Below are 112,363 nucleotides of genomic sequence, written 5' to 3'. Positions count from 1 at the left end.
CGGCCGGAACACCGAACCGGCTCGCCCGGCGCGAACGGATGCCCGCGCGTCCGGCCGTGCGGAAAGTGGCCGGCGCGCCGGCCGGCTACCCGACGTCGATCGACCACCCGTCCCGGATTTTCTTCGCGAGCTCGTCTAGCCGCCAGTCAGGCATCGGGCCGCCGAAGCCTGCCGGTCGCCGCCCGATGCGAACGGATCACCCGCCCGTCACCGGCGGGAAAAACGCCACCTCGCTATCCTCCCGCACGACGAATCCCCCGGTCACCATCTCGAGATTCACGGCCGCCCGCACGGGCCGGTCCATCCGCAGCGCTTCGCCGCTGCGCGCGTCGCGTGCGGCGAGCGTGCCGCGCAGCGCGTCGACGGTGACCTCGTGCGCATCGATCTCGACGACTTCCTGATCGATATGCAGCTGTTCGCGAATGCTCGCAAAGTATTTGATCGTCAGTTTCATTGAAATGTCCCGGGCGGAATGGGCGAAACGGGCGGAATCGGCAACGCATTGACCGGCACGCTCAACCCCACCGCCGCATCGCCTGATCGTCGTGCGCCTTCGGCTCGACCCAGCCGGCCACGCCGTCGTGCCGGATCTCCTTCTTCCAGAACGGCGCATGCGTCTTCAGGAAGTCCATGATGAATTCACACGCATCGAATGCCGACGCGCGATGCGCGGCGGCCACCACGACGATCACGACCGGCTGGCCGAGCGGAATGCGCCCGACGCGATGCACGATCCTGACCGCTTCTAGCCGCCAGCGCGCGCTGGCTTCCTCGACGATGCTCCAGAGCGCCTGCTCGGTCATCGTCGGATAGTGTTCGACTTCGAGCGCGATCACGTCGTCGACGTCGCCCTCGTTGCGCACGACACCGAGGAAATTCACGACCGCGCCGACATTCGGATTCCGAACGATCGGTGCGATCTCGGTGCCGGCGTCGATCGCCGCGTACTGCACACGCACCTCGAAGCCGGCGGCAATCGCCGGCGGCGGCTCGGCGTGCGGCTCGGCGGGTTCGGCATGGGCGGCGTCACGCGACGGATCGTCGGGTGACGCGGCACGGGATTCGGTGAAACTCGTCATGACGGTTCTCCAGTAAGCGGTGCGCGCCGCCGAGCGCGGCAGCCGTCAGCCGCCGACGAGCGACATGCGCACGGTCGGATAGGTCTTGCCCGACGGCCGGGCCGCACGCGTGGCGCGCCGCTCGGAATAGCGGTCGTCGCGCCGCGTCCATCGCGCACGCACGGCGTCGGCGAGGTGGTCGACCGATGCGCCGTCGTCGAGCCACGGCCGCAGGTCGGTGCCCTGCATCGCGAACAGGCACGTATAGAGCTGGCCGTCGGCCGACACGCGGGCGCGCGAGCACGTGCCGCAGAACGGATGCGACACGCTCGCGATGAAGCCGACCTCGCCCGCGCCGTCGATGTGCCGGCAGCGGATGGCGGTGGCGTCGTGGCCCGGTTCGCCGACGAGCACGAGCGGATAACTCGCGTCGATGCGTTCGCGCATCCGCGCGGCCGGCACGACCTTGTCGCCGGACCACGCGCTCGCGCCGCCGACGTCCATGTATTCGATGAAGCGCACGGCCACGCCGCTATGACGGAAGTGGCGCACGAGCGGCAGGATCTGGTCGTCGTTGGCGCCGCGCTCGATCACGGCGTTGACCTTCACGGGCGCGAGCCCGGCCGCCTGCGCAGCCTCGATGCCGGCCAGCACGCGCGCGACCGGCACGTCGGTGTCGGTCATCCGGCGGAACACGACATCGTCGATCGCGTCGAGGCTCACGGTCACGCGCGACAGGCCCGCATCGCGCAGCGTGCGTGCCTTCGCGGCGAGCAGCGAACCGTTGGTCGTCAGCGCGATTTCGACGGGCTTGCCGTCGACGGTCGTCAGCGCCGCGAGCCGTTCGATCAGCGCTTCGAGATTGCGGCGCAGCAGCGGCTCGCCGCCGGTGAGGCGGATCTTCTCGACGCCGAGCGAGACGAACGCGCGCGCGATCTTCTCCAGTTGCGCGAACGACAGCCGCTCGGACGACGGCATGAACGCATAGTCGGGCCCGAAGCTGTCGCGCGGCATGCAATAGCCGCAGCGGAAGTTGCACTGGTCGATGACGGACAGCCGCAGATCGCGCAGCGGCCGCGCGAGCGTGTCGAGCGGGCGGGAGAAGGCGCCGGGCGATGCACCGCCGGATGCAATGGCGGCCGGAGCGGAAGCGATGGCATTCACGATCGGTTTTTCGACCTGCATGAAGTGAGCGGAGCGGCGTCGCCGGTCGGCCGCCTGTGTGCCGACGTGTCGGCGCACGGGTCGTGACGAGCCTCTTCGTGAGGATAGTCCGCCGGATTTTTCCGACAGGGACACAATCCCGCCCGAAATGCAGGAATACAGTTCGTGATCCTGCCTGCACGCAAGGCGGACATGACGCGCATGGGCATGCTCACGCGAGCCAGTGCGTGAAATCGTAATACGGCACCGCGTCGCCGCGCGCGATGCGTCGGCCGGCCGGCAGCCGCGCGAGCCCGCTCGCCTGAACGAGCGATTGCAGCGTGCCGGCGCCTTGTTGCCGCAGCGTATCGAGTACGGGCGCGCCATTGGCGTCGAGGGTGCGGCGCACGCGGACGAAGCGCTCGCGCTGCGCATCGGGTTCGACGTCGATGTCGATCGGCAGCGCCGGCACGGCCGGCAGGCAGTCGTCGCGCCCCTGCAGGCAGCGGATCAGCGGCGCGACGAACAGCGCGAACGCGGTCATCGCGGCGCCCGGATTGCCGGGCAGCAGCACCACGGGCCGTTCGTCGAGCCGCGCGAGCGCGACCGGCTTGCCGGGTTTGATCCGCACGCCCGACACCACGAACGACGCGCCGAGCGCGGTCAGCGCGGGACGCAGCAGGTCCTTGTCGCCGACCGATGCACCGCCGACGCAGACGACCAGGTCGCAGCGCGCGGCCATGCCGCGCAGCGCCTGATCGACGGCGGCCCGCGTGTCGGCGGCGTGCTCGCTCGCCGCGACGCCGGCACCGGTTCCCGACACCAGCGCGGCGAGCATCGGCGCGTTGCTGTTGTAGATCTGCTGCGGCGCGCGCGGCTGGCCGCACGGGACCAGCTCGTCGCCGGTCGTCAGGATGCCGACCCGCAGCGACGGGCGCACGTCGATGCGCGCGCAACCCTGCGCGGCGGCGACGCCGACGTGCATCGCGCCGAGCCGCACGCCGGCAGGCATCAGCAGGGCGCCCGCGCGCACCTCCTCGCCGCGGCGGCGGATATGCGATCCGCTGCGCTGCGGTGTGTCGAACGCAACCCAGCCATCCTGTTCGTGCGCGTGCTCCTGCATCACGACGGTGTCGGCGCCCGGCGGAATCAGGCTGCCGGTAAAGATGCGCGCGGCGGTGCGCGGCGCGAGCGGCGCCGGCGCGTCGCCCGCATAGCAGCGCTGCGCGACGCGCAGCGGCTCGCCGTGTTCGAGGTCCGCGTGACGGACGGCGTAGCCGTCCATCGCGCTCTGGTCGGCGGGCGGCTGGTCGAGCACGGCGGTGAGCGGCGTGGCGAGCACGTGGCCGGCCGCCTGCGCGACCGGGATGGAGACGGCCGCATGCGGCGGCGCGAATACGCCGGCGAACTGCCGTTGGGCGGTGTCGAAATCGGTCAGGGGTTTCATCAAGCGGTGAGCGCCTGCGCTTGCGCAGGCGTCGGTTCGGGTAACGGGAGCGGGTCGGGCGACACGTATTCGACGAAGCCGTCGTTGCGGCAGAAGCCGAGCAGCCGCACGCCGGCTTCGCGGGCGACGTCGATCGCGAGCGAGGTCGGCGCCGAGATCGTCGCGATCATCGGGATGCCGACGCGTGCGGCCTTGCGCACGAGCTCGTAGCTCGCGCGGCTGGACAGGAACACGAAGCCCGCGCCCAGGTCGGCGCGGCGCCGCGCGAGCCGGCCGATCAGCTTGTCGAGCGCGTTGTGGCGGCCGACGTCCTCGACGACTTCCAGCACCGTGCCGTCGCGCTCGCACCACGCGGCCGCGTGGATGCCGCCGGTCGCGTGCATCAGCGGCTGCCGCTGCGGCAGCGCGCGGGCGGCGCGCGCGACGGCGTCGGCGCCGATGCCGGCCGCCGCGCCCGCGGCCGCGAGGCGCGGCGGATGCAGGTCGAGCTGCGCGATGCTCTCGATCCCGCAGACGCCGCAGCCGGTGCGGCCGGCCAGCGCGCGCCGGTGCGCCTTCAGCGCCATGAACGCCTGCTGCGCCACGGTGAGCCGCACTTCGGCGCTGCCGGGCCGGCATTCGCTTTCGATATCGAAGACGTCCGACGCGCGCTCGACGATGCCTTCGCTCAGCGCGAAGCCGAGGCCGAACGCGTCGAGGTCGATCGGCGTCGCCATCATCACCGTGTGCGCGATGCCGTTGAATACGAGTGCAACCGGCGTTTCGTCGACGACGCGATCGACGATGTCCCGCGCGTCGCCGGCACGATGACGCGTCACATGACACGCGCGGGTGCCGGCCGGATCGTCGGGGCGGTCGCTGGGCTCCATGCGGGTTTCTCCAGGGGGATCGGCCGGCGCGGGCGCCGGGCGATCGAAACGGATTCTGCGGGGGCGGTGCGCGGGGTCGCGCTCGCTCGCCACGGGCAGGCCAGGAGCCGATGGTACGGGCGTTCGGCGGTGCCGCGGATGCACAGCGTTGCAGAGCGGAAAGCAGTACAGCTGAGGGCCTCGCGGCGCCGAAACGGGTTTTCCGTACACACATCTTCGGCCCCGGGGAAAGCACAGTTTCAGCGCACGTCCGCGCGATTGCGAGTATCGTCTGAAACGCGATATCGTCATTCACGCTTCGTTGCCGTGCACTGCGATCCGTCGTTGTGTGCACGTGCCGTCGCGAAGCCGTCGCGCGATTTCCTGCTTCGAGCTGACGTCCTCACAACCACGAGCAAATTACGGTCATGGAAATCTTCGATGCGTTCCATCTCGCCCGATTGCAATTCGCGTTCACGGTGTCGTTCCACATCGTGTTTCCGGCGATCAGCATCGGCATGGCGAGCTTCCTGGCGGTGCTGGAATGGCGCTATCTCGTCACCGGCGACGCTGCCTACAAATCCATGTTCCAGTTCTGGTCGAAGATCTTCGCGATCGGCTTCGGGATGGGCGTCGTCTCCGGCGTCGTGATGGCCTACGAGTTCGGCACGAACTGGGCGGGCTTCTCGCGCGTCGCGGGCAACATCACCGGCCCGCTGCTCACGTACGAAGTCCTGACGGCCTTCTTCCTCGAGGCCGGCTTCCTCGGCGTGATGCTGTTCGGCTGGCAGCGCGTCAGCCCGCGCGCGCACTTCTTCGCGACGCTGATGGTCGCGGTCGGTACGCTGATCTCGACGTTCTGGATCCTCGCGTCGAACAGCTTCATGCAGACGCCGCAGGGCTACAAGATCGAGAACGGCCTCGTCGTGCCGGTCGACTGGTTCAAGATCATCTTCAACCCGTCGTTCCCGTATCGCCTCGTGCACATGACGATCGCCGCGTTCATCGTCGCGGGCTTCATCGTCGCCGCGTGCGGCGCGTGGCACCTGCTGAAGGGGCGCCGCGACGAGCCGGTCAAGCGCAGCTTCTCGATGGCGCTGTGGATGCTGCTGCTGCTCGCGCCGATCCAGATCGTCGTCGGCGACGCGCACGGGCTGAACACGCGCGAATACCAGCCGGCGAAGATCGCGGCGATCGAAGGGCTGTGGGAAACCGAGAAGGGCGGCACCGCGCTGAACCTCGTCGGCCTGCCCGACATGCAGGCCGAGACGACGCGCTATGCGATCCAGGTGCCGCACCTCGGGAGCCTGATCCTCACGCACAGCTGGAGCGGCGAGATTCGCGGACTGAAGGAATTCCCGGCGCAGGACCGTCCGTATTCGCCGATCGTGTTCTGGACCTTCCGGATCATGGCCGGCCTCGGGATGCTGATGCTGCTCGCCGCGCTGCTCGGCCTGCTGCTGAGAAAGGGCGGACGCCTGTATGAAACGCGCTGGTTCCAGTGGTTCGTCGTGTGCATGGGGCCGTCGGGCATCGTCGCGCTGCTGGCCGGCTGGATCACGACCGAGGTCGGGCGGCAGCCGTGGACCGTCTACGGCGTGCTGCGCACCGTCGATTCGGTCGCGCCGCTCAGCGCGCAGCAGGTCGGCGTGTCGCTGCTGATCTTCGTGGTCGTGTATTTCCTGGTGTTCGGGACGGGTATCTACTACATGCTGAACCTGATGAAGCGCGGACCGGCTGCCCACGCCGGATACATCGAGCTGCACCGGCATCCGGGGCTGCGCAAGAGCGCGCTGTCCACGCCGCTGAACGTCACCGAAGCGGAGTAAGCCATGCAGATCGATCTTCCTGTCGTGTGGGCCGCGATCATCGGCCTCGGCGTGTTCATCTACGTGATGCTGGACGGCTTCGACCTCGGCATCGGCCTGCTGTTTCCGTTCTTCGACGCCAAGGTCGAACGCGAAGTCATGCTGAATACCGTCGCGCCGGTGTGGGACGGCAACGAGACCTTTCTGGTGCTTGGCGGCGCGGGCCTGTACGGCGCATTCCCGGTCGTCTACTCGACGCTGTTGCCGGCGAACTACCTGCCGCTGATCCTGATGGTGGTCGGGCTGATCTTCCGCGGCGCGGCGTTCGAGTTGCGCGCGAAGGCGAACCGCACGCAACACCTGTGGGATCTCGCGTTCATCGGCGGCTCCGCGCTGGCCGCGTTCTGCCAGGGCGTCACGCTCGGTTCGCTGCTGCAGGGCATCCGGATCGTGGACAACCAGTTCGCGGGCGGGCCGTTCGACTGGCTGTCGCCGTTCAGCCTGTTCTGCGGGATCGGCGTGCTCGTCACCTATGCGACGCTCGGCTGCGGCTGGCTGATCCTGAAGGTCGACGGCGAACTGCAGCGCAAGATGCGCGTGCTGATGAAGCCGCTCGCGGGCGTGCTGCTCGCCGTGATGGGCGTGGTCAGCCTGTGGACCGTGATCGGGCTGCCGGCCGTCGCGCACCGCTGGTTCGGCAGCGGCTACCTCGGCTGGTTCCTGCCGGTGCCGGTCCTCGTCGTCGCATGCGTGTGGGGCATCTTCCATACGCTGAAGCGCCGGCACGAGGCAACGCCGTTCCTGCTGACGCTCGCGCTCGTGTTCCTCGGCTATACCGGGCTCGTGATCAGCATCTGGCCGAACATCGTGCCGCCGTCGCTGACGATCTGGGATGCGTCGTCGAGCCATTCGAGCCAGCTGTTCGCGCTCGTCGGCACCGTGATCGTGCTGCCGATCATCCTCGTGTACAACGCGATGCAGTACCGCGTGTTCCGCGGCAAGGTGCGCGAGGGCGACGCCGGCTATCACTGACCGGCGCGGCCGGTGACGGCGTGCGGCGTGCGGCGCGCGGCGTGCGGCGTGCGCGGGCGTATCATCTCGCGCAGCCGCCGTGCGGCTCGTCACCCGGCCCGGTATCGATCGGACAGCGGCCCGCCACGCGCGGGCCGTCGCACATCGGGCGGCGGCGCGCCGCATTGCGTATTCCCTTGGCAGTCGAGACAACACCATGATCGTCAGACCACGACAAAACTGGCTCAGGATGCTGTTCGTGTGGAACGGCTCCGTGCTGCAGTCGATCATTCCGCAACTCGTGTTCATGGCGGTCGTCAGCACGCTGGCGGTCTTCACGAACGGGCGCATCTTCGGCGAGAAGATTCCGCTGAACACCGCGCCGTTCACGCTGTTCGGGCTCGCGCTCGCGATCTTTCTCGCGTTTCGCAACAACGCGAGCTTCGAGCGCTTCAAGGAGGCGCGGCTTCTGTGGGGCAACCTGCTGATCGCCGCGCGCACCGTCACGTCGCAACTGCGGCGCTACCTGCCCGACAGCGTCGCCGACGCGGAGCGCAACCGGCTCGCCGATCTGCTGATCGCGTTCACGTATGCGCTGAAGCATCAGCTGCGCCATACCGATCCGGCGCAAGACCTGCAGCGCATCCTCGGCGCCGAGCGCGCCGCCGCGTTCGCGCACAAGTGCTACCAGCCCGTCGCGATTCTCGACGAACTGCGCGGCGGGATCGTCCGCGCGCTGGGCCGCGCGCCCGGCAGCGACGCGACGTGCTGGATGTTCGATGCGCAGCTGGTCGAACTCGGCAAGGCGGTGGGCGGTTGCGAGCGGATCCTGACGACGCCGATTCCGTTCTCGTACAGCGTGCTGCTGCATCGCACCGTCTATGCTTATTGCGTGCTGCTGCCGTTCGGCCTCGTCGATTCGACGGAGTTTTTCACGCCGCTGATTTGCGTGTTCATTTCGTACACGCTGATCGCGCTCGAAGCGATCGCGAACGAGGTCGCGGAGCCGTTCGGCCTCGCGCCGAACGCGCTCGCGCTCGATGCGATGGCGCGCACGATCGAACGGTCGGTGCTCGAGCTGGGCGATCGCGCGATGCCGGAGGAATTCGTGCCGGCATCGACGTATCAGATCACGTGAGCGGCACGGCGACGACGCGCGCGGCGGCACGCGTGATTCGGAGAACATCACATGCGCATCTACGTGACGAGCATCTTTGTCGACGATCAGGACAAGGCACTCGCGTTCTATACCGACACCCTCGGCTTCCGGTTGAAGAACAACGTGCCGGTGGGCGAGTACCGCTGGCTGACGGTCGTGTCGAAGGACCAGCCTGACGGCACCGAGCTGATGCTCGAGCCGAGCCATCATCGCGCGGTCGGGCCTTTTCGTCAGGCGCTCTACGAGGACGGCATTCCGGCGGCGTCGTTCCAGGTCGACGATCTCGACGCGGAGTTCGCGCGGCTCGACGCGCTCGGCGTGCGCTTCACGCTGGCGCCGATGGACGCGGGGCCCGTGCGCGTCGCGGTGCTCGACGATACGTGCGGCAACCTCGTGCAGCTGATGCAGATGAAGTGACGCGTGGCGGGCGCGGTGTTCGACGTGCCGATCAAAGCGTCGGTGACGCTGCGTGAGCATCAGTTCCTGATCGCATCGGCGTCCCACGCACCCAGCGCGATGGCTTTGCCCAGCATGCCGACGGTCAATGCGTCTCGATCGAACGTATGGGGCTTCCTGAGAATGAACTTGCGAACCAGGTGTTACAGGAGCCCTTCACCCTCCATCAGGAAGTAACGCCCGAAATCGTAGTCGCGGCGATCCACACCGAATCGGGCGAAGAAGCGCTCCATGAAGATGTCCGCGTCGTCTCCGGCTTGTCCGAGATCGTCGGCGATCGAGGTCTCCGCGGTAATCCGCTGTTTGCTCGATATTGCCGCCTCCTCGCGAACGAGCTTCCAGTGCTTCCCAAATGTGGCGGTCGTCCGTCATGGAGTCCTGTCCTCCGGTTTTGCGATCTGGTTGTACCGGTAGCCGGTTCGAAGTGACATGTTTGTGTAGACTCGTACTCGTTCAACGGAGCCAACCCCATGCAACTTCTCGACCACGTGTCCATCGGCGTTCCTGATATCGACCAGGCACGCCCGTTCTATGACGGCATCATGGCCGCACTTGGCGCGGCCAAGGTTTACGACCGGCCCGCCGCACTCGGTTACGGCGAACGCTGCAATGCAAACGACACCGCCTCGACTTTCCTGGCCGTGTATCTCGATCCCGCCGAAGTCGGAACGAGCAAGCGGCACTGGTGCTTCAAGGCCGCTTCTCGCGAGCAGGTACATGCATTTTTCGAGGCAGGGCTCTGCGCGGGCGGGCAGTCCGACGGCGATCCCGGATTGAGGCCGCATTATCACGCCGACTACTACGCGGCGTTTCTCGTCGACCCTGCCGGCAACCGGATCGAGGCTGTGTGCCACGTAGCGCCGTCGGCGCACGAGCGGTCGTGACGGTGCTTGCGGGCGACTGACCGCGGCTTCGCGGTGTGCCGGTGGACATCGGGGTAAGCGCGGCGCCGGCATTGCGCCACGCCACGCCACGCCGCCCGGCCGCGTTTGCCGCGCACGGCTCAATCGAAATACGTGAGCCCCATCGCGCCTTTCACCTCGGCCAGCGTCGCGCCGGCCACCTCGCGCGCATGCATCGTGCCGCGCTTCAGGATCGCCATTACCTCCGCCTTGTCCGCCTCGAATTCGCGGCGGCGCGCACGGATCGGCTCGATCAGCGCCTGCAGCCGCTCGTTCAGCACGCGCTTGACGACGCTGTCGCCGAGGCCGCCGCGGCGATAGTGCGCCTTCAGTTCGTCGACCTTCTGCACGTCGGGCTCGAACGCGTCGAGGAACGTGAACACGACGTTGCCTTCGACCTGGCCGGGATCGCTGACGCGCAGGTGGTTCGGATCCGTGTACATGTCCTTCACGGCCTGCGTGATCTCGTCCGGCGTCGAGCCGAGCGTGATCGCGTTGCCGAGCGACTTGCTCATCTTCGCCTTGCCGTCGATGCCCGGCAGCCGCGTGACCGCCGACAGCACGGCCTCGCATTCCACCAGCACCGGCTTGTCGACCGTCGCGTTGAAGCGGCGCACGAGTTCGTTGGTCTGTTCGATCATCGGCAGCTGGTCGTCGCCGACCGGCACGTGCGTCGCCTTGAACGCGGTGATGTCGGCGGCCTGGCTGACGGGATAGGTCAGGAAGCCGGCCGGGATGTCGCGCTCGAAGCCGCGCAGGCGGATCTCTTCCTTGATGGTCGGATTGCGCTCGAGGCGCGCGACCGTGACGAGGTTGAGCAGGTATTGCGACAGCTCGGCGAGCTCGGGCACCTGCGACTGGACGACGATCGTCGAGATCGCCGGGTCGATGCCGACGGCCAGGTAGTCGAGCGCGACCTCGATCACGTTTTCGGTGACGCGCTGGCGACGGCCCATGTTGTCGGTCAGCGCCTGCGTGTCGGCGAGCAGCAGGAACTGCGTCGCGTCGTGCTGCATCTGCACGCGCGCGCGCAGCGAGCCGATGTAGTGGCCGAGATGCAGCGGGCCGGTCGTGCGGTCGCCGGTGAGGATGGTCGGTCGGGTCGGGTGCGTCATGGTGTGGATTGGCTCCGGGTTATCGAAGCCACCAGCCATGATTCGGGCGCAGAAACGACAATGCCGCCATGGCTGGCGGCATCACGTTCGGGACATGCAAAAGGAAACGGGCCGCCTGGGTCAGGCGCGCCACCAGCGATGCACGTTCGGCGAGGCAGGTTTGGTTTCCATTGCGCGAGTATAGCGTAGTGCGGGGACGGGCGTGCTGCGTCAGCGTATGACCGACTCCATCGCGAGGTAGGCGGTTTCGGCCGACGGCCACAGCAGGTACAGCAGGCCGGCCATCAACAGCAGCGCGCCGGCGCGTACCAGCGGCGTGCGATCGATCTCGCCCAGGATGCGGAAGTGCTGCTTCAGTTTCTTCATGCTTGCAGGCGCAACGTGCGCTACTCCAACGGTTGCTGCAACGGGTCGGGTGGGGCCGACACCGGGGTGTTGCGGGGTTCGACGGGGGGCTGAGCCGGTGGCTCGGCGCGGCAAGGGGATCGCGTGCGGGAGATCGAAAAGGGGAACGATCAGGTGCGCCGGATGCGTCTCGCCTAGTGATGCGCATCCTACCAGTTCGACGGCGTGCGCATAGTCAAGAATTGTGGGGTGGGGACAGGTTAAAGGGACGCAACGTAAAATCAGCGGCATATGAACGGAGATGCTGTCCCGACTGCGGGCCATTGCCGACGGCCCATGAAATTGCCGGATGAGGGCCTTGTCAGCAGGCCGTTTGTGCCGTTCCATACTGCGCACGTGACCGTGCATTCATTTCTTGTCGTGCAAGGTATTCGATATCGTGCGAATTCGATTGCGTCTGATTACCGTGGACCGTGGCCGGCTGATCCGATTGGCTTCCGTTGTTCTGATCGCTGGATGTGCCGCCTGTTCAAGGAACGATTCGCTTCCTCGCAACATGTCGCTGACTGCGTTCAATCCGCACCGCGAAGCGTTCGAATGCAAGCATGAAGCCGACGTTGTTCCTCGGATCGATCCAGAGGCAGATCGTTGGAATACGCGAGCGATCGCGCTCACCAGTTCGTTGCTGTGGCCGAATCAGCGCGACTATAGGGGGGCCGTCGAGTTATGGGCAAAGGCCGCCGAGCGCAAACACTGGAAGGCGATGCTGAATCTGGCGAATGCGTACGCTCGCGGCGAAGGTGTGGATGGTGATTCCGAACACGCCGTTCAGATCGCTGAACAGGCGATGAAACTCGGCATTCCGGCGGCCTACGATTTGATGGGCACGTATTACATGGACGGGATGGGGGTGAAGCAGGATGCGAGTAGAGCCTATGCATTCTGGCAACTGGCCGCGGATATGGGTAGCCCGAGTGCGATGGCATATCTGGGGGGCAAAATGGACGCGCTCTATGACGACCCGAAGGCAGGCTTTTGGGGCAATCGCAAGATTGCTCTCCAGATGCTGGAATGCGGCGTCGCACAGGGAAACGGGCGTGCAGCATATGAACTTGGGACGACGATCGTAGGTGATCGCGCAGAATTGGGCGAGAACAATGAACGCGCACTCAAGACCTTGCATGCCGGTGTGAAATTCGGGAGCGCCGAGAGTGCCGGATGGTTGAGCGCTTCGTTTGGCAAGGGTGATCCGTTGGTCGGCCATGTCAAGGACGAGGCACGCGCCGAACGCTACGGAATTCTCGCCGACCGCCTCGAGCGCGATCCCGACCTTCGCCTGCCGAACCTCGACAAGATGGTGCCGCTGCCGCCATCCAAATTGCCCAAGTGGGACGGCAACAAGGAGACGCTGATCAATGCGGCGAAGGCCGTGATGTCGGCACCGGCGTCACCTTCCAAACCCGCCGCTCATCCGGTCTCACTACGTACCGGTCGCGCGCATGTACCCGATGGCTATACGTTGCCGGAGAAGCCGCCTGTCGCCGTACCTCCGCAGGCGGAAACCACCGCTGCACCGGTGGGCGGTTATTGGCTCGCACAGCTCAAGTATCCGACTGCCGAACGTCATTTCGCCTGGAATCTGGCGCAGGTGCCGATGCACTACAGCAAGGACGAACTATTCGATCGCAGTCGTCCCGGCCTTGTTCTGGAAGATGGACGTATCTTCTTTCATTACGTCGGCGATGCGATTCCGGTGGCAGTACAACAACCGGTATCGGAACCCCGCGTGGCGCAGGGCATCGCGCGCACCGCGCAATTTCCCGATCCGCTGATCCAGTGTCGAGGCACACGCGCGTGCCCGGTGACGGGTATATGGCAGGCCAGTGTGACGGATGACCATCCTCGAGCCGCGACGTTCAATCAGTGGTACCGCCAGGCCTATGTCGCCCAGGGTGATTCGTTCCCTGATCCGCAGGACATGCATCTGGATGTATCGCCGGCGGACGTGACCTGGACGTGGTGGAACGAGGCCAATCGCCTCGGATTCGCGAAACTGCCGGAAGTCAGTGTAGGCAACGCGTCCGGTGACGCTTGACGGAGCGAAGAATGCGCAAGTCGACAATGGCCGCGATCGTAGTGGCCGGCGGCCTGATACTGGTTGCCTGGGCTGTCATCGCATCCTTGGGGGCGGTGTCCCAGATCAGTGGAGGCAGCTACGGTTCGCATGACGTGAGCGATTTTGCGATCGAGAATTTCCTCTTCCTCGGCTCGCTGATTGCGTTGGGCGGCCTTGTCGCCTGGTTCGCCAACCGCGACTCGGCGGCGTCCGACGCCGATGACGAACAGATGGCCGGCAACGGCGAAGGCGAATCGTCTGCTCAGGCGCATCGAGACGCAGACTCATGAGCAGTTCTGAAATCATCTACAAGCACGACCTGTGGCGCAAGGGTGCCGGTGGAATGCCGGCAGGAGTCTCAGGTCAGACGGATAGTTCGGCCTATGCCGGCCTGGATCTGGGTCTTGCGCAATTCTCCGGCAGCAGCTTCAGCGGCAGCCGGTTCAGCGGCACGTCATTCCGGCAGGCCGGCTGGACAGGCTGCCGGTTCTCTGCTTGTACGTTTGCCAGTTGCGATTTTTCGGGGATTGCAATTTCCGGATGCACGTTCGTCGATTGCTCCTTCGATGAGGCCGCCTTTCAGGGCAGTACGTTCAATAGCGTGAAATTTCTCGGATGCAAGTGGAACGGCGTTCGGTTCGACGACAACACGTGGCATTCGGTGCAGGTGCTGGACTGCACGGGAAGCACGGTCGAAGCCCATGGACTCAAGGGGCTGGACGTGGATTTCACGGGTAGCTATTTCGAGCATCTGGCATTCGAAGACACGGAAATCAACGGCGGGCATTGAGTCGAGCGCCTGTTCATTCACGGTTTGCCTTGCGGCGACCGTGAATGGGTGGACGCCATGTAAAGTGTTTCGTGTTGCTCAGCCTTCGACGCGGACCCTGAATTCAATCCGCAGGCGCTGCTCGCGTATGCGATCGGGATCGTCGTGCAGATCCCGTTCATGAACACGCCGATGTACGCGGGCCCGATTCCCGCGCATCTCGGCGGCGCCGACCTGTCCTGGCTCGTCGGGCTCGCGCTGACGTCGCCGCTGTACTACTGGCTCGCGACGCGCGACAGCGCGTACCGTCGCCGGCAGACGGGCGCGGCTCTGCCGCCGTCGGCGGCGCGGTAAGGCGCGTGCCGTTCGCCACGTGAAAACGAAGCGGCCGCCGCATCGGAGGCGATGCAGCGGCCGGGAGAGCGGGGAGGCGGGGCGGCAGGCAGGTTCTCGGCGTCACGGCATGTCGCATGCGTGCCGTACGTCGCGAACCTGCCGCGCCCGCGGATCACACGACCGCGGAACGCGCGACCCGCACCGGCACCGACTTGTACGACGGCGTGCCGCTTTCCTTGTCGATGTAGTCGAGCGGCACGAGCACGTTCGCCTCCGGATAGTACGCGCCGACCGACCCCGGCGCGATGTCGTACTCGATCGCAGTGATCTTCTCGAGGCGCAGCGTGCGGCCCGAGGCGGTGATCGTCTCGATGTCGACAAGGTCGCCGTGTTCGAGCCCGTACTTCGCGAGATCGGCCGCGTTCATGAACAGCACGTCGCGCCGCCCGAACACGCCGCGATAGCGGTCGTCGAGCCCGTAGATCGTCGTGTTGTACTGGTCGTGGCTGCGCAGCGTGATCAGCCGCAGCACCTGCTCGGCGCCGAGCACGTCCGCGTCTTCCTTCACGCCCGTGTAGACCGAGAACATCGCCTTGCCGGTCGGCGTGGGCCACACGCGCTCGGCGGGCGGCAGCGGCAGGCGGAAGCCGCCCGGCGTGCGGATCCGTTCGTTGAACGCCTCGAAGCCGGGGACCGTCTTGTCGATCAGGTCGCGGATGCGGTCGTAGTCGGCGATCAGGTCGAGCCACGCGACCTTGCTGTTCGGCAGCGTCGCATGCGCGATCCCCGCGACGATCGCGGGCTCCGAGCGCAACGCGTCGGACGCCGGCTTGAGCTTGCCGGCCGACGCGTGGACCATCGACATCGAATCCTCGACGGTGATCGATTGCCGGCCGCTCGCCTGCATGTCGAGCTCGGTGCGGCCGAGCACGGGCAGGATGTAGGTTTCCTTCGCAACCAGCAGATGCGAGCGGTTCAGCTTCGTGCCGAGATGCACGCTGAGATCGAGCTTCGCCATCGCGGGGAACGACAGCTCGGGATCGGGCAGCGCGACCGCGAAGTTGCCGCCGAGGCACAGCAGCGCCTTGGCCTGGCCGTCGACCATCGCCTGCATGGCCTGCACGGCGTCGTGCCCATGATGCGCGGGCGGCTTGAAGCCGCACACGTCCTCGATCTTCTGCAGGAACTCGGCCGACGGCTTCTCGGTGATGCCGACCGTGCGGTTGCCCTGCACGTTGGAGTGGCCGCGCAGCGGGCACACGCCCGCGCCGGGCTTGCCGAAGTTGCCGCGCATCAGCAGCAGGTCGGCGATCAGGCGCACGGTCGCGGTGCCCTTGTTGTGCTGCGTGACGCCCATCCCGTACGTGACGATCGTCGCGTTCGATTTCGCATAGGCGAGCGCGACCTGCTCGAGCTGCGCCTGGCTCAGGCCGCTCGCGCGCTCGATGTCGTCCCACGACGTGGCCTGCAGGTCGGTGGAGAACGCGTCGAAGCCGCTGGTGTGCTGCGCGATGAAGTCACGGTCGAGCACGTTGCCGCGCTCGGCCTCGAGCTGCAGCAGCGCCTTCATGATGCCCTTCAGAGCGGCCGCGTCGCCGCCCGCGTCGACCTGGTAGTACGTCGACGCGATGCGCGTCGAACCGAACGACGCCATCTCGATCATGTCCTGCGGATCGGCGAAGCGTTCGAGCGCGCGCTCGCGCAACGGGTTGAACACGATGATCGGCACGTTGCGGCGCGAGCACTCGTGCAGCGTGCCCATCATCCGCGGATGGTTCGTGCCGGGGTTGTGGCCGATCGAGATGATCAGCTCGCAGTGGTCGAAATCCTCCAGCGAAACGGTGCCCTTGCCGATCCCGATCGACTGCGGCAGGCCGACGCTGGTCGGCTCGTGGCACATGTTCGAGCAGTCGGGGAAGTTGTTGGTGCCGAGCTCGCGCGCGAACAGCTGATACAGGTACGCGGCTTCGTTCGACGCGCGCCCCGACGTATAGAACTCGACCTGCTCGGGCGGCAGCGCACGCAGCACCTCGCCGATGCGCGCGAACGCGTCGTCCCATTCGACCGCGCGGAACGTGTCGGTCGCGCGATCGTAGACGAGCGGATGCGTGAGCCGGCCCATGTTCTCCAGCTCGTAGTCGGACATCCGCAGCAGCGACGACACGGTGTTCGCCGCGAAGAACTCGGGCGTCACGCGCTTGGTCGTGGCCTCCCACGTGACGGCCTTCGCGCCGTTCTCGCAGAACTGGAACGTCGACTTGTGTTCCTTGTCGGGCCACGCGCAGCCGGGACAGTCGAAACCGTCGGGCTGGTTGGTCCGCATCAGCACGATCGGCGCCTCGATGGTTTCCATCTGCGTGCGCACGGCCTCGGCTGTCGCGCGAAGCGCGCCCCAACCGCCGGCGGGCCCATCGTACTTCCTGATGCCTGGCACTTCGCGTCGATTTGTCATGTGAATCTCCATGAGCCGGGCCCGCTGCGGGGTGGCTCGGGTTGCGCCGCGTCGCGGCGTGGGGCGGCACCGTCCGGCGGACGGCGCCGGTCATGCGGGCCCAGGCATCCGGGCCCGCGTGGTATCAGTGCGCGTCCTTCTTCGCACCGGACGACTTCTTGCCGGATGCCTTCGCGACGGGCGGCGGCGTATCGGCCTTTGCTTCGTCATCCTTTTCATTGGCCGATGCCTTCGTGGCCTTGCCGTTCGGCCTGGCCTTGCCGTCGGCGTCCTGCTTCGCGTCCTTCACATCAGGCGGCGCGAGCTTGTTGAACGTCACCGTGTCGCCGGTCGTGTCGTAGTCGACTTCGACGCGGTCGCCCGACTGAAGCTTGTCCGCGAGGATCTCCTTCGCGAGCTTCGTTTCGATGATCTGCCGAACTTGCCGCTTCAGCTCGCGCGCGCCGAACTCCGGCTGGTAGCCGGCTTCGGTCAGGTGTTCGACGAGCGAGTCGCCCATCACGAGCGTGATGTCCTGCGCGGCGGCGGTGCGCACCACGCGGTCGAGCTGGATCTGCACGATCGAGCGGATGTTCTCCTTCGACAGCGCATGGAACACGATCACCTCGTCGATCCGGTTCAGGAACTCGGGGCGGAAATGGCCCTTCAGCACCTGCATCAGCTGCTCGCGGATCGCCTTGTCGGTCTTGCGCGCGGCTTCCGGCTGCGTGAGGTTGTCCATGATGATCGCGGCGCCGAGGTTGCTCGTCGCGATGATGATCGTGTTGCTGAAGTCGACCACGCGGCCCTTGCCGTCGGTCAGCCGGCCGTCGTCGAACACCTGCAGCAGCACGTTGTAGACGTCCGGATGGGCCTTCTCGATCTCGTCGAGCAGGATCACGCTGTACGGGCGGCGCCGCACGCGCTCGGTGAGCTGGCCGCCTTCGTCGTAGCCGACGTAGCCGGGCGGCGCGCCGATCAGCCGCGCGACCGCGTGCCGCTCCATGTACTCGGACATGTCGATGCGGATGATCGCCTGCTCGTCGCCGAACACGGTCTCGGCCAGCGCCTTCGCGAGCTCGGTCTTGCCGACGCCGGTCGGCCCGAGGAACAGGAACGTCGCGATCGGCCGGTGCGTCTGGCCGAGCCCGGCGCGCGACAGCCGCACCGCGTCGCTGACGGCGACCACCGCGTCGTTCTGGCCGACCACGCGCTCGCGCAGCTGCTCCTCCATCTTCAGCAGCTTCTGGCGCTCTTCCTGTGTAAGCTCGGACACCGGGATGCCGGTCAGCCGCGACACGACTTCGGCGACCGATTCGACGGTCACCTCGAGCGTCTCGGAACCGGTCTTGCGCTGCCACGCTTCCATCTTTTCGTCGAGCGACTTCTGCTTCTCGTTGATCTGTTCTTCGAACTGCTTCGCTTCGTCGAAGCGCTTGCGCGACGTCGCGTAGTCCTGCTCGCGCTTCAGCTGCGCGATCTGCGCTTCGCCTTCCTGGATGTCGACGGGGCGCGACGTCGCGCCGATCCGCACGCGCGCGGCGGCCTGGTCGATCAGGTCGATCGCCTTGTCGGGCAGGAAGCGCGCGGTGATGTAGCGGTCGGCGAACTCGGCGGCCGCGACGAACGCGTCGTCGGCGAACGTCACCTGATGGTGCGCCTCGAGGCTGTCGCGCAGCCCGCGCAGGATCACGATCGTCTGCTCGACGCTCGGCTCCGGCACGAACACCGGCTGGAAGCGCCGCTCCAGCGCCGCGTCCTTCTCGATGTGCTTCTGGTATTCGTTCAGCGTGGTCGCGCCGATCAGGCTCAGCTCGCCGCGCGCGAGCGCCGGCTTCAGCACGTTCGCGATGTCGAGCCCGCCTTCGCCGCCGCCCTGGCCCGCGCCGACGATCGTATGCAGCTCGTCGATGAACAGGATCAGTTCGTCATGCTTCGCGGTCACTTCGTCGATCAGCTGCTTCGCGCGCTCCTCGAATTCGCCGCGATACTTTGCGCCGGCGACCATCGAGTTGATGTTGACTTCGACGAGCCGCTTGCCGCGCAGCACTTCTGGCACGTCGCCGTTCACGATCCGCTGCGCGAGGCCTTCGACGATCGCGGTCTTGCCGACACCCGGCTCGCCGATCAGCACCGGGTTGTTCTTCTTGCGGCGCGCGAGCACCTCGATCGTGCTTTCGATTTCCTGCGCGCGGCCGAGCACCGGATCGAGCTTGCCCTGGCGCGCGATCGCGGTGAGGTCGCGGCCGAACTTGTCGAGATTCGGCGTGCCGGTCGGCGCATCGACGCGGCCGTCTTCCGCGCCCTTGCCGACGACCTTCACGACCTTCTGGCGCAGCGCCTCCGGCGTCACGCCGTATTTCTTCAGCAGCGTGCCGGCGATGCTGTCCGGCACCGACGCGAGACCGATCAGCAGGTGCTCGGGGCCGATGTACGAGTGACCGAGGTCGCGCGACGCCTGGAACGCGTACTGCACGGCCTTCTTCACGCGCGGCGAGATCGACAGCTTGTCGAGCGACGCATCGGGGGAGGCCGTGCCGGTATGCGCGTGCTCGTCGATGTACGACTTGATGTCCTGCGGCGACAGCTTCAGTTCCTTCAGCAGCGCGGCGCACACGTCGGTGTCCGCGAGCGCGTACAGCAGGTGTTCGGTGTCGAGTTCGCTGCGGCGCAGCTCGTGCGCCTTCTCGGCCGCGCGCTGCAGCAGTTCGAGCGTCTGCTCGCTGAATGCGTCGGTCGGGTCGACCGACTCGCGCGGAATCTCCGCGGCAAGCGGCGACGTGTCGCCGGACTCGCCGAACAGCGACGACGCGCCGCCGCCCAGCAGCGAGTCGAACGGGTTCAGCATGCTCTGATGCCGCATCAGCTGACGGAAGTGGTAGTCGCAGATCGAGATCGTCTTGCGCTCGCCGTCCTGCATCACGGTGGCGCGCGCGACGGCCGGCCGGGCGTGACAGATGTCGCAAAGTGCGGGCATGGTGGTCTGGCTCCTGTCAATGAACGTGAATCGAAAGGGAAGTCCCGATGCGCGAGGGCGCCGGGGCGTGCCTGCCGCACGACGCGACCGGCGGCGCGCGCGCCATGCCGGCGCCCTTGCGCCACGCGCGCAGGCATGGCGACCTGCCGTGCTCGACGCCGGCAATACCGTTGCTTCGCGGCGCCTGCGCCATCACTTCGACTGCGTTCAAAATAGCGAATCGGCCCGGGGCCTCCAAGACACAGTTCCGCATCGGCCCGGCCGGGAATTGCACCCTCACAAGCGTGCGAGCATGAGACGCAAGGAGTACAGACGAGCGCGCATGCGGGTGCGGCGTGCGGGCTGCGCAAACGTGGCGGCGTGCGACGCGCGCGAAGCGCGGTGCGACATCGGCGCGCAGGGCGCCGGCAGGGAGCCAACGGGAAGGGGGACGCGCGACGCAACGCGGCGCGCGCGCATCGGCGCGAGCGCGCAGCGCGGCAGCGTGCGCGCACGGGTCAGGCCGGGCCGCGCGCGCACCGCAACCGGTGCGTGGCGCGCGGCCGCTGGCGAAGCGGGCGGCTTGCACGGTGCGGGCCGGACATGGCCCAACCGTGACGAGGCGGCGGCGTCAGTCGGAGAGCGTCATCGCAAGTTTCTGCCGTGCGATCTGCTTCACGTCGGTTGACAGTGCCGCATTCTGCAGACCATTGGCCCAGACGGAGAACGAATCCTCGATCAGGTTGCGGGTGTCGGGCGGCAGTTCGGCCAGCATCAGCGCCACCACGGTGAACAATACGGCGGTGTCGCCGGCCTGGCGGCTCGCGTTCGCGTCGACGGCCTGCTTCAGGCTGTCGATCGACGCTTGCAGTGCCTGTAGTGCTTCATTCGATTCGCTCATTTCTCGCTCCATGCAGGATGGTTCGATCGGCGACGAACGTGCGGCCGGCCATGCGGCCGGTGGGCGCGATGCCGGTCGGGCATCGCGCGGGCGGAACGTCAGGTCGCCGGGTTGCCCTGCGGCGCCACGGCCACCGATGCCTCGCTCGTCAGCATCAGGAACGTGAACGTTTCGCGCAGGTAAAGGCGAACGACCTTGTCGGTATGGCTCGTGTAGCCGATCGACACGTCTTCGCCGAGGTGCAGTTCATAGTCGCCGCCGCGGGTGGACAGCACGCAGCCGCCGCTGATCGCCGGCGCCCAGATGATCTCGCCGCTGACGATGCGCTTGATGTGGCCGAGGACCGGATAGCCCTGGTCGCGCGCCTCGCTGAGCGCCGTGTAGGCGTCCGAGCCGAGCACGACCGAGTACGGGCCGTCCACGCCGGCGAGCCGCAGCGCTTCCAGCGCGTCGCTGATCGCGTCCGGATATGCGCTGACGTCGGCCGGCAGCGTGAGCTTGCGGTTCGACGTGCCTTCGCGGATGCCGACGATGTCCGCGGCCAGATAGCCGTCGAAGATCGCGCCGTCTTCCGCGAACGCGAGCCGTTGCGCGGCATCCTTCGCCGGCTGCCAGTCGGCATCGCGCGCGCCGCGCTCGACGCTGTCGATCGCGTCGCGGCTCAGCTCGAACGGCACCGTCAGCTCGACGATCGTGCGGACTTCGCGCAGCCGTGCGCCGACCAGCTCGCGCGGTGCCGCGACCTCGCGCAGGTGCCCGGTGCCGACGGCCGACAGCTCGGGGCCGGCCGGGCCCTCGACGTCGACAACGCGGCGCCCGGCCACCGAGCGCTTGAAGGTGCGTGCGACTTCTTCCTCGATCTGCTCCCAGGCGGACGAGGAAATCGGCGCGAGTTCGCGGTGCAGGTTATTCATAGGCTTTGGCTCCTTTCAGCGATCCGATGTTCAGCGAGCCGTCACGACGCGACTCGGGCGATGCGGGGGCCGGCTGCGCGGCGGTGGCGGTGGCTTCGGCGCCCGGTGCGGGGCGATCGGCGAGCGCCTCGAGCAGGTCGGCCGACGGCACGAAGAACAGCGAGCCGGTGACCGCGCGGCTATAGTCGAGCAGCCGGTCGTAGTTGCCGGGCGGGCGGCCGACGAACATGTTCTCGAGCATCTGCTCGATCGGCGCCGGCGAGCGCGCGTAGCCGATGAAGTAGGTGCCGAATTCGCCGGAGCCGGGGCGCCCGAACGGCATGTTGTCGCGCAGGATCTTCACTTCCTGGCCGTTCTCGTCGAGCGTGGTCAGCGAGCTGTGCGAGCACGACGGCTTCACGTCCGGCGCGAGCTCGATGTCGGACAATTTGGTGCGCCCGATGATGCGCTCCTGCGTCTCGACCGCGAGCGCATTCCAGCCGGCCATGTCGTGCAGGTACTTCTGCACGATCACGTAGCTGCCGCCCGCGAATTCGGCATCTTCGTCGCCGATCACCGTGAAGTCGACCGCGTCGCGGCCCTCCGGGTTCTCGGTGCCGTCGACGAAGCCGATCATCGCGCGCTGGTCGAAGTTGCGGAAGCCGTGCACCTCGTCGACGACCGTGACCGCGTCGCCGAGCGCGCCGAGCAATTGGGTCGCGAGTTCGAAGCACAGGTCCATCGCGTCGGCGCGGATGTGCAGCAGGATGTCGCCGGGCGTCGCGATCGCGACGCGCTGGCCGGCGCCGAATTCGCGGAACGGATGCAGCGACGCGGGGCGCGGATCGCCGAACAGCGCATCCCAGGCGTCGGCGCCGAAGCCGCATACGCAGGACAGGTTGCCGTCCGGCACGCGCTTGCCGACCGAGCGCACGAGCGCGGCGATGTCGCCGCACCACGCGCGGATCGTGTCGGCGCGCTCGGCGCCGGGGTTGACGGTGGCAACGAGGAAGATCGCGCTGCGCGTGACCGGGCTGTGAACGGCCTGGGAAAGCGGGGGACGGGTTTGCATCGCGGCCTGCCGGTCAGTCATGTCGGGACGGACGGGCCGCGGATGCCGCGGCGCGCGAAGACGAACGGTTGGACTGTGTCATGCGACTGTTCTCTTTGTGACATGCGGATGAAGGACGTTGCGCGGGCATCGCGCAACGGGCCGCAGCGGCGGCGGCCTGCCGCCCGGGCGCGCAAGGGGGAGGCAGGCTCGGTGGCCGCGCGTTCGCCCGGCGCGCGACCTCGCCGCACCGCGTAACGTCGTCGAGCATGCAATCTAGCAGCTTCGGCGGGTCTTTGGAACACGTATCGCCAATCTGTCATTCGAATGGGTTGATCGGGGTCCGATTCTGCGTCGCGGGCCTGCAGCTGTACTCCTGAAACCCGCGGCGCTGTGCTCTTGAGCGGGCGTGGCGCGTGCAGTAGATTAGGTTCGCTCCGCCCGCCGACGAGGACCATCATGATGAACCTGCTGGAAGCGATGCGTATTTATGTCGCGGTGGTCGAGCATGGCGGGGTGTCCGCCGCGGCGTCCGAACTGAAGCTCGGACGCGCGCAAGTCAGCGAGCGGCTGGACCGCCTCGAACGGTATCTCGGCTGCCAGCTGTTGCTGGCGCGTGCGGGCGGCGACGTGGCGTGTACCGATGCGGGCGTCGCGTTCCACCAGTGCTGCCGGCGCACGCTGTCCGCGGTCGCGCAGGCCACCACCGCGGCCGGTGCGTGCGCAACCTTTCCCGATGCGCGCGTCGCGGGCTTTCCGCCGCCCGAAACCATCCGCCGTGTCGACCCAGCGTCGATCGCGGCACAACCCTCATTGCACCGGTCATCGCCTTGAATACGTCCACTGTTTCCGCCGATACGGCCGCCGAGCGCATCCGCCGCCGCTTCGGACACTTCCTCCACGCGGCCGAGCTGGCCGGGCTGATCGTGATCGGCCTCGCGACCGCGTTCGCGATGACGCAGGAAGCGTGGAAGGTCGTGCTCGCGGGCGAGGTGTCGCTGACCGACCTGCTGCTGATGTTCCTCTATCTCGAAGTGCTCGCGATGAACGTGCGTTACCTGCGGCTCGGCCGGCTGCCGGTGCGCTTTCCGCTGTTCATTGCGATGACGTCGCTCGCGCGCGACCTGATCCTGCGCGGCGCCACCGACAGCCCCGAGCGGATGCTGATGACCACGTTCGGAATCGTGCTGCTCGCGGTAGGCGTGTTGATCCTCAGTTTCGGCCAGCATCGCTTTCCAGCGGAGGTCGACGACGTCGAGGACGATGTGCATGCGCGTCGGTGATGCGTGTGTGTGCGGGGCCGATCGATGGGGGTGTCGGTTCGGTAGTTCATTTCGTTATACCGAGATTGATTCGGTGCGGCGCCGACTCGCGGCTGCCGCGTTTCCATCTGTTCACCACACGTGTGCGATTTGAGGTTTGATCGCCAAACTGTCACTTACATTCGCCGAAATGACGCAGTAGGATGCCGATCCTTCTCATGATGGATTTCGCATTGCTATCCGCCTTCAATTTCGGTAATGGACGTGGCTCGCACCGGAACGCCCGCGGCCGGACACGGCTATCCGGCTTCGTGCAGCGGCACGGCACGCGCACCTGTGCGTCGCAGGCTGGTTCACCGCTGGCGGGGCGAGGCGGATGAAGCTCTACGAGAAATTCGCGAACGACATAGAGAGACTCATCCGGCAACGCGTGTATCGACATGGCGATCGTGTGCCGTCGGTGCGGCAGGCGAGCCAGCAGCACCGGATCAGCATCACGACCGTGCTGCACGCGTACCTGCTGCTCGAAAGCCGCGGGCTGCTGGAGAGCCGCCCGCAGTCGGGGTACTTCGTCAACCTGCGCAACGACGACGGGCACGCGCCGGTGCGCGAGCTGCGGCCGTCGAAGCCGATCGCGATCTCGTCGTCGGTGGACATGAGCCGGCTCGTGCTGTCCACGCTGCGCGCGATCGGCACCGACGACGCGGTGCCGCTCGGCTCGCCATACCCGGACCCGAGCCTGTTCCCGTTCGAGAAGCTGAACCGCTACGCGTACGCGGCCGGCCGCGACAAGTCGCTGTGGGGCGTGACCGACGGGCTGCCGCCCGGCCATCCGCGCCTGATCCGGCAGATCGCACGGCGCTACCTGGAAAACGGGATGTCGGTCGACCCGAACGAGATCATCGTGACGGTCGGCGCGACCGAGGCGATCAACCTGTGCCTGCAGGCGGTCGCGAAACCGGGCGACACGATCGCGGTGGAGTCGCCGACGTTCTACGCGATGCTGCACGCGATCGAACGGATGGGGATGAAGGCGATCGAGGTCGCGACCCATCCTGAATACGGAATCGACATCGCGGCGCTGGCGGCGATCGCGAAGTCGCAGCCGATCGCCGCATGCATGGTGATGCCGAACTTCCAGAATCCGCTCGGTTTCCAGATGCCCGACGAGCGCAAGCGCGAACTGGTTGAATTCGCAACGAAAGCCGATATGCCGGTGATCGAGAACGGCGTATACAACGAACTGTATTTCGGCAATGCGCACCCGAGTGCGCTGAAGGCGTTCGACCGCAACGGGATCGTGCTGCACTGCGCGTCGTTCTCGAAAAGCCTGACGGCCGCGTACCGGATCGGCTGGGCGTTGCCGGGCCGTTATCGCGAACAGGTCGAGAAGCTGAAGTTCCTGAACACGCTGGCGACGCCGTCGCTGCCGCAGCTGGCGATCGCCGAGTTCCTCGAACGCGACGGTTACGAGCATCACCTGCGGCGGATTCGCAAGGCGTATGCGCAGCAAGCGAACCTGATGCGCGCGATGGTGTCGCGGTTCTTCCCGGAAGGCACGCGCATCTCGAGCCCGGCGGGCGGCTACGTACTGTGGGTCGAGTTGCCGGCGCAGGTCGATGCGATGCGGTTGTACCAGCTCGCGCTGGAGCAGGGGATCACGATCGGGCCCGGCTACATGTTCTCGATCGCGGACACCTACCGCAATTTCATCCGGCTGAACTACAGCAGCCCGTGGTCGCCGGAGATCGAACGCGCGATCGTCACGGTCGGCAAGCTCGCGTTATGACCTGAATCGCGTCGCGCACGTGATGCGGCGGATAGCCGTCGACCGGGTCGGGATAGAGCACGCATAGAACGGTCGCCATCGGGTCGCTCCTCGTGACGGGATGAAGGCGGGGCGGTACGCGGATTGCTCGGCTCGCCGGCCCCCCGCGCACGGGCATCCGGCGTGTTGCGCCGCAACGTCGATGACGTTCTACGCCGGTCGCGGATCGCGTACAAGCCACAGTCCGTGTTTGCGTGCGCTGCGGGGTCGTCTGTACCTGTTCTTTTCGGGAAGGACGCCGATAATGGGATCGTTACCCCACACTCCGGGAGCCACGCCATGTCCGGAAGCGACGCCTCGTCTTCACGTCCCGATCTCGCGCAGGGGATCGCGCTCGACGACCTCGCCGACGGCGCGATGATCGAGGGCCAGGTCGGCGACGCCACGGTGCTGCTGGTGCGCCGCGCCGACGAACTGTTTGCCGTGGGCGCGCAATGCCCGCACTACGGCGCGCCGCTCGCCGACGGGCTGCTGGTCGGCGATACGATCCGCTGTCCGTGGCATCACGCGGCGTTCTGCCTGCGCACCGGCGAGCTGTTGCGCGCGCCGGCGCTCGACGGCCTGACGTGCTGGCGCGTCGAGCGGCGCGACGGCCGCGCGGTCGTGCTCGATGCGCGGCCAGCCGCATCGCCCCCCGCGCTGAACGCGGCGGGGCTGCCCGCATCGGTGGTGATCGTCGGCGGCGGTGCGGCCGCGATCGCGGCGGCCGTGACACTGCGCCAGGAAGGCTATCCGCATGCGATCACGCTGCTGAGCGCGGACAGCGAGCCGCCGTACGACCGGCCGAACCTGTCGAAGGACTATCTGGCCGGCACGGCCGAGGCCGACTGGCTGCCGTTGCGCGGCGCGTCGTTCTATACCGACCAGCGCATCGACGTGCGCTGCGGCATGCGCGTCACGCGGATCGATCCCGCGCAGCACGCGGTCGAGCTCGCGGACGGCAGCCGCGTCGGCTACGGCGCGCTGCTGCTGGCCACCGGCGCCGAGCCGAACCGGCTGACCGTGCCGGGTGCGGATCTGCCGCACGTGTGCGTGCTGCGTTCGCGGGCCGATTGCGAGGCGCTGATCGGCAAGCTGAAGACGGCGCGGCGCTGCGTCGTGATCGGCGCGAGCTTCATCGGCCTCGAAGCGGCCGCCGCGCTGCGCACGCGCGGGCTCGACGTGCAGGTGGTCGCGCCCGACGCGCATCCGATGGCGCGCGTGCTCGGCGAAGCGCTCGGCGACACGATCCGCGCGCTGCACGAAGCGCACGGCGTGGTGTTCCATCTCGGCGCGACGCCCACGCAGATCGCGCCGGAGCGCGTGACGCTGTCGAACGGCGACGCGCTGCCGGCCGATGTGGTGGTGGTCGGCATCGGCGTGCATCCGGACCTCGCGCTCGCGCAGGATGCGGGGCTCGCCGTCGATCGCGGCGTGACGGTCGACCGTTTCCTGCGGACGAGCGCACCGGACATCTACGCGGCCGGCGACATCGCGCGCTGGCCCGATCCGTTGACGGGCGAACGCATACGCGTCGAGCACTGGGTCGTTGCTGAGCGGCAGGGCATCGCCGCGGCGCGCAACATGCTCGGCCAGCAGCGGCCGTTCGACGCGGTGCCGTTCTTCTGGAGCCAGCACTACGACCTGACGGTCCGTTATGTCGGACATGCGGAGCAATGGGACCGCGTCGAGATCGACGGCGACCTGCGCACGCATGACGCTTCGGTCGCGTTCTGGCGCGGCAACGCACGGCTCGCGGTCGCGACGATCGGCCGGGATCTCGACTGCCTGCGCGCGGAAGCGGCGCTCGAGCAGCAGGGCACGACGCGCGCGTGAACGGGCTGCCGACTGTGCGCTGACCGGTACACGCTCTGGAAAAAAGAGTTGCGCACACAACTGTCATCGCATCGTCGCGGCTTGCGCAGAGACCGCCGAGCCGGACAGACTCCCGTGACTCTCGACTGCGGTTTCTCGACCGAGGTGATCGCGGCGCCGTTCGCGATCATGAACCCGAGCGTGAACATTCCGGTATTTCCGGTGCCGACATGGAGGTGCAGTCGACACGATGCGCCGCACGGCCGCGCTGCCGGCCGCGATCGGCATGTCGATCGACAACGACGCACCGGCCGGCTGACCACGCACCGCACCGCCCCCTGCGCGCACGGGCGCGCGCCTTGCTCGAACAGTGTGACGGTACTTGCACCGTTACCGCTTTCGACAAGGAGGGCCTGACATGAAAGCAGTCGTATTTCACGGCATCGGCGACATTCGCATCGATACGGTACCCGACCCGCAAGTCGTCGACGTGACCGATGCGGTCGTGCGCCTGACGGCCAGCGCGATCTGCGGCACCGACCTGCACATGGTGCGCGGCACGCTCGGCGGGATGAAGCCCGGCACGATCCTCGGCCATGAGGGTGTCGGCATCGTCGAGACGGTCGGGCGCGACGTGCGCAACCTGAAGCGCGGCGATCGCGTGCTGATTCCGTCGACGATCGCGTGCGGCAGCTGCGTGTACTGCCGCGCGGGCTACACCGCGCAATGCGACGTCGCGAACCCGGGCGGGCCGCGCGCGGGCACCGCGTTCTACGGCGGCCCGGCCGACACGGGGCCGTTCGACGGGCTGCAGGCCGAATACGCGCGCACGCCACTCGCGAACGCGAGCCTGATCCGGTTGCCGGACGCGATCGACGACGACCGGGCGATCCTGATGTCCGACATTTTTCCGACCGGCTACTTCGGCGCGCAGCTCGCGGAAGTGAAGCCGGGCGACACGGTGGCCGTGTTCGGCGCCGGGCCGGTCGGCCAGTTCGCGATCGCGAGCGCGAAGCTAATGGGCGCCGGGCGCGTGATCGCGATCGACCGCATCGCGTCGCGGCTCGAGATGGCCTGCGCGCAGGGCGCCGAGACCATCGACTTCTCCGAGGAAGACCCCGTCGACACGGTGCTGCGGCTCACCGGCGGGATCGGGGTCGATCGTGCGATCGATGCGGTGGGCGTCGACGCGATGCGCGCGACGCATGGACCGGCCGCCGCCGACCACGACGCGGCGCGTGCATTCGATGCGGAAGTCGACGCCGTCGCGCCGCGCCGCAAGCCCGACGGCCGCTACTGGACGCCCGGCGACGGGCCCTCGCAGGTACTGCAATGGGCGGTGCGCGCGGTCGCGAAGGCGGGCACGGTCGCGGTGATCGGCGTGTATCCGCCGCAGGCGCGCGTGTTTCCGGTCGGCGAGGCGATGAACCGGAACCTCACGATCAAGATGGGCAACTGCAATCACCGGACCGTCACGCCGCACCTGATCGAGCTCGTGCGCAGCGGTGCGTTCGACCCGGCGTCCGTGCTGACGCGCTGCGAGCCGCTGACGAACGCGATCGACGCGTATCGCGCGTTCGACGTGCGCGAGCCGGGCTGGCTGAAAGTGAAGCTGACGCCATGACGCTGCGAACCGCAACGAGGAGTGCTGCCATGAACGGGTTCCATGATCTCTACGACAACTGCATGGCCGCGTGCGATGCGTGCGCGCATGCATGCGACGCGTGTACGGCGGGGTGCCTGGCGGACCCCGACACGCACGCGCTGGCCGCTTGCATCGCGCTCGACATCGAGTGCGCGCAGCTGTGCCGCCTTGCCTCGGCCGCGATGGCTCGCGACAGCGTGCTCGCGCCGCAGGTGTGCGCCCTGTGCGCGCGTGCGTGCGAGGTGTGCGCGGCCGAATGCCTGCTGCATGCGCACGACCATTGCCGGCGCTGCGCGCTGGCATGCGATGCGTGCGCGGCGATGTGCCGCGCGATGGCATGAGCGGCTACGGCGCGCCGTGAACCTTGCGCGCGACGCGCTCCAGCAGCGCGTCGAGCACCGCCATCTCGACGGGCTTCACGAGGTGATCGTCGAAGCCCTCGCTCGCGGTGCGTGCGAAGTCGGCCGGGCTCGCATGGCCGGACAACGCGACGCAGGTCGTGCCGGCCAGCGCATCGATCGCGCGCAGTTCGCGCAGCAGCGTGAAGCCGTCGACGTCGGGCATCGACAAGTCGACGAGCATCAGGTGCGGAACGATGTCGCGCGCGAGCGCCAGCGCGTCGTCCGCGTGGTACGCGACGCGCGGCGCGTGGCCCTTGATCTGCAGCAGCACGGCGAGCGTGTCGGCGGAGTCGCGGTTGTCGTCGACGATGACGATGCGCAGCGGCGCGCCGGCAGGCGGCTCGGTCGTGCGCGGCGCCGGCGCCGGCGCGTCGCCGGGCGTCGGGCGCATCGCGCGCTCGAGCGGCAGCCGCACCGTGAACGTCGCGCCGTGGCCGGGGCCGGCGCTTTCCGCGGCGATCCTCCCGCCGTGCAGTTCGACGAACGACCGGCAGATCGCGAGGCCGAGCCCGAAGCCGTCCGACGCGCGCCGGCCCGGCACGCTTTCCTGTTCGAACAGGTCGAAGATCGATTCGAGCGAACCCGGCGCGATGCCGACGCCGTGATCGGTGATGCGAATCGCGACGACCGCCCCTTCGGCGCTCGCGCTGACGTCGATGCGCGCGCCCTGCGGCGAGAATTTCGACGCGTTGTCGAGCAGGTTGTGCAGCACCTGCACGAGCCGCGCGGCGTCGCCGCGCACCACCAGCGGATCGGCCGGCAGGTCGACGCGAATGTTCTGCTCGCGTGCGGCCAGCTTCGGCTGGACGCTTTCCACGCCGCGGCAGACGACGTCGCGCACGGTCACCGGCGCGTGGTCGAGTTGGACCTTGCCGGCGGTGATGCGCCCGACGTCGAGCAGGTCGTCGACCAGCCGCGTCAGCTGGCCGACCTGGCGATGCACGGCGTCGCGGCATTGCGCGAGCGCGGGTGCCGGATCGGGCAGGCTCTGCAGCACGCCGACCGAATTGCGCAGCGGCGCGAGATGGTTGCGCAGCTCGTGCGCGAGCATCGCGATGAACACGCTGAGCCGGTGCGTCGACACCTCGAGTTCGGCGAGCCGCTTGCGCTCGGTCATGTCGCGCGTGATCTTGATGAAGCCGGCCAGCTGGCCCGCATGGTCGTGCACGGCCGTGATCGTCACGCTGGCCCAGAACAGCGAACCGTCCTTGCGCACGCGCCAGCCTTCGTCCTCGAAGCGGCCGTGCACGACGGCTTCGCGGAGCCCGAATGCGGGCCGCCCGGCGACGATCGCATCGGGCGGATAGAAACGCGAGAAATGGTGGCCGACGATCTCGGCCGTCCGATAGCCCTTGATGCGCTCCGCGCCCGCGTTCCACGTCGCGACGTTACCGTGCGCGTCGAGCATGAACACCGCATAGTCGGTGATCGCACCGACGACGGTCTCGAAACGGAACTCGGCGAAGCGGTGCAGCAGGTCGCGTGCATCGGCGGGCCCGAGCGGGGGGTGGAGATCGGAAATGGCGTCGTCTTTCTTCATCGGAACGGCAAGTCGGATGCGGGCGGAGGAACGCCGCCCCGCCGCGGCCGGACGCGCCGGCTGCGGCCATTCAAATCGGATTGACACCCCGAAAGCATAAGGGAGGTCGAATCGCCTGATCAATGGGGGCGCATGGCCTGTGCCGCGTCGCGCCCGCAGTGCGAAATCCTGCCGGTGGCGGCCCGGCGACGGCGGCGCGGCATGCCGATTGCGTCGCCCTCCGGTCCGCAGGCCGCGGCCGGCCCGGCGCGACAGCCGGCCTCCGGCGGCGGCGCGCCGCTTCACGGCTACCCGAGGGCATCGACATGAACAGCACACTGAACCCCGACAACGAACCGGCCGGCCCGGACGACGACAACGTACGGCGCGGCCGCGACGGCCGCGCGCTGGGTCCGAGCGATTCGTCCGACAGCGGCAGCGACACGGCCGGCGCGCGGCGCCATCCGTTCGACGTCGATTCGCCGCTCGACGAGCACGCGCTGGAGCGCGGCGACGCGGCCCTCGACAGCGATACGGACCGCGCGGGCACCGGCGAGCGCGCGTCGGCGGACGGCGACGCGGGGCTCGAGGAAGGCGCCGATATCGAGCCGGATCGCACGGAACGGCTGAGCGAGCCCGGCGGCACCGAGGATCCGGATGCGCCGGACGAACCGGGTGCGGGTGGCGCATAGGGTCGCTGCACGGCGACCATTCGCGCAAAAACTGCAATTGCGTTGCAGATAGGGGCGTCCAGCCAGGGGCGACGGGCAAAGGGTGCCCGGCCAGGTGCGCCCTGCCAAGGACCCCCGCCGAAGCGCGACGATCCGCATTGCCCCCGTCAGCGCGCTGCGCGGCGATCGCGACGTGGACCGCGATCGTCGGCGCGGGCGTGCCGCCCTGGGCTTCGCCGCGCCCCCGCGGTGTGCTGGCCAACGGGCGGCACGCGACTTGCATCGACCTGACCGACGTGCGCCGCGACGCGACATGGGTCCGGGTCCGCACGCGGCACACGCGCGATCAGGCACAGGCGCGATCAAGGAGGGACACGATGCAACGACGATCTCCCGGACGGCAAGCCGAACGGAGCGGCCCGCCCGACTGGCAGGAGCGCGGCGAACGCGCGTACCGGGACACCGGCGAGCGCGATTTTCGCGGCGACGAATCCCGGCGCCACGATGCCGACTACGAATCCGCGTACCGGCGGTTCGCGAGCGAGGACGTCGGCCCCGAAGACTGGGGCAGCGAATGGAGCGAGCGCTCGGCCCGCTCGTCGGCCGAACAGCGCGGCGCAGACGCCGGCGCCGACTGGCGCGGTGCGCCGGGCGGCCCCGGCGGTTCGCGCGATCCGGCGTGGGAGTCCGGGCGCGGCTACGGCAACCGCGGCCGCACAGCGGAAGGCGGCCAGGGACGTGAAGGCGCCCATGCCGATCAGCCGCGGTTCCGCGGCCAGCACCGGACGGGCTGGCATGGCGGCGAGGGCGACTACGACGCCTACAACGGGCGCGACCAGCGCCGTGCCGATGCGTCCGGCCTGTCGCGCTTCGGCGACGCTGCGCAACGCGAGGCCATGCGGCATCGGCGCGGCCCGAAAGGCTACACGCGTTCGGACGAGCGGATTCGCGAGGACGTCTGCGAGCGGCTCGCGCATGCGCTCGACATCGACGTGAGCGATGTCTCCGTGCAGGTGCGCGACGGCCGCGTCGAACTCGACGGCACCGTACCGCAGCGCTGGATGAAGCACGACATCGAGGACATCGCCGACGGCTGCATGGGCGTGCGCGACGTCGAGAACCGCGTGCGCGTGCGCCGCGACGGCGAACAACCCGATACGGGCATGGTGCTGCATCCGTCCCAACGCACGGTCACGCCGACGCAGCCTGCGGCGCGCGATCCCGAACCGGGTAGCGGCGCCGGTCGCGAGCGCGATCGGCGCCGTTGACGGCCGATGCGCGGGACGACCCGGCCAAGGCCACGGACACAGCCAATGCGCGCATGACGACCGGCACCGACGACGGACCGCGTGACGACGGCGACATTGGCGACGATCGCGACTCGAGCGCCAGCACGCCGCGCGACGGTCGTGGCCGCGACGCACGTGGCCTGCGCGCGCGCATCGCGGTCGAGCTGTGGCGCGCGATCCGGCATTACCGCGCGCGCGTGCTGGCCGCGCTGGCGCTGCTGCTGCTCGCGAAGGCGGCGGCCGTTTCGGTGCCGCTGCTGCTGAAGGACATCGTCGACGGGCTGGGCCGCACGGCCGGCCAGCCGATCGCGCTGCCGGTTCTGCTGCTGTTCGCGTATGCGGTCGTGCGCTTCGCGGCGAACGCGCTGAACGAAGTGCGCGACATGACGTTCGTGCAGGTCACGCAGCACGCGGTCGCGTCGTTTACGGTCCGCACGTTCGGTCATCTGCACCGGCTCGGCGCGCGCTTTCATTCGCAGCGCGAGACCGGCGCCGTCGTGCGCGACCTCGAGAAAGGCACGGCCGGGATCGGCTACCTGCTCGGCGTCGCGGTGTTTACCGTCGTGCCGACCGCGATCGAGATCGGCTCGGTGCTGGTGATCGTGATCGGCAAGTATGGCGGCGGCTTCACCGCGATCATCCTCGTCACGTTCGCCGTCTATGCGGCCTACACGACCGTCTTCACGCGCCGGCGGATGCGCTACCAGCGTCGCGTGAACGTGCTCGAGGCCGAATCGAACGCGCGCGTGGTCGACAGTCTGCTCAACGTCGATACGGTCAAGTACTTCGCGCGCGAGGACGTCGAGCGCAGCCGGCTCGAACGCGTGCTCGACGCATGGCGCGAGGCCGGCGTCGACAACCAGTACGCGCTGTCGACGCTGCATATCGGGCAGAGCGCATGCATCGGCGCGGGCATCGCGGCGGTGATGCTGCTCGCCGGCCAGCATGTCGCGCGCGGCACGATGACGGTCGGCGACCTGGTGCTGATCAACGCGTACATCATCCAGATCAGCCTGCCGCTGAATGCGCTCGGCTTCGTGTTCCGCGAGGCGCACGACGCGATGACGAACATCGAACGATTGTTCGGGCTGCTCGACGCCCGCGGCAAGCCGGGCGAGGAGGGCGACGCGCCGGGCGCGCAGCCGCTCGCGGTGCGCGGCGGCGCGATCGAGTTCGAGCACGTCGACTTCGGCTACGAGCCGAGCCGGCAGATTCTGTGGGACGTGTCGTTTCGGGTCGAGCCGGGACAGTCGGTCGCGGTGGTCGGCGGGAGCGGCTCGGGGAAGTCGACGCTCGCGCGGCTGCTGTTCCGGCTGTACCAGCCCGATGCGGGGACGATCCGGATCGACGGCCAGGACCTGCGCCTCGTGACCGAGCGAAGCCTGCGCGATGCGCTCGGCATCGTGCCGCAGGACACGATCCTGTTCAACGACACGCTGGCCTACAACATCGCATACGGCAAGCGCGACGCGACGCGCGGCGAAGTGATCGCGGCCGCGCGCGGCGCGCAACTCGACGCGTTCATCGAGCGGCTGCCCGATGCGTACGACACGCGTGTCGGCGAGCGCGGCGTGCGGCTGTCCGGCGGCGAGCGGCAGCGTGTCGCGATCGCGCGCGCGCTGCTGAAGGCGCCGCCGATCGTCGTGTTCGACGAGGCGACGTCGGCGCTCGATACGCGCTCGGAGCGCGCGATCCAGCAGGAACTGATGCGCGTCGCGCGGCACCGCACGAGTCTCGTCATCGCGCACCGGCTGTCGACGATCGTCGACGCGGACCGGATCCTCGTGATGGAGCATGGCCGGCTCGTCGAGCAGGGCACCCACGACGAACTGCTGGCGAGCGACGGCGTGTATGCGCAGATGTGGTCGCTGCAGGCGAAGCAGCGCGAACTGGAGCGCACCGAGGCGAAGTTCGCGCTGCAGCCGGTGCGGATCAACCCGCTGGTGGCGCAGGTGCTCGATGCGCTGGCGGAAGCCGCCGCGCGCCGCGGCGTGCCGGTGTTCCGCGAGCTGTCGAACGAGGATCTGGTCGTCAAGGCCGATCCGGCCGCACTGCGGCGCTTCGTGTGGGAGCTGTGCCGCGGCGGGATCGACACGAGCGGCGGCGGGCGGGTCGAGGTGCGCACCGCGCGGCACGACCCCGACGCGCGGATCACGATCACGTGCACCGGCGTCGACGCGCCGGAGCTGTCGCTGGCCGATCTCGAACGGCTGCAGGGCGCGATCGAGGACGCGGGCGGCTACGTCGTTCGCGAGCGCGACGACGTCGGCGTGACGTTGCACCTGTCGCTGCCGCTGTGCGCGGTTGCGCCGGCGTCGCTGCAACCGGCCGACGCTGCCGCGCCGAATCCCGGGCCGGGCGCCGTTGCGGCCGCGGACGCGAAGCCGCTCGACGGCGTGCGCGTCGCGTGCGTCGACGATCACGACGAGGCGCGCGAAGCGCTTGCCGCGCTGCTGCAGGTCGCCGGTGCGGACGTGCGCGTGTTCGCGTCCGGCCACGCGCTGCTCGACGAGATGCGTAACACGCGCCGCGCGGACTGGCCGGCGCTCCTGGTATGCGACATCGACCTTGGCGCCGACGAGGAAGACGGCTACACGGTGATGCGCCGCGTGCGCCAGCTCGACGCCGAGCGTGCGCGCGACGGCCGGGCGCCGCTCGAAGCGCTCGCGTTGTCGGGCCATGCCCGCGAGCGCGACCGCACGCGCGCGGTCGAAGCGGGTTTCCACGCCTATCTGACCAAGCCCGCGGCAGCGGCCGACCTGATCGCGACGCTGCGGGCGCTCGCGCTTTCCTCCGGAGATATCCATGCCGAACCTTTCGAATCCGACGCCCCCCGAAGTCCTGACCGAGCGCCGCGCCGGTAGCGCGTTCGCCGACCGCCAGGCCGCGGTCGCCGCCGTCGAGCTGCTGTTGCCGACGTTGTCGGCCGCGTTGCAGAGCGACTTCGTCGGCGACAGCGGCTGCCTGCACGTCGTGATCATGGATCCGGCGCTCGGGCCGCGCGACGCGGCGTTCGAGGATGCGATCCTGTACGAGTTCTCGCTGCCCGATCCGAAGGACTGGGATGCCGATTATCGTGCGTACGCCCGCGCGAAGGCGCGGCTGTCGTGGGAAACCGGCTGCGACGGCCACGTCGTGCAGGCGCTCGAGCCGTACCGGCTGCGCGCGGGCGACACGAACCTGTGGGGCGGCGTCGCGCAGCACGGCATCGTGGTCGGCGTGTCGGGCGCGCAGCCCTGGTTCGACGAGGCGTTCGCGGGCTGCATCGCGCACTGCCTGCGTGCGCTCGCGAAGCACCGCGCGCAGGCGACGCCGGACGCGCTTGCGATCTGAGCGCAGGCGAGCGGGCCCGTTTTTACAGCCGGTTATAAAAAAGCCAGCGGGCGCGCGGGGGGAGCGCGATGTGGCGCGGGCGTTCGCGCAATGGCACGGTTTTCGCTGTACCTCTGGTACGACGTTTGTCACGACAAGTGTCAACGCCTCGATATTCCGGACGCTTACAGGAGGTGCATGTTGAACGCGACTCACGATCCAGCGCGAGCGTCGCTCGCCGGTCGCACCGCGCTCGTGACGGGCGGCGGTCGCGGCCTGGGCGAGGCCATCTGCGAGGAACTGGCGCAACACGGCGCACACGTGATCGTTGCCGATCTCGACGGCGATCGCGCGGCGGCCGTCGCGCAGCGCCTCGAGCGGCATGGCGGCCGCGCGGTCGGACGGCCGCTCGACGTACGCGACGAGGCGTCGGTGCTGCAGGTCATGCACGACGCGCGCGAGGCGCTCGGCGACGTCGACGTGATCGTCAACAACGCGGCGATCGACGTGACCGCGCCGATCGACGACGTCAGCGTCGCCGCCTGGCAGCAGGTGATGATGACCAACCTGTTCGGCCCGTACCTGATGTGCCACGCGGCCGTGCCGATGATGAAGGCCCGCGGCAGCGGCCACATCGTCAACATCGCGTCGACCGCATCGAAGCGCGCATGGCCGAATGCGTCCGCGTATCACGCGACGAAGTGGGGGCTGCTCGGGTTGTCGCATGCGTTGCATGCGGAGCTTCGGCCGGCCGGCGTGAGCGTGTCGGCGATCGTCGCGGGCGGGATGCGCACGCCGTTCCTCCTCGATCGCTTCCCCGACATCGACGTGGACACGCTGCAGCCGCCGGAACACGTCGCGGCGGCCGTGCGTTTCGTGCTGACGCAGCCGCCGGGCACCGTCGTGCCGGAACTGATGGTGCTGCCGATGAAGGAGACGTCATGGCCGTGAGTCGCGCGCGACGGCTGCCCGGCGCGGTGCTGCTCGACAAGGACGGCACGCTGCTGGAGGACCTGCCGTACAACGTCGACCCCGCGCGGATGCAGCTTGCGCCGGGCGCCGCGCGCGCATTGCGCACGCTCGGCGCGACGGGCATGCCGATCGCGGTCGTGTCGAACCAGCCGGGTGTCGCGCTCGGCTACTTTGCCGAATCGAAGCTTGGCGCGGTCCGTCAGCGTCTCGCCGAATTGTTCGAAGCGAACGGCGCGGTGCTGGCGGACTTTTTTTATTGCCCGCATCACCCGGCGGGCAGCGTGCCGCGCTACACCTGCGACTGCATCTGCCGCAAGCCGCGCCCGGGGATGGTGCGCCGCGCGATCGCCACGCTCGGCGCGGTCGCCGAGTGGAGCTGGATGATCGGCGACATTCTCGACGACGTCGAGGCCGGCCGCGCCGCGCGCTGCGGCACGATACTCGTCGACCGCGGCAACGAGACGCAATGGCGGCTCGATGCCGCGCGCACGCCGCACCATGTGGTCGACCGGCTCGACCTCGCCGCCGACCTCGTCGCGCGCGAGGCCGTGCGCCGCCACGGCTCGTGGGTGCGGCGATGAGCGCCGCCTGGGATCGCGCGCGGCGCATTCTGTGCGTGCGCCTCGACAGCCTCGGCGACGTGCTGATGACGACCCCCGCGTTGCGCGCGCTGAAGGAGAGCGGGCGCGGCCGCCGGCTCACGCTGCTGACGTCGCGCACCGGCGCCGCGCTGGCGAAACACCTGCCGATGGTCGACGACGTGTGGACGTACGACGCGCCGTGGGTCAAGCATCCGGACGTGCGCGGCGATCCGGTCGTCGATCTCGACATGATCGACCGGCTGCTGGCCGGCCGCTTCGACGCGGCCGTGATCTTCACCGTATACAGCCAGAGTCCGTTGCCGGCCGCGATGATGTGCTGGCTCGCGGGCATCCCGCTGCGGCTCGCGCATTGCCGCGAGAACCCCTACGAACTGCTGACCGACCGCGTGCCCGAGACCGAGCCGGATTCGCGCGTGCGCCACGAAGTCGCGCGCCAGCTTGCGCTGGTCCGCGCGATCGGCGCGAAGACGTGCGACTGGCGCATGGCGTTCGAGCCGGGCGATGCGGCGCGACGCGCGCTGCACTCGCGCTTGCGCGCGGCGCTGCTGCGCATCGGCGGCCCGCGCCGGCCGGCGCCGGCGCACACGCGCTGGCTGGTCGTGCATCCGGGCGCGAGCGCGGCGTCGCGGCGCTGGCCGGCCGAGCGCTTCGGCGACGTGGCCGCGCGGCTCGCGCCGCTGTTCGACGGCATCGCGGTGACGGGCGGCGCCGACGAGCGCGCGCTCGTGGATGCCGTGTGCGAACGCGCGGGGCCGCGCGCCGTGCCGCTCGCCGGCGTGCTGCCGCTCGGCGAGCTCGGCGCGCTGATCGAGACGGCCGACCTGCTGCTGACGAACAACAGCGGCCCCGTGCATCTCGCGGCCGCGCTCGGCACGCCGGTCGTCGATCTGTACGCGCTGACCAATCCGCAGCACACGCCGTGGCGTGTGCCGCACCGCGCATTGAACGTCGACGTGCCGTGCCGCAACTGCTACCGCAGCGTGTGCAACCAGCCCGGCCATCCGTGCCTGCTCGGCGTGAGCGTCGACGATGTCGTCGAGGCGACGCACGGCTTGTTGCGCCGCAGCGCGCGCCATGCGCAACACGCGGCCGCGCGCGCCACCTTGCACGCTGCCGAGCCGGTCGCGGCGAACGCGTCGAGCGTGTCGAACGTGATTCCGTTCGCGCAAGTCATCACGAGGACCTGACGCATGCCTGCTCCGACCTATACGCTCGGCATCAATGCCGCCTTTCACGACAGCGCCGCGTGCCTCGTGCGCGACGGCGCGGTGATCGCGGCGGCCGAGGACGAACGCTTCACGCACGTGAAGCACGCGAAGCGGCCGGTGCCGTTCTCGACTTGGGAGCTGCCGTTTCACGCGATCGACTATTGTCTGGCGGAAGCGGACATCGCGCTCGCGGACGTCGACCATGTCGCATATTCGTACGATCCGTGGCTCGAACTGGACCGTCACGGCGACGCGCCCGAGCTGACGCTGCCGCTCGCGCCGTCCGCGCATGCGCGGCGTGCCGACGGCGCATCGCCGTGGCATCCGTTGTTCCTGTCGTCGATCGTGAACGCGCCGCGCCAGCTCGCGGGCGGCGCGCCGCACCACCTGCAGCGGCGCTTTCGCGGCGTCGCGCACGACGGGCCGTTTCGCTGGCATTTCATCGAGCACCACCTCGCGCACGAGGCGAGCGCGTTTCTCGCGGCGCCGTACGAGCACTGCGCGGTGATGACGATGGACGGACGCGGCGAACGCGCGACGACGAGCTACGGCGTGTTCGACGGCCAGTCATACCGGCGGCTCGGCCAGGTCAACCTGCCGCATTCGCTCGGCCTGCTGTACGAGCGCGTGACGCGCTACCTCGGCTTCCTGCATTCGTCGGACGAGTACAAGGTGATGGCGCTCGCGTCGTACGGCAAGCCGGTGTTCGCGGACGCGATGCGCAAGCTGGTGAGCTACAACGGCGACGGGCGCTACGAGGTTGCCGACGGCGATCTCGTCGCGCTGTTCGGCGCGCCGCGCGAGCGCGGCGGACCGATCGAGCCGCATCACTGCGACATCGCGCATGCGCTGCAGCTGGTGCTCGAGGAAACGACGCTGCAGGCGGTCGACTGGCTCGCGGCCGAGAGCGGCGAGCAGCAACTGGCGATGGCGGGCGGCGTCGCGCTGAACTGCGTGATGAACGCGAAGATCCGCGATCGCGGCCCGTTCGACGACGTGTGGGTGCAACCGGCGGCAGGCGACGCGGGCACCGCGCTCGGCGCCGCGCTGTGGACCGATTTCCGGATGCGCGGGATGCGCGGCGACTGGCGGATGGATCACGCGTATCTCGGGCCGTCGTACGGCGACGATGCGATCGAGGCGTTCCTGAAGGAAGCGCGGCTGCCGTACCGGCGGCTCGCGGACGTCGCCAGCCAGACGGCCGCGCTGCTCGCGGCAAACCGCGTGATCGGCTGGTTCCAGGGCCGCATGGAGTTCGGGCCGCGCGCGCTCGGTGCCCGCTCGATCCTCGCGTCGCCGATCGATCCGGACATGCAGCGCAAGCTGAACCGGATCAAGGATCGCGAGGACTTCCGGCCGGTTGCGCCGGTCGTGCTAGAAAGCCACGCACACCACTGGTTCAACGGCGGGCGGCGCACGCCGCTGCGCGCGCCGTTCATGCTGTTCGTGTACGACATCGCGCCCGGCGCCGAGGCGACGATTCCGGCGGTGCGCCACATCGACGGCACCGCGCGCGTGCAGACCGTCGACGCACACCAGCATCCGCTGCTGCATGCGCTGCTGTCCGAGTTCGACGCGCTGACCGGCGTGCCGGTGCTCGTCAACACGTCGTTCAACACGCGCGGCGAACCGATCGTCTGCACGCCGCGCGACGCGCTCGAGTGCTTCTGGACTTCGCCGCTCGACGCGCTCGTGATCGGTTCGTTCCTGCTGGAGAAGCCGAGGTGAACATGCGCGACACGCAACTGCCGCCGGTCGTGTCGGTCGTCGTGCCGACGTACCGGCGGCCCCGCCTGCTCGAACGCTGCCTCGACGCGCTGTGCGCGCAGGTGTTCGATCCGACCACCTACGAGATCGTCGTCGTCGACGACGACCCGGCCGGCAGCGCATGGGAAACCGTCGACGCGTGTCGTGCGCGCATGACCGACGTGCCGGTGATCCGCTACATGACCGCGCCGGATACGCAGGGGCCGGCGGGCGCGCGCAACATCGGCTGGCGCAGCGCGCGCGGCGCGCTGATCGCGTTCACCGACGACGACACGATTCCCGATCCGACCTGGCTGCGCCACGGCGCTGCCGCGCTGCTGGCCGAACCGTCGGCGGCGGCCGCGGCCGGGCGCATCGACGTGCCGTTGCGAGCGCGCCCGACCGACCACGAGCGCGACGCGGCCGGCCTCGCGCATGCGGAATTCGCGACCGCGAACTGCTTCGTGCGGCGCGCGGCGCTGGAGCGCGTAGGCGGGTTCGACGAGCGCTTCACGCGCGCATGGCGCGAGGACGCCGACCTGATGTTCGCGCTGCGCGAGCACGCGGGGCCGATCGTCGGCGTCGATGCCGCGCGGATCGTGCATCCGGTGCGTCCCGCGCGCTGGGGCGCGAGCATCGGCCAGCAGTCGAAGGTGTATTTCGACGCGCTGCTGTACAAGAAGCATCGCGCGACCTACCGGCGTCATATCCGCGCGATGCCGCCGTGGAATTACTACGCGGCCGTGTTGTTCGCGCTCGGCGCGCTCGGCTGTTTCGCGGCCGGATGGCGCGTGCCGGGCATCGCGTGCGCGACGGCCTGGGCCGTGATCACGGCCGCATTCTGCGCGAAGCGGCTGCGCGGCACGCGGCTCACGCCGTCGCATGTCGCCGAGATGATCGTCACGTCGATCGCGATCCCGCCCGTGTCGCTGTACTGGCGCGTGCGCGGTGCGCTCCACTTCCGGGTGTTCTTCCTATGATGCTCGAATCCGTTTCGTCGTCCGGTCCGATGCGCATCGCGGTGTTCCGCGCGCTGCAGCTCGGCGACATGCTGTGCGCGGTGCCGGCGCTGCGCGCGCTGCGGCGCGGCGAGCCGGATGCGCGCATCACGCTGATCGGCTTGCCGTGGGCGCGCGAGTTCGCATCGCGCTTCTCGGACTACATCGACAACTTCATCGCGTTTCCCGGCGCGCCGGGCCTCGGCGAGCAGCCGGACGCCGAGCCGGCCGCGCGCGAGGCGTTCGTCGCGGAATGCCGCGCGCGCGACTTCGATCTCGCGATCCAGCTGCACGGCAGCGGCGTGCAGACCAACGCGATCGTCGCGTCGCTCGGTGCGACGCGCACCGCCGGTTTCGTGCCGCCCGACGGCGGCACGACCGCGCTCGACTGTGCGCTCGTCTGGCGCGACGGCGAGCCCGAGGTCACGCGCTACCTGGCGCTGACCCGCAAGCTCGGCTATCCGGACTGGGGCGACTACCTGGAGTTTCCGCTGGGCGGCCTCGACTACGCGCTGTGGCACGTGCTGTGCGACGAGCATGCGCTCGATCCGGGCCGCTACGTGATCGTTCATCCGGGCGCGCGGATGGCGTCGCGGCGCTGGCCGGTCGAGCGTTTCGCGAGCGCGGCACGCCAGCTCGCGGACGACGGCTGGCAGATCGTGTTGACCGGCACGCGCGCGGAACTCGCGCTGGCCGGCGCGTTCGTCGAACATCTCGCGCGGCCGTGCGTGAACCTGTGCGGGCGCACGCCGCTCGGCGCGCTGGCCGCGCTGATCGGCCGCGCGCGGCTCGTGCTGTGCAACGACACGGGCGTGTCGCATGTCGCGGCGGCGTTCGGCACGCCGAGCATCGTCGTCGCATGCGGCAGCGACACGGCCCGCTGGGCGCCGCTCGACGCCGAACGCCATCGCGTGCTCGCGCACTATCCGGCCTGCCGGCCGTGCGCGTTCGACACCTGCCCGTACGGGCACGAGTGCGCGACGGCGATCGGCGTCGACGACGTGATGGAGCGGGCGGGCAAGCTGCTCGCGGAGGAGAGACGTCATGTCACGTAAGCGCTTGCGCGTGCTCACCTGGCACGTGCATGGCAACTATCTGTATTACCTGTCGCAGGCGCCGCACGATTTCTACATCATGACGAAGCCGCAGCATCCGCCCGGTTACGCGGGTCGGGTCGGGCACCTGCCGTGGGGCGACAACGTGTACGAGGTGCCCGTCGAGTGCGTGCGCGACACCGAGTTCGACTGCGTGCTGTATCAGCATCACAATCACTACGCGCACGACCGGTTGCGGCTCCTGAGCGACGCGCAGCGTGCGTTGCCGGCGCTGTTCGTCGAACACGATCCACCGCGCGAGCACCCGACCGACACGCTTCACCCCGTGCAGGACCCGAACGTGTTGCTGGTTCACGTGACGCCGTTCAACGCGCTGATGTGGGACAGCGGCGTCACGCCGACGCGCGTGATCGAGCACGGCGTGCTGCTGCCCGACGGTGTCGAGTATCGCGGCACGCTGCCCAAGGGCGTGACGGTCGTGAACCACCTCGCGCGACGCGGGCGGCGTCTCGGCGCCGACCTGTTCGAGACCGTGCGTCACAGCGTGCCGCTCGATCTGGTCGGGATGGGCTCGGCCGAACTCGGCGGCATCGGCGAGGTGCCGAATCCGGCGCTCCCGCAGTTCCTGTCGCACTACCGCTTCTTCTTCAATCCGATCCGCTACACGAGCCTCGGGCTCGCGGTGATCGAGGCGATGATGATCGGGCTGCCGATCGTTGCGCTCGCAACGACGGAGATGGCGCAGCTCGTGAGGAGCGGCTGCAACGGGGTCGCCGATACGCGGCCTGCCGTGTTGATCGACGCGATGCGCATGCTGCTCCGCGATCCGGATCTCGCGCGCGAGTGGGGCGCGGCGGCGAAGCGCGACGCGTGCGAGCGGTTCGGGATCGAGCGGTTCGTGCGCGAGTGGGACAGCGCGTTGTGCGACGTCGCGGCGTAGACCGGGCGGCCGCCGGCGCGGCCCGCTTACGGGTTCGTTGCGCCCGGCGGCATGCCCGCGCTCGGGCTGCCGGCCGCACCGTCGGCACCGGCGGTGCCGCCGGCGCCGCTTGCGCTGCTCGCGGCGGGCGTCGGCGCAGCCGCGGCGCTCGCCGCGTTGCGCTCGTGTTCGGGCAACAGCGCGAGCCGGTTGTACAGCGTCTTCAGGCTGATGCCGAGCGCCTTCGCGGTGCGCGGCTTGTCGCCGTTGAAATGGCGCAGCGACGCGACGATGAAGCGCTGCTGCGTATGCGCGAGCGTCGTGCCGATATGGAGCGTCATCGCGTTGTGACGCACCTCCTCGCGCGGCGGCTGGCGGCGCGGCAGCTGCAGTTCGATCTGCTCGTCGGCGAGAATGAACGCGCGCTCCAGCGCGTTGCGCAGCTCGCGCACGTTGCCGGGCCACGTATAGGCGCGCAGCGCCTTCATCGCCTGCAGCGACAGACGCTTGCGCGTGCGATGCCGTGCATTCAGCCGCTCGACGATCTGCAGCGCGATGTCGCCGACGTCGTCCTCGCGCTGCCGCAGCGCGGGCACGTGCAGCGCGATCGTCGCGATCCGGTAGAACAGATCCTCGCGCAGCCGGCCGCTGCGCACGGCCTCGACCGGATCGTGATGGGTGGCCGCGACGATCCGCACGTCGAGCGGAATCGCTTCGTGACCGCCGACGCGCACGATCGTGTTCGTCTCCAGCGTGCGCAGCAGTTTCACCTGCAATTCCGCCGGCATTTCCGCGATTTCGTCGAGAAACAGCGTGCCGCCGCGCGCGGCTTCGAACATGCCCACATGTTGCGCGATCGCGCCGGTGAAGCTGCCTTTTTCATGTCCGAACAAATGGGATTCCGCGATGTCCTTCGGAATCGCCCCGCAGTTGACGGGCACGAACGGCCCGCGCCGGCGCGGGCTCATGTCGTGGATGAGCCGCGCGACGATGTCCTTGCCGGCGCCGCTCTCGCCGACCACCAGGACGCTGACGCGCGTCGCGGCGACACGCGCTACCTTCAGCAGCAGGTCCTGAATCGTTGGCGAGCGGCCGAACAGCCGCGCGCCGTCATCGTCGGATTTCGACATGAGTGTATCGAGTTGGAAGTATTGACCGAAACCGTCGAGGAGCAGGCGAAAAAATGACCGCCACGCATCATTTTTTCATGTGGAAAGCATACCTTTTATGCCCGTTTCGCCGGATTGAATCTGGCAATGCTGTGGTCGACGACAGATAGATTTGTTCGATGATCGGCGAAGGCACGACGCACTTCTTCTATACTTCTAGGCACGCGTTTGTCACTGCAGGACAGCTAATTTGCTCATTCGTGTGCGGTGCGGATGTGCCGCCGGGTTCCGGCGTCGTACCCCGCATCGCACGCCCGCCGCGGTTTCGGCCGACGCCTTGCGCCCGGGCCGCACCCACCAGGAGCTTCGATGCCTTATGTCCTGATCGTCGAAGACGACGCCGATACGCGCACGATGCTCGCGACCCTCGCGCAAGCGCAGCAGCTTGCATGCGACACGGCCGCGACGCTCGAAGAAGCGCGCACGCTCGTCTCGACGCACACTCCCGATCTCGTGTTGTGCGATCTCGTGCTGCCGGACGGCAACGGCATGGATCTGTTCGACGCGTTGCCGAAGCGCGCGCATTGCGAAATGGTGCTGACCACCGGTCACGCGAGCCTCGAAACCGCGATCGACGCATTGCGGCGCGGCGCGACCGACTATCTGGTGAAGCCGATCAACATGCAGCGGCTGAACAGCATCTTCGCGCGCGTGCCGCGCACCACCGCACTGCATGAGGAAATCGCCGAACTGCGCTCCGAACTGAAGCGTCTCGGCCGCTTCGGCCGGATGCTCGGCAGCTCGCCCGCGATGCAGGCCGTCTACGATGCGATCGGTCGCGTCGCGCGCACCGAGGCGTCGGTGCTGCTCACCGGCGAGTCGGGCACCGGCAAGGAACTCGCCGCGCAGACGGTGCACGACCTGAGCCTGCGCCGCCGCGGCCCGTTCCTCGCGGTGAACTGCGGCGCGATCGCCGCGAATCTCGTCGAGAGCGAGATGTTCGGCCACGACCGCGGCAGCTTTACTGGCGCCGAGCGCCAGCACAAGGGCTTCTTCGAACGCGCGGACGGCGGCACGCTGTTCCTCGACGAAATCACCGAGATGCCGGTCGAATCGCAGGTCAAGCTGCTGCGCGTGCTGGAAACCGGGCGGCTCACGCGGCTCGGCTCGACGCGCGAGATCGACGTCGACGTGCGCATCGTCGCGGCGACCAACCGCGATCCGGAAGCCGCGATGGCCGACGGCAAGCTGCGGCCCGACCTCTATCACCGGATCAACGTGTTCCCGATCCCGCTGCCGTCGCTGAGCGAGCGCGGCGACGACATCCCGATGCTCGCCGACGCGTTCCTGCAGCACTACAACGAGGAAAGCGGCCGCAATCTGCGCTTTGCGCCCGCCGCGCGCGAAGCGCTGAAGTCCTACGCATGGCCCGGCAACGTGCGCGAGCTGCGCAACTTCGTGCAGCGCGCGAGCATCTTCGCCGACGCGGACGTGATCGACACGCTGCCGCCGCCGATCATGGACGAACTGTCGAACATGGTCGACGCGCACGAGGATCGCGTGACGGTGCCGTTCGGCACGCCGCTCGAGGAAGTCGACCGCAAGCTGATTCTCGGCACGATCGCGAAATGCGGCGGCGTGAAGGCGCAGGCGGCCGAAGTGCTGGACGTGAGCCTGAAGACGATCTACAACCGGCTCGCGCAACTGGAAGACGAAGCGGAAAAACCGGACTCCTGATGTCGTGCCGGGCGCGCTCATGCGCGCCCGCCCGCGCGGCGACGCGCGTCGTCGTCGAGCCGGCGGCGCATGCGTTCGACGTGCGGCGGCAGCGCGCACCGTTCGCGCAGGATCCACGGCAGGCCCGCGAAGGCGGGCACGATGCCGCGTTCGCGCCACAGGCGCGGCAGCATGCGGACGGTATGCGCGAGCGCGGCGCGGGCCGGCCATCTGAGCCACGCGGTCCACACCGCGTTGCGGGCGGACACGCTCGCGCGCGTCTGCACGTCGCGTTGCTTCGAAGGGTAATGATGAACCGTCAGACGCGGTGCATAGACGAGCCACGCGCCCGCGCGATACAGATCGAGCGCGAGCAGCGCTTCCTCGCCGCCGAGGAAGTAGCGCGGATGATAGCCGCCCGCGGCCACGAACGCGTCGCGCCGGAATGCGCTCGCGCCGGCCAGCAGCCCGAGGATCGGGCGGCCCGGCAGCGCGACGGGCGCATCGAGCGGGCTGTCGGCCATCAGCCGGCAGGTCGGGTCTTCGCGCCGGTCGGGGCCGACCAGCACGCGCGCGGTGACGGCCGCGACATGCGGGTACGCATCGAGCAGGTTCGCGGCTTCGGCGAGCGAGCCGGGCGCCCACCACGTGTCGTCGTCGCAGAACGCGACGTGGCGCGTGCGGGCGACGGCCGCGCCGAGGTTGCGGCCGGCGGCCCCGAGATTGGCCGGCGCATGCACCAGCGTCGCATGAGGAAAGCGGCTGTGCATGAGCGCCGCGGTCGCGTCGTCCGAGCCGTTGTCGACGACGACGATCGCCGGCCGGTCGGGCAGCGCGGAGAGCCGCGCCAGCGTGCGCGCGAGCTCCATCGAGCGCCGGCAGGTCAGCACCACCGCGGTCACGCGTGGTTCGCGCGGCGGCAGCACGACACGCGCGGGCGTCACGCGGACGTGCCGTCGCATTCGAGCCGCCAGTATGTTTCGGGTTCACGGAGATCGGCACGCATATGAGGCTCCAACAGCGCAATCTGGCTCGCATACGCGGCGGCGGCGGCGGCCTTCGCAGCCGCCGTGTCCATGCCGTTGCCGGCCGGCGCGCCGACCGGGTGGCCGATCCAGCCGTGCTCGCGCCAGCCGGTCACGCGCCGGGCCATCAACCCGTCGATCCGCCGGTACGGCACATCCTCGTAGAAGCGCCACACGCGCGCTGCGTCGCCGGCCCGGTCGTGATCGCGCAGCAGCGCCAGCACGGCCTGCTGAACCTGCAGGTGATCGCGATGGAACAGGCCGGCCGGCGCCAGCACGCCGAAGCCCGGGTGCGCGTCGATCACGTCGGCCACGCGCGCGGCGATTGCCGCCGACGCGGCCGGCGTGCCGTACTGGTCGTCGAGGAAGTCGAGCCAGACGGGCCGCGCATCGAGCAGCGCGAGCGCATGACGGTCCTCGTCGCGGCGCCTGCGCATCGCGTCGTCGGCCGTGCGGAATCCCGCGCGACGGTCCCACGGCGGCGCGGCCGTACCGTGTTCCGGAATGCCCGCGAACACCGTGACGACGACCGAGCCCGGTGCCTGCGCGAGCAGCTGCCCGCAACTGAAGACGGCGTCGTCGAGGTGCGGCGAGACGACGAGCCAGCGTGTCGGAGCGGTCATGGTATGAAGGTCTCCCAGGTCAGCACAGGCGGCCGAGCAGGTGACGTGCCCGTCCGGCTGCGCGTGGCCGGCTGCCGCCGGCGGGTCGGCAGGAGCGTGTCCGATGTTTGAATTTGCACGGCCGCAGGTCGGAAATTACGCAACCGCCGTGATGTTCGTCGCGATCGCCACCGTGCTGCAGGCGCTGGCGATCCGCTTCGGCGGCGTGAACCTGTCGCTGATCCTGTACTACCCGATGCTGGCCGGCGCGGCCTGGGTGACGTCGTTCCTGTTCGGGATCGTGTCGACCGTGGTCAGCGGGCTGCTGATCTGGACGCTGTTCCTGTCCGATCCGGCCGCGTACACCGGGCCGCTGTCGGCCCGGCTCGTGCAGCTCTTCGTCTTCCTGCTGGTCGGCATGCTGGTCTGCGCGGGCGCGGCGATGCTGCACCACGCGCGGCTCACGAACGACGTCGCGCGCCGGCGTGACACGGCCGCGCGGCGGCAGCTCGAAGCCGTGCTGCAGTCGCTGCCGCACGGCGTGATCGCGACCGACGGGAAAGGCCGGGTGACTTACCTGAATGTGGTGGCGGCCGAGCTGGCAGGCTGCGGCGTGGACGAGGCGACGGGCCGGCCCGTGAGCGACGTGCTGCGCCTGTTCGATCACGACGGCCGGCGCGTGCAGGCCACGCCGCTCGAGCGGGCGCTCGGCGGCGTGCATGCGTTGTCCGACCGGCACTGGCTGCACGGCGCGGCCGGCAGCACGCCGGTGCCGATCGCCGAGGCGGCGGCGCCGATCGCCGATGCGGACGGCAACATCGACGGCGCGGTGCTGCTGTTCTGCGATGCCGGCGTGGCGCGCGCGCGCGCCGACAAGTCGCGGCTGCAGCTCGCGGTCGTCGAGGCATCGCCGGACGCGATCGTCGGGGTCGACGGCCAGGGCCGCATCGTCAGCTGGAACCCGGCCGCGCAGCGGATCTTCGGGTACGACGAGTCCGAGGCCTACGGGCGCCCGTTCGAATCGCTCGTCGCGATGCGCTGGCTGCAGCGCAATCCGTTGGCCGAAACGTTCGACGCGATGCGCGAACCGGTCGGCCCGCTCGAACTGCTGTGCGTGCGCCGCGACGGCCGGCGCTTTCGCGCAACGGTGTCCGCATGCCCGGTGCGCGGCGACCTGCGCGCCAGCGTCGCGCTGTCGCTGACGCTGCGCGAGACCGGCGCACAGCGCCGCCGCGACCTGCGCGCGCACCGCTCGCTGCAGGGCGCGCGCGACGCGCGCGACCAGGCCGATACGTCGAACCGCCTGAAGGACGAATTGCTCGCGACCGTGTCGCACGAACTGCGCACGCCGCTGAACGTGATCTACGGCTGGGTCGAGGTGCTGCGCAATTCGCGCGAAGAAGGATTGCAGCAGCAGGCGATCGACGCGATCGATCGCAGCGCGCGTTCGCTCACGCGCATGGTCGGCGACATCCTCGACGCATCGTCGCTCGCGACCGGCAAGCTGCGGATCGATTCGATGCCGGTGGACGTGGTGCGCCTGTTCGCCGATGCGACGGGCACGTTCCAGACGGCCGCGTCGTCGGCCGGCATCGCGCTCGAATTCGACTGCGCCACGTCCACATGCGTGGTGTCGGGCGACGCGGAGCGCTTGCGGCAGATGCTGTCGAACCTCGTGTCGAACGCGCTGAAATTCACGCCGGCCGGCGGCGCGGTGACGGTCACGCTGTCGCGCGACGCCGGGCACGCGATGCTGACCGTCGCCGATACCGGGCAAGGCATCGCGCCGGATTTCATCCCGTACGTGTTCGACATGTTCCGCCGCGCGGACGAGTCGCCTGCCTCGTCGCGGCGCGGGCTCGGGCTCGGCCTGTCGATCGTGCGGCATATCGCCGAGCTGCACGGCGGCACGGTCAGCGTCGCGAGCCCGGGCCGCAATCGCGGCGCCACGTTCACCGTGACGTTGCCGGCCGGCTGGCAGCCGGCGGGGGCGATGGCGTGGAGCGTCACGCCGGACGACGTCGCGCGCGGTACGCCGATGCTCGAGTCGCAGCGCATCCTGATCGTCGACGACGACCCGACCACGCGTGCGAGCCTGACCGCCGCGCTGGCGACGCTCGGTGCGGTCGTCGCGGTCGCGTCGTCGGGCCGTGACGCGCTCGCCATCGTCGCGGAGGTGAAGCCGACCGTCGTGCTGTCCGATCTGGCGATGTCCGACGGCGACGGCTTCTGGCTGCTCGATGCGTTGCGCCGCGGCGGCGCGAACGGCGGCAGCCCGCCCAACCTGCGCGTGCTCGCGGTCACCGCGCACGCGGGCCTCGGCGACGAACGCCGTGCGCTCGAAGCGGGCTTCGACGGCTATCTGTGCAAGCCGGTCGACGTGCGCGAGCTGGCCCGCCGGATCGCGCGCGTGACGACGCGCGACGGCTGACGCGCGTCGGCCGATGCGCGGCGCCCGTCGCCCCGGGCGCGCGACGACGCAGCGTCGTGTCACGTCGTGCCGTTCACGTCGCCGCCCCCGGCCGGTTCCGTGTGCTGATCTGCGCGAGCATGTGCGACGCGATCCGCGTGCTGCGCACGAGATCGCCCGGCGTGTGATTCGCGACCTGCCGATGGATGAAATACCGCGCGGTATGCGCGAGCCCGCTCGCGAGCGGCGTCGTCGCGCGCCAGCCGAGGCGCCGGTGCGCGGCGTCGAGATCGGGCCGGCGCTGACGCGGATCGTCGGACGGCAACGGACGGAACTCGATCGCGACCGTCGCGCCGACGATCCTCACGACCTCGCGCGCCACGTCGATCATCGCGATCTCGTCGTCGCTGCCGAGGTTCACCGGCTCGCAGGCGTCGCCGGGTTCGTCCATCAGCCGGATCAGCGCATCGACCATGTCGTCGACATAGCAGAACGAGCGCGTCTGCCTGCCGTCGCCGTAGACGGTCAACGCTTCGCCGGCCAGCGCCTGCGTGATGAAGTTCGACACCACGCGCCCGTCGGCCGGATGCATGCGCGGCCCGTACGTGTTGAAGATCCGCGCGATCCGCACGTCGACGCCGTACTGGCGGTGATAGTCCATGAACAGCGTTTCCGCGCAGCGCTTGCCTTCGTCGTAGCACGCGCGGATGCCGATCGGGTTCACGCGGCCGCAGTAGCGCTCGTCCTGCGGATGCACGTCGGGGTCGCCGTACACTTCGCTCGTCGATGCCTGCAGGATGCGCGCCTTCACGCGCTTCGCGAGGCCGAGCAGGTTGATCGCGCCATGCACGCTGGTCTTGGTCGTCTGCACCGGGTCGCGCTGATAGTGCACGGGGGACGCCGGGCATGCGAGGTTGTAGATTTCATCGACCTCGACGTACAGCGGAAACGTCACGTCGTGCCGCATCAGCTCGAAGTTCGGCGCATCGCGCAGGTGCGCGATGTTGTCCTTCGCGCCCGTGTAGAAATTGTCGACGCACAGCACGTCGTGCCCGGCCGTCACGAGGCGTTCGCACAGATGCGAACCGAGAAATCCGGCGCCGCCGGTGACGAGTACCCGTTTGCGATCGTAGCCCTTCATCATGCATTCTCCTTGCGGTGGGCGAGTACGCCCGGCGTGGTCGCGACGGGCGTGCGGCGGCTGCCGGCCGCCGTGCCGGCACGTTGCGGATGCGCGACGTCGCGGTAGATGTCGACGAGGCGGTCGGTCACGCCGCGCCACGTATAGAAGCGGTGGGCGCGCAGGTAACCGGCCCGGCCGAGCGCATCGCACAGCGCCGGTTGCGCGCGCAGCTGCACGAGCCGCCCGGCGAGCGCGGCCGGGTCGCGCGGCGGCACCAGGTAGCCGGTGACGCCGTCGTCGACCGTCGTGCGGATGCCGCCGACGTCGCTGCCGATCACCGGCGCGGCACATGCCATCGCCTCGACCGGCGTGATGCCGAACGGCTCGTACCACGGCGTCGTCACGAAGACGTCCGCCGCGCTGTAGTACAGGTGCAGCGCGTCGCGCTCGCGCCGGCCCACGAACGTCACGCGTTCCGCGATGCCGGCGTCGTGCGCGAGCGCGGCGAGGCGTGCGAGTTCCGGATCGCGCGCCGGGTCGGGCGTCGCGTGGCTGCCGCCGACGATGTAGAGCCGCGTCGGCCGGTTCGGGTCACGTGGCATCCGCGCGAGCGCATCGATCACGGTGTCGATGCCCTTGCGCGGCACGAGCCGCCCGAGCTGCAGCACGACGAACGCATCGTGGGGCCAGCCGAGCCGCGCACGCGCATCGACGCGCGGCACCGGCCGGAATTCACCCGCATCGAACCCGCAGGGCACGATCTCGATGCGCGCGGCATCGGCGCGATAGTGCGTGGTCAGGTCGAGCGCATCCTGCGGGCACTCGGCGATCAGCCGGTCCGAGCGGCGCGCGAGCGTGTCCTCGATCGCGAAGCGTTCGTCGGGGAAGCCGTCGGCCGCGCCCTGATGCAGCCGGCGCACGCGGCCGAGCGCATGGAACGTCATGACGAGCGGGATCCCGAGACGCTGCTTCACGCGCAGCGCGGCCTCGCCCGACATGAAGAAGTTCGCGTGCATCACGTCGACGGGGTCGGGCTCGCGCCGCATGCGCGCCGTCATGTAGTCCGCGAACGCACCCATGTACGGCAGCAGCCGTTCCTTCGGCACGGCAGCGGGCGGCCCGGCCGGTACGTGGATCACGCGCATGCGCGGGCCGATCTGCACGACTTCCGGCAGGTGCGGATCGTCGCAGCGGGTGTAGACGTCGACGTCGAGGTCGCGCTCGGCCAACTGCTTCGCGACGTTCGCGACGTAGATGTTCTGGCCACCCGCGTCCACGCCGCCGATCACCCCCAGCGGTGACGCATGTTCACTGATCAACGCGATTCTTTGCATGGTAGTGCTCCCGAGGTCGGGGCCCGCGCCGGCGAGCCCCGTTGCGTCCCTCTGCGGCAATCGCCATGCCCGTCACTTTGCGGGCGGCACGCCCCGCCCAGGTGCCGAAAAAATTACAACGGGTTGGATGAAAGGGCGTCCGATCGGTGGGCCGAGCGGGGATGCGGCCGGTTGCGCGCGGCACGCGATTTGCGACACCCGGACGTCCGCCGGCCACGCCGGCCTCACGATAGGAGGTCACGATGAAGGTATTCCCGCTGCAAGCCCGCGCACCGCGATTCCGCCGTCATCCCGCCAGCCGTCTCGGCATGGCGGTCGCGATCGCCGCGGCCACCGCCTGTATCGCCGTCGCGCCGAACGTGTTCGCCGCCGGAGACGACGGCTCGGCATCGTCATCCATGTCGTCGTCGTCATCGTCGTCGATGACGCATTCGAGCACCGGCACGAAGATCCGCGACGCGACCATCACGACCAAGGCGAAGGCCGAGCTGGTCGGCACGAGCGGCCTGTCGGCCGGCGACATTCACGTGAAGACGCGTCACGGCGTCGTGATGCTGACCGGCAGCGTGCCGGACGAGCAGCAGCGCACGCAGGCCGTCGGTGTCGTCAGGCAGATCGACGGCGTGCAGGACGTGCGCGACCAGCTGACCATCCGCCCGAAATAACCGGCCCCGCAGAAGGAGTCCAGTGATGAACTGCATGCTCAAACCGGTCGGCGAGCAGACGATCGTGATCACGGGCGCCACCAGCGGCATCGGCCTCGTCACCGCGCGCAAGGCGGCACGGCGCGGGGCGAAGCTGGTGCTGTTCGCGCGCAACGCGGACGCGCTGAACACGCTGTGCGAGGAAATCCGCCAGCACGGCGGCCTCGCAGTGCCGGTCGCCGGCGACGTCGGCATTCTCGAGGACCTGCAGCGCGCGGCCGCGACGGCGGCCGATACCTATGGCGGCTTCGACACCTGGGTCAACAACGCGGGCGTGTCGATCTTCGGCACGGCGGCGGCGGTGCCGCTCGAGGATCAGCGCCGGCTGTTCGACACCAACTACTGGGGTGTCGTGCACGGCTCGCTCGTCGCGTCGGATCATTTCCGGCGCAAGAGCGATTTCCACGGCGGCGCGATCATCAACATGGGCAGCGAAGCGTCCGACGCGCCGGTGCCGCTGCAGAGCGCGTATGCGGCATCGAAGCACGCGGTGAAGGGTTTCACCGATTCGCTGCGCCTCGAGCTCGAGTCCGATCGCCTGCCGGTGTCCGTCACGCTGATCAAGCCGGCCGCGATCGACACGATGTTCGTGATGCACGCGAAGAACTACATGAATGTCGAGGCTCGGCTGCCGCCGCCGATCTACGACCCGGAGCTCGTCGCCGACGCGATCTTGTTCGCGGCGGCGCACCCGCGCCGCGCGCTGTTCGTCGGCGGTGCCGCGAAGCTCACGTCGGCCGGCGCGTATCACGCGCCGCGCCTGTTCGATCGCATCGCGGCCACGCTGTTCTCGCGCGGCCAGCGCACGGTGCGCCCCGCGCGGCCGCGCGACGACAACGCGCTATACGAGTCCCGCCATGCGCTGCATGAGCGCGAAGGAATGGACGGGCCCGTGCTGCGCGCTTGCGCATACAACGCGGTGGTGCAGCGGCCGAAGGTCGCGGGCGCGGTCGCGCTGGGCGCGGCGGCGCTGATGGTTGCCGCGTTCGCGCGGTCGCGGCGCGCCTCGACGTAATGGCGTGCCTTTCCGTTTTTCATTCGAAGGAGGTTTCCATGTCATCCCGACAACATACGGGCCACGAATACAGCCACGCGCGCGCGCATGAAGGCGAGCGCGAGCAGCAGGATCACGACAAGGGCGGCCACCAGAGCGGGCACGGCAAGGCGCCGAGCCCGGTCGACGTGCAGAAGGCGCTGAAGGGGATGGACTATCCGGCGAGCAAGGCGGAGGTGGTCGAGTGCGCGGAGCGCTCGCATGCCGACCCGCGCGTACTCGACATGCTCAGGCAGATCCCCGACCGGGAATACGGCACGCCGGCATCGGTATCGAAGGAACTCGGGCGGCTGATGTGAGCGCCCCCGCGTCGCGTCGCGCCCGCGCTCGCGTGTGCGGCACCCTACGGCCACGAGGAGCACGACCATGGCGATGATCGTCGCAGGCCGCTTCACGACGTTCGATGAAGCGGAAGGTGGGGCGCGCCACCTTTACGAGCGCGCGTTCGGCCCGGACGACGTGTCGATCTTCTTCCTGAACCCGGGCGGCCAGCACGCGCGCTTTCCGATCGGCGGCGACGTGTATGCCGATACGGCCGCGAAGCCCGGCGGGCGCGGCGCGCTGGTCGGCGCGCTGCGCGGGCTGCTGATCGGCGCGATCGTCGGGCTGATCGTCTATGCGTTCGGCGTGCGCTACTGGTTCGTGCCGGCCGCCGGTGCGCTCGCCGGTGCCTATCTCGGTGCGTTCGGCGGCGCGCTCGGCCGGATGCGCGGCGAGCAGGCCGAAGGCAAGGGCGCGCTCGCGAAGACCGAAACCGGCGTGATCCTGGCCGCGCGCGTGACGTCGACGACCGCGGCGACCGCGGAAGACGTGCTGCGTGCGACCGGTGCGCAAGCGATCGAACGTGTCGAAGGCGACTGGCAGGACGGCGAATGGCGCGACTTCGATCCGGTGCGCCGGCCGGACTGCACGACGCAGGGCACGCCGCGCTGAGCATGCCGTTTCTGCACGCGCTTGCAACGCGGCGCGCGGCGCGCGGGCATCGCGCGTGCACCGGGCCGGGCCGCCGCGCGGCATGCCGCTTGCGACGTCTCGCCGACACCCGTTCAAGGAGGAACCCATGACGACGGCAAAGACCCTGCCACCCCAGGAACAGGCCCGGCAGCCGGGCACCGAGCGGGACATGCATCCGAAGCCGCGCGACGAGGCGGCCGACTACGTCGGCAGCGGCAGGCTCGCCGGCAAGGTCGCGCTCGTGACGGGCGGCGACAGCGGGATCGGCCGCGCGGTCGCGATCGGTTTCGCGAAGGAGGGCGCGGACGTCGCGATCGTCTACCTGAACGAATCCGACGATGCCGCGCACACGAAGCGCTTGATCGAGCAGGCGGGGCGGCGCTGCGAGGCCATCGCTTGCGACGTCGGCGACCGCCGGCAGGCGCGCGACGCCGTCGCGCGCACGGTCGAGCGCTTGGGGCGCCTCGACGTGCTGGTCAACAACGCGGGCGAACAGCATCCGCAACCGGGCATCGAGGACGTGACCGAGGAGCAGCTCGAGCGCACGTTCCGCACGAACGTGTACGGCATGTTCTTCTGCACGCAGGCCGCGCTGCCGCACATGAAAGCGGGCGGGCGCATCGTCAACACCGCGTCGGTGACCGCGTATCACGGCAGCCCGAAGCTGCCCGACTACTCGGCGACCAAGGGCGCGATCGTCGCGTTCACGCGTTCGCTGTCGATCGAGCTGGCCGAGCGCGACATTCGCGTGAACGCCGTCGCGCCGGGGCCGATCTGGACGCCGCTGATCCCGTCGACCTTCACCGCCGAACAGGTCGCGACGTTCGGCTCGAACGTGCCGCTCAAGCGGCCGGGGCAGCCGGACGAGCTGATCGGCTGCTATGTGCTGCTCGCGTCGGACGGCGCGAGCTACATGACGGGACAGACCTTGCATCCGAACGGCGGCTCGATCGTCGGCGGGTGACGACTCCCGCCACACCAGGAGAAAGCGCATGAAACAACCCAACTGGACGATCGCGGCGCTCGCCGCGGGCGTACTCGCCATGGCGGGGCTCGCGCAGGCACAGGCGCCGAGCGAGCCGCCCGCGTCGAATTCGCATGTGCCGGGCGGCGTGATCAACCCGTCGTCGGGCGCCGCCGGCGCGGGCGATCCGGGCATCGCGAAGGCGCCGCAGCGCGGCGATGCGGAATTCGTCGACAAGGCCGCGCTGGCCGGCAAGGCCGAAGTGCAGGCGAGCCAGCTCGCGTTGAAGCAGGCGCAGTCGCCGGACGTGCGCGCGTTCGCGCAACGCATGGTGGCCGACCACGGCAAGGCGAACGCGAAGCTCGACGAGGTCGCCGCACGCGCGGGCATGAAGCCGCAGGTCGAGCAGATCCACGACCCGGACGTCGAAGCGCTGCGCGGCAAGAGCGGACACGACTTCGACACGGCGTATGTGGCCGCGGCCGGCCCGGACGCGCACAAGAAGGCGGTCGCGCTGTTCGAAGACGAGGCGCGCGGCGGCCAGGACGCGCAGCTGCGGGCGTTCGCGACCGCGGCGCTGCCGACGCTCAGGCATCACCTGAGCATGGCGGAAGCACTCCAGCGCAAGGTGGGCGCGCAGTAACGCGTGCCCGGTTCAACCCCAGGGCCGCGCGGGCGGCCCGTTTTTTCGGAGAAGCAGTCATGGGCCAACGGCAATCGAAGCACGAAGGCATCCTGGCGTTGCTGTGCCAGGCATACGAAACCGAGCTCGGCGGCGCGAAGATCTACGAGGCCGCGCTCAAGTGTGCGACCGACGAGGACCTGCACAAGGAATGGGAGAAGTACCACCGCGAAACGATGCATCACCAGGAAGTGCTGCGCAAGGTATTCGACACGCTCGGCCTCGATCCGGATACGCAGTCGCCGGGGCGCGCCGCCGTGGCGGCAACCGGCAAGTCGCTCGTCCAGGTGATCGAGCAGGCGAAGAAGCAGGCCGACCCGGCGGTCGCGCAGATCGTCGCGGCCGAGTGCGTGGTGCTCGCCGAGACGAAGGACCACCTGAACTGGGAGCTGATCGGCTATGCGGCCGACCAGCTGCGCGATCGCGACGCGGCGAAGGCGCTGAAGGCCGCGCACGACGAGGTGGAGGCGGACGAGGACCATCACCTGTATCACACCCGCGGCTGGGCGCGCGAGATGTGGATCGACTCGATGGGCTTCAAGGCGGTGCTGCCGCCGCCGGAGGAAGTGAAGAAGGTCGAGTCGGCGGCCGATGCGGCGCGGGCCGAAAAGTCGCGCGGCAAGATGATGTGACGCTGCCGGTCGGGCAGCCGGGCGACGCCGCTCGCGCGGCGTGCCCGGTTGTCACCCGACCCTCAGGGGCGTTCGCTTTCCACGCCGTCCGTCACGCGTGAACGGTTGCAGGCGCAACCATGCCGCCATGATCAGCTCAGCATGTCCGCGGCCATCACGACCACCGATGCCGCCATCAGCGCGACCGCCAGCCACCCGAACACCTTCGACGCGATGCCGCTGCCCGGCTGGCCGGCCGAATCGCGCCGCTGCGACAGCAGCATCACGAGCACCAGCATCGGCACCGCCGCGACGCCGTTGAGCACCGCGCTCCAGTACAACGCCTTGATCGGATCGACCGGGCTGAAGCAGATCGCGATGCCGACGACCACGCAGCCGGCCAGTACCGCATAGAACGCGGGTGCGCGCCGCACCGGTTCGTTCAGCCCTTCGCGGAACCGCCACGCCTCCGCGCAGCCGTATGCGGCGCTGCCCGCGAACGCGGGGATCGCGAGCAGCCCGCAGCCGACGATGCCGAACGCGAACACGACGAATGCCGCCTCGCCGGCGATCGGGCGCAGCGCCTCGGCAGCCTGCGCGGTGGAGCCGATGTCGTGCTTGCCGTGCGAGAAGAACACCGCCGCGCCGATCACCATGATGCAGAACGACACCGCGTTGGTGACGATCATCCCGGTCCAGGTGTCGAACGTGATGCGCCGCCCGGTTTCACGGCGCGCGCCGGGCGTGCACGCGGTGTCGCCGTTGCGGCGCTCGGCCTGGGTTTCCTCGACTTCGAGCGCGGCCTGCCATACGAACAGGTACGGGCTCAGCGTCGTGCCGAGCACCGCGACCGCCGTGGTCGCATAGTCGTGCGTGAACGCGATGTGCGGCAGGACGATCGCGTGCAGCAGGCCGCGCCAGTCGATGTGCACGAAGCCGAGTTCGAGCACGTAGGCGAGCAGGCCGAACGTCATCCATTTGAGCCAGCGCGCGTAGCGTTCGTAGGACAGCAGCACCTGCAGCGCGAGCGACGCGATGCCGTAGACGGGCGCATACCAGTAGCTGCGGCCGCCGGCGACGAGCGCGGTCGCATCACCCATCGCGGCGAGGTCGGCGCCGACGTTCACGACATTGACGATCACCACCATGACGATCAGGGCCTTGGCGAGGCGGACGGAGAACTGCTCGCGGATGCCGGCCACGAGGCCTTCGCGGTTGGCGCGCCCGATGAATGCCGCCGCGAGCTGCACGGCCACCATCATCGGCAGCGTGATCACGATCATCCACAGCATGTGGAAGCCGAACTGGCTGCCGGCCTGCGCATAGACGGCGACGTTGCTCGGATCGGCGTCGGACGCGCCCGCGAGCAGGCCGGGGCCGAGCCGACGGTACCAGGGCTTCGCGGCGGTGGTGGCGGCCGGGGTGTCGCGCGACGCGCCGCCGCGCAGGTTGCTCATTCGGCGTCTCCGGATGCCTCGTGCGCGCCGCCGTTGCCGCGCGCGAGGCGCGACGCGGTGCGCAGCGCGTCGACGAGCGTCCGGTACGCATGCTCGCGCGAATCGGCGCCGCGCGTGCGCAGCACGTAGGACGGGTGATAGGTCGCGACGACGAGACAGCCGTCCGGCGAGCGCACCGGCTTGCGCGTGCGCTCCACCGTCGCGTCGTTGTCCTGCAGCACCGCGCGCAGCGCCGTCGCGCCGAGCGCGACGATCACGCGCGGGTTCACCGCGTCGAGCTCGCGTTCGAGCCAGTAGCGGCAGGCGGCGACCTCGCGCTGCGCGGGCGTCTTGTGCAGCCGCCGCTTGCCGCGCGGTTCCCATTTGAAGTGCTTGACCGCATTGGTCAGGTAGACGCTCGTGCGTGCGATACCGGCCTCGTCGAGCGCGCGGTCGAGCATGCGGCCCGCCGCGCCGACGAACGGGATGCCCGCGCGGTCCTCCTGGTCGCCCGGCTGTTCGCCGACCAGCATGATGCGTGCGTCGACGGGCCCGGCGCCGGGCACCGGCTGGGTCGCATGTTCCCACAGCCCGCAGCGGCGGCATGCGTCGAGCGTGGCCGGTGTGTCGGCGGCGGCCGGGACCGCCGCCGGTTTCGTGCTAGCGTCGCGCTTCATGCCAGTCCTCCGGTGCAGGCCGACGCCGCGCGCGCGAAGCGGCATGCTCGGGCGCGCGCGACAGGCCGATCGAAGGCGTTGCCGGGGCGGAACATCGGCAGTGTGTGCATCGGCGGCTCCCGTATCGACGATATCGACGAGATGCAGCAACCGGCATGCCGCGTGCGGTCGCGATGGACGCGTCGTGTGTCGGAACCGCGTCCGGTGATGGCGGGGGACAGGGGATCCAAGCAGCCCCCGGCGATGCTCCAGCCGCCTTGCACGGTACGACTTGCAAAACAGCATCGAGCGGCCCGGAGCGGCCCGAAGCGGCCTAGAGCGCCGTCGTGCGGTGCTCAGCCGCCTGCCGTGCGCGCAGCGGCGGCGCGTCCCGCCGCGAACGCCGCCACGCCGGCGCAAACGAGCAGCGCCGCACTCATCGCGAAGGTCGCGCGATAGCCGTGCAGGTCGTACAGCAGGCCGCCCGTCGTCGCGCCGAGCGCGATCGCGAGCTGCACGACCGCGACCATCAGGCCGCCGCCGGCTTCCGCGTCATGCGGCAGCGTGCGCGCGAGCCACATCCACCAGCCGACGGGCGCGGCCGTGCCGGTCAGTCCCCACAGGGCAAGCAGGCCCGCGGTGGCGGCGGTCGACGCGCCGCACCACACGAGCGCGACGGCGATCGCGGCCATCAGCAGCGGGGTGACGCCGAGCGTGCGGTACAGCCCGTTCTTCAGGCACGCACCGATCAGGATCGTCCCCGCGACCCCGGCCACGCCGATCGCGAGCAGCATCAGCGACAGCGTGGCATTGCCGACGTGCGTCACCGTTTCGAGGAACGGCCGCAGGTACGTGAACAGCGCGAACTGTCCCATGAACAGCAGGCTGACGGCCGCCATGCCGAGCGCGACCGGCACGCGGCCGAGCAGTGCGAGCGCATTGGCGGGCGCCGCGTGCGATGCGGCTTTCATCGGCGGCAGGCTGACGAGTTTCCAGCCGAACGCGAGCGCCGCGACCGGCACGACGCAGAAGAATGCCCAGCGCCAGCCGACGATGCCGCCGAGAAAGCTGCCGAGCGGCGCCGCGACGACGGTCGCGAGCGCGTTGCCGCCGTTCACGATCGCCAGCGCGCGCGGCACCTCGCCATCGGGCACCAGCCGCATCGCGGTCGCGGCCGACATCGACCAGAACCCGCCGATCGCAACACCGATCTGTGCGCGCCCCGCGATGAAGGCAACGTAATTCGGTGCGAACGCAACGATCGTGCCGGAGACGATCGTCAGCAGCGTCAGCACGAGCAGCAGCCGCTTGCGATCGCGCCGCCCGGCCAGCGACGCGATGAACAGGCTCGTCACGAGCGCGAAGGCGCCGGACACGGAAATGGCCTGGCCCGCCTGGCCTTCGCTGACGTGCAGGTCGGTGGCGATCGGCGTCAGCAGGCTGACCGGCATGAATTCGGACGCGACGAGCGCGAACGCGCCGAGCGCCATCGCGAGGACGGCGCCCCATGCGGCGGTTTGAACGGGCGCGGGGCGCCGGTCGGAAGTGGCAACGGCTTGCATCGTCGAAGCGGTGCGGATCGTGGGCGAAGGGGCGGCGTCGGTCAGTCGCAGCGCGCGGCGGCCGCGCCGCGATCGGCCAGATGCGTGCGGGCGCCGGCATCGTGCGCGGCCATGACGCGTACGGACGCGGCCTGGGCATCGTCCACCCACGTGCGCGGATTCGCGCGTGCCGGATTGAAGCCGGCGGCTTCGTAGCGAATCATGTCCTCGCGCACCTGCTCGCGCGTCAGGCCCTGCGCATGGGCGAACCACGGGCCGGACACGGCGAGTGCGGCGACGAGAAGGCGAAGAGCGGATTTCACGAGACGGACTCCGGAAAGGAATGCAGGGGAGATCCCCACAGTCGGCTACGGCCGCAGGGGGACCCGAAGGCTTCGCAGTCTATCGACCCACGATCGATCGATTAAGTAGCACACTGCGCTTGGACTTATAAGTCAGTCTAATGAATCGACGGAGGCCGTACCGGGTGGCGCGCGGCGGCGTCGGTGCTAGGATGGGCGTCCGTTTCGACAGGAGCCGACCGACATGCCGCGCGAAAACCTCAACGATCTGCTGGCGTTTCTCGCGGTGGCGCGCGACCGGAGCTTCACGCGCGCGGCGGCGCGCCTCGGTGTGTCGCAATCGGCGCTGAGCCAGACGGTGCGCGATTTCGAAGCGCGGCTCGGCGTGCGGCTGCTGACGCGCACGACGCGCAGCGTGGCGACGACCGAAGCGGGCGAGGAACTGTTCCGGACCGTCGCGCCGCGCATCGACGAGATCGAAACGAAGCTCGCCGCGGTGGCCGATTTCCGCGACAAGCCGGCCGGCGTCGTGCGGATCACGGCCACCGAGCATCCGATCGACACGATCATCTGGCCGAAGCTCAGGAAGGTGCTGCCCGACTACCCCGACATCCGCGTCGAGTTCTCGGTCGACTACGGGCTGTCGAACATCGTCGAGGAGCGCTACGACATCGGCGTGCGCTACGGCAACCAGGTCGCGAAGGACATGATCGCGGTGCGCATCAGCCCGGACATCCGGATGGCGATGGTTGCGTCGCCGGCCTATTTCGACGGCCGCAAGCCGCCGAAGACGCCGCAAGACCTGCTCGATCACGATTGCGTGACGCTGCGGCTCGCGACCGCGAAGGGCATCTACGCATGGGAGCTGAAGAAGGGCAGGAACGAGATCCAGGCGCGCGTGAACGGGCGGATCACCTGCAACACGCAGCCACAGATGCTGCAGGCGGCGCTCGACGGATTCGGCATCGCGTTCGTCACCGAGGACATCGTGCTCGACCACGTGCACGCCGGCAGGCTGCGCATCGTGATGCCGGACTGGTGCCCGGTCTTTCCCGGCTATCACGCGTACTACCCGAGCCGCCGCCAGGCGTCGCGCGCGTTTTCGATCGTGATCGATGCGTTGCGGCATCGCGCGTAGCGGGGTGGCGGAGCCGGGCATCTCCGGGCTGGGTGTGGCTGCCCGAATCATGCAAAATACCGGGCATTCGAGATGTGGAGACACGGCCCGTGGGAATCAACTTCGATTTGACCGATTTGCAGGCGTTTCGCGCGGTGGTGGAGCTGGGCAGCTTCCGGAAGGCCGCCGAGGCGATCAGCATTTCACAGCCCGCGTTGAGCCGCCGGATCGACAAACTGGAGGAAGCGCTCGGCGTGCGTCTGTTCGAGCGCACCACGCGCAGCGTCTCGCTGACCACCGTCGGCCGCGTGTTCGCGCCGAGCGCCGAGCAGTTGCTGGACGATCTCGACGTCGCGCTGCTCGGCATCCGCGACGTGTCATCGAGCCGGCTCGGTCACGTGACGATCGCGTGCGTGCCGTCGGTCGCCTACTACTTTCTGCCGAACGTGATCGCGAGCTATCACCGCCGCTTTCCGCGCATCCGGGTCAAGCTGCTGGACGCGAGCGCGAACGAGGTGCTGAGCGCCGTCATCAGCGGCGAGGCCGATTTCGGCGTGAGCTTCATGGGCAGCCAGGAGCCCGAGGTCGAATTCAAGCTGCTGCTGCAGGAGCGGTTCGTCGCCGCGTGCCGGCGCGACCATCCGCTCGCGCGCAAGAAGCGCGTGACCTGGAACGAGCTTTACGAGTACGAGTACGTGTCGGTGGACAAGACGTCCGGCAACCGCCTGTTGCTCGACCAGGCGCTGACGAGCGTCGCGCCGCGGGCGCCGAGCGTGTGCGAGACGCGCCACGTGACGACCATGCTCGGGCTGGTCGAGGCAGGGCTCGGCGTCGCCGCGGTACCGTCGATGGCGATGCCCGGGCACGACCATCCGCTGCTCACGAGCGTGCCGCTCGTCGAGCCGGCGGTCAAGCGCCGCGTGGGCATCGTGAAACGGCGCGGACGCCCGCTCACACCGGCCGCGGAAGCGTTCCACCAGGCGGTCGTCGATGCGAAGCGCGGCGATGGATCGAAACAGGTGGCGCATGCGGCGAATGCGGCCGGAACATCGGGCAAGACCGCATCGTGACGCTGGCAAGACCGCTTCGTTCGCTCTACGTGCAGGTTCTGCTGGCGATGGTGCTCGGCGTGAGCGTCGGCCATTTCTGGCCGTCGGCGGGCGCGATGTTCAAGCCGCTCGGCGATGCCTTCGTCGGCCTCGTGCGGATGATGATCGCGCCGGTCGTGTTCTGCACGATCGTGTCGGGCATCACGTCGCTGGCGAACGGGACCGCCATCGGTCGCACGATCGTCCGCGCGCTGGTGCTGTTCTATCTGCTGACCGCCGCCGCGCTCGCCTTCGGGCTCGTCGCCGCGTTCGTGCTGCAGCCGGGCGCCGGCATGCACGTGGATGTGCGCCATCTCGATGCGAGCGTCCTTGCGCCCTATACGCGGCATGCGCCGCCGCGCGGGTTGGTCGAGTTTGCGTTGAGCGTGATCCCGGACACGATGCTCGGCGCGTTCCAGCAGGGCGAGGTGCTGCCGGTGCTGCTGCTGGCGCTGCTGTTCGGTTTTTCGCTCAATGCGGCTCCGCAGGCCGGCCGGCCCGTGCTGGCGCTGATCGACGGCGTCGCGCAGATCGTCTTTCGCGTGCTGGCGATGATCATGCGGCTCGCCCCGCTCGGCGCATTCGGCGCGATGGCCTTCACGGTGGGCCGCTTCGGCATCGGCTCGGTCGGCTCGCTCGCGCGGCTGATGATGTCGTTCTACATGGCCTGCGGGCTGTTCGTCGCGGTGGTGCTCGCACCGCTCGCGCGGTTGCACGGATTCGCGTTGTGGCGGCTGCTGCGCTACCTGCGCGAGGAGCTGCTGATCGTCCTCGCGACCTCGTCGACGGAGCCGGTATTGCCGCGGCTGATCGTCAAGCTGGAGTCGCTCGGTTGCGACAAGGGCGTGGTGGGGCTCGTGCTGCCGGCCGGCTATTCGTTCAACCTGGACGGCACCGCGATCTATCTGACGCTCGCGGCATTGTTCATTGCGCAGGCGTGCGACGTGCCGCTGTCCGCGCCGCAGATCGCGGCGATGCTGGCCGTCATGCTGCTGACGTCGAAGGGCGCGGCCGGCGTGTCCGGCAGCGGGCTCGTGGCGCTCGTCGCGACGCTTGCCGTGATGCCCGACCTGCCGGTTGCCGGGGTCGCGCTGCTGGTCGGCATCGATCGCTTCATGTCCGAGGCGCGTGCGCTGACGAGCGTGATCAGCAATGCGTGCGCGGTGATCTTCGTATCGTCGTGGGAAGGGGCGTGCGATCGTGCGCGTCTCGTGCGGGTGCTGAACGCGGCCGGGCCGGAAGGCCCGAATGGCGCCGACGATGCCGGGGCCGGCGCCGGGCGCGACGGGAAGGCGGTCTGACACGCGCCTTCCCGGCTTGCGGGCTCAATGCGCGGAGACGGAATCCAGCCCGGTCGATTTGACTTCCGCCTGCACGTCGGGCGACGCGAGATAGTCGAGGAGCGCCTTCGCTTCCTCCGGATGCTGCGCGCCGACCGGGATGCCGGCCGCGAAGCGCGTGACGGACTGCAGCGCTTCGGGAATCTTGCCGACGAAGGTCGCGCCCTTCACGGGCAGCAGTTCGCTCACCTGCTGAAAGCCGATTTCGTAGTCGCCGTTCGCGACCACGGAGGCGACCGGGATCCGCGGGATCATCTTCGCCTTCGATTTCACCTGGTCTTCGATGCCGAGCTTCTTGAACAATTCCCGCTCGATGTAGACGCCGCTCGCGCTGTCCGAGTAGGCGATCGACTTCGCATGCAGCAGCACTTCCCTGAGGCCGTCGGCCGAGCTGATGTCGGGTTTCGCCGCGCCGTCGCGCACGACCATGCCGATCCGCGAATCGGCCAGCTCGACGCGCGATCCGGGGATCACCTTGCCTTGCTTGATCAGGTCGTCGAGCGCGTAGCCGACCATGATCACCGCGTCGGCCGGCTCGCCGCGCGCCAGCCGGTTCGGAATCGCTTCGGGCGACTTGCCCATCGACGGGCCGAGCGCCGTGTCGAGCGTGTTGCCCGTGCGGGCCGCGAACTGCGGGCCGAGCCGCTTGTAGGCGGCGGTGAAGCCGCCCGAGCTCATCACGTGCAGCTCGGCGGCCTGCACGTTCGCGGCGATTGCGGAGGTGGCGACGAGTGCGGTCGCGCACAGTTTCAGGAACAGGTTCTTCATGGTCGTGGTCGTGGCCTGGGTCATGCGAAGTCGGGGCAGGGGTTCGGAATGCGGCGTCAGTGCGCCGGTGTCAGCGTCGCCGGATGGCGGCGATAGAGTACGAACGTCGCGAGCAGCGCGCACACCGCAGCGAGGCTCATCCAGTAGCCGGGTGCGGCCTTGTCGCCCGTCATGTGAATCAGCGCCGTGGAGATGGCAGGCGTGAAGCCGCCGAACACGGCCGTCGCGAGGCTGTAGGCGAGCGAGAAGCCAGCCACGCGCACCTCGACGGGCATCACTTCCGTCAGCGCGACGACCATCGCGCCGTTGTAGATCCCGTACATGAACGACAGCCACAGCAGCACGAGCAGCATGTTGATGAACGACGGCGCATGCGCGAGCAGCGACAGCGCGGGGTACGCGGTGGCGATCGCGAGCAGCGTCATGCCGACCAGCAGCGGCCGGCGGCCGATGCGATCGGACAGCGCGCCGCCGATCGGCAGCCACACGAAGTTCGACACGCCGACGCACAGCGTGACGAGCAGGCTGTCGGCGGTGCTCAGGTGCAGGACCGTCTTGCCGAACGTCGGCGCGTAGACGGTGATCAGGTAGAAGCTCGTGGTCGTCATCGCGACCAGCATCATGCCGGCGACCACGACACCCCAGTTGTGCGCCAGCGTGCCGAACACTTCCTTCATGCTCGGGCGGTGCCGGCGCGCCTTGAACTCCTGCGTTTCCTCGAGGTTGCGGCGCAGCATGAAGATGAACGGCACGATCATGCAGCCGACGAAGAACGGCACGCGCCATCCCCACGCGGCGATCGCCGATGCGCTCAGCCATTGATTGAGCGCGAAGCCGAGGCCGGCCGCGACGACGATCGCGACCTGCTGGCTGGCCGACTGCCAGCTCGTGAAGAAGCCCTTGCGGCCGGGCGTGGCCATTTCGGCGAGGTAGACCGACACGCCGCCCAGTTCCGCGCCTGCCGAAAAGCCCTGCAGCAGTCGCCCGATCAGCACGAGCGCGGGCGCGAGCAGGCCGATCGTCGCATAACCGGGGACGAACGCGATCAGGATGGTGCCGCTCGCCATGATCGCGAGCGTGACGATCAGGCCCTTGCGGCGGCCGACGTCGTCGATGTACGCGCCCAGCACGATCGCGCCCAGCGGCCGCATCAGGAAGCCGGCGCCGAAGACCGCGAAGGTCATCATCAGCGAGGCGAACTCGTTCGCGGTGGGAAAGAACACGGCGGCGATCTGCGTCGCGTAGAAGCCGAACAGGAAGAAGTCGAACTGCTCGAGGAAGTTGCCGGCCGTCACGCGGAATACCGCGGCGGCCTTCGAACGTCCGGTCGAAAGGCTGGGCGAGGGGTGCATCAGGGTGTCTCCAGAGAATGCGGGAATGGCGCGGGGCGCGACCGATTGTCGTTTTGGCAATGTTCGCCCGGAGACGCGGAAACGTTAAGTGCGAATTTTGGAAGGATTGATGTTGTTTGGTTATCAATCGTGCGGCGCGCCGTGCGCCCGGCCGGCGGCCTGCGACGCCGGCTTCACGGGACCGGGCCGGCCCGGCGATCCGTCACAAAGCCAAAAAAAGCCCCGCTTTCGCGGGGCACGTCGGCTAATACACCGGCAAATCGAGAGCGATCAATGCTGGTCGCGCGCGCGCGGATCGTTCAGGTCCTCGGTCGGATCGGTCAGCCCGAGCTCGTCGCCCGCGCTCCAGTACGGCGTGCTGCCGTAGTACTCGTGCAGCGGCTCGGCCCATTGCGGGTCGGCCATCGCCGGCCAGTGATCCTTGTCGAAGCCCGGCGCGTTGCGGATTCGCTCGGATGAGACCGACAGCAGGAAACACTTGCGCTCGGTATCGAGCGTGAGCGCGCTCCACGGAATCGCAAGCAGCTTGTCGCCGATGCCGAGCAGGCCGCCGCTCGACAGCACGGCGTACGCGACGCGGCCCGAGCGCACATCGAGCATGATGTCCTTGATCTTGCCGACGTCGTCGCCATCGGTCGTATAGACCTTGTCGCCTTCCAGCGTGTCGGCCGCCATCACGTCCGGGCCGGGCCCGGCCGCGGTTGCGGCCCCCTTGCCGACGATGCGGGTCTGTCCTTGAGTCTGCATGGTTGTCCTCCTGGCTGCGTGGAGCGCGACCGTGCCCGGGATGGGCCCTGCGGGTCGCGCGGGTAGTCGGGGCGGGGCGCGAATGGCCCCGTCACGTCTGCTTCGGTTGCGACACGCCTTCGAGCGTGTTCGCGACGTCGTCGCGTGCGGGGCCGGCCGTGCGCGTCGCGATGTCCGCGAGCGACAGCATGCCGACGAGCCGCTTGTCGTGATCGACGACGGGCAGGCGGCGCAGTTGCGCGTCGGCCATGTAGTGCTGGATCTCTTCCAGCGAATCGTCCTCGAAACACCATTCGATCGGACCCGACGCGACTTCGTGGATCCGCGTGTCCGGCGGCTTGCCGGCCGAGATCGCGCGCACCGCGAGATCGCGGTCCGTGACCATGCCGATCAGCCGGTTGTTGTCACATACGGGCAGCGCGCCGATGTCATAGCGCTCCATCAATTGCGCCGCATGACGGATCGAGTCGGTCGGCGCGATGCGCACGACGTCCTGCGACATGATTTCGTTGACGCGTTGCATGAAGTCCTCCTTGCGGGTTGAATCCGGGCCGTGTGAGTCGGCGAGTCCGGGCCGTGCGGGGCAACAAGCGGGGCAGCAAGCGGCGTGCCGTTCGGCAGCGGTGTCCGTCGAGTGCCGGCCGTCATTCGTCGCGGCGTCGGGCGGGGTCCTGCCACGGGCCATCGTCGTGCGTGCCCGGCGGCGTGTCGGGCTCGATGCGCGTGACGCCGCCGGTCGCGGGCGGATCGCTCGCGGGGAACGTGTCCTCGAGCTGCTTGTCGATATGGCGCTCCGAGTGGCGCGTCTTCGTTTGATCCTGGTCCTTCAACGGCGGCGACGGATCGCGCTGCGGTTGGTGCGGCGCGTCGCGGCCGGTTCGGGTCGATTCCTTCATGGCGGGGCTCCGAGGCGGTGACGATGACGCGGTGATCGCGCAACGGCCGTGCCCGTCGCGACCGCGCGGCACGGGACTTGCCGCTTCTTCGATGGATGACCACGCAGGACGACGACGCAGGATGCCGGCCACAACGCGCGGTGCAATGCTCCGCACACACACACGCAAATCAAGCGGGAGGCACGATGACGATTCCCAAACGGCGGCCAGGGGTGCGCTATGAGATCAACGTATGCGGCGGCGGGTTCGAGTCGGTGAAGAGCCATTTCAGCGCGTGGAAACAGGAGCCGCTGATCTACCGGCCCGATCGCCGGATGTTCGAAGGCAAGGCCGACGTGCGGCCGCTCGGCGACGAGACGTTCGGCTCGACCGAGCCGGCGCGGTTCGCGCTGCAGCGCGCGTGCGAGCCGGCCGATCCGTATGCGCTCGCCGCGCGGGTGCGCGACGACGACCACGAGCTGTGGCTCGTGATGGCCGCGTACGACGCGTAGCGCGCTGCCCTTGAAAGAATTGCAGCGCGCGGTGTAGCGAAGGCACGGCGTACGGCGGGGTGGCGCGCGCGGCCGTGCGCCGGCGCGCGGAAAGGCGGCGTGCGAGGCGGTGTGCACGCCGGCACGCAGACGGCACGCAGCTTGCGGCCCTGCCTTTCGTGGACGATCGGGCGGCGCACGCCGCGCCAATCGATCGGGCCCCGCGAGGACGACGCAACGATCGAATGCCCCCCGATGAACCGAGACCCCGCCCAGTCGCTGCACCGGCCCGAACCGCCGATACCCGACGTCGAACCGGACCCCGAGCCGCCCGCGCCGGATGACTTGCCGCCCGGCACGCCGGAACCTTATCAGGATCCGGAAGGCGACCCGCCCGGGCATCCGCCGCCGGAGCGCGAGCCGCCGACGCGGGCGCCGCCGGTTCACGCGCGGCCGAACCACGGGCTGCCGATTCCTGTGCGGCCGATTCACGCGCTGCCGATTCATGTGCGGCCCATTCACGCGCCGCCGATCCACACGCCGTCGACCGGCGTGCCGCCGATTGCGTCCATCCCACCCACGGAGAGCCCACGATGAGCATCAGCGTGAAACCCGGCATGCTGCGCGACGTGGCCGAGACGCTCGGCCGTCATTTCGAGGCGCGCGCGATGCCGTTCCATGCCGAGGAGCAGCCGGCCGGCGCGCTGCATTTCGGCTTTCGCGTCGACGGTCATCCGGCGTCGCTGACCGTGACCTTCGACGCCGACGCGTTCGCGGCGCTCGAGCAGGCCGGTATCGAGCGGCAACGCGGCGCACTGATGCGCGTCGCGGCCGAATTCGACACGATGATGGCCCGTCGCGCACCGAACGCGTATGCGGGCGATTTCCATTTCAACCGGCTCTGAGCCGCGCCGTCACGGCCGGCCCGGTGCCGCGCACCGCACTTCACGGAGGAGGTTCCGATGAAACCGATCCAGACGATACGCGTGTGCGCCTGTGCGTTCGCCGCGGCGTGCGCACTGGGCGCATGCACGCAACCGCAGGGCCCCTACGGCACGCGTGGCGCACCGCCGGCGCCACCGGACGGCCACGGCGCGTCGCCGACAACGACGATGCCGGACGCGAATACGCGTTACGACACGCGCCCGTCGCCGTACAACACGCTGCCGCCGGGCGCGACCGGCGGCGAGCCGGTCGACGTGCCGCCGCCGGGGCCGAATGGCGTGCAGGGCGGTCAAACGCTGCCGGGCACGCCGCCGCCGATGCAGTACTGACCGCGGCACCCTGCACGGATGCCGCGCAACGATATCGCCTGCGAAGGCATATTCGCGCGACGGCGACGGCATATCCGCGCGGAGCGAATGCCGTGCCCCCTAACTTGCTGGCGCTTGTAAAAAAGGGGGCGCCCGGGGCCGCGGCCGACGGGGTACGAACCCGCGAGAGCCCCGCCGGACGGCGCTTCGCCTTCCTGGCACGGTAGCTGCATGGATTCGCATAAACGCATTCCGCACACCGTCAGGAGGGCATCGATGTCCGTCACGCTTGCGCTCCAGATGCGACAGCATCTGGCACTCACGCCGAGGCTTCAGCAGTCGCTTCGCCTGCTGCAGTTGTCTTCGCTCGAATTCCAGCAGGAATTGCGACAGGCGCTCGACTCGAATCCGTTTCTCGAAGACGGGCAGGGCGACGAAGAAGCCGCCGACGCGCCCGAACCCGAGGCCGAAGCCGCACCGCCCGAGCCGCCACCCGAGCACGAGGAAGTGCGCCCGCCGGACGGCGACGTGTCGTACACGGCCGCGCCGACCACGCGAGGCACCGGGCGACAGGCCGACGACGCGGGCGACCAGTCGCCCGGCGAGTGGATGGCCGCCGAGCCGTCGCTGCACCAGCAGCTGCACGACGCATTGCGGCTCTATCCGCTGAACCGGCGCGACCGCGAGGCCGCGCGCATCGTGATCGACGCGCTCGACGAAGACGGCTACCTGCGTCAGGAGCTGGGCGAGCTGCTGATCGCGGCCGATCCGGCGCGGCTGCTGTCGGAACAGGATCTCACGGTCGCGCTGCGGCTCGTGCAGATGCTGGACCGGCCGGGCATCGCCGCGCGCTCGCTGTCCGAGTGCCTGCTGCTGCAGCTCAACGCGATTCCGGCCGGCACGCCGGCGCTCGCGGAAGCGAAGGCCATCGCGCGCGACCATCTCGAACGGCTCGCGCGCCGCGAGACGGCGGAGATCCAGCGGCGCCTCGGCTGCAACCAGGCGACGATGCAGGCCGCCTGCGCGCTGGTGCGCGCGCTCGATCCGCGCCCCGGCAATCACTACGGCAGCACGCGCGGTGACTACGTGATACCCGACGTGATCGTGCGCCAGGTGCGCGACGAATGGATCGTGACGATCAACCCGGCCGTGCTGCCGCGCGCGCGGCTGCACGAGCGCTACGCGACGCTGTTCGCGCAGTCGAGCGGCGAGCGCGATTCGCCGCTGGGCCAGCAGCTGCAGGAAGCGCGCTGGCTGATCCGCAACGTACAGAAGCGCTTCGACACGATCCAGCGGGTCGGCGAGTGCATCGTCGCCCGGCAGCGCGACTTCTTCCGCTACGGCGAGATCGCGATGAAGCCGCTCGTGCTGCGCGACATCGCCGAGGAGCTCGACCTGCACGAATCGACGGTCTCGCGCGCGACGGGCAACAAGTACATGGCCACGCCGCACGGCACGTTCGAGTTCAAGCATTTCTTCCCCCGCAAGCTGGAGGCGGCCGGCAAGGGCGTGTGCTCGGCATCGGCCGCGAAGGTGCTGATCCGCGACATGATCGCCGCCGAGCGCCATAACGATCCGCTGTCCGACGTCGCGCTCGCGCAGAACCTCGCGGGCCGCGGCATCCTTCTTGCGCGTCGTACCGTCACGAAGTATCGCCAGGCGATGAAGATTCCGCCGGCCGACCTGCGCCGGCGCGACGCCGCATGACGATACCGTCCGAACCGCGCGCGGCCCGCCCGTGAGCCGCACGGACGTCGCGCGCCACCGAGAGGAGGAAAGCCATGCCAGCCAAGTCCCAGGCACAGCAACGCGCCGCAGGAGCCGCCCTGTCGGCCAAGCGCGGCGACACGAAAATGAAGGACCTGAAGCCGCCTGCGAAGTCGATGGCCAAGTCGATGAGCGAAAAGGAACTCGAAAAAATGGCTTCGACGCCGGTCCACGGCAAACCCAGGCACAAGCACGATTCGTGATCGACGGCGACACGCATCGGCGATCACCGTTCTTCAGGACTCCAGGAGGCATTCATGCTTCGTTACGCCATCATCTTCCTCATCATCGCGCTCGTCGCCGCCTTGTTCGGCTTCGGCGGCATCGCGGCCGGCGCGGCCGAGATCGCGAAGATCCTGTTCTACATCTTCGTCGTGATCTTCCTCGTCACGCTGCTGCTGGGGGTTGTCAGGCGATGACGACCGCCCCCGACCGTTCGCAGCGCATCGCGGAAATCGAGCATGCGCTCGCGAACGGCTTTCCGTCGCAGTCGACCGTCGTCGTGCATGCGGACGACGCGTCCGGGCGGCTGACGATCCAGGTGTCGTGGGTCCGTGTGCCGTCCGATGAGGACGCGCGTCAATGGCGCTGCGCGGTCGACCTGCGTTTCGATCCCGACGTGCTCACGCGCTATGCGTCGCTCGGCGCGGCCGATCGCCTGCGCGTGCGCACGCAGCTGTGCGACCTCGCGCGGCGCGCGGTTGACGAGCACAAGCCGCGCGTCGAGGACGCCGAGATCGAATGCAGCGTCGCGCTCGACGTGACGCGCGCCGAACTCGACCGCGCGTTGCGCGCGCCCTGACCGACGCAGCCCGCATCGACGCTTTAGCCGCCGTCGCGACACGCGCCGTGCGGCGCATCCATGCCCGTGACGGTTTCTGGTGTGTGCCGCCACGCGCTCGCGCACCCGGCAAAGGAGAACACGCATGGCATCGCGGATGATCTGGAAAGGCGCGATCAGCTTCGGGCTCGTTCACGTGCCCGTGCAGCTGTTTCCCGCGACGCGCACCGTGAAGCCGTCGTTCCGGCTGCTCGACAAGCGCTCGATGGACCCGGTCGGCTATCGGCAGATCAACAAGCGCACCGGCAAGGAGGTCGCGCGCGAGGACATCGTGCGCGGCTACGAGTACGAGAAGGAACGCTACGTCGTGCTGACCGACGAGGAGATTCGCGCGGCCAATCCGGAATCGACGCAAACCGTCGACATCCTGACGTTCGTCGACGCGGACGCGGTATCGTTCCTGTATCTCGACACGCCGTACTACCTCGTGCCGGACCGCAAGGGCGAGAAGGTCTATGCGCTGCTGCGCGACGCGCTGAAGGACAGCGGCAAGATCGGCATCGCGCTCGTGGTGATGCGCGACCGCCAGCATCTCGGCGCGCTGATTCCGGTCGGGCCGCTGCTCGCGCTCGACACGCTGCGCTGGCAGGAAGAACTGCGGCCGCTCGACGAACTGACGGTGCCGGCCGACGACGCGAAACACGCGGGCGTGACCGCGCGCGAGCTCGGGATGGCGAAGAAGCTGATCGACGAGATGGCGGGCAAGTGGACGCCGGACGAGTATCACGACACGTTTCGCGACGACATTCTCGAGCTGGTCGAGCGCAAGGTGCGCGCGGGCAAGATCGAGGAGATCGAAGAGCGGCCACCGCAGACGGGCCGCGCGGCGACCAACGTGGTCGACCTGACCGAGCTGCTGAAACGCAGCCTGAAGGGCGGCGGCGGCGGCGGCGCGCGCGCGGCGGGCCCGCGCAATGCGGGCGACGACGAGGGCGCGGAGGCGGAAGCGTCGTCTTCCTCCGCGTCGTCTTCTTCTGCGTCGTCGCGCGGCGGCGCGCGCCGGAAGCCGGCTTCGAAGGCCGCGCCGAAAGGCTCCGCCGAGAAGACGCCGGCGGCGAAGCGGCCGGCCGCGAAACGTGCCGCGACCGGCGAGCATGCGGCGAAGAAAACCGCCGCGCGCCGCAAGCACGCCGCATGATGCGCGGCGACGCGAGGTGACACGATGGCCGGCAAGCTCGATCCCTATCGCCGCAAACGCCGCTTCGACGCGACGCCGGAACCCGAAGGCGCGCACGGGCGGCGGCGCGCGAAGGCGAACGCGACGCCTTCCGGGCGGGCGACCCGGCTTGCCGGCCACCCGCTGCGCTTCGTGATCCAGGAGCACCACGCGCGGCGCCTGCATTACGACTTCCGGCTCGAACTCGACGGCACGCTGAAGTCGTGGGCCGTGCCGAAGGGGCCGAGCGTCGATCCGTCGGTGAAGCGCCTCGCCGTGCAGGTCGAGGATCATCCGCTCGAATACGCGTCGTTCGAAGGCGAGATTCCGGCCGGGCATTACGGCGCGGGGGCGGTCATCGTATGGGACGAAGGCACGTGGACGCCCGACGGCGGCCTCGCGCAGGCACGCGACGGCTATCGCGCGGGCAAGCTGACGTTCCGGCTCGACGGCGAAAAGCTGCACGGCGGCTGGGCGCTCGTGCGCAGCGGACGGCAGGAGGGGCGGCAGGTGCAGTGGCTGCTGATCAAGGAGCGCGACGACGACGCGCGCAGCGAGGCCGAATTCGACGTCGTCGGCGAACTGCCGGGGAGTGTGCATGACGGGGCGGCGTCGGCGACGCGTGCGGATGCCGCGGGCCGCTCGACGCGCGCGCGCGGAGCGCAACGCGGCCGGCGCGACTCGACCGACACGCGCGCCGCAGCGCATGACGATCATGGCCGCGATGGCCGTGATTGCCGTGATGGCCGCGACAGCCGCGACAGCCGCGACAGCCGCGACAGCCGAGACAGCCGAGACAGCCGAGACAGCCGAGAAAGCCGAGAAAGCCGAGAAAGCCGAGAAAGCCGAGAAAGCCGAGAAAGCCGCGCCCGCCGGCCCGCCGATCCGTCCGAGATCGACGGTGCGGTACGTGCGCCGCTGCCCGAGCGCGTCGCGCCGCAACTCGCGACGCTGGTCGACGGCCCGCCGACGCAGGGCGACTGGCGCTACGAACTGAAATTCGACGGCTACCGGATCCTCGCGCGCATTGCGGGCAAGGGCGCCCGCCGGCATGTGAAGCTGATGACGCGCGAAGGCCGCGACTGGACCGCGAAGCTGCGCGCGCAGCGCGACGCGCTCGCGGCGCTCGACGTCGACGACGCCTGGCTCGACGGCGAGGCCGTCGTGCTCGGCAGGAACGGTCTCCCCGACTTTCAGGCGCTGCAGAACGCGATCGGCGCCGGACATTCGGATGCGATCACGCTGTTCGTGTTCGACCTGCCTTGTCTCGACGGTTACGACTTGCGCGACGCACCGCTCACCGCGCGCCGCGCCCTGCTCGAAGCGCTGCTCGCCGACAGCGACCCCGCGCGGCTGCGCTTTTCGCCGGATCTCGGCGACGACGTCGCATCGCTGATCGCGAGCGCCTGCGATACCGGCCTCGAAGGGCTGATCGGCAAGCGCGCGGAATCGCGCTATCGCGGCGGTCGCTCGCCCGCGTGGATCAAGCTCAAATGCCGGCGCCGGCAGGAGTTCGTGATCGGCGGTTACACCGAGCCGTCGGGCAGCCGGCACGGCTTCGGCGCGCTGCTGCTCGGCGTGCACGAGCCGGCAGCGGCCGGCAAGCGGCGGCGCGGGCCTGCGCCGCTGCGCTACGTCGGCCGCGTCGGCACCGGCTTCGACACGCGGATGCTCGACCGGCTCGCACCGATCCTGCGCAAGCAGCAACGCGATACGACGCCGTTCGATCCGCCGCCGCGCGAACGCTCGCGCACGCGCGTGCACTGGATCGAGCCGACGCTCGTCGCCGAATGCGAATTCGCCGAGTGGACCGGCGACGGCATCGTGCGGCAGGCCGCGTTCATCGCGCTGCGCGAGGACAAGCCGGCGTCGCAGATCGTCCGCGAAGTGCCGAAGCAACCGGAAACGGAGGGGGTGATGGAGCGACGCCAGACCACGCATCACGAAAAGCACGAACGCAAGCACGCGGCGCACACGGAGCACGTCGATCACGCGTCGCACGCGTCGCATGCCGAGCATGCCGATCACGCAGATCGCGCCGAGCACGATGCGAGCGCTCGCAAGCACCACGCACGTTCACGCCCGTCCCCCCACGCAGCACGCGACGATGCCGGTTCCGACATGCTCGGCCGCGTGCGCATCACCCATCCCGAGCGCGTGCTCGATCCGCAGAGCGGCACGCGCAAGATCGATCTCGCGCATTACTGGCAATGGGTCGCGCCGTGGCTGCTGCCGGACCTGAAGGGCCGGCCCGTGGCGCTCGTGCGCGCGCCCGGGGACATCGCGGGCGAGCTGTTCTTCCAGAAGCATGCGGAGCGCCGCGAGATCCCGTTCGTCACGCAGCACGCAGGACTCGATCCGGGCCACGGTCCGCTGCTGTCGCTCGACAGCGTCGACGCGCTGCTCGGCGCCGCGCAGATGGGCACGATCGAGCTGCATACATGGAACGCGCACGCGTCGAACATCGAGCGGCCGGACCGGATCGTGTTCGACCTCGATCCCGATCCGGCGCTGCCGTGGCGCGCGATGACCGACGCCGCGCAGCTCGTGCGCGGGCTGCTCGACGAACTGGGCCTCGCGTCGTTCTGCAAGACGAGCGGCGGCAAGGGGCTGCACGTCGTCGTGCCGATCGCGCGGCACCTGGGCTGGGACGACGCGAAGGACTTCTCGCGCGCGCTCGCGCGGCATGTCGCGGGCGCGCTGCCCGACCGTTTCACCGCGACGATGGGCGCGCGTCACCGGCGCGGCAAGATCTTCATCGACTACCTGCGCAACGGCCGCGGTGCGAGCACAATCGCCGCGTATTCGGTGCGGGCGCGGCCCGGGCTGGGCGTGTCGGTGCCGCTGCGCTGGGACGAGGTGCCAACCACCACGGGCGGCGCGCAATGGACGATCGACACGCTGCACGAGCGGCTCGACCGGCTCAAGCGCGACCCTTGGGAAGACTATGCCGGCACGCGGCAGCGGATCACCGCGCAGATGCGTGCGCGTCTCGGCATGTCGTGACGGCGCCGTCAGCGCCGACGCTGCTGCAGGCGGTGATACCAGTCCATCAGCGGCGTCGCGGACACGCCGTGCGCGATCACCGACGCCGACACGACGGCCAGCACCGGCGCCGCGAGCGGCCGCACGGCGCTCGACGGCCCGTGCTCGAGCGCGAACAGCAGGTAGTAGAACGAGCCGATCCCGCGTATCCCGAACCATGCCAGCAGCCGGCGCTGCGCCGGCGTCGCGCGCGAGCCGGCGAGCGCCGGCAGCACCGCGAGCGGCCGCACGGCGACGAACAGCCCGACGGCGAGCGCGGCCGAGCCCCACGTGAAGAGCGGCGTCGTCAGCGTGGCGAGCACGCCGCCGATCATCGTCATCACGAGCGCCTCGGCGATCCGCTCGAGCTCGATCGTGAAGTCGAGCACCGATTCGGTCATGAACGCGTGCGCTTTCTCCGGGTGCTTCTCGGTCGCGACCACGTCTTCCGAATCGACCCGGCCGATCACTTCGCGCGGCCGGCGGTCACCGCTCGCGCGATGCTCGACGCGGCGCATCGCGACGCCCGCGGCGAACGTCGCGATGAAGCCGAACGTATGCGCGAGCTGCGCGGCACCGAACGACAGCACGATCAACGCGAGCGCGAAGAAGCCTTCGAACCCGAGTGCCTGCGCATGACGGGTGCGCAGCCAGCCGATCGCGGTGGTGGTCGCCGCGCCGAGCATGCCGCCGATCGCGGCGGCGCCCGCGATGCCCCACAGCGCGGCCAGCGCGAACGTGCCCGACAGCGGTGGCGGCCCGTGCGGCGCCTCGGACGCGCCGCACAGCGCGAGGCCCGCGAGCGCGAACGGCAGCGCGATGCCGTCGTTCAGCCCGCCTTCGCCGGACAGCGCGAAGCGCACCAGGTCGCGATCGCCGGGATCATGCACCTGCACGTCGTGCGCGAGCACCGGGTCGGTCGGCGCGAGGATCGCCGCGAGCAGCAGCGCGGGGCCCCAGCCGAGCCCGAGCGTCAGTACCGCGCAGCCGGCGAGCAGCGGCACCGTGACGATCATCGCGAGCAGGCCGAGCCGGCACGGCACGCGCCACAGCGGGTCGGACAGCGGCACGCGCAGCCGCAGCCCGATCGCGAACAGCGATACCAGCAGCGCGACCTCGACGATCTCGCGCAGCAGCGGCGCGTCGCGCTGGATGTCGAGATGCAGGAGCCCGGCGCCGGACGGACCGAGCGCGACACCGAGAGCAAGATAGATCATCGCGCTGCTGCACGGCAGATGACGCAGCGCCGACGTCACGATGCCCATGCCCATCAGCACCGCGCCGATGATCAGATACCACAGCGTTTCATGCATGCGGGCAGGTCGACGGTGAACCGGCGGGGGCCGTCACGGCTTGCGGCCGAACGCCTCGCGCAGTTTGCGCTTCGCGCGTTCGAGCGTCGCGCGGCGCGTTTTCGGCAGGTTGCGGCCCGCGCGGTTCACGTAGAAGTTCAGCATCGACATCGCCGACTGGAACGGCGTCCCCTTGCGTCGGCGGCTGTGTTCGGCCGAGCGCTTGAGCGACGCGGCGATCTTGCCCGGGTCGTCGGACTTGAAGATCTCGGGCTCGATGTCGAGCGCATCGCTTCTTTGCATGACGTCGGCGGACCAGCGCTTGCGGTGCTGCGGATCGTTGCTGCGCGCACGGCCCGGGCGGCGCGTCGCGCGTTTGCCGTGCGGATGGGAAGCGGAAGCTGAAGGCATGGCAGAGCTCTCCCCATGGAATCGGGATGGATCGCGGGTCTCGGGTGTCCGGGTGCCGCAATTCGCGTGCCGCCTGTCGGTGGCGGCACGGGCCTTGCTGAATCGAAGGCGCAGGCCATTCCACTACGGCGGTTCCATTGAGGGAGAGCGCTCCATGAAGCCAGCATCCGAATCGAAATTTGCCGCGCGCCGGATCCTCGCGTGCGCGGCCGTCGCGCTCGTCGCGGCCGCACCGGCCGCATGGGCACAGAATTCGCAACGTTCCGACGAGGGCACCGGCGCGCCGATCCTGTCGCCGCCGGACACGTCGGCGCAGGGCAGCGGCGGCAACCTGTCGAACGGCAACACCGCGGCGCCGCCGCCCGCGACCCGTATGCAGGCGCCGCGTGGCACGGGTCCGCGCGGTCAACCGGACGTGCGCAGCAAGCCCGGCGGCATGACTGGCGCCGGGACCGGCAGCATGGGCGGCGGCACCGGCAGTACCGGAATGGGCAGTACCGGCAGCGGTACCGGCAGCACCGGAATGGGTACCCCCGGTACCGGCAGCACCGGCACGAGCGGTGCCGGCGGCGGCGCGGGCATGGGCGGTGCCGGTGCTGCCCCGGGCGGAACCGGCGCGGGCGCCGGCACTAGCCGCTTGCCGGGGGCGACCGGCTCGGGCGGCGGCGGCACGGGCAGCGCGGGTTCCAGCAGCTATTGACGATCTCGGCGTCGCGCCGGCGCCCCGGCGCGGCGCGCTGGCGGACGCCGCGCGCGAGGCCCGCCGGTCGCCACCACGCAGGAGGACAACATGCAATCGAATTCCCGGATCTCGCTCGACGACGATGCGCTGGACGCCGACGCCGCCGAGACCGACGGTCTCGATACGACGGTTCATGTCGACGTCGCGACCGGCAGGATCATGTTTCATGCGGCGTGGGCGCTCGCGCCCGATGCGCCGCGCGATACCGCGCGGCACGCGGTCGTGCTCGCGCTCGACTGCGACACGATGGAGCGCTATGCGGACCTCGACGAGCCCGCGCGGATGCGCGTGCACGCGATGCTGCACGACAGCGTGCAGGCCACGCTCGACGCGCTGCCCGACGTCACCGAGGACCTGACGCTGACGATCGAGCTGACCGACGCGATGCTCGACGCCGCGCGTCACCTGCAGTGAGGGCGGCGGGCCGGCGCCGGCCGGCGGCGGGTACGGCCTCGCATGCAGGCCACCGGGCGGCTGCCGCCGATAGTCGCGGGTATTGCCGGCGTCACGTTACATCCCGTTGAAATCTTTGCAGGCGCCGCGCGGCGCCATCCAATGGGGGCACGCATCACGCCGCGACGCGCGTGCGCGCCGCCAACCGCCAACCGCCAACCGCCGATCGCGGGTCGCGCCCCTTCAAGGCGGCACCGCGCCGGCCGCCATCCCGACGGGCGCGGCACGCCCATTGCTGCGTCGATGGATACGGCAGGGTACGGCACACCCGGTGCCACAACACGAAAGGGAGCGATCCATGATCGGCAAGCTGGATCATTGCAAGGTAGCGATACTCGCGGTCGACGGCTTCGAGGAAGCCGAACTCGTCGAACCGCAGCGCGCGCTGAAGGCAGAGGGCGCGCAGGTCGACGTGATTTCGCAGAAGCGCGGCGAGATCCAGGGGTTCAGGCACGTCGACAAGGGCGATCGCGTGAAGGTCGACCGCACGTTCGACGATGCGCGCGAAGGCGATTACGACGCGGTCGTGCTGCCGGGCGGCGTGGTCAACGGCGACGCGATCCGGATGCTGCCGGCCGCGCGCGAATTCGTGACCGCGGCCGTCGGCGCGGGCAAGCCGATTGCCGCGATCTGTCACGGTGGCTGGCTGCTCGTGTCGTCCGGGCTGGTGGACGGCCGCACGATGACGAGCTGGCCGAGCCTGCAGGACGACATCCGCAATGCGGGCGGCAAGTGGGTCGACCAGGAGGTCGTGCGCGACGGCAACCTGATCACGAGCCGCAAGCCGGCCGACCTGCCCGCATTCAACGGCGCGCTGGTGCAGTGCCTCGCGTCGCGGGGGCCCTGAGCGATGCCGGCCGAACCCGTTCGCCACGTGACGCTGACCGACGCGCCGCCCGAGTTCGACGGCGCGGCGCTGCTGATGCGTTTCGTCGTCGAGATCGACGGGAAGCCGCAAACCTGCACGATCACGGTCGAAGCGCTCGAGGATCATTTCGGCGCGCGCTCCGCGCTCGAAGCCGACTTGCGCGACGCGTTCGAGCGCGGCCGTGCGCAGATCGAGGCCGCGTGCGCGGACGTGCTGGCCGACGGCAAGGGCGGCGTGGAACTCCACAGCGGCTACTTCCGCGTGCGCGACAAGGCGGCGGGCAAAACCGCCCGCGCCGGGATGTTCCGTTCGCGGAAGTCGTGAGTCCGTGGGGCATGCGGCGCGTGCCGCAGTGCGCCCGTGCGGTTCCATTCGCACCATTGGGCGCCATTACACGCCGTTGAAAAGTTTGCAGCGGCTCCCGAGCGCCTTGAAGTGACACATCACGCCGCGCGCCGGCGGGGCGCCGGGCCGCTCCGTCCCAGATACTGGCACACTCCCTGCATGTCTCCTCAGATCGCGGCGCACGATTCGCGCCTGCGCCGGCGCGATGCCATCGTCGTATCGCGCCAAGCCGTCAAATGGGGGAGACAACATGCTGACCGCACATGAATTTGCCGCACTATTCCTGGTCCATCGCGCGCCGGAACAGATCCAGGCCGACCGCGAAGATATCGTCGCGTTGGTGGAACAACACCTGATCGAGATGCGCGCCGACGCATCGGGCGCGAGCCGGCTAGCCCTGACGCCGGACGGGCTGTCGATCGTGCAGCGCATGCTGCGGCACGCCGGGCGCGGGTTCGGCAGTGCCGACGCGTGATGCCGAACCGCGCGGCTCAGTGCGCGATCGCGACCGGTGCGTTGACCTGCACGGCCGGCGTATCGCCGTCGAACGGCGGCGCGCACTGGAAGCGGTCGATCACGCCCGGTTCGAACAGCAGGCAGCAGGTCGAGCCGCCGTACTGGAAATAGCCGATCTCGTCGCCCTTGTCGATCCGCTGCCCCGGCACGACCTCGATCACGCACGACGACACGTCGCCCATCCCGACGAACACCGCGGCTACCGTCCCGATCCCCGGGTCGTCGCAGTCGATCGCGACCACCGCGCGCGCGGCCACGGCCGTCATGTAGCCCTGCGAGTCGTTGAGCCCGGCCGGGTCCGGGCCTTCCGCTTCCGCGACCGAGTAGTAGGTGCCGTCGACCCGGTACGCGTGCGTGACGGTGCCGCGCACCGGCGCGTGCCAGCGGTGATAGTTGTACGCGCTCAGATACGCCTGGTAGAGGTCGCCGCCGACGAAGCGCTCGGCAAGCGGCAGCCGCGCGGGCGTGAAGATGTCGCGCAGCGAATACGGCTGCCCCTTGATCCAGAACCTGTCGCGGATCTTCACGCTGGATTCGGTGTGATACGGCGCGGCCTCGCACGCGCTGACGATCACGTGCGGATCGTCCGGCGCCGCGACCGGCCGCGCACCCGCGCGAAAGCGCCGCGTGAAGAAGTCGTTCCACGAGTCGAAGCCCCAGTGCGGCTGGTCCTCGCGATACTGGAACTGCGACAGGCCGACGCGCGTGCGCGCGGCATCGCAGAACCAGCCGTCGGGCGACGACGTATCGAGATGCGCGCGCGAATGCGGGCCGCCGAGGAAGTCGCACCACACGTTCAGCACCTGCTTCAGGTGCGCGTTGACCGCCGCGTCGCGAAACACCGCGTGGCCCGACGGCATGCACATCGGCCAGTCGAGAAACGCGTTCAGCGGGCACACGACCAGGCTCGTTTCGCTGAACGGCGGCGTGTAGGTCATCAGATGATCGATCACGGTCATCAGTTCGCCGATCGATGCGTAGCCGAGCATGCGGCCCGATTCGAGCGCCTCGTCGATCGCGCGGGTGAGGCTCATGCGCAGCACCGCGTTGTCGTCGAACAGCCGCGCGAGCGCCTGCACGGCCGGCGTGCGCAGCTGTTCGCCGGCCTGCGCGCGCGCTGCGTTCGCGATGTTCGCGCGGTACCCGGCCATCTGCGATTCCTCGCGGGCCATCCATTCGCCGAGACGGTGACGCGTTGCGGGCGGCGTGCTGCGGTCGATCGGCATGGTCGGCTCCGGAAAGGGTTGCAGTACGAAACGGGGGAGCAAGGCGCTTGCCCGACAGGCGGCACCCGAATTGCTGCGCGTTTCAACGAAGGTCTCTTTCAATGAGCCGGGAGGGCACACATGAACGCAGCTTCGAATGCGCGACAGACCCAGGGCGCGGCGTCGACCGACGAGCGCCGCGGCAGCGAACAGCGGACCGTCGCACCGACCCGCACGCGGGCGCGCGTGCGCGCGGCGACGTCCCGCGACGGCACGCGGCGAAACGAACGCAGCAGCGGGAACGGGCCGGTGGCGCCGACCCGCAAGGAAGGGGCGGGCGAGCCGCAGTGGGAGGATGACGGCGGCGCGATGCCGCCCGAAGAATGGTCGTGACGGTGTGACGCGCGGCGGCGGGATGCGATGCATTCCTGCCATCGTTTCCATATTTCGAGTATTATCGAAAAATGGAAACGAACCAGACCATCGCCGCGCTGGCGGCACTCGCGCATGAGTCGCGCCTCGCCGTCTTCCGCGCGCTCGTGCAGGCCGGCCCGTCGGGCTTGCCGGCCGGGCAAATCGCGACGCTGCTCGACGTGCCGCCGTCGTCGCTGTCGTTTCATCTGAAGGAACTGGCCCATGCGCAGCTCGTCACGAGCCGCCAGGAAGGCCGCTTCGTGTTCTATTGCGCGAACTTCGCGACGATGAACGGGCTGATCGGCTACCTCACCGAGAACTGCTGCGGCGGCAATCCGTGCACGCCGGTGTCCGCCTGTTCGACTTCCTGCTCCGACCAAACCTGAGCATGCATTCACCCGCCCGCCGATGACCACCAACGTCCTGATTCTCTGTACCCACAACTCCGCGCGCAGCGTGCTCGCGGAGGGAATGCTCAACCACTGGGCCGGGAAACTCGGCCGCGACGTGCGCGCCTACAGCGCCGGCAGCGCGCCGAGCGGCCGGCTCAATCCGTTCGCGCTGGATGCGCTCACGCGCGCCGGTGTCGACGTCACCGGATACCGCAGCAAGAGCTGGGACGAATTCGTCGGCGACGGCGCGCCGCGCCTGCGCGTCGTCATCACGGTATGCGACAGCGCGGCCGCGGAGGCTTGTCCGTACTGGCCGGGCAGCCCGGTGAGAGTGCATTGGGGCTACGCCGATCCGTCGAACGCCGAGGGCGGCGATGCCGGCAAGCGGCTCGCGTTCGAACTGACGCGCGAGGCGCTCGGCTACCGGATGCTGCAACTGCTGGCGCTGCCGCTCGAGCGCATGAGCGACGCCGAACTGCAGGCGGCGTTGACCGCCATCTCGCGAAACTGAATGCTCGCACGGCGGCGCGCGTGAAACGGCGTGCCGCGTGCGTTGCTCCCGCACGGAATCCTCTTCGATGAACACGTCCAACGCGATCCCGCCTCGCCATGCCATTGCGAAGCCCGCGATCAATTTCTTCGAACGCTACCTGACGGTCTGGGTCGCGCTGTGCATCGTCGCCGGCATCGCGCTCGGCCAGATGCTGCCCGGCGTGTTCCAGCAGATCGGCCGCATGGAGTACGCGCAGGTCAACCTGCCGGTCGGGCTGCTGATCTGGGTGATGATCATCCCGATGCTGGTCAAGGTCGACTTCGGGGCGTTGCATGAAGTGCGTCAGCACGTCAAAGGCATCGGCGTCACGCTCATCGTGAACTGGCTGGTCAAGCCGTTCTCGATGGCGTTTCTCGGCTGGCTGTTCATCCGGCATCTGTTCGCGCCGATGCTGCCGGCGGACCAGCTCGACAGCTACATCGCCGGTTTGATCCTGCTGGCCGCCGCGCCGTGCACGGCGATGGTGTTCGTGTGGAGCCGGCTGACCGGCGGCGATCCGCTGTTCACGCTGTCGCAGGTCGCGCTGAACGACAGCATCATGGTGATCGCGTTCGCGCCGCTGGTCGGGCTGCTGCTGGGGATGTCCGCGATTACCGTGCCGTGGGCGACGCTGCTCACGTCGGTCGTGCTCTACATCGTGATTCCGGTGATCCTCGCGCAGATCTGGCGCAAGGTGTTGCTCGCGAACGGGCAGGCTGCGTTCGACGCCGCAATGACGAAAATCGGCCCGTGGTCGATCGCCGCGCTGCTGGCCACGCTCGTGCTGCTCTTCGCGTTCCAGGGCGAAGCGATCCTGAAGCAGCCGCTGGTGATCGCGCTGCTCGCGGTGCCGATCCTGATCCAGGTGTTCTTCAACTCCGCGCTCGCATACTGGCTCAATCGCGCCGTGGGCGAGAAGCACAACATTGCATGCCCGTCGGCGCTGATCGGCGCGTCCAACTTCTTCGAGCTGGCCGTCGCGGCCGCAATCAGCCTGTTCGGTTTCCACTCCGGCGCGGCGCTCGCGACCGTCGTCGGCGTGCTGATCGAAGTGCCGGTCATGCTGCTGGTGGTGCGCATCGTGAACCGGTCGAAGGGCTGGTACGAGCGCGCTTGAGCAAACCACGGAATCCATCCATGACCGACCGACTGACCGACCTGCCGCAACTCGACGCCGAACTCTTCCGCGTACCGGACGCGAGCCGCTTGCGGCCGGCGTCGCCGTCGACGCATCCGCCGCGTTTCCTGCTGCTGTACGGCTCGCTGCGCGAGCGTTCGTTCAGCCGCCTGCTGGTCGAGGAGGCCGAGCGCCTGCTCACGGCGATGGGCGCCGAGGTGCGCGTGTTCAATCCGAGCGGCCTGCCGCTGCCCGACGATGCGCCCGAAAGTCACCCGAAGGTGGTCGAATTGCGCGAGCTGGTGATGTGGTCGGAGGGGATGGTCTGGTGCTCGCCGGAACGACATGGCGCGATGACCGGCATCATGAAGTCGCAGATCGACTGGATTCCGCTGTCGGTCGGCGCGGTGCGGCCGACGCAGGGCAAGACGCTCGCGGTGATGCAGGTCAGCGGCGGATCGCAGTCGTTCAATGCGGTGAACCAGATGCGCGTGCTCGGACGCTGGATGCGCATGCTGACGATCCCGAACCAGTCGTCGGTGGCCAAGGCGTTCATGGAATTCGACGAAGCGGGGCGGATGAAGCCGTCGGCCTATTTCGATCGCGTCGTCGACGTGATGGAGGAACTGGTGAAGTTCACGCTGCTGACGCGCGACATCGGCCCGTATCTGGTCGACCGGTACAGCGAACGGAAGGAAAGCGCGGAGGCGTTGTCGAAGCGGGTGAATCAGCGGGGGATTTGAACCGTACGGGTACCGCTCATCCAATCGGGAATCGATGTCATGCAACTTCGTTCTGCAGCGTTATCCGACCTGGCCGCGATCGAGGCATTGCTTCGCGCGTCGAACCTGCCGACTGCGGGTGTCGCGGAGCATCTGGAAAACTTCATCGTGCTCGCCGATCCGCCCGCGTTGACCGGATGCGGCGGTATGGAATACCACGGAGACTTCGCGCTGATCCGGTCGATCGCCGTCGCACCGCGCGCGCAAGGGAGCGGCGTCGGCCGCGCGATCGTTGCGCGGCTGATCGCGACGTGCCGCGCACGCTCGGTCCATGCGATCGGGTTGCTGACGACGACCGCGGAGGACTATTTCGACGGTTTTGGTTTCGTGCGCGTCGCCCGCGAGGATGTACCGCGCCCGTTGCTGGCGTCCAGCCAGTTTCAAGGCGTGTGTCCGGACGCTGCCACTGCCATGTTGTTGGCGTGTTGAGCGGAAATGCTGGAACGCGGTGAGATGGTTCGCCTCGGGGCGCCGACCGTCTTTGCACAAATCCGATTACCGCTACCGGCTCATCGTATCGGCTGCCACCAGCGCCGCGACCGGCAACGCGGCAAGACAGCGATCGAGCCGCAGCATGCCGTCCGGCGCCTCGATTTCGCTCCCGTCGTTCAGCCAGTCGATCCACCGCTCGCTCGTGCCGCGCGGCAACACGATCGCGGTATCGCCCCATTCCGCAGGCGCGATGCGCGGCAACCCCGGCACTTCGCCGAGCAACCGGCACGCGAGCCGCGTCACGACGACCACGACCGTCGCCGTCGCGTCGCAGCGCGCGAACGCGAGCGCATGCCGCCCGAGCCTGCCGCGCACGCGCAGCGGCACATACGCACCATCCGAGAACGTCGCCGGCCAGCGGGCGCGCAGCGCGAGCATCCGCTCGACGAGCGCGCGCTTCACGCGTGCGTCGGGCCAGTCCCGCAGGTACGCGGTGACCGGTTTGTCGACCCGCTCGGCCGCGAGCTGAGCGAACGGCACGTCGCGCCGGTTGTCCGGATCGACGAGCGAGTGATCCCATGACTCGGTACCTTGATACAGATCGGGCACACCCGGCGACGCCATCCGCAGCGCCGCCTGCGCGAGGCTGTTGACGACACCGGCCGGCGCGATCCGCGCGACGATCCCATGCAGCCGGTGCACGAAATCGCCCGCGCCATGCGGCGTCAGGATCGCGCGGACGAACCGTTCGCAATCGCGCTCGTAGTCCGCGTCGGGTGCGAGCCAGTCCGTATGCTGTTTCGCTTCGCGCAGCGCCTTCGTCTGCCAGCGCACCACGCGCTCGGCAAGCGTCGCCAGCCCGTCCGCATCGTCGGGCGCGAGCGCCGGCGGCCAGCAGCCGACGAGCGTCTGGTACAGCAGCGCTTCTGCAGCCGGCCCCGGCGCCCACGCGAGATCGCGATGCGCGCCGCCGCGCCGCGGCTGGTTCAGCGCGGACCAGTCGAGCGACACCGCGCGCCACAGGTCCGGCACTTCACTGAGCACCGCGAGCCGCGCGCGCGCATCTTCGCCGCGCTTGTGATCGTGGGTCGCGGTCGCGACGAGCGTATGCGGAACGGTGCGCGCGCGACGGCGGTTGCGCGCATGGAACGCCCCGCGCGACAGGCTGAAATCGCCCGCATCGGCACCGACCTCGTTGCGCGACAGCAGCCGGCCGTAGCGATAGTTGGCGGTATCCTCGACGCCCTTCGCGGCGAGCGGCGCGGTGAGCTGCGCGAACGCGATGCGCGCCGCGTGCAGCGCCGCGGCATCCGCGCGCGGCGCGCGCAGGCCCGGCAGCCCGAGCCAGCCGGCGACGCGATCGAGCGCGTAGCGGTCGGACGGATCGATCGTCGCGCACGCCGCGTCGTACGCGTGCGCCAGCACGCGACGATCGGCGCCGGTCGGCTCGTTGCCGGGTGTCGGGTACATCCGGTACACGGGAAGGTGCACCGCGAGTTCGCCCAGCACGCGATGAATCGCGATCCGGCTGAGGTCGCGCGTCGCGGGTGCCGCGCGCGCAATGCGGTGCAACGCCCGCGCGACACGTTCGTGCTCGCCGGCGAGCTGCCGCTTCAGCACGCGCCGCTTGCCGGCCACCGCCTCCTGCGCGAACGACCGCGCCGATCCCGACACGGCCGCCCAGTGCGCGGCGAGCGGCGCCGCGCCGGCCGGATCGTGCAGCAGCGCGGCGACGTCGTTCATGAAGTCGTAGCCGGTCGTGCCGTCGACGCGCCAGTCTTCACGCAGCGTCTCGCCCGGCGCGAGGATCTTCTCGACGACGAGATACGGCCGCTCGTCGCGCTGCGCGGCGAGCCGCGCGTGCAGGCGGCGGCAGTACGCGCCCGGCTCGGCGAGGCCGTCGACGTGATCGACACGCAGGCCGTCGAGGCAGCCGGCCGCATGAAGCGCCAGCGACAGCGCGTGCACCGCGTCGAACACCGCTTCGTCTTCGACGCGGACGGCCGCGAGGGTCGCGATGTCGAAGAAGCGTCGCCAGTTCAGCTCGTCGGCGGCCGTGCGCCACCACGCGAGCCGGTAGTGCTGGCGTTCGAGCAATCGATGCAGGCACGCGCGCGAGCGCGCGCGGCGCGGATCGGCGCCGCGCAGTATCGCGTCGAACGCTTGCGGGCCCTGTGCGGCGGCGTAGTCGCGCAGCGCCGTGTGCGCGTCCGCGAGCCGCGCGCTGCCGCGCACCGGTGCGGCGGCGAACCGTTCGGCGAGCGCGTTCAGGTCCGCACGGTTGGCGATGCGCAGGATCTCGGCATAGGCCGCGGCGGCGACCGGCAGCGTCCTGCCCGCGCATGCGATGAAGAAACGCCCGCTCGACGGCTCGGCGCCGAGCGCGACGTCGCCGGCGGCGAGCGCGTCGCCGTAGGGCGCGCCGAGGCAGGGCAGCAGCACCTTGCCGTGGAGCGCCGCGTCAGGCGGATGCCAGTCGATGTCGAAGTAGCGCGCGTATGGGCTCGCCGGACCCCATTCGAGCACGTCGTTCCACCAGCCGTTCGATGCGCCGCCGACGCCCATGTGGTTCGGCACGATGTCGGCGATCACGCCGAGGCCGCGCGCGTGCAACGCGTCGACGAGGCGGCGGAAGCCGGCTGCGCCGCCGAGTTCCGCGCTGATCGTGTGATGGTCGACGGTGTCGTAGCCGTGCAGCGAACCGGGCTCGGCCGTCGTGATCGGCGACAGGTACAGGTGGCTCACGCCGAGCCGCGCGAAATAGTCGGCGTGCGCGGCCGCGTCGTCGAACGTGAAGCCGGCGTGCAGTTGCAGTCGCAGGGTCGCGCGCGGAATCATACTTCCTGCTCCCGGGCGCGGCGTGCGCGCTCGAGCGCCGCGATGCGTCTGCGTACGTCGGCGTCGAACAGCGCGTCGACCGCGCGCGGCAGCCGGCGCAGCCAGTTCGGATGGCCGCGCGGCGGGCCGGGGAGATTCGGTTGGGCGTCCAGTGCGAGCAGATCCTCGAGCGGCACGATCGCGAGCGGCGACGGGCTGCGCGCGACATACGCGAGGACTGCATCGACGGGTGGCGTGCCGGCAGGTGGTACCGGATCACCGGGCGGCGCGCAGCCCGCTTGCTGCAACGCGCGCCACAGTGCCGCGCGCTCGGTCGCGCGTTCGGCCCGGGCCGCAGTGAGGGCGAGGTCGGGGGTGGGCGGCGGCGTGTCGCGTGGTTGGGGTACGCCGTGACCGACATCCTTGGTGGGATGCTCGTCACGCAAAGCAGGTTTGTTTCGTTCGTAACGTCCCGCTCGGTGTGCGGCCGCGGCGCGACCGATGTCGTCACCGACATTACGCGCGCTCGCGGTGCGTTGCGTTTGGCCACTCCCGTCGTCGGTGCGTGCATCCTCGGAGGCATCTGCATCTGCATCTGCATCTGCATCTGCATCTGCATCACCTAACCCCCTCCGCCACTCGAGATCGACACCACGCCACCAACCCGCCACGGTCGGCAGATCGTGTGTCGATGTCATCGCGATCGTGTCGCGATCCCACGCCGATGGCGGCCGAAACGCGCCATCCGCCTCACGCTCGAACCACAGCACGCGCATTCCCGCGATCCCCCGCGCGCCGAGGCGCTCGCGAAACCCGGCCGGCACCGTGCCGAGATCCTCGCCGATCGCGACCGCGCGATGCCGTGCCGCCTCCAGCGCGACCAGCCGCACGAGATCGTCGAGCGGATAGTGCAAGTACGCGCCGTCGCGCGGCGAGCCGCCGTCCGGCACGATCCACATCCGCGCGAAGCCGAGCACGTGGTCGATACGAACCCCGCCCGCCTGCGCGAAGGCCGCGCGCAACAGGTCGACGAACAGCGCGAAGCCGCTCGCGCGCAGCGCGGCGGGCGTCCACGTCGTCACGCCCCAGGCCTGGCCATCCGCATTGAACAGGTCGGGCGGCGCGCCGACCGACACGCCGCGCAGCAGCGTCGTGCCGTGCGCCCATGCGTCGCTGCCCGCGCGATCGGCGCCGACCGCGAGATCGGCGATCAACCCGATCGCCATCCCGGCCTCGCGCGCCGCATGCTGTGCGTTGCCGAGCGCGTCCGACGCGCACCATTGCAGGAACGCATGGAACGCGATCGTCTCGGCATGCGCGTGTGCGAAGGCGTCGACCTCGGCCGAGGCCGGCATGCGCCACGGCGCGGGCCATTGCCGCCAGTCCGCGCCGATCCCGTGTTCGATGCAGAACGCCTGCAGCGCATCGAAGCGCGCGTGTGCGTCGAGCGCGGCGCCGCCTGCCGTACGGAATCGCTCGAACGCGTCGCGCAACGGCCCGCCGTTCGCGCGCCACGCATCGAAGCACGCGCGCAAGTGGCGCAGCTTCAGCGGCAGCACGTGCGGCCAGTCGATCAGCGGCGTATCGGGCGCGGCAGTGCCATGTGCCGCCGCGCCATGCATTCGCCGCACGATATCGGCGCCCGGCACCGCGTCGCAGTCGAGATACGCGACGTTGTGCCAGCGCCGCGACGACGGCGAATACGGGCTGTCGTGCTCGGGCAGTGCCGGATAGCCGGCATGCGTCGGGCTGATCGCGACCGCGTGCGCGCCGTGCCGCGCCGCATGCGCGGCCAGGCCGGCGAGCGCGGTGTAGTCGCCCGCGCCGTCGTCGCCCGTGCGGCGCAGGCTGTACAACTGGGCCGCGATGCCCCAGCGGCGCTGCGCACCCGTCACGCCGTCGTCGGCGGTGAACGGCCGCGCACGCGGCGGTGCGATGGCGAGCCCGATGCGTTGCTCGCCGATCTCGAGCGCGTGATAGCCGGGCACCGCGAGCGGCGGCAGTGCGCCGGATTCGCCCGCGTCGGCCACGCGCGCGTCGACGTGCTCGCCCGTTTCGAGCGCGATCCGCAAGCGCGCGCCCGGCGGCGCGACGCTGCGCGGGAGCGTCAGCGGCACGCCGGCGTCGCCGGTGACGACCTGCGGCGTTGCGTCCCGGTCATCGGTCAGCGCGGCCGCGCTGTCGACCCGCTCGATCGGCGTGCCGCATGGCCAGCCGAGCGCATCGACGAGCGCGACGAGCGCGTCGTCGCCCACCCGCCGCGCGACGCCGCCCGCGTCGATCCAGTCGGGCGCCAGCCCGGCCGCACGCGCGAGGTCTGCGATCGGCACGTCGGTCGTCATTGTCGTGTGTGCCCGTTCGTGCGGTGATGGAGCGCATCGCGGTTGACCGCACCGTCGCGCCACGCGATGCAGGTGCGCGCGGGCAGCCGCCGCTCGGCCAGACGGTCGCGCGCGCGCGGCGGCGTCTCGAACACGATCTTGCCGACCGGCAGCATCGGCAGCAGCGCGTCGCGCGAGCCGGGATTGAAGGCGAGCGTGAGCGTGCTGCCGTCGCCGAGCCGCCAGCGCGCGACGAGCGCCTCCGCGTTGCCGTCGCCGTTGCCGATGCCGCTGCCGGCGGCGCACAGCAGCTCGACGCCGAGCGCGCGAGCGCCCGGCAGGTGCGGCGTCACGAGCGCCGCGCGCACGGCCAGCGCGCTGCGGTAGAAGCGCCGCCACGCTTCGGCGTCGGGCCATGCGTCGTCACCGGCATGACCGGGCGACGAGCGCACGAACGTGCCGATGTCGTTCGGATCGGGAATCGCGTCGCGATGCGCGGGATCGGCGAACGCGGAAAACGCGGCGAACTCGCGGCGCCGGCCTTCGCGCACCGCGTCGGCGAGCGCGCCGCGATAGTCGGTGAAGAACTGGAACGGCTGCGTGCTGCCGACTTCCTCGCCCATGAACAGCAGCGGCACCTGCGGCGCGAGCAGCATCAGGGCGGTCGCCGCACGCACCGCGTCGTCGTTCGCGAGCGCGCGCAGCCGCTCGCCGAAGGCGCGGTTGCCGATCTGGTCGTGGTTCTGCAGGAACGTGACGAACGCGGTCGGCGGCAGGTGCGCGCTCGGCTCGCCGCGCGGCGCGCCGTCGTGCAGCGGCGACGGCTCGCCCTGGTACGCGAACCCTTCGCCGAGCGTGCGCGCGAGATGGCGCAGCGGCGCATCGGCGTACGCGCGGTAGTAGCCTTCGCGCTCGCCGGTGAGCAGCACGTGCGCGCTGTTGTGGAAGTCGTCGTTCCACTGCGCGTCGAAACCGCCGGGGCCGAGCAGGCTCGCCAGATTGCGCTCGTCCTCGAGCACCAGATGCACGTGGCGCGCGTCGCCCGCATACGCGCGCACGCGGCGGGCGAGCTCGCGCAGCCATGCATCGTCGTCGATCGCATGCGCGGCGTCGATGCGCAGGCCGTCGAAGCGGAATTCGTCGAGCCAGTACAGCGCGTTGTCGATGAAGAACGCGCTCGTCTGCGCATGCGAGAAGTCGATCGCGGGCCCCCAGGCGGTCTGCCGGTCCGCGCGAAAAAATCCCGGTGCATAGCGCGGCAGCAGGTTGCCTTCGGGGCCGAAGTGGTTGTAGACGACGTCGAGCAGCACCTGCAGCCCGAGCCCGTGCGCGGCGTCGACGAGTGCCTTCAGTTCCTCGGGCCGTCCGTACGACGCCGCGGGCGCGAACGGCAGCACGCCGTCGTAGCCCCAGTTGCGCGCGCCCGGGAACGCGTTGACGGGCATCAGCTCGATCGCGGTCACGCCGAGCGCGGCAAGCTCGGCCAGGCGCCGCTCGACGTTCGCATAGCCGCCGCATGCGCCGACGTGCAGTTCGTACAGCACCGTCTCGTGCCACGGCCGCCCGCGCCACGCGTCGTTGCGCCAGCGGTACGCGGCCGGGTCGACGACCTGGCTCGGGCCGTGCACGTCATGCGGCTGGAAGCGCGATGCGGGATCGGGTGCCACGAGACCGTCGTCGAGCAGGAAGCGGTACAGCGTGCCGGGACCGCACGGCGCGACGACCTCGAACCAGCCGTCCCCGGCCGGCAGCATCGCGACGCGCCGTTCGCCGTGCAGTTCGACCGCGGCCGTGCGGCTCGCGGGCGCCCACAACCGGAAGCGCGTGTGTTCCGTGTCGAGGCAGGTCGCGCCGAACGACGACGCGAATGCGTGCGTGCCGGGCGGATGGGCGGTGCGTGACGTCATGGCGGCTCCTCACGAGTGCGGGGCGGGTGGCACGGCCGCGACGGCGATCACGGCCGCGTGCGCGGCGACGTCGCGGCCGGCGTCGGGCCAGCCGCGCGGGCCGGCGTCGGGCGTCGCGGTGTCGAGCAGCACGCGATAGTCGAGCACGGGTGCGGGCAGCTTGAACGTGACGACGTGGGTCGACGCATTCAGCATCACGAGCAACGCCTCGGTGCGCCCGGTGCGGCCGGTGCCGACGCGCCGCATCGTCAGCGCGCGGCGTTCGCCGTCCTCCCACGCGGGCACGCTCAGCGGGTCGCCGCGCTCGTCGAACCAGTCGATCTCGTGCATGCCCGGCGCACCGTCGCGGTCGCCGGACGGATAGCGCGGCGCCGACATCACCGGGTACATGCGGCGCAATGCGGCGAGCCGCGACACGAAACGCGTCATCTGCGCGCCTTCGTCGCTGCGCGCGAGATCCCAGTCGAGCCAGGACAGTTCGTTGTCCTGGCAATATGCGTTGTTGTTGCCGTGCTGCGTCCTGCCGAATTCGTCGCCGGCCACGATCATCGGCGTGCCGAGCGCGGTAAACAGTGTGGCGAGCATCGAGCGGGCGACCCGCGCGCGCAGGTCGCGGATCGACGCGTCGTCGGTGGCGCCTTCGACGCCCCAGTTCGCGCTGCAGTTGTCGCCGTGGCCGTCGTGGTTGTCTTCGCCGTTCGCTTCGTTGTGCTTTTCCGCATACGACACGAGATCGGCGAGCGTGAAGCCGTCGTGCGCGGTGATGAAGTTGACCGACGCCCACGTGCGGCGCCGGTGATGATTGAACAGGTCGGCCGAGCCCGCGAGCCGCGCGGCGAGTTCCGGGCGCTGCCCGGCGTCGCCGCGCCAGAAGCGCCGTACGGTGTCGCGAAAGCGGTCGTTCCATTCGGCGAAGCCGGGCGGGTGGCGGCCCAGCTGATAGCCGCCGGGGCCGAGATCCCACGGCTCGGTGATCAGCTTGCGCTGCGCGAGCAGCGGGTCCTGCCGCAGCGCGTCGAAGAAACCCGCGCCCGGCTCGAAGCCGTGATCCTCGCGGCCGAGCGTCACGCCGAGATCGAAGCGAAAGCCGTCGACGTTGAATGCGCTCGCCCAGTAGCGCAGCGAATCCATCACCATCTGCACGACGCGCGGATGCGACAGGTTCAGCGTGTTGCCGCAGCCGGTCTCGTCGACGTGGTAGCGCGGGTCGTCCGGTCGCAGCCGGTAGTAGCTCGCGTTGTCGAGGCCACGCCACGACAGCGTCGGGCCGAGCTCGTTGCCCTCGCACGTGTGGTTGTAGACGACGTCGAGCACGACTTCGATGCCGGCCGCGTGCAGCTGCCGGATCGCGATGCGCATCTCGTCGAGCCGCCGCGTCGACAGGTAGGCCGGCTCCGGCGCGAAGAACGCGGCCGTGTCGTAGCCCCAGTAGTTGCGCAGCCCGCGGTTCACGAGCGCGCGCTGCTGCAGGAACGCGTGCACCGGCAGCAGCTCGACCGTCGTCACGCCGATCGACAGCAGGTGATCGATGAACGCCGGATGCGCGAGCGACGCGAACGTGCCGCGCTCCGGCGCGCGCAATCCGGCGCGGCGCATCGATGCGCCGCGCACGTGGGTCTCGTAGATCACGGTGCTGCGCCACGGCACGTCGGGGCGCCGGTCCATGCTCCAGTCGAACGCCTCGTCGACCACCACGGCCTTCGGCATCGCGGGCGCCGAGTCGCGGCGATCCATCGACAGGTCCGCGCGGTTCGAATGCACGCGATAGCCGAACAGCGCGTCGGACCAGCGAAAGTGGCCGACCAGCTTGCGCGCGTACGGGTCGAGCAGGAGCTTGGTCGGATTGAAGCGATGGCCGTGCTGCGGCTGATACGGGCCGTCCGCGCGAAAGCCGTACACGGTGCCCGGATGCGCGTTCGGCAGGTAGCCGTGCCATACCTCGTCGGTGCATTCGGGCAGGTCGAGGCGCGCGAGCTCCTTGCGGCCGGTCGGATCGAACACGCACAGCTGGATACGCTGCGCATGCGCGGAAAACACCGCGAAGTTGGTGCCGAGGCCGTCCCAGGCCGCGCCAAGCGGATGGCAGCGGCCGGGTTCGAGACGGGTGGGCAGGGCGGTCGGCATGGGGATCGTCTCCGTGTCGAGGGCGCCGGGTGTCAGGCCGGGCTCAGCCACAGCGTCGCGAGCGGCGGCAGGCGCAAGGTGGCCGACCACGACTCGCCGTGCGCGGGGATCGCCTCCGTCGACACGGTGCCGTCGTTGCCGGCATTCGTGCCGCCGTACACGGCGGCATCGGTGTTCATCAGTTCACGCCACTGCCCGGGCGCTGGCAACCCGACGCGATAGCCGGCACGCGGCACCGGCGTGAAGTTGCAGACCGCGACGACGAGACGCCCGGTGTCGTCGCGGCGCGCGAACGCGAACACGCTGTTGTCGCGATCGTCGCCGATCAGCCACGCGAAGCCGGCCGCGTGGCAATCGAGCGCATGCAGCGCCGGTTCGGCCGCGTACGCGCGGTTCAGGTCGCGCACGAGCCGCTGCACGCCGCGATGCGCGGGCGCGTCGAGCAGGTCCCAGTGCGGCGTCGCGTCGTGCGCGAACTCGGCCCATTGTGCGAATTCGCTGCCCATGAACAGCAGCTTCTTGCCCGGATGCGCCCACATGAAACCGAAGTACGCGCGTAGCGTCGCGAGCCGCTGCCACGCGTCGCCGGGCATCTTCGCGGCGAGCGAACCCTTGCCGTGCACGACCTCGTCGTGCGACAGCGGCAGCACGAAGCGCTCGGAGAACGCATACACGAGCCCGAACGTCATCCGGTCGTGGTGATAGCGGCGATGGATCGGATCCTCGCGCAGATACGCGAGCGTGTCGTGCATCCAGCCCATGTTCCACTTGAAGTCGAAGCCGAGCCCGCCGTCGCCGGTCGCCGCGGTGACACCCGGCCACGCGGTCGATTCCTCCGCGAAGGTGACGATGCCGGGCGGCGCGAGCGTACCGTGCAGCGTGTCGTTCAGCGTGCGCAGGAACGCGACCGCTTCGAGGTTCTCGCGCCCGCCGTGGATGTTCGGCACCCATTCGCCTTCCCTGCGCGAGTAGTCGCGGTACAGCATCGACGCGACCGCGTCGACGCGGATCCCGTCGACGTGATAGCGGCGCGCCCACGCGAGCGCCGACGCGACGAGGAACGCGCCGACCTCGGTGCGCCCGAGGTTGAACACGCAGGTGTTCCAGTCGGGGTGCATGCCCTCGCGCGGATCGGCGTGCTCGTACAGCGCGCTGCCGTCGAACTGTGCGAGGCCGTGCGGATCGTTCGGGAAATGCGCGGGCACCCAGTCGACGATCACGCCGATGCCGGCCGCGTGCGCGCGGTCGACGAAGCGCGCGAAGCCGTCGACCGGCCCGAAGCGCGCCGACGGCGCGAACTGCGCGAGCGGCTGGTAGCCCCACGAGCCGCCGAACGGGTACTCGGAAATCGGCATGAACTCGACGTGCGTGAAGCCCATGCCGCGCACGTACGGGATCAGCCGCTCGGCGAGTTCGTCCCAGGTCGAACTGCGGTCCATTTCCTCGGGCACGCGCTGCCACGATTCCGGATGCACCTCGTAGATCGACCACGGCACCCGAAAGCGACGATCCGGATGCGGCCGCGCGTGGATCCAGCCGTCGTCATGCCATGCGAACGCGTCGAGCGCCGCCGTGTCGGCGACGACCGATGCAGTGCGCGGCGGCGCTTCGGTCGCGCGCGCGCACGGATCGGCCTTGTGCGGCAGCACGCGGCCGTCGCTCGCGCACAGCTCGTACTTGTAGTGCTCGCCGGCGCCGATGTCCGGCACGAACAGTTCCCACACGCCCCACGGGCGCCGCAGCCGCATCGGATGACGGCGGCCGTCCCAGGTGTTGAAGTCGCCGACCACCGACACGCGCTGCGCGTTCGGCGCCCATACCGCGAAGCGCACGCCGTCGATGCCGTCGACGCGCGTGGGCGTCGCCCCGAGGCACTCGAGCACGGCGGCCGGGTCGCCGGCCGCGAACCGCGCGAGCGCCGCGTCGTCGAGCAGCGTGCCGAACGCATACGCATCGTCGGTCACCTGCCGCGTGTCGGGCCACTCGATCGCGAGCCGGTAGTGGCCGTCGCGCGCGATCGTCCCGGCGAAGCAGCCGGCTTCGTCGACGCACGCGAGCGTGCCGAGTTCGTCGCCGTCGGGCGTCACCGCGCGCACGCGCCGCGCGCCGGGCAGCAGCGCGCGCACGACGATCCGCCCGGCATCCCCGTGCGGGCCGAGGCACGCGAACGGGTCCGGATGGCGCCCGGCGAGCAGCGCATCGATATCGTGGCGGTCGAACAGCGTGTCGGTCATCGGGTGCCTCCGTCGTCGGGTTCACCGTGCGTGTCGAGCAGGCGTTCGACGAGCGCGGCGAGCCCGCCGACCGGCACGCCGAGCCAGTCGGGGCGGTTCGCGGCTTCGTAGCACAGCTCGTACGACGCCTTGTCGATCAGGAACAACGCGAGCAGGCGATCGGCATAACGCGGGTCGACGAAGCGTTCGGGCGCCTGCTCGGCGGCCGCGCGATAGCATTCGACGAAGCGGTCGGCGGCGGCCTGCCCGAAGCGGTCGAACAGCGCGCGCTTGCGGCCGGCCGCCTGCGGCGGCGCCTTCTCGATCACGAACTGCGCGGCCGCGCTCACGTACGACAGCGAGCGCAGGAAGCCGGCCACGTCGCGCAGTGGATGCGACTTCGCGCGACGCCGCTCCAGCGGGCGCGCGGGCTCGCCCTCGAAGTCGATCAGCAGCGCATCGCCCTGCACGTCGAGCACCTGGCCGAGATGGAAATCGCCGTGGATTCGCGTGCATTGCGCGTCGAGGGTGCGCGGCACCAGTTCGCCGAGCGCCCGCACGGCCGCGTCGCGCGACGCGAGCAGCGTGTCGGCCGCGGCCCGCTCGGCGGGGGCCAGCGTATCGAGCCGCGTGCCCAGCACATCGAGCGCGTGCTCGAACGACGCGATCGCATCGCTGCGCCAGTGGTCGACGTGTGCCGGGGTCGCGCGCTCCGGCGCGAACGCCGGGTCGTCGGACGGCTGCGCGAGCGCGACGTGCAACTGGCCGAGTCGCGTGCCGACGATCCCCGCGAACGCCGCGTAGCCGAGCAGCGCGTCCGGTTCCTCGCCGGACTCCGTCGCGTCGCCTTCGTCGACGGCCGGCAGCGCGAGCTCGTCGACCGCACGTCTCAGGAAGTCGAACGAACGCGTCCACGCGTCGCCCTGGTTGTCGACGTAACGCTGCAGGATCGCGACCGTATGCGGCGTGCCGTCCGGATCGACGTGCACGACTTCGCCGGCCAGCGTCGCGGTGTTCGCATAGCCGATCCGCGTCAGGTGGCGGCTCATCTCCGCTTCCGGATGGATCCCGTGCGCGACCTTGCGCACCAGCTTCAGCACGATCGCGTCGCCGATCACGAGCGAGCTGTTGCTCTGCTCGGCCGCGAGCCAGCGCACTTCGGCGTCGTCGCCGGGATCGAGCGCGGCGAGCGCCTGCTCGGGCAGGAAGTCGAGGCGGCCGCCGTCGGAAGTCGGCACCGTCGCGCCGTCGCGCAGCTTGCGCAGCATCCCGCGCGCGAACGACGGCAGCGCGAACGCGTCGGTCAGGTAACCGACGGTATGGCCGCGCCGCACGCGCGCGAGCGCGAGCTGCGCGAACAGCGGCTGCGACGTCTCGCCGCCCCAGGCGGCGGCCAGCGGCACGACGTAGCGTTCGACCCCGCCGTCGCTCGCGGATACCCATGCTTCCGCGTACTGGAACGGCTCGTCCGGCATCGGCGTGACGACGTTCAGCCACGCGTCGCCGATCTTGCGGTCCTTCGACGCGAACCAGCGCCGCCGTGCGAGCCACGACGCGAGCGCATCGTGCGCGAGCGCATGCAGCTGGCCGACGTCCGGCCGCGCGTCGCCGCGCCGCATCACGATCGTCACGTACTCGGGCAGCGGCTGCGCGTGCGGCTGCCGCCACGACGGCTCGCGGCCATGCTCGGACAGCACGAACCACAGGAACCCGTACGGCGGGAAGGTGAGGAGATACGGGAGCTGGCCGACCGGCGGAAACGGCGAATCCGACGTCATCTCGATCGGCACGCGGCCCGCGAATTCGGACAGGTCGAGTTCGACGGCCTGCGACGCGCGCGACAGGTTCGCGACGCACAGCACCGTCTCGTGGCCTTCGAGTTCGCGCAGGTAGGCGAGTACCTTGCGGTTCTCCGGGCGCAGGAAGCGGATCGTGCCGCGCCCGAACGACTGCGTCGCGCGGCGCGTCGACAGGATGCGGCGCGTCCAGTTCAGCAGCGAATGCGGGTCGCGCGTCTGGGCTTCCACGTTGATCGCGTCGTAGCCGTACAGCGAGCCCATCACGGGCGGCAGCACCAGCAGTTCCGGGTCCGCGCGCGAGAAGCCGCCGTTGCGATCCGACGACCATTGCATCGGCGTGCGCACGCCGTCGCGGTCGCCCAGGTGGATGTTGTCGCCCATCCCGAGCTCGTCGCCGTAGTAGATCACCGGCGTGCCGGGCATCGACAGCAGCAGCGAGTTGATCAGTTCGATGCGGCGCCGGTCGCGCTCCATCAGCGGCGCGAGGCGGCGCCGGATGCCGAGATTGATCCGCGCGCGCCGGTCGCTCGCATAGGTCTGCCACAGCAGGTCGCGCTCCGAATCGGTGACCATCTCGAGCGTCAGCTCGTCGTGATTGCGCAGGAACACGGCCCACTGGTTGCTCGGCGCGAGCGCCGGCGTCTGCCGCATGATGTCGACGATCGGGAAGCGGTCCTCGCTCGCGATCGACATGTAGATGCGCGGCATCAGCGGAAAGTGGAACGCCATGTGGCATTCGTCCTCGTTGCCGAAGTATTCCTGCACGTCTTCCGGCCACTGGTTCGCCTCCGCGAGCAGCATCCGGTTCGGGTACTCGGCGTCGATCGTCGCGCGGATCCGCTTCAGGATCGCATGCGTCTCGGGCAGGTTCTCGTTGTTGGTGCCTTCGCGCTCGACCAGGTACGGCACCGCGTCGAGCCGCAGCCCGTCGATGCCGAGATCGAGCCAGAAGCGCATCACCTGGATCACCTCGCGCACCACGGCCGGGTTGTCGAAGTTCAGGTCCGGCTGGTGCGAGTAGAAGCGGTGCCAGTAGTACTGGCCGGCGATCGGATCGTGGGTCCAGTTCGACGTTTCGGTATCGAGGAAGATGATCCGCGTGCCCGCGTATTTCGTGTCGGTGTCGGACCACACGTAGTAGTCGCGATGCATCGAGCCGGGTTTCGCGCGCCGCGCGCGCTGGAACCACGGGTGCTGGTCCGACGTGTGGTTGATCACCAGCTCGGCGATCACGCGGATGCCGCGTGCGTGCGCTTCGCGGATGAAGCGCCGCACGTCGGCGAGCGTGCCGTAGTCGGGATGCACGTCGCGGTAGTCGGCGATGTCGTAGCCGTCGTCGCGGCGCGGCGACGGGTAGAACGGCAGCAGCCAGATGGTGTCGACGCCGAGCTCGGCGATGTAGTCGAGCTTCGCGATCAGGCCGGGGAAATCGCCGATCCCGTCGTTGTTCGAGTCGTAGAACGACTTCACGTGCACCTGGTAGATGATCGCGTCCTTGTACCACAGCGGGTCGTCCGCGCAGAGCGCGGGTGCGCGGCGCCGCGCACGGCGCCGGCGCGGCGTGCCGGCCGGGGCGAGCGACGGGAACTGCGCGCGCCGCACGTCGTCGAGGGAGTCTTCGCGTTTCATCATGCGTGTGCTCCGGAAGAGCCCCGGGCATCGCCCGGGTCGGGCGCCGCCGCTCGCGCGGCGCCGGGAGACGGCGCGAGCCGCCAGATCGCATAGGGCCGCACGTGCGGGTCGAGCGACACGTACTGGCGATGCCCGCGCCAGGTTTCGGCGCGCGCGGCGTCCTGTTCGAGCGCGTCGAGCGGTTCGCCGTCGACGAGCCCGAGGCCGCGCCACAGCGACGCATCGAGCATGAAGTTCGTGGCCTGCGGATGCCACGGGTCGAGGCTGATCGCGACCGCGACGACGCTGTCGTGCGCGGGCGTCGCCTTCACGAACACGAGCACCTGGTCGTTGTCCGCGTCGGCGAACGTGAGGCCGAGGTGGGTCTGCAGCGCCGGATGCTCGCGCCGCGCGCGGTTCAGCCGCGCGACTTCGCCGCCGATGTGCGCGGCCTTGGCCCAGTCGCGCGCGCGCAGCTCGTATTTCTCCGCGTCCGCGTATTCCTCGCTGTCGGGCAGCGGTGCCGATTCGCCGATCTCGAAGCCCGAGTACAGGCCCCACGAGCCGGCGAGCGTCGCCGCGAGCGCCGCGCGGATCACGAACTGCGAGCGCGGCGCGTTCTGCAGGTGGCGTGGATTGATGTCGGGCGTGTTCACGAAGAAGTTCGGCCGGAAGAACTCGCGCGCGGGGCCGGCGCTCAGCTCGGTCAGGTAGTCGATGAATTCGTGCTTCGTCTCGCGCCACGTGAAGTACGTATACGACTGCGAGAAGCCGATCTTCGCGAGCCGGTACATCATCCCGGGCCGCGTGAACGCCTCCGACAGGAACACGACGTCCGGATGCTTGCCGCGCACGTCCGCGATCATCCACGCCCAGAACGGCAGCGGCTTCGTGTGCGGGTTGTCGACGCGGAAGATCCGCACGCCGGCTTCGACCCAGAACAGCACCACGTCGCGCAGCGCGAGCCACAGGTCGGGCAGCGCGTCGGGCGCATAGAAGTCGGGATTCACGATGTCCTGATAGCGCTTCGGCGGATTTTCCGCATAGCGCAGCGAGCCGTCGGGCCGCCATGCGAACCAGCCCGGATGGGCGGCGAGCCACGGATGGTCGGGCGAGCACTGGATCGCGAAATCCAGCGCGATTTCGAGCCCCTGCGCGCGCGCCGCATCGATCAGCGCGCGGAACGACGCGAGCGTGCCGAGCTGCGGATGCACGGCCGTGTGGCCGCCGTCCGGCGAGCCGATCGCGTACGGGCTGCCGACGTCGTCGGGGCCGGCCTTCAGCGTGTTGTTGCGGCCCTTGCGCGCGGTCGTGCCGATCGGGTGGATCGGCGGGAAATACAGCACGTCGAAGCCCATGTCGCGAATGCGCGGCAATTGCGCGATCACGTCGTCGAAGGTGCCGTGCCGGTGCGGGTCGTTGCTCGCCGATCGCGGAAACAGTTCGTACCAGCTGGAAAAGCGTGCGGCGCGGCGCTCGACCTCGACCGGGTAGACGGTCTCGTCGTGCGTGACGAACGGCCGGTAGCGCAGCGCCGCGTAGGCGTCGGTGAGCGCGGGTTCGCCGATCAGTGCGAGACGGTGTTCGTGCGACGCGTCGTTGAAGTCGGCCGCCAGCCGTTCCATCTGCCGGACCGCGTGCGGACCGTCCGGCGCGGCGCGCTTCAGCGCGGTCGCGAGCAGCAGCTGCGCCTCGCTCACCTCCAGCGTCACGTCCTGGCCGGCCGCGCGTTTCTTCGCGATGTCGGTGACGAGCGAGGCCCAGTCGTCGCGCCACGCGATCACGCGGAACGCGTGGCGGCCGAGCCGGTCGAGCGCGATGCGCGCGTGCCAGCGGTCGTTCGGTTCCGCGACGAACGGCACTTCGCGCCAGTCGTCTTCGTCGTCCGCGCGCCACTGCAGCGCGGCCGCGAGATGCGCATGGCCGTCGCTGAATATCGATGCGTGCACAACCAGCGTTTCGCCGATCACGCGCTTGATCGCGAAGCGGCCGCCGTCGACCGTCGGCTCGACGCGTTCGATCGCGATCCGGTCGGCCGCGAGCGCGGCGGACAGCGCGGTGCGCTCGTCCGCGGCGCCGGCGCGCGCGGTCGCGGGCGGCGCGCGCCGCGCGTCGAGCAGCGCGTAGCCGCCGGGTTCGAGCGTGAACGCGGCCAGCGCGACCGGTGCGGGCGTGCGCGTGCCCGCCGCCGTCGCGACCTGCGTGAAGCCGCCCGGCACACCGGGCAGGATCGTCGCGGGATCGACCGGCGCGTCGGCATCGAGAGCGGGATTCAGCGCGATCAGCAGTGCCGTGTCGTCGTGCTCGAGCGACGGGCCCATGCCGCGCAGCAGCGCGGTCGCGGCCGCGCCGGGCGCGCTCAGTTGCGCGATTTCGCCGCGCCCGGCCGCAAGCGGCGTCGCGCGGCGCCACGCATTCGCGTCGGCGATCGCGCCGGACAGGTCGAAGCGCGCGCCGTCGAACGCGGCGCGATAGCGCGCGGCGTCCGCATCGCGCACCATCAGCGGCAGCGTGATGCCGCGCTCGAAACCCATCGGCACGAGCCAGCCGGTGCCGAGCGCAGCCGCGGTCCACAGCGCGCGGTGGTACGCGCGGGCGAGCGTCTCGTCCGGCGCGTCGTGCCAGTCGTCGGCGAGACGCGGGCCGTCGAAGGCGTCGGGAAACGCGATCGGCGAGCCGATGCGGCGCAGCAGCCGGTGCTCGTCCGCAAACCACGGCGAGCGCAGATCCCACCAGCGTACCGACGAGAACACCGCGTCGAAGCCGGCCCCCTCGAGTTGCGCGAGCGCGTCGCGTGCATGGCCGGGCACGCCGGCCAGCACCGCGACGTCCGGGCGTGCGCGCCGCAGCGCCGCGCGCCAGCCGGGCCACCATGCGGCCGGCAGGTGATGCGGCGCGTCGATCAGGAAGCCGGCCGCGCCGGCGTCCGCGAACGCGGCGAGATGCGCGCACCACCACGCGGCGAGCGCGTCGTGCGTCGCGTCGTCGCCGACCCGCGCATGGGCGACGTCGAGTTCATGCGCGCCGCAGCGCGGATCGATCAGCGCGTCGTCGTGCGCGCGCTCGGCATACCAGTCCGGATGCTCGGCGCGCAGCGGATTGTCGCGCGCGATGCGGTCGGGCACGACTTCGAGCAGCACGCGCAGCCCGTGGCCGTGCGCGAGCTGGGCGAGCCGCGAGAAGGTTTCGAGCGCGCCGGCGCGCGTCGCGAACGTCGCGGCCGGCCGGTGGAAGTCGGCGACGTGGCGCGGAAAACCCGCGACGCTGGCGGCCCAGAAGCCGCCGATCAGCACGTGATCGAAGCCCATGCCGGCGATGTGCGCGAACGTGTCGGGCCACGCGTCGAGCGGGCCGACGAGGCGCGCGTCGCAGAAGTAGAGGTGGGGAGCGAAGGGCGGGGTGGCGTTCATGGGATGGCGGGTCCGGGCGTCGGCGAACGGTAACGGTCGTGCGCCGCAACCCGCGTGCCTGCGGCGCGGCGCCCGGCGCGGTAACGTTCGGGCGCGATGCCGGGGGCGGCGCCCTGTCCTTTTTACATGAACGCTGGAGGGTCACTGCATCGCGCGCATGGCCCATGCCTCGGCGTCCGGCGTCGTCATATGCGCGGAATCGAGCGAATGTCCGAACTGTCGCCGGTGGCCGGATCGTCGTCCGCTTCGGGAAGCGGCGCACCGGGGTCGTAGCGCACCGGCGCGCCGCGCTCGATCCGGTGCGGAAACGGCGGCGGGGTATCGACGTCGTCGCCGAAGCGCGCGCGCACGAACGCGCGCAGCAGCGCGGTGCGCGCGTCGGGCGCGCGTGCCGCGCAGGTCGACGGGCCGTCGATGAAGCACGCGTCGCATTCGACGCCGTCGCCGCGCCGCGCGATCCGCAGGTCGCCGACGCGATCGAGTACCGCCCCCGCGTCGGCCCACGACGCCGACGGCGCGAAATGCGCGTCGAGGCGCCGCAACGCATCGCACGCGGCGGTCACGATCACCTGCGGCTCGATGGCCGTGAAGTACAGCGTGTCTTTGTCGTCCGCGCACAGTGCGCGTGCGCACCAGTAGTCGAGGGCCGTTCCGTCGAGTTCGTCGGTTCGCATGGGCATGCTCCGTCAGGTTTCGTCGGCGTGGTGCGCGTCGCGCGCGGGCGGCGTGCCGGGCGCGGACCGCGCACGCATGCGCGCGACGAGCGGGTAATGATCCGACGCGCGCCGGGCCAGCATGCTGCGATGCACGGTCACGTCGACCAGCAACTCGCCCGGATGGATCCAGATCCGGTCGAGCGAGAACACCGGGTACAGCGTCGGGAACGTGCGCGGCGCCGGCGCGCGGCGGAACCGCGTGACCAGCGCCTGCAGCGCACGGCCGCGCACGAACCATTCGTTGATGTCGCCCATCAGGATCACCGGCATCGCACCGGTGTCGAAAGCGGCGAGCAGCCGCTGCACCTGTGCGCTGCGTTCGTTCGCCGACAGCCCGAGATGGGTCGCGACCACGCGCAGCGTGCCGGCGCCGCAGTCGATGTCCGCATCGAGCGCGCCGCGCGGCTCGCGTGGGTGGAACGACAGGTCGAGCGTGCGCGCGGCGCGGATCGGGCAGCGTGACAGCACCGCGTTGCCGTAGCGGCGCTCCGGCGTGTCGATGGTCGGGCCGGCCACCGCGTGCATTCCGGTCGCGTCGCGCAGGTGCGCGAGCACGTCGGGCGCGCGCGTGCCGCCGAGCGGCACTTCCTGCAGCGCGATCACGTCCGCGTCGAGCTCGTGGATCACCGCCGCGATTCGATCGGCCGCGCGCGCGGGCCACGCACCGTAGCCGCCGCGGATGTTGTACGTCGCGATGCGCAGGTCGCGTCCGCCCGGCGCGGCGGCGGGCGCGCCGTCCGACGTGACGATGTCCGGCGGCGGGGCCGGCTGTCGGCTCAGCACCATCGTCGCAGCACCCTGACGAGCAGCACCGACACGCCGACCAGCGCGACGCCGATCGCCGCGAGCCACGCGAATGCGCCGGGGCCCGGATGGCGGAACGCGGCGGTCAGCTGGTGCGCGAAGGTGACCGTCAACACGATGCCCGGCATCATCCCGATCGCGGTGCCGACCAGGAAGTCGCGCAGGCCGATGTGCGAGGCGCCGGCGACCAGGTTCACGATCGTAAACGGCGCGATCGGCAACAGCCGCAGCACGGCCATCGCGACCACGCCGCGCCGGCCGATGTGTTCGCTGAGCCGGTTCGCGCGTGCGCCGGCGAATCGGCGCACCGCGTCGCGCCCGAGCCAGCGGCCGATCCCGTAGGTCGCGGCGGCGGCCGTCAGCGAGCCGACGGCCGCGTAAGCGAAGCCCGGCCACGCGCCGAACACGAGCCCCGTCGCGGCGATCAGCAGCGTGATCGGCACCGACAGCGTCGCGGCGACCACGTAGCCGGCCAGCAGCAGGGCGGGCGCGCCCGGCAGTGCCGCGGCGCGGGCCGCCGCCTGCGCGAGCGCCGCGACGTTCAGCGCCTTGCCGAGCGGCGAGAAGCGCCACGCGAACGCGAGCGCCGCGATCAGCAGCACGGCCGCGCCGAGCGCGAGGAAGCGCGCGGTCAGCGGGCGATGCTGCTCGCGCGGCAGGAATTCGCGGACGAACCGGTCCGGCTCGATCGGCTGCTCGGGGTCGAGCCGCGCGCTGACCGGCACCAACGCGTCGAGCTGCGGCGTCACGACCGGGTCGAGCACGCGCAGCGTGCGACCCGGTTTCGCGCGCAGCCGGTCGAGCGCGGCGTTCGGCCGGTCGCCTTGCGCGAACGCAGCGGCGACCGTGGCCGGCGGCGTGCCGAGATGTTCGGCCAGCAGGCGGTCGCGCAGGCCGGCGATCGCGGCGCGGATGCGCGGCTCGCCCGCCGCGACGAGCGCGATGCAGCATTCGGTGTCGAGCACCATCGACCGGTTGTTCAGGTTCGCGCTGCCGATCACGATGCATTCGTCGTCGACGATCTCGATCTTGCTGTGCACGTTCACGCATGCGTCGCCGAGGCCGTCGACGTGCGGGTACAGCAGCCGGTAGCGGCCGAAGCGGTCGGCGGACTTGAGCGTGTCGTGCAGCCGCGCGCGCAGCACGCCCATCGTCGCTTCCTGCAGCCAGCCGCTCTGCACGCGGGGTGCCACGACCGTCACGTCCGGCCCGTGCGGGTCGGCCAGTCGCGCGGACAACGTTTCGCGCACCACGGCCGCGGTGAAATACTGGTTCTCGATGTACAGGTGGCGCCGCGCGGCGCGAATCGTGTCCTCGACGAGCGCGCGCACCTGTCGTACCGGCTCGCGGTCGCGGTGGCGCGGCGCCGTGTACGCGATGCCGAGCCGCACGTGGCTCACGTCGACGCGCGCGCCGGGCGGCCACGGATCGACGTCTTCGTCACGCTCGAGATGGCGCTGCGCGCGGATCGCGATCGGACGCCCGCATGCATTGCGCCAGCGCGTGCGCGCCTGCTCGCCGATCGCGGCGGCCGCGTCGCCGTCGAACATCGCCTGCACGTCGTGAAACGGGCCGTACGGCATGCCGCGGGCGTCACGGCGGCGCGGATCGTCGGCCGCGTGCGCGGGCGTATCCCAGCGCTCGCGCGTCAGGTCGAGCCCGCCGACGAACGCGAGCCGGTCGTCGATCACGACGAGTTTCTGGTGATGCGACGCGCCGCGCGGATGGGTGTCGTCGAGCCGGAACCGGATGCCGCGATGCGCGCGCCACGCGGCGCGATAGACGGGGGGCCAGTCGCGCTCCAGCGCGTAGATCATCGCGAAGTCCCACGCGAGCACGTAGATGCGCAGGTTGTGGCGCGCGGCCGCGAGCGCGTGCAGGAACGCGCCGAGCGTGTCGGGCAGCCCGTCGCCGGCGGCGTCGGCCGGCGCGAGGCGCATCCGGCTGTCGACGTCCCAGCCGACGATGAACACCGTATGGCGCGCCCGCCGCAGCGCGGCGCGCAGCGTCGCGAAATACGCGGCGCCGTCCACCAGCATCGCGAAGCGGTCCGCGCTGCGGATCGTGTCGCAATTGCGTCCGCATTCGAGCAGGCCGTGTCGCACCGGTTCGGCCGTGCGCGAGGCGGCGGCTGCCGCGTCGTCGGGGCCCGCCGTCGCGACGGCGGCGCGCGGCATGCGGTCCGGCGCGATCATCGGGTGTCGACGTCCAGGCCGCCGTCGATGCGTTGCAGCAGCGCGTCGCAACGTGCGCGCAGCGCCTGCAGTTCCGGCGAACCGGCGTCGAGCCGGACGCGTTCGCCGTGCTCGCGTTCGCCGTACGCGGCCGCGATGTCGTAGATGCGTTGCGCGATCGTCGCGGACGCGTTCGCGATCCGGATCCGGTCGAGCCAGCCGCATTCGGCGTGATGGCACGCGAGCCACGCGCGCAGCGCGCCGACCACCTGGCTGGTGGTGAGCCAGGCGCCGCCGCGCATGCGCGCGGCCAGCTGGCTCGACACGAGATAGGAAAGCAGGTCGGTCTGGGTCACGCGAAACTCCTTGACGAGGTGTCGGGACTGCAGGTCCGCACGCCGGCGATGCCTTGCAGGGATTCGCAGATCGCCGCAAATTCCGCGCCGCTCGTGCGCGAGAACGATATCGAGATGTCGTCGGTCTCGGGATCGTCGTCGGACTGCTGGACGATGAACCGCTTCACGCGCACGCGGCCCGCGCCGAGCGTGTCGTGCAGGACGCCGAGCGTCAGGCCGCCGCGCTCGACGACGAGCCGCAGCGTGCGCTGCTGCCGCTGCGCGATGAAGCGGCGCTCGAGCGGCTTCACGCCCGCCAGGATCGCGAGCACGATCGCCGTCGCGCCGATCGACGCGACGTACATGCCGCCGCCGGCGGCCAGGCCGACGCCGGCCACCGCCCACAGGCTCGCGGCCGTCGTCAGCCCGCGCACGACTTCGCCGCGCAGCAGGATCGAGCCGGCGCCGAGAAAGCCGATGCCCGAGACCACCTGGGCCGCGACCCGCGACGGATCGAGCACGACGCCGTATTGTCCGCGCACGTCCTCGAAGCCGAAGGTGGAGACGAGCATCACGAGGGCCGAGCCGACGCACACCAGCATGTGCGTGCGCAAGCCGGCGGCCCAGTTCAGCCGTTCGCGTTCGAGCCCGATCACGCTGCCGAGCAGCGCGGCGAGCAGCAGGCGTCCGACGAGTTCGATATGGCCGATCATCGCGGCCTCCTTTGTTGTCTGGCGGACCGGAGTGGTTCGATACCGGGCACGAACGCAAGACACGTGCCGGGGCGGCCGACAGCGGGCACGGCGCGTGCGCGCGGGGCCGACGGCGCGCGCGGCGGCCATGCGGCGCGCATTTTTTGCATCGCCATCGCAGATAAGTACAGGAGGCCAGGATGCAACATCAACAGGACGCACAGGTTCGCGACCCGTATCGCGGCCACGAGATTCGCGTATGGGCGCGGCGCAACGCACGCGGCGCGTGGGACGACGAGGTGCAGGTCTATGTCGACGGTGCCCGCATCGAGCTGATCGTGCCGGAGCCGGCAGGCTCCGAATGGTCGACGCAGGAGGAGGCGCTGCGCGCGGGCGTCGAGCGCGGGCGTTATCTGATCGACAAGCGGGTCGATGACGATTGATTCAGTGCGAATCGAATCGAATCGAATCGAATCGACCGACCCGGTTCGATCAACAGGGCGCGGGTGCGCGGCTCGGCGCTTTCGTGACTGCATGCCGACGCCGCGCGCGACCGGATCCGCTAACGCGAACGGTCTATGGCCGTGCCGCGATCTCGTCGAGATGCCACAGCAGATCCGCCGGATCGTCGTACACGCGCAGCGCCCCCGCGCGTTCCAGCTCGTCGCTGCCGTAACCGCCCGACAGCAGCCCGACGCCCAGCGCGCGGCAGCGGCTCGCGGCGAGCATGTCCCAGATGCTGTCGCCGACCACCACCGTGTGCTCGATCGGCACGTTCAGCTTCGCCGCGGCCGTCAGGAACAGGTCGGGATCCGGCTTCGCATACTTGACCTGGTCGCGCGTGACGACCACGTTCTTCGCCGGATCGACGCCGAGCGCCTCGAGGTTGATGGCGGCCGTTTCCATCCGCCCGCTGGTCGCGATCGCCCAGCGGATGCCCGCGTTCGACAGCGCGGCCAGCAGCTCGCGCGCGCCCGGCAGCGGCCGGACCTGCGCGCGCAGCCGCTGGTACGCGGCCGCGTGCAGCCGCGCGAGCCGCTCGACGCGCTCGGCGTCGATGTCGCCGGCCGTCTCGCGCAGCAGCTGGTTCAGGAACAGGCCGCCGCTCATCCCGATCTTGCGGTGGATGCGCCATACCGACAGCTCGATGCCTTCGGCATCGAGCGCTTCCTTCCACGCGAGCACGTGCTGATAGACGCTGTCGACGAGCGTGCCGTCGAGATCGAACAGAAACGACGTTTCAATGCGCATGTGAATCTCCCGGCCCGATGACGTTCGGGCAAATCGTCCGTGAAATGTCCTTCGACGCATTATCGGCGCGCGGCCGTGTCATCGCCATGTCCCGGCGGCGCGGCCCGCCGCGGCATGTCATGTGCCGCTGGTACAATCGCGCCGATGCGCCGGGCCGGCTGCCCGCGCCGCACGCGCCCCCAACCTTCGTCGAATTCCCGTATGGCAACCCCGGACGCCGTCAGTTCCGAACAGTCGTGGTGGGGCGTTCTGGCCCTGGCCCTTGCTGCCTTCATCTTCAATACCACCGAGTTCGTGCCCGTCGCGCTGCTGAGCGCGATCGGCGACAGCCTGCGGATGCCGCCGACCGACGTCGGCCTGATGCTGACGATCTACGCATGGGCCGTCGCCGTCGTGTCGCTGCCGCTCACGTTCGTCACGCGCCACGTCGAGCGTCGCAAGCTGCTGAGCTGCGCGCTGCTGGTGTTCGTCGGCAGCCATGTCGTGACCGGCGTCGCGTGGAATTTCACGGTGCTGATGATCGGCCGGCTCGGCATCGCGTGCGCGCACGCGGTGTTCTGGTCGATCTCCGTTCCGCTGGCCGTGCGGCTCGCGCCGAGCGACCGGAAAAGCCGCGCGCTCAGCCTGCTCGCGATGGGCACGGCGATCGCGATGGTCGCCGGCATTCCGCTCGGGCGCGT

The 112,363-nt window shown here is 69.7% G+C and carries 104 protein-coding genes and 1 pseudogene (1 of these 105 only partly in view); 61 read left to right on the top strand and 44 right to left on the bottom strand.

What is annotated here, in order from left to right:
• Positions 1 to 196 precede the first annotated feature (196 nt).
• The 5 genes from DIE02_RS03590 to fdhD form a co-directional block, all read right to left on the bottom strand.
• A complete protein-coding gene (locus tag DIE02_RS03590; protein WP_044848136.1) occupies positions 197 to 454 on the bottom strand; it encodes a MoaD/ThiS family protein in 258 nt (85 codons plus the stop codon).
• Positions 455 to 515: 61 nt separating this feature from the next.
• Positions 516 to 1,079, bottom strand: coding sequence for a molybdenum cofactor biosynthesis protein MoaE (locus DIE02_RS03585; protein ID WP_124528796.1), 564 nt, complete (start codon positions 1,077 to 1,079; stop codon positions 516 to 518).
• Positions 1,080 to 1,124: 45 nt separating this feature from the next.
• Positions 1,125 to 2,243, bottom strand: coding sequence for a GTP 3',8-cyclase MoaA (moaA, locus tag DIE02_RS03580; protein WP_124528794.1), 1,119 nt, complete (start codon positions 2,241 to 2,243; stop codon positions 1,125 to 1,127).
• Positions 2,244 to 2,433: 190 nt separating this feature from the next.
• The gene (gene glp / locus DIE02_RS03570; protein WP_124528792.1) at positions 2,434 to 3,648 is read right to left on the bottom strand and encodes a gephyrin-like molybdotransferase Glp; all 1,215 of its coding nucleotides are present in this window, start codon (positions 3,646 to 3,648) and stop codon (positions 2,434 to 2,436) included.
• The gene (fdhD, locus tag DIE02_RS03565; RefSeq protein ID WP_124528790.1) at positions 3,648 to 4,517 is read right to left on the bottom strand and encodes a formate dehydrogenase accessory sulfurtransferase FdhD; all 870 of its coding nucleotides are present in this window, start codon (positions 4,515 to 4,517) and stop codon (positions 3,648 to 3,650) included. The genes glp and fdhD overlap by 1 nt, the downstream gene beginning before the upstream one ends.
• Before the next feature lie 407 nt (positions 4,518 to 4,924).
• Between fdhD and DIE02_RS03555 the strand changes: the two genes are divergently transcribed.
• The 4 genes from DIE02_RS03555 to DIE02_RS03540 all read left to right on the top strand — a co-directional run bounded on the left by DIE02_RS03555 (position 4,925) and on the right by DIE02_RS03540 (position 8,891).
• Entirely contained in the window at positions 4,925 to 6,325 is a 1,401-nt protein-coding gene (locus tag DIE02_RS03555; protein WP_124528788.1) for a cytochrome ubiquinol oxidase subunit I, read from the top strand.
• Between the two features lie 3 nt (positions 6,326 to 6,328).
• Positions 6,329 to 7,336, top strand: a complete 1,008-nt coding sequence (gene cydB / locus DIE02_RS03550; protein ID WP_124485758.1) for a cytochrome d ubiquinol oxidase subunit II — start codon at positions 6,329 to 6,331, stop codon at positions 7,334 to 7,336.
• 196 nt (positions 7,337 to 7,532) lie between these two features.
• Positions 7,533 to 8,453 (top strand): bestrophin family protein, encoded by a 921-nt coding sequence (locus tag DIE02_RS03545; protein WP_124528786.1) that lies wholly within the window; start codon positions 7,533 to 7,535, stop codon positions 8,451 to 8,453.
• A gap of 51 nt (positions 8,454 to 8,504) precedes the next feature.
• Positions 8,505 to 8,891, top strand: a complete 387-nt coding sequence (locus DIE02_RS03540; protein ID WP_124485760.1) for a VOC family protein — start codon at positions 8,505 to 8,507, stop codon at positions 8,889 to 8,891.
• Positions 8,892 to 9,073: 182 nt separating this feature from the next.
• Here the strand turns inward: DIE02_RS03540 and DIE02_RS35900 are convergent, their stop codons facing one another.
• On the bottom strand, positions 9,074 to 9,208 hold the full coding sequence (locus DIE02_RS35900; RefSeq protein WP_260426166.1) for a DUF1493 family protein: 135 nt from the start codon (positions 9,206 to 9,208) through the stop codon (positions 9,074 to 9,076).
• A gap of 192 nt (positions 9,209 to 9,400) precedes the next feature.
• Between DIE02_RS35900 and DIE02_RS03530 the strand changes: the two genes are divergently transcribed.
• Positions 9,401 to 9,814 (top strand): VOC family protein, encoded by a 414-nt coding sequence (locus tag DIE02_RS03530; RefSeq protein ID WP_124528784.1) that lies wholly within the window; start codon positions 9,401 to 9,403, stop codon positions 9,812 to 9,814.
• A gap of 119 nt (positions 9,815 to 9,933) precedes the next feature.
• On the opposite strand, the gene trpS is transcribed toward DIE02_RS03530, so the two are convergent.
• Both trpS and DIE02_RS35405 read right to left on the bottom strand, forming a co-directional pair.
• Positions 9,934 to 10,947, bottom strand: coding sequence for a tryptophan--tRNA ligase (gene trpS, locus DIE02_RS03525; RefSeq protein ID WP_124521659.1), 1,014 nt, complete (start codon positions 10,945 to 10,947; stop codon positions 9,934 to 9,936).
• Between the two features lie 210 nt (positions 10,948 to 11,157).
• Positions 11,158 to 11,313, bottom strand: a complete 156-nt coding sequence (locus DIE02_RS35405) for a hypothetical protein (RefSeq protein WP_185640925.1) — start codon at positions 11,311 to 11,313, stop codon at positions 11,158 to 11,160.
• Between the two features lie 535 nt (positions 11,314 to 11,848).
• On the opposite strand from DIE02_RS35405, the gene DIE02_RS03520 reads away from it, so the two are divergent.
• The 4 genes and pseudogenes from DIE02_RS03520 to DIE02_RS03505 form a co-directional block, all read left to right on the top strand.
• On the top strand, positions 11,849 to 13,387 hold the full coding sequence (locus tag DIE02_RS03520) for a DUF6396 domain-containing protein (protein WP_124528830.1): 1,539 nt from the start codon (positions 11,849 to 11,851) through the stop codon (positions 13,385 to 13,387).
• A gap of 11 nt (positions 13,388 to 13,398) precedes the next feature.
• Positions 13,399 to 13,698 (top strand): hypothetical protein, encoded by a 300-nt coding sequence (locus DIE02_RS03515; protein ID WP_124528782.1) that lies wholly within the window; start codon positions 13,399 to 13,401, stop codon positions 13,696 to 13,698.
• On the top strand, positions 13,695 to 14,198 hold the full coding sequence (locus DIE02_RS03510; RefSeq protein ID WP_124528780.1) for a pentapeptide repeat-containing protein: 504 nt from the start codon (positions 13,695 to 13,697) through the stop codon (positions 14,196 to 14,198). Before DIE02_RS03515 ends, DIE02_RS03510 begins: the two co-directional genes overlap by 4 nt.
• A 102-nt stretch (positions 14,199 to 14,300) precedes the next feature.
• Positions 14,301 to 14,531, top strand: a pseudogene (locus DIE02_RS03505) (cytosine permease); the annotation flags it as partial.
• A gap of 154 nt (positions 14,532 to 14,685) precedes the next feature.
• Here the strand turns inward: DIE02_RS03505 and DIE02_RS03500 are convergent.
• From DIE02_RS03500 to DIE02_RS03480, 5 genes are all read right to left on the bottom strand, one after another.
• Positions 14,686 to 16,965, bottom strand: a complete 2,280-nt coding sequence (locus DIE02_RS03500; protein WP_124528778.1) for an FdhF/YdeP family oxidoreductase — start codon at positions 16,963 to 16,965, stop codon at positions 14,686 to 14,688.
• 124 nt (positions 16,966 to 17,089) lie between these two features.
• A complete protein-coding gene (locus tag DIE02_RS03495) occupies positions 17,090 to 19,921 on the bottom strand; it encodes an ATP-dependent Clp protease ATP-binding subunit (RefSeq protein WP_124528776.1) in 2,832 nt (943 codons plus the stop codon).
• 610 nt (positions 19,922 to 20,531) lie between these two features.
• Positions 20,532 to 20,801 (bottom strand): hypothetical protein, encoded by a 270-nt coding sequence (locus DIE02_RS03490; protein WP_124521663.1) that lies wholly within the window; start codon positions 20,799 to 20,801, stop codon positions 20,532 to 20,534.
• A 98-nt stretch (positions 20,802 to 20,899) separates the two neighbouring features.
• Entirely contained in the window at positions 20,900 to 21,715 is an 816-nt protein-coding gene (locus DIE02_RS03485) for a family 1 encapsulin nanocompartment shell protein (protein ID WP_044848156.1), read from the bottom strand.
• The gene (locus DIE02_RS03480; protein ID WP_124485766.1) at positions 21,708 to 22,787 is read right to left on the bottom strand and encodes a Dyp-type peroxidase; all 1,080 of its coding nucleotides are present in this window, start codon (positions 22,785 to 22,787) and stop codon (positions 21,708 to 21,710) included. The genes DIE02_RS03485 and DIE02_RS03480 overlap by 8 nt, the downstream gene beginning before the upstream one ends.
• 417 nt (positions 22,788 to 23,204) lie before the next feature.
• Here DIE02_RS03480 and DIE02_RS03470 point away from each other — a divergent pair, with 417 nt between their 5' ends.
• From DIE02_RS03470 to DIE02_RS03445, 6 genes are all read left to right on the top strand, one after another.
• Positions 23,205 to 23,579 carry a LysR family transcriptional regulator gene (locus tag DIE02_RS03470; protein WP_260426162.1) on the top strand — a complete coding sequence of 125 codons (375 nt, stop codon included), beginning with the start codon at positions 23,205 to 23,207 and terminating at the stop codon, positions 23,577 to 23,579.
• A complete protein-coding gene (locus DIE02_RS03465; RefSeq protein ID WP_044848158.1) occupies positions 23,576 to 24,028 on the top strand; it encodes a phosphate-starvation-inducible protein PsiE in 453 nt (150 codons plus the stop codon). The genes DIE02_RS03470 and DIE02_RS03465 overlap by 4 nt, the downstream gene beginning before the upstream one ends.
• Positions 24,029 to 24,383: 355 nt before the next feature.
• Positions 24,384 to 25,796 (top strand): PLP-dependent aminotransferase family protein, encoded by a 1,413-nt coding sequence (locus DIE02_RS03460; protein WP_124521780.1) that lies wholly within the window; start codon positions 24,384 to 24,386, stop codon positions 25,794 to 25,796.
• A gap of 318 nt (positions 25,797 to 26,114) precedes the next feature.
• Entirely contained in the window at positions 26,115 to 27,650 is a 1,536-nt protein-coding gene (locus DIE02_RS03455; RefSeq protein ID WP_124521665.1) for an FAD-dependent oxidoreductase, read from the top strand.
• Positions 27,651 to 28,047: 397 nt separating this feature from the next.
• Positions 28,048 to 29,253, top strand: coding sequence for a zinc-dependent alcohol dehydrogenase (locus DIE02_RS03450; RefSeq protein ID WP_044848161.1), 1,206 nt, complete (start codon positions 28,048 to 28,050; stop codon positions 29,251 to 29,253).
• A 29-nt stretch (positions 29,254 to 29,282) separates the two neighbouring features.
• Positions 29,283 to 29,615 (top strand): ferredoxin, encoded by a 333-nt coding sequence (locus DIE02_RS03445; protein WP_044848162.1) that lies wholly within the window; start codon positions 29,283 to 29,285, stop codon positions 29,613 to 29,615.
• Between the two features lie 4 nt (positions 29,616 to 29,619).
• Here the strand turns inward: DIE02_RS03445 and DIE02_RS03440 are convergent, their stop codons facing one another.
• Entirely contained in the window at positions 29,620 to 31,215 is a 1,596-nt protein-coding gene (locus DIE02_RS03440; protein WP_124528774.1) for an ATP-binding protein, read from the bottom strand.
• A gap of 305 nt (positions 31,216 to 31,520) precedes the next feature.
• Here DIE02_RS03440 and DIE02_RS03435 point away from each other — a divergent pair, with 305 nt between their 5' ends.
• The 11 genes from DIE02_RS03435 (at position 31,521) to DIE02_RS03385 (ending at position 43,987) form a co-directional block, all read left to right on the top strand.
• Positions 31,521 to 31,886, top strand: a complete 366-nt coding sequence (locus tag DIE02_RS03435; RefSeq protein WP_124485772.1) for a chemotaxis protein — start codon at positions 31,521 to 31,523, stop codon at positions 31,884 to 31,886.
• Positions 31,887 to 32,242: 356 nt separating this feature from the next.
• Positions 32,243 to 33,133, top strand: a complete 891-nt coding sequence (locus DIE02_RS03430) for a BON domain-containing protein (RefSeq protein ID WP_124528772.1) — start codon at positions 32,243 to 32,245, stop codon at positions 33,131 to 33,133.
• A gap of 53 nt (positions 33,134 to 33,186) precedes the next feature.
• Positions 33,187 to 36,018, top strand: a complete 2,832-nt coding sequence (locus tag DIE02_RS03425) for an ABC transporter transmembrane domain-containing protein (RefSeq protein WP_185702558.1) — start codon at positions 33,187 to 33,189, stop codon at positions 36,016 to 36,018.
• Positions 35,960 to 36,487, top strand: coding sequence for a hypothetical protein (locus tag DIE02_RS03420; RefSeq protein ID WP_124528770.1), 528 nt, complete (start codon positions 35,960 to 35,962; stop codon positions 36,485 to 36,487). The genes DIE02_RS03425 and DIE02_RS03420 overlap by 59 nt, the downstream gene beginning before the upstream one ends.
• 177 nt (positions 36,488 to 36,664) lie before the next feature.
• The gene (locus tag DIE02_RS03415; protein ID WP_124485774.1) at positions 36,665 to 37,417 is read left to right on the top strand and encodes an SDR family oxidoreductase; all 753 of its coding nucleotides are present in this window, start codon (positions 36,665 to 36,667) and stop codon (positions 37,415 to 37,417) included.
• Positions 37,408 to 38,019 (top strand): HAD-IIIA family hydrolase, encoded by a 612-nt coding sequence (locus DIE02_RS03410; RefSeq protein WP_044848165.1) that lies wholly within the window; start codon positions 37,408 to 37,410, stop codon positions 38,017 to 38,019. The genes DIE02_RS03415 and DIE02_RS03410 overlap by 10 nt, the downstream gene beginning before the upstream one ends.
• Positions 38,016 to 39,227, top strand: a complete 1,212-nt coding sequence (locus tag DIE02_RS03405; RefSeq protein WP_124528768.1) for a glycosyltransferase family 9 protein — start codon at positions 38,016 to 38,018, stop codon at positions 39,225 to 39,227. Before DIE02_RS03410 ends, DIE02_RS03405 begins: the two co-directional genes overlap by 4 nt.
• A gap of 3 nt (positions 39,228 to 39,230) precedes the next feature.
• A complete protein-coding gene (locus DIE02_RS03400) occupies positions 39,231 to 40,976 on the top strand; it encodes a carbamoyltransferase C-terminal domain-containing protein (RefSeq protein ID WP_124528766.1) in 1,746 nt (581 codons plus the stop codon).
• A gap of 2 nt (positions 40,977 to 40,978) precedes the next feature.
• Positions 40,979 to 41,974, top strand: coding sequence for a glycosyltransferase family 2 protein (locus tag DIE02_RS03395; protein WP_124528764.1), 996 nt, complete (start codon positions 40,979 to 40,981; stop codon positions 41,972 to 41,974).
• On the top strand, positions 41,971 to 43,047 hold the full coding sequence (locus tag DIE02_RS03390; protein WP_124521679.1) for a glycosyltransferase family 9 protein: 1,077 nt from the start codon (positions 41,971 to 41,973) through the stop codon (positions 43,045 to 43,047). Before DIE02_RS03395 ends, DIE02_RS03390 begins: the two co-directional genes overlap by 4 nt.
• The gene (locus DIE02_RS03385; RefSeq protein WP_124528762.1) at positions 43,037 to 43,987 is read left to right on the top strand and encodes a glycosyltransferase; all 951 of its coding nucleotides are present in this window, start codon (positions 43,037 to 43,039) and stop codon (positions 43,985 to 43,987) included. The genes DIE02_RS03390 and DIE02_RS03385 overlap by 11 nt, the downstream gene beginning before the upstream one ends.
• Positions 43,988 to 44,013: 26 nt before the next feature.
• On the opposite strand, the gene DIE02_RS03380 is transcribed toward DIE02_RS03385, so the two are convergent.
• On the bottom strand, positions 44,014 to 45,096 hold the full coding sequence (locus tag DIE02_RS03380; RefSeq protein ID WP_124528760.1) for a sigma-54-dependent Fis family transcriptional regulator: 1,083 nt from the start codon (positions 45,094 to 45,096) through the stop codon (positions 44,014 to 44,016).
• A 348-nt stretch (positions 45,097 to 45,444) separates the two neighbouring features.
• Between DIE02_RS03380 and DIE02_RS03375 the strand changes: the two genes are divergently transcribed.
• Positions 45,445 to 46,812 carry a sigma-54 dependent transcriptional regulator gene (locus DIE02_RS03375; RefSeq protein WP_044843358.1) on the top strand — a complete coding sequence of 456 codons (1,368 nt, stop codon included), beginning with the start codon at positions 45,445 to 45,447 and terminating at the stop codon, positions 46,810 to 46,812.
• Positions 46,813 to 46,829: 17 nt separating this feature from the next.
• Here DIE02_RS03375 and DIE02_RS03370 read toward each other — a convergent pair whose 3' ends face one another.
• Entirely contained in the window at positions 46,830 to 47,753 is a 924-nt protein-coding gene (locus DIE02_RS03370; protein WP_124485781.1) for a glycosyltransferase family 2 protein, read from the bottom strand.
• Positions 47,732 to 48,439, bottom strand: a complete 708-nt coding sequence (locus tag DIE02_RS03365; protein WP_124528758.1) for a PIG-L deacetylase family protein — start codon at positions 48,437 to 48,439, stop codon at positions 47,732 to 47,734. The genes DIE02_RS03370 and DIE02_RS03365 overlap by 22 nt, the downstream gene beginning before the upstream one ends.
• Before the next feature lie 103 nt (positions 48,440 to 48,542).
• On the opposite strand from DIE02_RS03365, the gene DIE02_RS03360 reads away from it, so the two are divergent.
• Entirely contained in the window at positions 48,543 to 50,849 is a 2,307-nt protein-coding gene (locus tag DIE02_RS03360; RefSeq protein ID WP_124528756.1) for an ATP-binding protein, read from the top strand.
• Positions 50,850 to 50,922: 73 nt separating this feature from the next.
• Here DIE02_RS03360 and DIE02_RS03355 read toward each other — a convergent pair whose 3' ends face one another.
• A complete protein-coding gene (locus DIE02_RS03355) occupies positions 50,923 to 51,969 on the bottom strand; it encodes a UDP-glucuronic acid decarboxylase family protein (protein ID WP_044843362.1) in 1,047 nt (348 codons plus the stop codon).
• Positions 51,969 to 53,285, bottom strand: coding sequence for a glycosyltransferase family 1 protein (locus DIE02_RS03350; protein WP_044843363.1), 1,317 nt, complete (start codon positions 53,283 to 53,285; stop codon positions 51,969 to 51,971). Before DIE02_RS03350 ends, DIE02_RS03355 begins: the two co-directional genes overlap by 1 nt.
• Positions 53,286 to 53,527: 242 nt before the next feature.
• Between DIE02_RS03350 and DIE02_RS03345 the strand changes: the two genes are divergently transcribed.
• The 7 genes from DIE02_RS03345 to DIE02_RS03315 all read left to right on the top strand — a co-directional run bounded on the left by DIE02_RS03345 (position 53,528) and on the right by DIE02_RS03315 (position 58,275).
• Positions 53,528 to 53,950, top strand: coding sequence for a BON domain-containing protein (locus DIE02_RS03345; RefSeq protein ID WP_044843364.1), 423 nt, complete (start codon positions 53,528 to 53,530; stop codon positions 53,948 to 53,950).
• 25 nt (positions 53,951 to 53,975) lie between these two features.
• Positions 53,976 to 55,004, top strand: a complete 1,029-nt coding sequence (locus DIE02_RS03340; RefSeq protein WP_124528754.1) for an SDR family oxidoreductase — start codon at positions 53,976 to 53,978, stop codon at positions 55,002 to 55,004.
• A gap of 38 nt (positions 55,005 to 55,042) precedes the next feature.
• Positions 55,043 to 55,342: a DUF2795 domain-containing protein gene (locus tag DIE02_RS03335; RefSeq protein ID WP_044843366.1), complete on the top strand. Its 300-nt coding sequence runs from the start codon at positions 55,043 to 55,045 to the stop codon at positions 55,340 to 55,342.
• Between the two features lie 67 nt (positions 55,343 to 55,409).
• Positions 55,410 to 55,976, top strand: coding sequence for a hypothetical protein (locus tag DIE02_RS03330; protein WP_124528752.1), 567 nt, complete (start codon positions 55,410 to 55,412; stop codon positions 55,974 to 55,976).
• A gap of 127 nt (positions 55,977 to 56,103) precedes the next feature.
• Positions 56,104 to 56,961, top strand: coding sequence for an SDR family oxidoreductase (locus DIE02_RS03325; RefSeq protein WP_044843368.1), 858 nt, complete (start codon positions 56,104 to 56,106; stop codon positions 56,959 to 56,961).
• Positions 56,962 to 56,989: 28 nt separating this feature from the next.
• Positions 56,990 to 57,604: a DUF4142 domain-containing protein gene (locus tag DIE02_RS03320; protein ID WP_124528750.1), complete on the top strand. Its 615-nt coding sequence runs from the start codon at positions 56,990 to 56,992 to the stop codon at positions 57,602 to 57,604.
• A gap of 59 nt (positions 57,605 to 57,663) precedes the next feature.
• Positions 57,664 to 58,275, top strand: a complete 612-nt coding sequence (locus tag DIE02_RS03315; RefSeq protein ID WP_044843370.1) for a DUF892 family protein — start codon at positions 57,664 to 57,666, stop codon at positions 58,273 to 58,275.
• Positions 58,276 to 58,406: 131 nt separating this feature from the next.
• On the opposite strand, the gene DIE02_RS03310 is transcribed toward DIE02_RS03315, so the two are convergent.
• From DIE02_RS03310 to DIE02_RS03295, 4 genes are all read right to left on the bottom strand, one after another.
• Positions 58,407 to 59,711 (bottom strand): NRAMP family divalent metal transporter, encoded by a 1,305-nt coding sequence (locus tag DIE02_RS03310; RefSeq protein ID WP_124528748.1) that lies wholly within the window; start codon positions 59,709 to 59,711, stop codon positions 58,407 to 58,409.
• Positions 59,708 to 60,367, bottom strand: coding sequence for a UdgX family uracil-DNA binding protein (locus tag DIE02_RS03305; protein WP_124528746.1), 660 nt, complete (start codon positions 60,365 to 60,367; stop codon positions 59,708 to 59,710). Before DIE02_RS03305 ends, DIE02_RS03310 begins: the two co-directional genes overlap by 4 nt.
• Before the next feature lie 335 nt (positions 60,368 to 60,702).
• Entirely contained in the window at positions 60,703 to 61,908 is a 1,206-nt protein-coding gene (locus tag DIE02_RS03300; RefSeq protein ID WP_124528744.1) for an MFS transporter, read from the bottom strand.
• Between the two features lie 41 nt (positions 61,909 to 61,949).
• Positions 61,950 to 62,210 carry a DUF4148 domain-containing protein gene (locus DIE02_RS03295; RefSeq protein WP_124528742.1) on the bottom strand — a complete coding sequence of 87 codons (261 nt, stop codon included), beginning with the start codon at positions 62,208 to 62,210 and terminating at the stop codon, positions 61,950 to 61,952.
• A 223-nt stretch (positions 62,211 to 62,433) separates the two neighbouring features.
• Here DIE02_RS03295 and DIE02_RS03290 point away from each other — a divergent pair, with 223 nt between their 5' ends.
• The 3 genes from DIE02_RS03290 to dctA all read left to right on the top strand — a co-directional run bounded on the left by DIE02_RS03290 (position 62,434) and on the right by dctA (position 65,695).
• Positions 62,434 to 63,327 carry a LysR family transcriptional regulator gene (locus tag DIE02_RS03290; RefSeq protein WP_124528740.1) on the top strand — a complete coding sequence of 298 codons (894 nt, stop codon included), beginning with the start codon at positions 62,434 to 62,436 and terminating at the stop codon, positions 63,325 to 63,327.
• Between the two features lie 89 nt (positions 63,328 to 63,416).
• Complete coding sequence (locus DIE02_RS03285) at positions 63,417 to 64,376, top strand: LysR family transcriptional regulator (protein WP_124528738.1); 960 nt, start codon at positions 63,417 to 63,419, stop codon at positions 64,374 to 64,376.
• Entirely contained in the window at positions 64,373 to 65,695 is a 1,323-nt protein-coding gene (dctA, locus tag DIE02_RS03280; RefSeq protein ID WP_124528736.1) for a C4-dicarboxylate transporter DctA, read from the top strand. The genes DIE02_RS03285 and dctA overlap by 4 nt, the downstream gene beginning before the upstream one ends.
• Positions 65,696 to 65,719: 24 nt before the next feature.
• Here dctA and DIE02_RS03275 read toward each other — a convergent pair whose 3' ends face one another.
• From DIE02_RS03275 to DIE02_RS03255, 5 genes are all read right to left on the bottom strand, one after another.
• Complete coding sequence (locus DIE02_RS03275; RefSeq protein WP_124528828.1) at positions 65,720 to 66,502, bottom strand: substrate-binding domain-containing protein; 783 nt, start codon at positions 66,500 to 66,502, stop codon at positions 65,720 to 65,722.
• A gap of 56 nt (positions 66,503 to 66,558) precedes the next feature.
• Positions 66,559 to 67,854, bottom strand: coding sequence for an MFS transporter (locus tag DIE02_RS03270; protein ID WP_124521708.1), 1,296 nt, complete (start codon positions 67,852 to 67,854; stop codon positions 66,559 to 66,561).
• A gap of 270 nt (positions 67,855 to 68,124) precedes the next feature.
• Positions 68,125 to 68,601: a PRC-barrel domain-containing protein gene (locus DIE02_RS03265; protein WP_044843379.1), complete on the bottom strand. Its 477-nt coding sequence runs from the start codon at positions 68,599 to 68,601 to the stop codon at positions 68,125 to 68,127.
• 91 nt (positions 68,602 to 68,692) lie between these two features.
• On the bottom strand, positions 68,693 to 69,124 hold the full coding sequence (locus DIE02_RS03260; protein WP_124528734.1) for a CBS domain-containing protein: 432 nt from the start codon (positions 69,122 to 69,124) through the stop codon (positions 68,693 to 68,695).
• Positions 69,125 to 69,245: 121 nt separating this feature from the next.
• On the bottom strand, positions 69,246 to 69,497 hold the full coding sequence (locus tag DIE02_RS03255; protein WP_124521710.1) for a hypothetical protein: 252 nt from the start codon (positions 69,495 to 69,497) through the stop codon (positions 69,246 to 69,248).
• Between the two features lie 185 nt (positions 69,498 to 69,682).
• On the opposite strand from DIE02_RS03255, the gene DIE02_RS03250 reads away from it, so the two are divergent.
• The 10 genes from DIE02_RS03250 (at position 69,683) to ligD (ending at position 77,990) form a co-directional block, all read left to right on the top strand.
• Complete coding sequence (locus DIE02_RS03250) at positions 69,683 to 69,988, top strand: hypothetical protein (RefSeq protein WP_044843382.1); 306 nt, start codon at positions 69,683 to 69,685, stop codon at positions 69,986 to 69,988.
• A gap of 234 nt (positions 69,989 to 70,222) precedes the next feature.
• A complete protein-coding gene (locus tag DIE02_RS35895) occupies positions 70,223 to 70,564 on the top strand; it encodes a hypothetical protein (RefSeq protein ID WP_260441480.1) in 342 nt (113 codons plus the stop codon).
• Positions 70,561 to 70,872: a hypothetical protein gene (locus tag DIE02_RS03240; RefSeq protein WP_044843383.1), complete on the top strand. Its 312-nt coding sequence runs from the start codon at positions 70,561 to 70,563 to the stop codon at positions 70,870 to 70,872. The genes DIE02_RS35895 and DIE02_RS03240 overlap by 4 nt, the downstream gene beginning before the upstream one ends.
• Positions 70,873 to 70,929: 57 nt before the next feature.
• Positions 70,930 to 71,241, top strand: coding sequence for a hypothetical protein (locus DIE02_RS03235; RefSeq protein ID WP_124485798.1), 312 nt, complete (start codon positions 70,930 to 70,932; stop codon positions 71,239 to 71,241).
• A gap of 255 nt (positions 71,242 to 71,496) precedes the next feature.
• Positions 71,497 to 72,927: an RNA polymerase factor sigma-54 gene (locus DIE02_RS03230; RefSeq protein ID WP_044843385.1), complete on the top strand. Its 1,431-nt coding sequence runs from the start codon at positions 71,497 to 71,499 to the stop codon at positions 72,925 to 72,927.
• 74 nt (positions 72,928 to 73,001) lie between these two features.
• Complete coding sequence (locus tag DIE02_RS03225; protein ID WP_044843386.1) at positions 73,002 to 73,190, top strand: DUF3008 family protein; 189 nt, start codon at positions 73,002 to 73,004, stop codon at positions 73,188 to 73,190.
• Positions 73,191 to 73,244: 54 nt separating this feature from the next.
• Positions 73,245 to 73,406, top strand: a complete 162-nt coding sequence (locus tag DIE02_RS03220; protein ID WP_044843387.1) for a DUF1328 domain-containing protein — start codon at positions 73,245 to 73,247, stop codon at positions 73,404 to 73,406.
• Positions 73,403 to 73,789, top strand: coding sequence for a DUF3022 domain-containing protein (locus DIE02_RS03215; protein ID WP_044843388.1), 387 nt, complete (start codon positions 73,403 to 73,405; stop codon positions 73,787 to 73,789). The genes DIE02_RS03220 and DIE02_RS03215 overlap by 4 nt, the downstream gene beginning before the upstream one ends.
• A gap of 124 nt (positions 73,790 to 73,913) precedes the next feature.
• Entirely contained in the window at positions 73,914 to 74,966 is a 1,053-nt protein-coding gene (locus DIE02_RS03210) for a Ku protein (protein WP_124528732.1), read from the top strand.
• A 24-nt stretch (positions 74,967 to 74,990) separates the two neighbouring features.
• Positions 74,991 to 77,990, top strand: coding sequence for a DNA ligase D (gene ligD, locus DIE02_RS03205; protein WP_124528730.1), 3,000 nt, complete (start codon positions 74,991 to 74,993; stop codon positions 77,988 to 77,990).
• A gap of 8 nt (positions 77,991 to 77,998) precedes the next feature.
• Here ligD and DIE02_RS03200 read toward each other — a convergent pair whose 3' ends face one another.
• Together DIE02_RS03200 and DIE02_RS03195 are read right to left on the bottom strand one after the other, a co-directional pair.
• On the bottom strand, positions 77,999 to 79,321 hold the full coding sequence (locus DIE02_RS03200) for a sodium:proton antiporter (RefSeq protein WP_124528728.1): 1,323 nt from the start codon (positions 79,319 to 79,321) through the stop codon (positions 77,999 to 78,001).
• A gap of 33 nt (positions 79,322 to 79,354) precedes the next feature.
• Positions 79,355 to 79,711 carry a DUF3175 domain-containing protein gene (locus tag DIE02_RS03195; protein ID WP_044843392.1) on the bottom strand — a complete coding sequence of 119 codons (357 nt, stop codon included), beginning with the start codon at positions 79,709 to 79,711 and terminating at the stop codon, positions 79,355 to 79,357.
• A gap of 154 nt (positions 79,712 to 79,865) precedes the next feature.
• On the opposite strand from DIE02_RS03195, the gene DIE02_RS03190 reads away from it, so the two are divergent.
• The 5 genes from DIE02_RS03190 (at position 79,866) to DIE02_RS03170 (ending at position 82,594) form a co-directional block, all read left to right on the top strand.
• A complete protein-coding gene (locus DIE02_RS03190) occupies positions 79,866 to 80,411 on the top strand; it encodes a hypothetical protein (protein WP_124528726.1) in 546 nt (181 codons plus the stop codon).
• Between the two features lie 90 nt (positions 80,412 to 80,501).
• Positions 80,502 to 80,867 (top strand): DUF3022 domain-containing protein, encoded by a 366-nt coding sequence (locus tag DIE02_RS03185; RefSeq protein ID WP_124528724.1) that lies wholly within the window; start codon positions 80,502 to 80,504, stop codon positions 80,865 to 80,867.
• Between the two features lie 337 nt (positions 80,868 to 81,204).
• Entirely contained in the window at positions 81,205 to 81,753 is a 549-nt protein-coding gene (locus DIE02_RS03180) for a type 1 glutamine amidotransferase domain-containing protein (RefSeq protein WP_124521725.1), read from the top strand.
• Positions 81,754 to 81,756: 3 nt separating this feature from the next.
• Positions 81,757 to 82,098 (top strand): DUF1488 domain-containing protein, encoded by a 342-nt coding sequence (locus tag DIE02_RS03175; RefSeq protein ID WP_124528722.1) that lies wholly within the window; start codon positions 81,757 to 81,759, stop codon positions 82,096 to 82,098.
• Between the two features lie 271 nt (positions 82,099 to 82,369).
• A complete protein-coding gene (locus tag DIE02_RS03170; protein WP_044843397.1) occupies positions 82,370 to 82,594 on the top strand; it encodes a hypothetical protein in 225 nt (74 codons plus the stop codon).
• 16 nt (positions 82,595 to 82,610) lie between these two features.
• On the opposite strand, the gene DIE02_RS03165 is transcribed toward DIE02_RS03170, so the two are convergent.
• Complete coding sequence (locus DIE02_RS03165) at positions 82,611 to 83,861, bottom strand: phosphatidylserine decarboxylase family protein (protein ID WP_124528720.1); 1,251 nt, start codon at positions 83,859 to 83,861, stop codon at positions 82,611 to 82,613.
• Positions 83,862 to 83,981: 120 nt separating this feature from the next.
• On the opposite strand from DIE02_RS03165, the gene DIE02_RS03160 reads away from it, so the two are divergent.
• The 6 genes from DIE02_RS03160 to arsN2 all read left to right on the top strand — a co-directional run bounded on the left by DIE02_RS03160 (position 83,982) and on the right by arsN2 (position 87,506).
• The gene (locus DIE02_RS03160) at positions 83,982 to 84,233 is read left to right on the top strand and encodes a hypothetical protein (RefSeq protein ID WP_124485806.1); all 252 of its coding nucleotides are present in this window, start codon (positions 83,982 to 83,984) and stop codon (positions 84,231 to 84,233) included.
• A 71-nt stretch (positions 84,234 to 84,304) separates the two neighbouring features.
• Positions 84,305 to 84,640 carry a helix-turn-helix transcriptional regulator gene (locus DIE02_RS03155; protein ID WP_124485807.1) on the top strand — a complete coding sequence of 112 codons (336 nt, stop codon included), beginning with the start codon at positions 84,305 to 84,307 and terminating at the stop codon, positions 84,638 to 84,640.
• Positions 84,641 to 84,662: 22 nt separating this feature from the next.
• Positions 84,663 to 85,157 carry an arsenate reductase ArsC gene (locus DIE02_RS03150; protein ID WP_124521731.1) on the top strand — a complete coding sequence of 165 codons (495 nt, stop codon included), beginning with the start codon at positions 84,663 to 84,665 and terminating at the stop codon, positions 85,155 to 85,157.
• Between the two features lie 67 nt (positions 85,158 to 85,224).
• Positions 85,225 to 86,295 (top strand): ACR3 family arsenite efflux transporter, encoded by a 1,071-nt coding sequence (gene arsB, locus DIE02_RS03145; RefSeq protein WP_124521733.1) that lies wholly within the window; start codon positions 85,225 to 85,227, stop codon positions 86,293 to 86,295.
• Positions 86,296 to 86,315: 20 nt separating this feature from the next.
• Complete coding sequence (gene arsH / locus DIE02_RS03140; protein ID WP_124528718.1) at positions 86,316 to 87,038, top strand: arsenical resistance protein ArsH; 723 nt, start codon at positions 86,316 to 86,318, stop codon at positions 87,036 to 87,038.
• A 39-nt stretch (positions 87,039 to 87,077) separates the two neighbouring features.
• Positions 87,078 to 87,506: an arsenic resistance N-acetyltransferase ArsN2 gene (arsN2, locus tag DIE02_RS03135; RefSeq protein ID WP_124521830.1), complete on the top strand. Its 429-nt coding sequence runs from the start codon at positions 87,078 to 87,080 to the stop codon at positions 87,504 to 87,506.
• Between the two features lie 72 nt (positions 87,507 to 87,578).
• Here the strand turns inward: arsN2 and treY are convergent, their stop codons facing one another.
• The 12 genes from treY to DIE02_RS03075 all read right to left on the bottom strand — a co-directional run bounded on the left by treY (position 87,579) and on the right by DIE02_RS03075 (position 110,453).
• Positions 87,579 to 90,347 (bottom strand): malto-oligosyltrehalose synthase, encoded by a 2,769-nt coding sequence (gene treY, locus DIE02_RS03130; protein ID WP_124528716.1) that lies wholly within the window; start codon positions 90,345 to 90,347, stop codon positions 87,579 to 87,581.
• A complete protein-coding gene (malQ, locus tag DIE02_RS03125; RefSeq protein WP_124528714.1) occupies positions 90,344 to 92,668 on the bottom strand; it encodes a 4-alpha-glucanotransferase in 2,325 nt (774 codons plus the stop codon). Before malQ ends, treY begins: the two co-directional genes overlap by 4 nt.
• Positions 92,665 to 94,554 carry a malto-oligosyltrehalose trehalohydrolase gene (treZ, locus tag DIE02_RS03120; protein WP_124528712.1) on the bottom strand — a complete coding sequence of 630 codons (1,890 nt, stop codon included), beginning with the start codon at positions 94,552 to 94,554 and terminating at the stop codon, positions 92,665 to 92,667. The genes malQ and treZ overlap by 4 nt, the downstream gene beginning before the upstream one ends.
• A gap of 9 nt (positions 94,555 to 94,563) precedes the next feature.
• Complete coding sequence (gene glgX / locus DIE02_RS03115; RefSeq protein WP_124528710.1) at positions 94,564 to 96,678, bottom strand: glycogen debranching protein GlgX; 2,115 nt, start codon at positions 96,676 to 96,678, stop codon at positions 94,564 to 94,566.
• A gap of 32 nt (positions 96,679 to 96,710) precedes the next feature.
• On the bottom strand, positions 96,711 to 98,912 hold the full coding sequence (gene glgB / locus DIE02_RS03110) for a 1,4-alpha-glucan branching protein GlgB (RefSeq protein WP_124528708.1): 2,202 nt from the start codon (positions 98,910 to 98,912) through the stop codon (positions 96,711 to 96,713).
• Positions 98,909 to 102,319: a maltose alpha-D-glucosyltransferase gene (treS, locus tag DIE02_RS03105; protein WP_124521782.1), complete on the bottom strand. Its 3,411-nt coding sequence runs from the start codon at positions 102,317 to 102,319 to the stop codon at positions 98,909 to 98,911. Before treS ends, glgB begins: the two co-directional genes overlap by 4 nt.
• The gene (locus DIE02_RS03100; RefSeq protein ID WP_124528706.1) at positions 102,319 to 105,711 is read right to left on the bottom strand and encodes an alpha-1,4-glucan--maltose-1-phosphate maltosyltransferase; all 3,393 of its coding nucleotides are present in this window, start codon (positions 105,709 to 105,711) and stop codon (positions 102,319 to 102,321) included. Before DIE02_RS03100 ends, treS begins: the two co-directional genes overlap by 1 nt.
• A gap of 185 nt (positions 105,712 to 105,896) precedes the next feature.
• Complete coding sequence (locus DIE02_RS03095; RefSeq protein WP_124528704.1) at positions 105,897 to 106,385, bottom strand: phage protein NinX family protein; 489 nt, start codon at positions 106,383 to 106,385, stop codon at positions 105,897 to 105,899.
• A 12-nt stretch (positions 106,386 to 106,397) separates the two neighbouring features.
• Complete coding sequence (locus tag DIE02_RS03090) at positions 106,398 to 107,213, bottom strand: endonuclease/exonuclease/phosphatase family protein (RefSeq protein ID WP_124521753.1); 816 nt, start codon at positions 107,211 to 107,213, stop codon at positions 106,398 to 106,400.
• Positions 107,204 to 109,426: a VTT domain-containing protein gene (locus DIE02_RS03085; protein ID WP_124528702.1), complete on the bottom strand. Its 2,223-nt coding sequence runs from the start codon at positions 109,424 to 109,426 to the stop codon at positions 107,204 to 107,206. Before DIE02_RS03085 ends, DIE02_RS03090 begins: the two co-directional genes overlap by 10 nt.
• Positions 109,423 to 109,761: a hypothetical protein gene (locus DIE02_RS03080; protein ID WP_124528700.1), complete on the bottom strand. Its 339-nt coding sequence runs from the start codon at positions 109,759 to 109,761 to the stop codon at positions 109,423 to 109,425. Before DIE02_RS03080 ends, DIE02_RS03085 begins: the two co-directional genes overlap by 4 nt.
• Positions 109,758 to 110,453, bottom strand: coding sequence for an MgtC/SapB family protein (locus DIE02_RS03075; RefSeq protein ID WP_124528698.1), 696 nt, complete (start codon positions 110,451 to 110,453; stop codon positions 109,758 to 109,760). Before DIE02_RS03075 ends, DIE02_RS03080 begins: the two co-directional genes overlap by 4 nt.
• A gap of 179 nt (positions 110,454 to 110,632) precedes the next feature.
• On the opposite strand from DIE02_RS03075, the gene DIE02_RS03070 reads away from it, so the two are divergent.
• Positions 110,633 to 110,875, top strand: coding sequence for a DUF6566 family protein (locus tag DIE02_RS03070; RefSeq protein WP_124521841.1), 243 nt, complete (start codon positions 110,633 to 110,635; stop codon positions 110,873 to 110,875).
• 133 nt (positions 110,876 to 111,008) lie between these two features.
• Here the strand turns inward: DIE02_RS03070 and DIE02_RS03065 are convergent, their stop codons facing one another.
• Positions 111,009 to 111,683 (bottom strand): HAD family hydrolase, encoded by a 675-nt coding sequence (locus DIE02_RS03065; RefSeq protein WP_044843419.1) that lies wholly within the window; start codon positions 111,681 to 111,683, stop codon positions 111,009 to 111,011.
• A 201-nt stretch (positions 111,684 to 111,884) separates the two neighbouring features.
• Here DIE02_RS03065 and DIE02_RS03060 point away from each other — a divergent pair, with 201 nt between their 5' ends.
• On the top strand, positions 111,885 to 112,363 hold the beginning of the coding sequence (locus DIE02_RS03060) for a sugar transporter (protein ID WP_044843420.1). The gene runs 706 nt beyond the window's last position; only the first 479 of its 1,185 coding nucleotides appear in the window; it begins with the start codon at positions 111,885 to 111,887; the stop codon falls past the right edge of the window.

The sequence above is a fragment of the Burkholderia sp. Bp8991 genome, assembly GCF_003853795.1.
In the GTDB taxonomy this organism is placed as follows: Bacteria; Pseudomonadota; Gammaproteobacteria; order Burkholderiales; family Burkholderiaceae; genus Burkholderia.
This window is presented reverse-complemented; position numbering and strand designations above follow the sequence as displayed.

Excerpts from the sequence above, each read along its gene's own strand:
- DIE02_RS03590 (WP_044848136.1), bottom strand. The coding sequence starts at position 454 with ATGAAACTGACGATCAAATACTTTGCGAGCATTCGCGAACAGCTGCAT.
- DIE02_RS03585 (WP_124528796.1), bottom strand. The coding sequence starts at position 1,079 with ATGACGAGTTTCACCGAATCCCGTGCCGCGTCACCCGACGATCCGTCG.
- moaA (WP_124528794.1), bottom strand. The coding sequence starts at position 2,243 with ATGCAGGTCGAAAAACCGATCGTGAATGCCATCGCTTCCGCTCCGGCC.
- glp (WP_124528792.1), bottom strand. The coding sequence starts at position 3,648 with ATGAAACCCCTGACCGATTTCGACACCGCCCAACGGCAGTTCGCCGGC.
- fdhD (WP_124528790.1), bottom strand. The coding sequence starts at position 4,517 with ATGGAGCCCAGCGACCGCCCCGACGATCCGGCCGGCACCCGCGCGTGT.
- DIE02_RS03555 (WP_124528788.1), top strand. The coding sequence starts at position 4,925 with ATGGAAATCTTCGATGCGTTCCATCTCGCCCGATTGCAATTCGCGTTC.
- cydB (WP_124485758.1), top strand. The coding sequence starts at position 6,329 with ATGCAGATCGATCTTCCTGTCGTGTGGGCCGCGATCATCGGCCTCGGC.
- DIE02_RS03545 (WP_124528786.1), top strand. The coding sequence starts at position 7,533 with ATGATCGTCAGACCACGACAAAACTGGCTCAGGATGCTGTTCGTGTGG.
- DIE02_RS03540 (WP_124485760.1), top strand. The coding sequence starts at position 8,505 with ATGCGCATCTACGTGACGAGCATCTTTGTCGACGATCAGGACAAGGCA.
- DIE02_RS03530 (WP_124528784.1), top strand. The coding sequence starts at position 9,401 with ATGCAACTTCTCGACCACGTGTCCATCGGCGTTCCTGATATCGACCAG.
- trpS (WP_124521659.1), bottom strand. The coding sequence starts at position 10,947 with ATGACGCACCCGACCCGACCGACCATCCTCACCGGCGACCGCACGACC.
- DIE02_RS35405 (WP_185640925.1), bottom strand. The coding sequence starts at position 11,313 with ATGAAGAAACTGAAGCAGCACTTCCGCATCCTGGGCGAGATCGATCGC.
- DIE02_RS03520 (WP_124528830.1), top strand. The coding sequence starts at position 11,849 with ATGTCGCTGACTGCGTTCAATCCGCACCGCGAAGCGTTCGAATGCAAG.
- DIE02_RS03515 (WP_124528782.1), top strand. The coding sequence starts at position 13,399 with ATGCGCAAGTCGACAATGGCCGCGATCGTAGTGGCCGGCGGCCTGATA.
- DIE02_RS03510 (WP_124528780.1), top strand. The coding sequence starts at position 13,695 with ATGAGCAGTTCTGAAATCATCTACAAGCACGACCTGTGGCGCAAGGGT.
- DIE02_RS03500 (WP_124528778.1), bottom strand. The coding sequence starts at position 16,965 with ATGACAAATCGACGCGAAGTGCCAGGCATCAGGAAGTACGATGGGCCC.
- DIE02_RS03495 (WP_124528776.1), bottom strand. The coding sequence starts at position 19,921 with ATGCCCGCACTTTGCGACATCTGTCACGCCCGGCCGGCCGTCGCGCGC.
- DIE02_RS03490 (WP_124521663.1), bottom strand. The coding sequence starts at position 20,801 with ATGAGCGAATCGAATGAAGCACTACAGGCACTGCAAGCGTCGATCGAC.
- DIE02_RS03485 (WP_044848156.1), bottom strand. The coding sequence starts at position 21,715 with ATGAATAACCTGCACCGCGAACTCGCGCCGATTTCCTCGTCCGCCTGG.
- DIE02_RS03480 (WP_124485766.1), bottom strand. The coding sequence starts at position 22,787 with ATGACTGACCGGCAGGCCGCGATGCAAACCCGTCCCCCGCTTTCCCAG.
- DIE02_RS03470 (WP_260426162.1), top strand. The coding sequence starts at position 23,205 with ATGATGAACCTGCTGGAAGCGATGCGTATTTATGTCGCGGTGGTCGAG.
- DIE02_RS03460 (WP_124521780.1), top strand. The coding sequence starts at position 24,384 with ATGAAGCTCTACGAGAAATTCGCGAACGACATAGAGAGACTCATCCGG.
- DIE02_RS03455 (WP_124521665.1), top strand. The coding sequence starts at position 26,115 with ATGTCCGGAAGCGACGCCTCGTCTTCACGTCCCGATCTCGCGCAGGGG.
- DIE02_RS03450 (WP_044848161.1), top strand. The coding sequence starts at position 28,048 with ATGAAAGCAGTCGTATTTCACGGCATCGGCGACATTCGCATCGATACG.
- DIE02_RS03445 (WP_044848162.1), top strand. The coding sequence starts at position 29,283 with ATGAACGGGTTCCATGATCTCTACGACAACTGCATGGCCGCGTGCGAT.
- DIE02_RS03440 (WP_124528774.1), bottom strand. The coding sequence starts at position 31,215 with ATGAAGAAAGACGACGCCATTTCCGATCTCCACCCCCCGCTCGGGCCC.
- DIE02_RS03435 (WP_124485772.1), top strand. The coding sequence starts at position 31,521 with ATGAACAGCACACTGAACCCCGACAACGAACCGGCCGGCCCGGACGAC.
- DIE02_RS03430 (WP_124528772.1), top strand. The coding sequence starts at position 32,243 with ATGCAACGACGATCTCCCGGACGGCAAGCCGAACGGAGCGGCCCGCCC.
- DIE02_RS03425 (WP_185702558.1), top strand. The coding sequence starts at position 33,187 with ATGACGACCGGCACCGACGACGGACCGCGTGACGACGGCGACATTGGC.
- DIE02_RS03420 (WP_124528770.1), top strand. The coding sequence starts at position 35,960 with ATGCCGAACCTTTCGAATCCGACGCCCCCCGAAGTCCTGACCGAGCGC.
- DIE02_RS03415 (WP_124485774.1), top strand. The coding sequence starts at position 36,665 with ATGTTGAACGCGACTCACGATCCAGCGCGAGCGTCGCTCGCCGGTCGC.
- DIE02_RS03410 (WP_044848165.1), top strand. The coding sequence starts at position 37,408 with ATGGCCGTGAGTCGCGCGCGACGGCTGCCCGGCGCGGTGCTGCTCGAC.
- DIE02_RS03405 (WP_124528768.1), top strand. The coding sequence starts at position 38,016 with ATGAGCGCCGCCTGGGATCGCGCGCGGCGCATTCTGTGCGTGCGCCTC.
- DIE02_RS03400 (WP_124528766.1), top strand. The coding sequence starts at position 39,231 with ATGCCTGCTCCGACCTATACGCTCGGCATCAATGCCGCCTTTCACGAC.
- DIE02_RS03395 (WP_124528764.1), top strand. The coding sequence starts at position 40,979 with ATGCGCGACACGCAACTGCCGCCGGTCGTGTCGGTCGTCGTGCCGACG.
- DIE02_RS03390 (WP_124521679.1), top strand. The coding sequence starts at position 41,971 with ATGATGCTCGAATCCGTTTCGTCGTCCGGTCCGATGCGCATCGCGGTG.
- DIE02_RS03385 (WP_124528762.1), top strand. The coding sequence starts at position 43,037 with ATGTCACGTAAGCGCTTGCGCGTGCTCACCTGGCACGTGCATGGCAAC.
- DIE02_RS03380 (WP_124528760.1), bottom strand. The coding sequence starts at position 45,096 with ATGTCGAAATCCGACGATGACGGCGCGCGGCTGTTCGGCCGCTCGCCA.
- DIE02_RS03375 (WP_044843358.1), top strand. The coding sequence starts at position 45,445 with ATGCCTTATGTCCTGATCGTCGAAGACGACGCCGATACGCGCACGATG.
- DIE02_RS03370 (WP_124485781.1), bottom strand. The coding sequence starts at position 47,753 with ATGCGACGGCACGTCCGCGTGACGCCCGCGCGTGTCGTGCTGCCGCCG.
- DIE02_RS03365 (WP_124528758.1), bottom strand. The coding sequence starts at position 48,439 with ATGACCGCTCCGACACGCTGGCTCGTCGTCTCGCCGCACCTCGACGAC.
- DIE02_RS03360 (WP_124528756.1), top strand. The coding sequence starts at position 48,543 with ATGTTTGAATTTGCACGGCCGCAGGTCGGAAATTACGCAACCGCCGTG.
- DIE02_RS03355 (WP_044843362.1), bottom strand. The coding sequence starts at position 51,969 with ATGAAGGGCTACGATCGCAAACGGGTACTCGTCACCGGCGGCGCCGGA.
- DIE02_RS03350 (WP_044843363.1), bottom strand. The coding sequence starts at position 53,285 with ATGCAAAGAATCGCGTTGATCAGTGAACATGCGTCACCGCTGGGGGTG.
- DIE02_RS03345 (WP_044843364.1), top strand. The coding sequence starts at position 53,528 with ATGAAGGTATTCCCGCTGCAAGCCCGCGCACCGCGATTCCGCCGTCAT.
- DIE02_RS03340 (WP_124528754.1), top strand. The coding sequence starts at position 53,976 with ATGAACTGCATGCTCAAACCGGTCGGCGAGCAGACGATCGTGATCACG.
- DIE02_RS03335 (WP_044843366.1), top strand. The coding sequence starts at position 55,043 with ATGTCATCCCGACAACATACGGGCCACGAATACAGCCACGCGCGCGCG.
- DIE02_RS03330 (WP_124528752.1), top strand. The coding sequence starts at position 55,410 with ATGGCGATGATCGTCGCAGGCCGCTTCACGACGTTCGATGAAGCGGAA.
- DIE02_RS03325 (WP_044843368.1), top strand. The coding sequence starts at position 56,104 with ATGACGACGGCAAAGACCCTGCCACCCCAGGAACAGGCCCGGCAGCCG.
- DIE02_RS03320 (WP_124528750.1), top strand. The coding sequence starts at position 56,990 with ATGAAACAACCCAACTGGACGATCGCGGCGCTCGCCGCGGGCGTACTC.
- DIE02_RS03315 (WP_044843370.1), top strand. The coding sequence starts at position 57,664 with ATGGGCCAACGGCAATCGAAGCACGAAGGCATCCTGGCGTTGCTGTGC.
- DIE02_RS03310 (WP_124528748.1), bottom strand. The coding sequence starts at position 59,711 with ATGAGCAACCTGCGCGGCGGCGCGTCGCGCGACACCCCGGCCGCCACC.
- DIE02_RS03305 (WP_124528746.1), bottom strand. The coding sequence starts at position 60,367 with ATGAAGCGCGACGCTAGCACGAAACCGGCGGCGGTCCCGGCCGCCGCC.
- DIE02_RS03300 (WP_124528744.1), bottom strand. The coding sequence starts at position 61,908 with ATGCAAGCCGTTGCCACTTCCGACCGGCGCCCCGCGCCCGTTCAAACC.
- DIE02_RS03290 (WP_124528740.1), top strand. The coding sequence starts at position 62,434 with ATGCCGCGCGAAAACCTCAACGATCTGCTGGCGTTTCTCGCGGTGGCG.
- DIE02_RS03275 (WP_124528828.1), bottom strand. The coding sequence starts at position 66,502 with ATGAAGAACCTGTTCCTGAAACTGTGCGCGACCGCACTCGTCGCCACC.
- DIE02_RS03270 (WP_124521708.1), bottom strand. The coding sequence starts at position 67,854 with ATGCACCCCTCGCCCAGCCTTTCGACCGGACGTTCGAAGGCCGCCGCG.
- DIE02_RS03265 (WP_044843379.1), bottom strand. The coding sequence starts at position 68,601 with ATGCAGACTCAAGGACAGACCCGCATCGTCGGCAAGGGGGCCGCAACC.
- DIE02_RS03260 (WP_124528734.1), bottom strand. The coding sequence starts at position 69,124 with ATGCAACGCGTCAACGAAATCATGTCGCAGGACGTCGTGCGCATCGCG.
- DIE02_RS03255 (WP_124521710.1), bottom strand. The coding sequence starts at position 69,497 with ATGAAGGAATCGACCCGAACCGGCCGCGACGCGCCGCACCAACCGCAG.
- DIE02_RS03250 (WP_044843382.1), top strand. The coding sequence starts at position 69,683 with ATGACGATTCCCAAACGGCGGCCAGGGGTGCGCTATGAGATCAACGTA.
- DIE02_RS35895 (WP_260441480.1), top strand. The coding sequence starts at position 70,223 with ATGAACCGAGACCCCGCCCAGTCGCTGCACCGGCCCGAACCGCCGATA.
- DIE02_RS03240 (WP_044843383.1), top strand. The coding sequence starts at position 70,561 with ATGAGCATCAGCGTGAAACCCGGCATGCTGCGCGACGTGGCCGAGACG.
- DIE02_RS03235 (WP_124485798.1), top strand. The coding sequence starts at position 70,930 with ATGAAACCGATCCAGACGATACGCGTGTGCGCCTGTGCGTTCGCCGCG.
- DIE02_RS03230 (WP_044843385.1), top strand. The coding sequence starts at position 71,497 with ATGTCCGTCACGCTTGCGCTCCAGATGCGACAGCATCTGGCACTCACG.
- DIE02_RS03225 (WP_044843386.1), top strand. The coding sequence starts at position 73,002 with ATGCCAGCCAAGTCCCAGGCACAGCAACGCGCCGCAGGAGCCGCCCTG.
- DIE02_RS03220 (WP_044843387.1), top strand. The coding sequence starts at position 73,245 with ATGCTTCGTTACGCCATCATCTTCCTCATCATCGCGCTCGTCGCCGCC.
- DIE02_RS03215 (WP_044843388.1), top strand. The coding sequence starts at position 73,403 with ATGACGACCGCCCCCGACCGTTCGCAGCGCATCGCGGAAATCGAGCAT.
- DIE02_RS03210 (WP_124528732.1), top strand. The coding sequence starts at position 73,914 with ATGGCATCGCGGATGATCTGGAAAGGCGCGATCAGCTTCGGGCTCGTT.
- ligD (WP_124528730.1), top strand. The coding sequence starts at position 74,991 with ATGGCCGGCAAGCTCGATCCCTATCGCCGCAAACGCCGCTTCGACGCG.
- DIE02_RS03200 (WP_124528728.1), bottom strand. The coding sequence starts at position 79,321 with ATGCATGAAACGCTGTGGTATCTGATCATCGGCGCGGTGCTGATGGGC.
- DIE02_RS03195 (WP_044843392.1), bottom strand. The coding sequence starts at position 79,711 with ATGCCTTCAGCTTCCGCTTCCCATCCGCACGGCAAACGCGCGACGCGC.
- DIE02_RS03190 (WP_124528726.1), top strand. The coding sequence starts at position 79,866 with ATGAAGCCAGCATCCGAATCGAAATTTGCCGCGCGCCGGATCCTCGCG.
- DIE02_RS03185 (WP_124528724.1), top strand. The coding sequence starts at position 80,502 with ATGCAATCGAATTCCCGGATCTCGCTCGACGACGATGCGCTGGACGCC.
- DIE02_RS03180 (WP_124521725.1), top strand. The coding sequence starts at position 81,205 with ATGATCGGCAAGCTGGATCATTGCAAGGTAGCGATACTCGCGGTCGAC.
- DIE02_RS03175 (WP_124528722.1), top strand. The coding sequence starts at position 81,757 with ATGCCGGCCGAACCCGTTCGCCACGTGACGCTGACCGACGCGCCGCCC.
- DIE02_RS03170 (WP_044843397.1), top strand. The coding sequence starts at position 82,370 with ATGCTGACCGCACATGAATTTGCCGCACTATTCCTGGTCCATCGCGCG.
- DIE02_RS03165 (WP_124528720.1), bottom strand. The coding sequence starts at position 83,861 with ATGCCGATCGACCGCAGCACGCCGCCCGCAACGCGTCACCGTCTCGGC.
- DIE02_RS03160 (WP_124485806.1), top strand. The coding sequence starts at position 83,982 with ATGAACGCAGCTTCGAATGCGCGACAGACCCAGGGCGCGGCGTCGACC.
- DIE02_RS03155 (WP_124485807.1), top strand. The coding sequence starts at position 84,305 with ATGGAAACGAACCAGACCATCGCCGCGCTGGCGGCACTCGCGCATGAG.
- DIE02_RS03150 (WP_124521731.1), top strand. The coding sequence starts at position 84,663 with ATGACCACCAACGTCCTGATTCTCTGTACCCACAACTCCGCGCGCAGC.
- arsB (WP_124521733.1), top strand. The coding sequence starts at position 85,225 with ATGAACACGTCCAACGCGATCCCGCCTCGCCATGCCATTGCGAAGCCC.
- arsH (WP_124528718.1), top strand. The coding sequence starts at position 86,316 with ATGACCGACCGACTGACCGACCTGCCGCAACTCGACGCCGAACTCTTC.
- arsN2 (WP_124521830.1), top strand. The coding sequence starts at position 87,078 with ATGCAACTTCGTTCTGCAGCGTTATCCGACCTGGCCGCGATCGAGGCA.
- treY (WP_124528716.1), bottom strand. The coding sequence starts at position 90,347 with ATGATTCCGCGCGCGACCCTGCGACTGCAACTGCACGCCGGCTTCACG.
- malQ (WP_124528714.1), bottom strand. The coding sequence starts at position 92,668 with ATGACGACCGACGTGCCGATCGCAGACCTCGCGCGTGCGGCCGGGCTG.
- treZ (WP_124528712.1), bottom strand. The coding sequence starts at position 94,554 with ATGACGTCACGCACCGCCCATCCGCCCGGCACGCACGCATTCGCGTCG.
- glgX (WP_124528710.1), bottom strand. The coding sequence starts at position 96,678 with ATGCCGACCGCCCTGCCCACCCGTCTCGAACCCGGCCGCTGCCATCCG.
- glgB (WP_124528708.1), bottom strand. The coding sequence starts at position 98,912 with ATGACCGACACGCTGTTCGACCGCCACGATATCGATGCGCTGCTCGCC.
- treS (WP_124521782.1), bottom strand. The coding sequence starts at position 102,319 with ATGAAACGCGAAGACTCCCTCGACGACGTGCGGCGCGCGCAGTTCCCG.
- DIE02_RS03100 (WP_124528706.1), bottom strand. The coding sequence starts at position 105,711 with ATGAACGCCACCCCGCCCTTCGCTCCCCACCTCTACTTCTGCGACGCG.
- DIE02_RS03095 (WP_124528704.1), bottom strand. The coding sequence starts at position 106,385 with ATGCGAACCGACGAACTCGACGGAACGGCCCTCGACTACTGGTGCGCA.
- DIE02_RS03090 (WP_124521753.1), bottom strand. The coding sequence starts at position 107,213 with ATGGTGCTGAGCCGACAGCCGGCCCCGCCGCCGGACATCGTCACGTCG.
- DIE02_RS03085 (WP_124528702.1), bottom strand. The coding sequence starts at position 109,426 with ATGATCGCGCCGGACCGCATGCCGCGCGCCGCCGTCGCGACGGCGGGC.
- DIE02_RS03075 (WP_124528698.1), bottom strand. The coding sequence starts at position 110,453 with ATGATCGGCCATATCGAACTCGTCGGACGCCTGCTGCTCGCCGCGCTG.
- DIE02_RS03070 (WP_124521841.1), top strand. The coding sequence starts at position 110,633 with ATGCAACATCAACAGGACGCACAGGTTCGCGACCCGTATCGCGGCCAC.
- DIE02_RS03065 (WP_044843419.1), bottom strand. The coding sequence starts at position 111,683 with ATGCGCATTGAAACGTCGTTTCTGTTCGATCTCGACGGCACGCTCGTC.